General features: G+C 65.2%; 102 protein-coding genes, 2 tRNA genes, 3 rRNA genes and 2 riboswitches (2 of these 109 only partly in view). Of the genes, 52 read left to right on the plus strand and 55 right to left on the minus strand.

What is annotated here, in order from left to right; all coding sequences use genetic code 11:
* The 7 genes from rnr to WNM05_RS06750 all read left to right on the plus strand — a co-directional run.
* Positions 1-1396: the 3' portion of a ribonuclease R gene (rnr, locus tag WNM05_RS06720; RefSeq protein ID WP_434633595.1), read on the plus strand. The gene continues 1313 nt to the left of window position 1, outside the view; 1396 of the gene's 2709 nt are visible here — the last part of the coding sequence; the start codon falls outside the window, past its left edge; its stop codon occupies positions 1394-1396.
* 439 nt (positions 1397-1835) lie between these two features.
* A 16S ribosomal RNA gene (locus WNM05_RS06725) occupies positions 1836-3371 on the plus strand.
* 94 nt (positions 3372-3465) lie between these two features.
* A tRNA-Ile gene (locus WNM05_RS06730) sits at positions 3466-3542 on the plus strand.
* A 122-nt stretch (positions 3543-3664) separates the two neighbouring features.
* Positions 3665-3740, plus strand: a tRNA-Ala gene (locus WNM05_RS06735).
* A 254-nt stretch (positions 3741-3994) separates the two neighbouring features.
* Positions 3995-6883 (plus strand): 23S ribosomal RNA (locus WNM05_RS06740).
* Between the two features lie 154 nt (positions 6884-7037).
* Positions 7038-7152, plus strand: a 5S ribosomal RNA gene (gene rrf, locus WNM05_RS06745).
* Together the 16S, 23S and 5S rRNA genes with 2 tRNA genes alongside form the textbook arrangement of a ribosomal RNA operon.
* A 175-nt stretch (positions 7153-7327) precedes the next feature.
* Positions 7328-8374: an oxidoreductase gene (locus tag WNM05_RS06750; protein ID WP_434633596.1), complete on the plus strand. Its 1047-nt coding sequence runs from the start codon at positions 7328-7330 to the stop codon at positions 8372-8374.
* Here WNM05_RS06750 and WNM05_RS06755 read toward each other — a convergent pair.
* Complete coding sequence (locus tag WNM05_RS06755; RefSeq protein ID WP_434633597.1) at positions 8371-8703, minus strand: hypothetical protein; 333 nt, start codon at positions 8701-8703, stop codon at positions 8371-8373. The two genes, WNM05_RS06750 and WNM05_RS06755, sit on opposite strands and share 4 nt — an antisense overlap.
* A gap of 225 nt (positions 8704-8928) precedes the next feature.
* On the opposite strand from WNM05_RS06755, the gene WNM05_RS06760 reads away from it, so the two are divergent.
* The 3 genes from WNM05_RS06760 (at position 8929) to WNM05_RS06770 (ending at position 12263) form a co-directional block, all read left to right on the plus strand.
* Positions 8929-9669 (plus strand): acetoacetate decarboxylase, encoded by a 741-nt coding sequence (locus WNM05_RS06760; RefSeq protein WP_434633599.1) that lies wholly within the window; start codon positions 8929-8931, stop codon positions 9667-9669.
* A gap of 110 nt (positions 9670-9779) precedes the next feature.
* On the plus strand, positions 9780-10070 hold the full coding sequence (locus tag WNM05_RS06765; RefSeq protein WP_434633601.1) for a glycine zipper domain-containing protein: 291 nt from the start codon (positions 9780-9782) through the stop codon (positions 10068-10070).
* Positions 10071-10274: 204 nt separating this feature from the next.
* Complete coding sequence (locus WNM05_RS06770) at positions 10275-12263, plus strand: methyl-accepting chemotaxis protein (protein WP_434633603.1); 1989 nt, start codon at positions 10275-10277, stop codon at positions 12261-12263.
* An 80-nt stretch (positions 12264-12343) separates the two neighbouring features.
* On the opposite strand, the gene WNM05_RS06775 is transcribed toward WNM05_RS06770, so the two are convergent.
* Positions 12344-14257 carry a S53 family peptidase gene (locus WNM05_RS06775; protein WP_434633604.1) on the minus strand — a complete coding sequence of 638 codons (1914 nt, stop codon included), beginning with the start codon at positions 14255-14257 and terminating at the stop codon, positions 12344-12346.
* A gap of 533 nt (positions 14258-14790) precedes the next feature.
* On the opposite strand from WNM05_RS06775, the gene moaA reads away from it, so the two are divergent.
* The gene (gene moaA, locus WNM05_RS06780; RefSeq protein ID WP_434633605.1) at positions 14791-15765 is read left to right on the plus strand and encodes a GTP 3',8-cyclase MoaA; all 975 of its coding nucleotides are present in this window, start codon (positions 14791-14793) and stop codon (positions 15763-15765) included.
* 18 nt (positions 15766-15783) lie between these two features.
* Here the strand turns inward: moaA and WNM05_RS06785 are convergent, their stop codons facing one another.
* The 10 genes from WNM05_RS06785 to queC all read right to left on the minus strand — a co-directional run bounded on the left by WNM05_RS06785 (position 15784) and on the right by queC (position 22610).
* Positions 15784-16305, minus strand: coding sequence for a hypothetical protein (locus WNM05_RS06785; RefSeq protein ID WP_434633608.1), 522 nt, complete (start codon positions 16303-16305; stop codon positions 15784-15786).
* A gap of 9 nt (positions 16306-16314) precedes the next feature.
* Positions 16315-17043, minus strand: a complete 729-nt coding sequence (gene serB, locus WNM05_RS06790) for a phosphoserine phosphatase SerB (protein WP_434635129.1) — start codon at positions 17041-17043, stop codon at positions 16315-16317.
* Between the two features lie 197 nt (positions 17044-17240).
* Positions 17241-17720, minus strand: coding sequence for a DoxX family protein (locus tag WNM05_RS06795; protein WP_434633609.1), 480 nt, complete (start codon positions 17718-17720; stop codon positions 17241-17243).
* The gene (locus WNM05_RS06800; protein ID WP_434633610.1) at positions 17717-18484 is read right to left on the minus strand and encodes an HvfC/BufC family peptide modification chaperone; all 768 of its coding nucleotides are present in this window, start codon (positions 18482-18484) and stop codon (positions 17717-17719) included. The genes WNM05_RS06795 and WNM05_RS06800 overlap by 4 nt, the downstream gene beginning before the upstream one ends.
* Positions 18471-19301 carry an MNIO family bufferin maturase gene (gene bufB / locus WNM05_RS06805; protein ID WP_434633612.1) on the minus strand — a complete coding sequence of 277 codons (831 nt, stop codon included), beginning with the start codon at positions 19299-19301 and terminating at the stop codon, positions 18471-18473. Before bufB ends, WNM05_RS06800 begins: the two co-directional genes overlap by 14 nt.
* A 57-nt stretch (positions 19302-19358) precedes the next feature.
* Positions 19359-19610 (minus strand): BufA1 family periplasmic bufferin-type metallophore, encoded by a 252-nt coding sequence (locus WNM05_RS06810; protein ID WP_434633614.1) that lies wholly within the window; start codon positions 19608-19610, stop codon positions 19359-19361.
* A 93-nt stretch (positions 19611-19703) separates the two neighbouring features.
* On the minus strand, positions 19704-19955 hold the full coding sequence (locus tag WNM05_RS06815; RefSeq protein ID WP_434633617.1) for a BufA1 family periplasmic bufferin-type metallophore: 252 nt from the start codon (positions 19953-19955) through the stop codon (positions 19704-19706).
* 276 nt (positions 19956-20231) lie between these two features.
* Positions 20232-20867 carry a 7-carboxy-7-deazaguanine synthase gene (gene queE, locus WNM05_RS06820; RefSeq protein WP_434633619.1) on the minus strand — a complete coding sequence of 212 codons (636 nt, stop codon included), beginning with the start codon at positions 20865-20867 and terminating at the stop codon, positions 20232-20234.
* A 17-nt stretch (positions 20868-20884) separates the two neighbouring features.
* The gene (locus WNM05_RS06825; RefSeq protein WP_434633621.1) at positions 20885-21904 is read right to left on the minus strand and encodes a 6-pyruvoyl trahydropterin synthase family protein; all 1020 of its coding nucleotides are present in this window, start codon (positions 21902-21904) and stop codon (positions 20885-20887) included.
* A 1-nt stretch (position 21905) separates the two neighbouring features.
* Positions 21906-22610 (minus strand): 7-cyano-7-deazaguanine synthase QueC, encoded by a 705-nt coding sequence (gene queC, locus WNM05_RS06830; RefSeq protein ID WP_434633622.1) that lies wholly within the window; start codon positions 22608-22610, stop codon positions 21906-21908.
* Positions 22611-22880: 270 nt separating this feature from the next.
* Here queC and WNM05_RS06835 point away from each other — a divergent pair, with 270 nt between their 5' ends.
* Both WNM05_RS06835 and WNM05_RS06840 read left to right on the plus strand, forming a co-directional pair.
* Entirely contained in the window at positions 22881-23972 is a 1092-nt protein-coding gene (locus tag WNM05_RS06835) for a M35 family metallo-endopeptidase (RefSeq protein WP_434633624.1), read from the plus strand.
* A gap of 214 nt (positions 23973-24186) precedes the next feature.
* On the plus strand, positions 24187-25338 hold the full coding sequence (locus WNM05_RS06840; protein WP_434633625.1) for a PP2C family protein-serine/threonine phosphatase: 1152 nt from the start codon (positions 24187-24189) through the stop codon (positions 25336-25338).
* A 90-nt stretch (positions 25339-25428) separates the two neighbouring features.
* Here the strand turns inward: WNM05_RS06840 and WNM05_RS06845 are convergent, their stop codons facing one another.
* From WNM05_RS06845 to WNM05_RS06860, 4 genes are all read right to left on the minus strand, one after another.
* A complete protein-coding gene (locus tag WNM05_RS06845) occupies positions 25429-26358 on the minus strand; it encodes a diguanylate cyclase (RefSeq protein WP_434633628.1) in 930 nt (309 codons plus the stop codon).
* Positions 26355-30923 (minus strand): response regulator, encoded by a 4569-nt coding sequence (locus tag WNM05_RS06850; RefSeq protein WP_434633630.1) that lies wholly within the window; start codon positions 30921-30923, stop codon positions 26355-26357. The genes WNM05_RS06845 and WNM05_RS06850 overlap by 4 nt, the downstream gene beginning before the upstream one ends.
* A gap of 163 nt (positions 30924-31086) precedes the next feature.
* Complete coding sequence (locus tag WNM05_RS06855; RefSeq protein ID WP_434633632.1) at positions 31087-33156, minus strand: prolyl oligopeptidase family serine peptidase; 2070 nt, start codon at positions 33154-33156, stop codon at positions 31087-31089.
* 149 nt (positions 33157-33305) lie between these two features.
* Positions 33306-34784: an amidase gene (locus WNM05_RS06860; RefSeq protein WP_434633633.1), complete on the minus strand. Its 1479-nt coding sequence runs from the start codon at positions 34782-34784 to the stop codon at positions 33306-33308.
* A gap of 117 nt (positions 34785-34901) precedes the next feature.
* Here WNM05_RS06860 and WNM05_RS06865 point away from each other — a divergent pair, with 117 nt between their 5' ends.
* Entirely contained in the window at positions 34902-35495 is a 594-nt protein-coding gene (locus WNM05_RS06865) for a TetR/AcrR family transcriptional regulator (protein ID WP_434633635.1), read from the plus strand.
* Positions 35496-35532: 37 nt separating this feature from the next.
* Here the strand turns inward: WNM05_RS06865 and WNM05_RS06870 are convergent, their stop codons facing one another.
* The 3 genes from WNM05_RS06870 to WNM05_RS06880 form a co-directional block, all read right to left on the minus strand.
* The gene (locus tag WNM05_RS06870) at positions 35533-36627 is read right to left on the minus strand and encodes an alkene reductase (RefSeq protein WP_434633637.1); all 1095 of its coding nucleotides are present in this window, start codon (positions 36625-36627) and stop codon (positions 35533-35535) included.
* A gap of 28 nt (positions 36628-36655) precedes the next feature.
* Complete coding sequence (locus WNM05_RS06875) at positions 36656-37396, minus strand: NADPH-dependent oxidoreductase (protein ID WP_434633639.1); 741 nt, start codon at positions 37394-37396, stop codon at positions 36656-36658.
* A 76-nt stretch (positions 37397-37472) separates the two neighbouring features.
* Positions 37473-38090, minus strand: coding sequence for a TetR/AcrR family transcriptional regulator (locus WNM05_RS06880; protein WP_434633641.1), 618 nt, complete (start codon positions 38088-38090; stop codon positions 37473-37475).
* Positions 38091-38289: 199 nt separating this feature from the next.
* Here WNM05_RS06880 and WNM05_RS06885 point away from each other — a divergent pair, with 199 nt between their 5' ends.
* Both WNM05_RS06885 and WNM05_RS06890 read left to right on the plus strand, forming a co-directional pair.
* Positions 38290-39240: a metallophosphoesterase family protein gene (locus WNM05_RS06885; protein WP_434633644.1), complete on the plus strand. Its 951-nt coding sequence runs from the start codon at positions 38290-38292 to the stop codon at positions 39238-39240.
* A gap of 15 nt (positions 39241-39255) precedes the next feature.
* Positions 39256-39573 carry a cupredoxin domain-containing protein gene (locus WNM05_RS06890; RefSeq protein ID WP_434633646.1) on the plus strand — a complete coding sequence of 106 codons (318 nt, stop codon included), beginning with the start codon at positions 39256-39258 and terminating at the stop codon, positions 39571-39573.
* A 16-nt stretch (positions 39574-39589) separates the two neighbouring features.
* Here WNM05_RS06890 and WNM05_RS06895 read toward each other — a convergent pair whose 3' ends face one another.
* Positions 39590-39862 carry a metal/formaldehyde-sensitive transcriptional repressor gene (locus WNM05_RS06895; RefSeq protein WP_434633647.1) on the minus strand — a complete coding sequence of 91 codons (273 nt, stop codon included), beginning with the start codon at positions 39860-39862 and terminating at the stop codon, positions 39590-39592.
* 116 nt (positions 39863-39978) lie between these two features.
* On the opposite strand from WNM05_RS06895, the gene WNM05_RS06900 reads away from it, so the two are divergent.
* Complete coding sequence (locus WNM05_RS06900; protein WP_434633649.1) at positions 39979-41085, plus strand: nickel/cobalt efflux transporter; 1107 nt, start codon at positions 39979-39981, stop codon at positions 41083-41085.
* A gap of 182 nt (positions 41086-41267) precedes the next feature.
* Complete coding sequence (locus WNM05_RS06905; protein WP_434633651.1) at positions 41268-43535, plus strand: nitric-oxide reductase large subunit; 2268 nt, start codon at positions 41268-41270, stop codon at positions 43533-43535.
* Positions 43536-43592: 57 nt separating this feature from the next.
* On the opposite strand, the gene WNM05_RS06910 is transcribed toward WNM05_RS06905, so the two are convergent.
* Positions 43593-44120, minus strand: coding sequence for a GNAT family N-acetyltransferase (locus tag WNM05_RS06910; RefSeq protein ID WP_434633653.1), 528 nt, complete (start codon positions 44118-44120; stop codon positions 43593-43595).
* A 227-nt stretch (positions 44121-44347) separates the two neighbouring features.
* Between WNM05_RS06910 and WNM05_RS06915 the strand changes: the two genes are divergently transcribed.
* A complete protein-coding gene (locus WNM05_RS06915; RefSeq protein ID WP_434633655.1) occupies positions 44348-44662 on the plus strand; it encodes a hypothetical protein in 315 nt (104 codons plus the stop codon).
* A 39-nt stretch (positions 44663-44701) separates the two neighbouring features.
* On the opposite strand, the gene WNM05_RS06920 is transcribed toward WNM05_RS06915, so the two are convergent.
* Together WNM05_RS06920 and WNM05_RS06925 are read right to left on the minus strand one after the other, a co-directional pair.
* Positions 44702-45028: a hypothetical protein gene (locus tag WNM05_RS06920; RefSeq protein ID WP_434633657.1), complete on the minus strand. Its 327-nt coding sequence runs from the start codon at positions 45026-45028 to the stop codon at positions 44702-44704.
* A complete protein-coding gene (locus WNM05_RS06925; RefSeq protein ID WP_434633659.1) occupies positions 45025-47649 on the minus strand; it encodes a glycoside hydrolase family 15 protein in 2625 nt (874 codons plus the stop codon). Before WNM05_RS06925 ends, WNM05_RS06920 begins: the two co-directional genes overlap by 4 nt.
* Positions 47650-47907: 258 nt before the next feature.
* Between WNM05_RS06925 and hmpA the strand changes: the two genes are divergently transcribed.
* The 3 genes from hmpA (at position 47908) to WNM05_RS06940 (ending at position 50612) form a co-directional block, all read left to right on the plus strand.
* The gene (gene hmpA / locus WNM05_RS06930) at positions 47908-49122 is read left to right on the plus strand and encodes an NO-inducible flavohemoprotein (RefSeq protein WP_434633662.1); all 1215 of its coding nucleotides are present in this window, start codon (positions 47908-47910) and stop codon (positions 49120-49122) included.
* A 69-nt stretch (positions 49123-49191) separates the two neighbouring features.
* Positions 49192-49629 carry an Rrf2 family transcriptional regulator gene (locus WNM05_RS06935; RefSeq protein WP_434633665.1) on the plus strand — a complete coding sequence of 146 codons (438 nt, stop codon included), beginning with the start codon at positions 49192-49194 and terminating at the stop codon, positions 49627-49629.
* Between the two features lie 641 nt (positions 49630-50270).
* Positions 50271-50612: a YnfA family protein gene (locus WNM05_RS06940; protein WP_434633667.1), complete on the plus strand. Its 342-nt coding sequence runs from the start codon at positions 50271-50273 to the stop codon at positions 50610-50612.
* 9 nt (positions 50613-50621) lie between these two features.
* Here the strand turns inward: WNM05_RS06940 and WNM05_RS06945 are convergent, their stop codons facing one another.
* Positions 50622-51074 (minus strand): DMT family transporter, encoded by a 453-nt coding sequence (locus tag WNM05_RS06945; RefSeq protein WP_434633670.1) that lies wholly within the window; start codon positions 51072-51074, stop codon positions 50622-50624.
* A 2-nt stretch (positions 51075-51076) separates the two neighbouring features.
* The gene (locus WNM05_RS06950) at positions 51077-51547 is read right to left on the minus strand and encodes a DMT family transporter (RefSeq protein ID WP_434633672.1); all 471 of its coding nucleotides are present in this window, start codon (positions 51545-51547) and stop codon (positions 51077-51079) included.
* 122 nt (positions 51548-51669) lie between these two features.
* On the opposite strand from WNM05_RS06950, the gene WNM05_RS06955 reads away from it, so the two are divergent.
* Both WNM05_RS06955 and WNM05_RS06960 read left to right on the plus strand, forming a co-directional pair.
* Positions 51670-52617 carry a LysR family transcriptional regulator gene (locus WNM05_RS06955; protein ID WP_434633674.1) on the plus strand — a complete coding sequence of 316 codons (948 nt, stop codon included), beginning with the start codon at positions 51670-51672 and terminating at the stop codon, positions 52615-52617.
* Positions 52614-54029, plus strand: coding sequence for a cryptochrome/photolyase family protein (locus tag WNM05_RS06960; protein ID WP_434633675.1), 1416 nt, complete (start codon positions 52614-52616; stop codon positions 54027-54029). Before WNM05_RS06955 ends, WNM05_RS06960 begins: the two co-directional genes overlap by 4 nt.
* Here the strand turns inward: WNM05_RS06960 and WNM05_RS06965 are convergent.
* The gene (locus tag WNM05_RS06965) at positions 54019-54840 is read right to left on the minus strand and encodes an AraC family transcriptional regulator (RefSeq protein ID WP_434633676.1); all 822 of its coding nucleotides are present in this window, start codon (positions 54838-54840) and stop codon (positions 54019-54021) included. The two genes, WNM05_RS06960 and WNM05_RS06965, sit on opposite strands and share 11 nt — an antisense overlap.
* 95 nt (positions 54841-54935) lie before the next feature.
* Here WNM05_RS06965 and WNM05_RS06970 point away from each other — a divergent pair, with 95 nt between their 5' ends.
* The 4 genes from WNM05_RS06970 (at position 54936) to WNM05_RS06985 (ending at position 60649) form a co-directional block, all read left to right on the plus strand.
* A complete protein-coding gene (locus WNM05_RS06970) occupies positions 54936-55832 on the plus strand; it encodes a DMT family transporter (protein WP_434633677.1) in 897 nt (298 codons plus the stop codon).
* A gap of 558 nt (positions 55833-56390) precedes the next feature.
* The gene (locus WNM05_RS06975) at positions 56391-58040 is read left to right on the plus strand and encodes an Nramp family divalent metal transporter (protein WP_434633678.1); all 1650 of its coding nucleotides are present in this window, start codon (positions 56391-56393) and stop codon (positions 58038-58040) included.
* A gap of 120 nt (positions 58041-58160) precedes the next feature.
* Complete coding sequence (locus WNM05_RS06980; protein ID WP_434633679.1) at positions 58161-58889, plus strand: MgtC/SapB family protein; 729 nt, start codon at positions 58161-58163, stop codon at positions 58887-58889.
* 233 nt (positions 58890-59122) lie between these two features.
* A complete protein-coding gene (locus WNM05_RS06985; RefSeq protein WP_434633680.1) occupies positions 59123-60649 on the plus strand; it encodes a fumarate hydratase in 1527 nt (508 codons plus the stop codon).
* A 71-nt stretch (positions 60650-60720) separates the two neighbouring features.
* Here the strand turns inward: WNM05_RS06985 and WNM05_RS06990 are convergent, their stop codons facing one another.
* On the minus strand, positions 60721-62091 hold the full coding sequence (locus WNM05_RS06990; protein WP_434633681.1) for a hypothetical protein: 1371 nt from the start codon (positions 62089-62091) through the stop codon (positions 60721-60723).
* Between the two features lie 211 nt (positions 62092-62302).
* On the opposite strand from WNM05_RS06990, the gene WNM05_RS06995 reads away from it, so the two are divergent.
* Positions 62303-63079, plus strand: coding sequence for a class I SAM-dependent methyltransferase (locus WNM05_RS06995; RefSeq protein ID WP_434633682.1), 777 nt, complete (start codon positions 62303-62305; stop codon positions 63077-63079).
* 1 nt (position 63080) lies between these two features.
* Here the strand turns inward: WNM05_RS06995 and WNM05_RS07000 are convergent, their stop codons facing one another.
* The 3 genes from WNM05_RS07000 to tadA are packed head-to-tail and all read right to left on the minus strand — an operon-like array spanning position 63081 to position 64856.
* Complete coding sequence (locus WNM05_RS07000) at positions 63081-63494, minus strand: DUF2721 domain-containing protein (protein WP_434633683.1); 414 nt, start codon at positions 63492-63494, stop codon at positions 63081-63083.
* The gene (locus WNM05_RS07005) at positions 63494-64120 is read right to left on the minus strand and encodes a L,D-transpeptidase family protein (protein ID WP_434633684.1); all 627 of its coding nucleotides are present in this window, start codon (positions 64118-64120) and stop codon (positions 63494-63496) included. Before WNM05_RS07005 ends, WNM05_RS07000 begins: the two co-directional genes overlap by 1 nt.
* Before the next feature lies 1 nt (position 64121).
* Positions 64122-64856 (minus strand): tRNA adenosine(34) deaminase TadA, encoded by a 735-nt coding sequence (gene tadA / locus WNM05_RS07010; protein WP_434633685.1) that lies wholly within the window; start codon positions 64854-64856, stop codon positions 64122-64124.
* A gap of 190 nt (positions 64857-65046) precedes the next feature.
* Between tadA and WNM05_RS07015 the strand changes: the two genes are divergently transcribed.
* Entirely contained in the window at positions 65047-66105 is a 1059-nt protein-coding gene (locus tag WNM05_RS07015) for a hypothetical protein (RefSeq protein ID WP_434633686.1), read from the plus strand.
* A gap of 50 nt (positions 66106-66155) precedes the next feature.
* On the opposite strand, the gene WNM05_RS07020 is transcribed toward WNM05_RS07015, so the two are convergent.
* From WNM05_RS07020 to WNM05_RS07035, 4 genes are all read right to left on the minus strand, one after another.
* Entirely contained in the window at positions 66156-66428 is a 273-nt protein-coding gene (locus tag WNM05_RS07020; RefSeq protein ID WP_434633687.1) for a hypothetical protein, read from the minus strand.
* A complete protein-coding gene (locus tag WNM05_RS07025; protein ID WP_434633688.1) occupies positions 66425-66817 on the minus strand; it encodes a phage holin family protein in 393 nt (130 codons plus the stop codon). Before WNM05_RS07025 ends, WNM05_RS07020 begins: the two co-directional genes overlap by 4 nt.
* Positions 66818-66822: 5 nt before the next feature.
* The gene (locus WNM05_RS07030) at positions 66823-67137 is read right to left on the minus strand and encodes a DUF883 family protein (RefSeq protein ID WP_101707220.1); all 315 of its coding nucleotides are present in this window, start codon (positions 67135-67137) and stop codon (positions 66823-66825) included.
* Positions 67138-67330: 193 nt separating this feature from the next.
* Complete coding sequence (locus WNM05_RS07035) at positions 67331-68635, minus strand: MFS transporter (RefSeq protein ID WP_434633689.1); 1305 nt, start codon at positions 68633-68635, stop codon at positions 67331-67333.
* A gap of 556 nt (positions 68636-69191) precedes the next feature.
* Here WNM05_RS07035 and WNM05_RS07040 point away from each other — a divergent pair.
* Complete coding sequence (locus WNM05_RS07040; RefSeq protein ID WP_434633690.1) at positions 69192-69893, plus strand: YoaK family protein; 702 nt, start codon at positions 69192-69194, stop codon at positions 69891-69893.
* Positions 69894-70042: 149 nt separating this feature from the next.
* Here the strand turns inward: WNM05_RS07040 and WNM05_RS07045 are convergent, their stop codons facing one another.
* The 3 genes from WNM05_RS07045 to WNM05_RS07055 form a co-directional block, all read right to left on the minus strand.
* On the minus strand, positions 70043-71350 hold the full coding sequence (locus tag WNM05_RS07045) for a diguanylate cyclase (RefSeq protein WP_434633692.1): 1308 nt from the start codon (positions 71348-71350) through the stop codon (positions 70043-70045).
* A gap of 2 nt (positions 71351-71352) precedes the next feature.
* Positions 71353-72270: a TIGR02285 family protein gene (locus WNM05_RS07050; RefSeq protein ID WP_434633693.1), complete on the minus strand. Its 918-nt coding sequence runs from the start codon at positions 72268-72270 to the stop codon at positions 71353-71355.
* A gap of 88 nt (positions 72271-72358) precedes the next feature.
* Positions 72359-73816: a 3-hydroxybutyrate oligomer hydrolase family protein gene (locus tag WNM05_RS07055; RefSeq protein ID WP_434633694.1), complete on the minus strand. Its 1458-nt coding sequence runs from the start codon at positions 73814-73816 to the stop codon at positions 72359-72361.
* 159 nt (positions 73817-73975) lie between these two features.
* Here WNM05_RS07055 and WNM05_RS07060 point away from each other — a divergent pair, with 159 nt between their 5' ends.
* The gene (locus WNM05_RS07060; protein ID WP_434633696.1) at positions 73976-74173 is read left to right on the plus strand and encodes a hypothetical protein; all 198 of its coding nucleotides are present in this window, start codon (positions 73976-73978) and stop codon (positions 74171-74173) included.
* 406 nt (positions 74174-74579) lie between these two features.
* Here the strand turns inward: WNM05_RS07060 and guaA are convergent, their stop codons facing one another.
* The 3 genes from guaA to smpB form a co-directional block, all read right to left on the minus strand.
* The gene (guaA, locus tag WNM05_RS07065; RefSeq protein ID WP_434635130.1) at positions 74580-76163 is read right to left on the minus strand and encodes a glutamine-hydrolyzing GMP synthase; all 1584 of its coding nucleotides are present in this window, start codon (positions 76161-76163) and stop codon (positions 74580-74582) included.
* 72 nt (positions 76164-76235) lie between these two features.
* Positions 76236-76586, minus strand: coding sequence for a hypothetical protein (locus WNM05_RS07070; protein ID WP_434633699.1), 351 nt, complete (start codon positions 76584-76586; stop codon positions 76236-76238).
* Complete coding sequence (gene smpB, locus WNM05_RS07075) at positions 76583-77059, minus strand: SsrA-binding protein SmpB (protein ID WP_434635131.1); 477 nt, start codon at positions 77057-77059, stop codon at positions 76583-76585. Before smpB ends, WNM05_RS07070 begins: the two co-directional genes overlap by 4 nt.
* Positions 77060-77228: 169 nt before the next feature.
* On the opposite strand from smpB, the gene WNM05_RS07080 reads away from it, so the two are divergent.
* Both WNM05_RS07080 and WNM05_RS07085 read left to right on the plus strand, forming a co-directional pair.
* Positions 77229-77666 carry a type II toxin-antitoxin system RatA family toxin gene (locus WNM05_RS07080; RefSeq protein ID WP_434633703.1) on the plus strand — a complete coding sequence of 146 codons (438 nt, stop codon included), beginning with the start codon at positions 77229-77231 and terminating at the stop codon, positions 77664-77666.
* Positions 77659-77961, plus strand: a complete 303-nt coding sequence (locus WNM05_RS07085) for an RnfH family protein (RefSeq protein ID WP_434633706.1) — start codon at positions 77659-77661, stop codon at positions 77959-77961. The genes WNM05_RS07080 and WNM05_RS07085 overlap by 8 nt, the downstream gene beginning before the upstream one ends.
* A gap of 64 nt (positions 77962-78025) precedes the next feature.
* Here WNM05_RS07085 and WNM05_RS07090 read toward each other — a convergent pair whose 3' ends face one another.
* The 5 genes from WNM05_RS07090 to WNM05_RS07110 form a co-directional block, all read right to left on the minus strand.
* Positions 78026-79792 (minus strand): GGDEF domain-containing protein, encoded by a 1767-nt coding sequence (locus tag WNM05_RS07090; RefSeq protein WP_434633709.1) that lies wholly within the window; start codon positions 79790-79792, stop codon positions 78026-78028.
* Between the two features lie 45 nt (positions 79793-79837).
* The gene (gene ftsB / locus WNM05_RS07095) at positions 79838-80158 is read right to left on the minus strand and encodes a cell division protein FtsB (RefSeq protein WP_101707231.1); all 321 of its coding nucleotides are present in this window, start codon (positions 80156-80158) and stop codon (positions 79838-79840) included.
* A gap of 4 nt (positions 80159-80162) precedes the next feature.
* Positions 80163-81446: a phosphopyruvate hydratase gene (eno, locus tag WNM05_RS07100; RefSeq protein ID WP_434633711.1), complete on the minus strand. Its 1284-nt coding sequence runs from the start codon at positions 81444-81446 to the stop codon at positions 80163-80165.
* Between the two features lie 80 nt (positions 81447-81526).
* Positions 81527-82378 carry a 3-deoxy-8-phosphooctulonate synthase gene (gene kdsA / locus WNM05_RS07105; RefSeq protein WP_434633712.1) on the minus strand — a complete coding sequence of 284 codons (852 nt, stop codon included), beginning with the start codon at positions 82376-82378 and terminating at the stop codon, positions 81527-81529.
* Positions 82379-82383: 5 nt separating this feature from the next.
* Positions 82384-84024 carry a CTP synthase gene (locus WNM05_RS07110; RefSeq protein ID WP_434633713.1) on the minus strand — a complete coding sequence of 547 codons (1641 nt, stop codon included), beginning with the start codon at positions 84022-84024 and terminating at the stop codon, positions 82384-82386.
* 265 nt (positions 84025-84289) lie between these two features.
* Here WNM05_RS07110 and rpmB point away from each other — a divergent pair, with 265 nt between their 5' ends.
* Entirely contained in the window at positions 84290-84523 is a 234-nt protein-coding gene (gene rpmB / locus WNM05_RS07115; RefSeq protein ID WP_011137003.1) for a 50S ribosomal protein L28, read from the plus strand.
* A 34-nt stretch (positions 84524-84557) separates the two neighbouring features.
* Positions 84558-84713 (plus strand): 50S ribosomal protein L33, encoded by a 156-nt coding sequence (rpmG, locus tag WNM05_RS07120; protein ID WP_017506994.1) that lies wholly within the window; start codon positions 84558-84560, stop codon positions 84711-84713.
* A gap of 140 nt (positions 84714-84853) precedes the next feature.
* Here rpmG and WNM05_RS07125 read toward each other — a convergent pair whose 3' ends face one another.
* The 9 genes from WNM05_RS07125 to WNM05_RS07165 are packed head-to-tail and all read right to left on the minus strand — an operon-like array spanning position 84854 to position 93243.
* A complete protein-coding gene (locus tag WNM05_RS07125; protein ID WP_434633715.1) occupies positions 84854-85723 on the minus strand; it encodes a uracil-DNA glycosylase in 870 nt (289 codons plus the stop codon).
* Positions 85720-86163, minus strand: coding sequence for a ribosomal protein S18-alanine N-acetyltransferase (rimI, locus tag WNM05_RS07130; protein ID WP_434633716.1), 444 nt, complete (start codon positions 86161-86163; stop codon positions 85720-85722). Before rimI ends, WNM05_RS07125 begins: the two co-directional genes overlap by 4 nt.
* Positions 86160-86831, minus strand: coding sequence for a tRNA (adenosine(37)-N6)-threonylcarbamoyltransferase complex dimerization subunit type 1 TsaB (gene tsaB / locus WNM05_RS07135; RefSeq protein ID WP_434633717.1), 672 nt, complete (start codon positions 86829-86831; stop codon positions 86160-86162). The genes rimI and tsaB overlap by 4 nt, the downstream gene beginning before the upstream one ends.
* Before the next feature lie 31 nt (positions 86832-86862).
* Entirely contained in the window at positions 86863-88086 is a 1224-nt protein-coding gene (locus tag WNM05_RS07140; protein WP_434633719.1) for an EAL and HDOD domain-containing protein, read from the minus strand.
* Between the two features lie 16 nt (positions 88087-88102).
* Positions 88103-90013, minus strand: coding sequence for a chemotaxis protein CheA (locus tag WNM05_RS07145; protein ID WP_434633721.1), 1911 nt, complete (start codon positions 90011-90013; stop codon positions 88103-88105).
* Positions 90014-90054: 41 nt separating this feature from the next.
* Positions 90055-90813: a protein phosphatase CheZ gene (gene cheZ / locus WNM05_RS07150; RefSeq protein ID WP_434633722.1), complete on the minus strand. Its 759-nt coding sequence runs from the start codon at positions 90811-90813 to the stop codon at positions 90055-90057.
* Positions 90814-90858: 45 nt separating this feature from the next.
* Entirely contained in the window at positions 90859-91254 is a 396-nt protein-coding gene (gene cheY, locus WNM05_RS07155; protein ID WP_021478560.1) for a chemotaxis response regulator CheY, read from the minus strand.
* A gap of 51 nt (positions 91255-91305) precedes the next feature.
* Positions 91306-92247, minus strand: coding sequence for a chemotaxis protein (locus WNM05_RS07160; protein WP_434633726.1), 942 nt, complete (start codon positions 92245-92247; stop codon positions 91306-91308).
* Between the two features lie 42 nt (positions 92248-92289).
* Positions 92290-93243 (minus strand): chemotaxis protein, encoded by a 954-nt coding sequence (locus WNM05_RS07165; RefSeq protein ID WP_434633729.1) that lies wholly within the window; start codon positions 93241-93243, stop codon positions 92290-92292.
* A gap of 177 nt (positions 93244-93420) precedes the next feature.
* Here WNM05_RS07165 and WNM05_RS07170 point away from each other — a divergent pair, with 177 nt between their 5' ends.
* The 11 genes from WNM05_RS07170 to WNM05_RS07220 all read left to right on the plus strand — a co-directional run bounded on the left by WNM05_RS07170 (position 93421) and on the right by WNM05_RS07220 (position 105309).
* Positions 93421-94578: a sensor histidine kinase gene (locus WNM05_RS07170; protein WP_434633731.1), complete on the plus strand. Its 1158-nt coding sequence runs from the start codon at positions 93421-93423 to the stop codon at positions 94576-94578.
* 64 nt (positions 94579-94642) lie between these two features.
* Positions 94643-94957 (plus strand): STAS domain-containing protein, encoded by a 315-nt coding sequence (locus WNM05_RS07175; protein ID WP_434633734.1) that lies wholly within the window; start codon positions 94643-94645, stop codon positions 94955-94957.
* A gap of 163 nt (positions 94958-95120) precedes the next feature.
* Positions 95121-95435, plus strand: coding sequence for an STAS domain-containing protein (locus tag WNM05_RS07180; protein ID WP_434633735.1), 315 nt, complete (start codon positions 95121-95123; stop codon positions 95433-95435).
* 182 nt (positions 95436-95617) lie between these two features.
* Positions 95618-95983, plus strand: coding sequence for a response regulator (locus WNM05_RS07185; RefSeq protein WP_101707245.1), 366 nt, complete (start codon positions 95618-95620; stop codon positions 95981-95983).
* Between the two features lie 40 nt (positions 95984-96023).
* A complete protein-coding gene (locus tag WNM05_RS07190; protein ID WP_434633736.1) occupies positions 96024-98258 on the plus strand; it encodes a chemotaxis protein CheW in 2235 nt (744 codons plus the stop codon).
* Between the two features lie 20 nt (positions 98259-98278).
* The gene (locus WNM05_RS07195; RefSeq protein ID WP_434633738.1) at positions 98279-98776 is read left to right on the plus strand and encodes a chemotaxis protein CheW; all 498 of its coding nucleotides are present in this window, start codon (positions 98279-98281) and stop codon (positions 98774-98776) included.
* Between the two features lie 28 nt (positions 98777-98804).
* Positions 98805-102434: a methyl-accepting chemotaxis protein gene (locus WNM05_RS07200; RefSeq protein ID WP_434633739.1), complete on the plus strand. Its 3630-nt coding sequence runs from the start codon at positions 98805-98807 to the stop codon at positions 102432-102434.
* On the plus strand, positions 102419-103306 hold the full coding sequence (locus WNM05_RS07205; protein ID WP_434633741.1) for a CheR family methyltransferase: 888 nt from the start codon (positions 102419-102421) through the stop codon (positions 103304-103306). The genes WNM05_RS07200 and WNM05_RS07205 overlap by 16 nt, the downstream gene beginning before the upstream one ends.
* Positions 103307-103311: 5 nt before the next feature.
* Entirely contained in the window at positions 103312-104385 is a 1074-nt protein-coding gene (locus WNM05_RS07210) for a protein-glutamate methylesterase/protein-glutamine glutaminase (protein ID WP_434633742.1), read from the plus strand.
* The gene (cheD, locus tag WNM05_RS07215; RefSeq protein WP_434633744.1) at positions 104382-104987 is read left to right on the plus strand and encodes a chemoreceptor glutamine deamidase CheD; all 606 of its coding nucleotides are present in this window, start codon (positions 104382-104384) and stop codon (positions 104985-104987) included. The genes WNM05_RS07210 and cheD overlap by 4 nt, the downstream gene beginning before the upstream one ends.
* Positions 104988-105015: 28 nt before the next feature.
* On the plus strand, positions 105016-105309 hold the full coding sequence (locus tag WNM05_RS07220) for a hypothetical protein (protein ID WP_434633745.1): 294 nt from the start codon (positions 105016-105018) through the stop codon (positions 105307-105309).
* 24 nt (positions 105310-105333) lie between these two features.
* Here the strand turns inward: WNM05_RS07220 and fdxA are convergent, their stop codons facing one another.
* Positions 105334-105657, minus strand: coding sequence for a ferredoxin FdxA (fdxA, locus tag WNM05_RS07225; protein WP_434633746.1), 324 nt, complete (start codon positions 105655-105657; stop codon positions 105334-105336).
* A gap of 94 nt (positions 105658-105751) precedes the next feature.
* Here fdxA and gluQRS point away from each other — a divergent pair, with 94 nt between their 5' ends.
* The 5 genes from gluQRS to gcvP all read left to right on the plus strand — a co-directional run.
* Complete coding sequence (gene gluQRS, locus WNM05_RS07230) at positions 105752-106648, plus strand: tRNA glutamyl-Q(34) synthetase GluQRS (protein ID WP_434633747.1); 897 nt, start codon at positions 105752-105754, stop codon at positions 106646-106648.
* A gap of 341 nt (positions 106649-106989) precedes the next feature.
* On the plus strand, positions 106990-108273 hold the full coding sequence (locus WNM05_RS07235) for an amino acid permease (RefSeq protein WP_434633748.1): 1284 nt from the start codon (positions 106990-106992) through the stop codon (positions 108271-108273).
* A gap of 169 nt (positions 108274-108442) precedes the next feature.
* Positions 108443-108533, plus strand: a riboswitch (glycine riboswitch).
* Positions 108534-108547: 14 nt separating this feature from the next.
* A riboswitch (glycine riboswitch) is annotated at positions 108548-108646 on the plus strand.
* A gap of 39 nt (positions 108647-108685) precedes the next feature.
* On the plus strand, positions 108686-109774 hold the full coding sequence (gene gcvT, locus WNM05_RS07240; RefSeq protein WP_434633749.1) for a glycine cleavage system aminomethyltransferase GcvT: 1089 nt from the start codon (positions 108686-108688) through the stop codon (positions 109772-109774).
* Positions 109775-109831: 57 nt separating this feature from the next.
* Complete coding sequence (gcvH, locus tag WNM05_RS07245; RefSeq protein ID WP_434633750.1) at positions 109832-110218, plus strand: glycine cleavage system protein GcvH; 387 nt, start codon at positions 109832-109834, stop codon at positions 110216-110218.
* Between the two features lie 92 nt (positions 110219-110310).
* On the plus strand, positions 110311-112851 hold the 5' portion of the coding sequence (gcvP, locus tag WNM05_RS07250; protein ID WP_434633752.1) for an aminomethyl-transferring glycine dehydrogenase. 312 nt of this gene lie beyond the right edge of the window; the window shows 2541 of its 2853 coding nt (coding positions 1-2541); its start codon is at positions 110311-110313; the stop codon falls past the right edge of the window.

Raw genomic sequence — 112851 nt, forward strand, 5'->3', positions numbered from 1 at the left:
GTTCGACTCGGTCGAAACCCAGATGATCTTCAACGACAAGGGCAAGATCGAGCGCATCGTGCCGGTGGTGCGCAATGACGCGCACCGCCTGATCGAGGAGTGCATGCTGGCGGCTAATGTCTGCTCGGCCGATTTCCTTCAGAAGAACGGCCACAAGGCGCTGTACCGCGTCCATGAGGGGCCGACCGAGGAAAAGCTGGAAAACCTGCGCACCTATCTGCGTCTGGTCGGTCTGACGCTGGGCGGAGGCGACAAGCCCACCGCCAAGGACTACGGCAAGCTGGCCGGAGAGATCCACGGCCGCCCGGACGCTGCGGTGCTGCAGACCATGTTGCTGCGTTCGATGCAGCAGGCGGTCTACACGCCGGACAACAACGGCCACTTCGGTCTGGCCTACGAGGCCTATACCCACTTCACCTCGCCGATCCGCCGCTATCCGGACCTGCTGGTCCATCGCGCGATCAAGGCGGTGCTGAAGGGCGGCAAGTACAAGCCCGGCAAGTGGGCGCAGCTGGGTGTGCATTGCTCGATGACCGAACGCCGCGCCGACGACGCCAGCCGCGACGTCGAATCCTGGCTGAAGACCTACTATATGCGCGACAAGGTCGGCGAGGTCTTCCAGGGCAAGATCAGCGCGGTCACCAGTTTCGGCGTGTTCGTGCTGCTGGACGAGGTCTACGCGGAGGGCCTGGTGCACATCTCCGAATTGGGCAAGGACTACTTCCACTTCAAGAAGGACATCCAGGCCATCGTCGGCGAAAAGAGCGGGGTCCAGTACCGGCTTGGCGACACGCTGACCGTCAAGGTGATGGGCGCCAATCTCGAAAGCTCCCAGGTGGATTTCGCGCTGATCAAGGATGCGCCGTCGGCGCCGGTCGCGGATGAGGAACCGGCCGAGAAACGGCCTGCGAGCCGGTCTGGCCGTCGCCGTCGCGGCGCAAAGGCCGAGACTCCGGTGGAGACGCGTCCGGCTGAACCGGCCTCTCCGGTCAGCGAACCGGTGGAGTCTACGGCCAAGCCGGCAGGCTTGCCGCAGGCGCCGAGAGGCCGTAGGCGCCCGGCCCAGGCCGCCGGCGAAGATCAGTCCGCAGCCCCGCAGGCCGCGAAGCCGGCGACGAACAAGGCATCCGAGCTGAAGCCTGAGGCGGCGCCCGAGGCGAAGGCCGCGGCTGCCAGACCGGCGACGCCGAAAGGACGTGTCCGTACGACGAAGCCGGCCGATGAAAAGCCGGCGAACGTCCAGGCGCCGAAACCGCCTGCGGCAAAGCCGGCGGCGCGTCGCCAGGCTGCGAAGAGCAGTCCGGAAGCCGCGCCGGCGGAGACGCCGGCCCAGCCTGTCGCGCGCAAGCGCGGCAGCGGCAGGAGCAATGCCAAGCGGCGCACCGGCGAAGAGTGATCAGCCCTTATCTATATTTAAAGGTATAGGCAAACCGGTTCGAGTCTATGATTCGAGCCGGTTTTTGTTTGGCGGCGCGCTTTCCCATCGTCGATCGGGCGCGGGATGGCATCGCATTTCTGAATGCCGGTCTGTGATCTTTTCTTTTGAAATCATGGCTTTGTGGTTTGTCTGAAGGAATTCTGCGAAATTTATCGCAAAAGGTGTTGACGGGTCCGGGGGCGGGGCGTATAGTTCGCCTCCTCAGCTGACGCAGCGAACGAAACGACGGAAACGAAACGGTTCCCGACGAAGACGACGCAGCGATCGGCACCGCTCTTTAACAGAACGAATAACCGATAGGTGTAAGTGCTTGGCGAAAGCCGACACTTGCACTGCAAGAGATAGGAAATACCAGTTATTTCTTTGAACTTGCGTGCCAGAAAATTGCTATGAGATTGAACTGAAGAGTTTGATCCTGGCTCAGATTGAACGCTGGCGGCATGCTTTACACATGCAAGTCGAACGGTAACAGGGTGCTTGCACCGCTGACGAGTGGCGAACGGGTGAGTAATGCATCGGAATGTGCCGTGTAATGGGGGATAGCTCGGCGAAAGCCGGATTAATACCGCATACGCCCTGAGGGGGAAAGTGGGGGACCGTAAGGCCTCACGTTATACGAGCAGCCGATGTCTGATTAGCTAGTTGGGGAGGTAAAGGCTCACCAAGGCGACGATCAGTAGCGGGTCTGAGAGGATGATCCGCCACACTGGGACTGAGACACGGCCCAGACTCCTACGGGAGGCAGCAGTGGGGAATTTTGGACAATGGGCGCAAGCCTGATCCAGCCATGCCGCGTGTCTGAAGAAGGCCTTCGGGTTGTAAAGGACTTTTGTCAGGGAGGAAATCCCCAGGGTTAATACCCTTGGGGGATGACAGTACCTGAAGAATAAGCACCGGCTAACTACGTGCCAGCAGCCGCGGTAATACGTAGGGTGCGAGCGTTAATCGGAATTACTGGGCGTAAAGCGTGCGCAGGCGGTTGTGCAAGTCTGATGTGAAAGCCCCGGGCTCAACCTGGGAACGGCATTGGAGACTGCACGACTAGAGTGCGTCAGAGGGGGGTAGAATTCCACGTGTAGCAGTGAAATGCGTAGAGATGTGGAGGAATACCGATGGCGAAGGCAGCCCCCTGGGATGACACTGACGCTCATGCACGAAAGCGTGGGGAGCAAACAGGATTAGATACCCTGGTAGTCCACGCCCTAAACGATGTCAATTAGCTGTTGGGGGTTTGAATCCTTGGTAGCGTAGCTAACGCGTGAAATTGACCGCCTGGGGAGTACGGCCGCAAGGTTAAAACTCAAAGGAATTGACGGGGACCCGCACAAGCGGTGGATGATGTGGATTAATTCGATGCAACGCGAAAAACCTTACCTGCTCTTGACATGTACGGAACTTGCCAGAGATGGCTTGGTGCCCGAAAGGGAGCCGTAACACAGGTGCTGCATGGCTGTCGTCAGCTCGTGTCGTGAGATGTTGGGTTAAGTCCCGCAACGAGCGCAACCCTTGTCATTAGTTGCCATCATTTGGTTGGGCACTCTAATGAGACTGCCGGTGACAAACCGGAGGAAGGTGGGGATGACGTCAAGTCCTCATGGCCCTTATGAGCAGGGCTTCACACGTCATACAATGGTCGGTACAGAGGGTTGCCAAGCCGCGAGGTGGAGCTAATCTCAGAAAACCGATCGTAGTCCGGATCGCACTCTGCAACTCGAGTGCGTGAAGTCGGAATCGCTAGTAATCGCAGATCAGCATGCTGCGGTGAATACGTTCCCGGGTCTTGTACACACCGCCCGTCACACCATGGGAGTGAGTTTCACCAGAAGTGGGTAGGCTAACCGCAAGGAGGCCGCTTACCACGGTGGGATTCATGACTGGGGTGAAGTCGTAACAAGGTAGCCGTAGGGGAACCTGCGGCTGGATCACCTCCTTTCTAGAGAATGGCGATTGCCAAGTACTTACAGCCTATCGGTTATTTGATTTGAAGGGCATTGAGGTTGTGCAGAGCACGATCTCATAAGTCAACTGGGTTTGTAGCTCAGCTGGTTAGAGCACTGTGTTGATAACGCAGGGGTCGTAGGTTCGAGTCCTACCAGACCCACCAGTTACACTCTGGGTGTTCTGATGAGCACTACAGAAAGCCATTTTTGTGCCAGGCAAGGCGCGAGGGCGCGACGTGTACAGATGTACACGAGCGACGGAGCAACGCAGCATGGGACAAAAAGAGGGGGATTAGCTCAGTTGGGAGAGCACCTGCTTTGCAAGCAGGGGGTCGTCGGTTCGATCCCGTCATCCTCCACCATACGCCGCAAACAAAATCGAATTGAAAAGTTTGATTCTGTTTGCGTTGTTGAAACGCCCGATCTTTAACAAACTGAAGAAGCCGAATATATAAGACGGCGAGACAAACAGCAGGAGTTAACTCTTCTGTTGAATGAATCGTCATCTTGGGTATTTGATTGTATCTAAGGCTGCGTCGCCATATCAAAAGGGGCGGTGCAGTCGTCGCACAAACACTCTCTGTCGTTTTGGTGATCTAGGTTACTGAAATGATAGGGTCAAGCGACTAAGTGCATCTGGTGGATGCCTTGGCGATCACAGGCGATGAAGGACGTGTAAGCCTGCGAAAAGCGCGGGGGAGCTGGCAATAGAGCTTTGATCCCGCGATGTCCGAATGGGGAAACCCCTCCGCAAGGAGATCCCTGACTGAATCCATAGGTCAGTGGAGGCGAACCGAGTGAACTGAAACATCTAAGTAACTCGAGGAATAGAAATCAACCGAGATTCCGTAAGTAGTGGCGAGCGAACGCGGAACAGCCTGTATGTGTTATGAGTTGCGTTAGTGGAATGGAATGGAAAGTCCAGCCGTAGTGGGTGATAGCCCCGTACACGAAAACGCATCGCAAGAACTAGGCATACGAGAAGTAGGGCGGGACACGCGAAATCCTGTCTGAAGATGGGGGGACCATCCTCCAAGGCTAAATACTCGTGATCGACCGATAGTGAACCAGTACCGTGAGGGAAAGGCGAAAAGAACCCCGGGAGGGGAGTGAAATAGAACCTGAAACCGGATGCATACAAACAGTGGGAGCGGACTTGTTCCGTGACTGCGTACCTTTTGTATAATGGGTCAGCGACTTACGTTCAGTAGCAAGCTTAACCGAATAGGGGAGGCGTAGGGAAACCGAGTCCGAATAGGGCGATTGAGTTGCTGGGCGTAGACCCGAAACCGAGTGATCTATCCATGGCCAGGATGAAGGTGCGGTAACACGCACTGGAGGTCCGAACCCACTAGTGTTGCAAAACTAGGGGATGAGCTGTGGATAGGGGTGAAAGGCTAAACAAACTCGGAGATAGCTGGTTCTCCCCGAAAACTATTTAGGTAGTGCCTCATGTATCACTTCCGGGGGTAAAGCACTGTTATGGCTAGGGGGTCATTGCGATTTACCAAACCATGGCAAACTCTGAATACCGGAAAGTGCGAGCATGGGAGACAGACGGTGGGTGCTAACGTCCATCGTCAAGAGGGAAACAACCCAGACCGCCAGCTAAGGTCCCAAATGATCAGTTAAGTGGTAAACGAAGTGGGAAGGCCTAGACAGCCAGGATGTTGGCTTAGAAGCAGCCATCATTTAAAGAAAGCGTAATAGCTCACTGGTCGAGTCGTCCTGCGCGGAAGATGTAACGGGGCTCAAACTGATAACCGAAGCTGCGGATGCACAGTTTACTGTGCGTGGTAGGGGAGCGTTCTGTAGGTCTGTGAAGGTGTCTCGTAAGGGATGCTGGAGATATCAGAAGTGCGAATGCTGACATGAGTAGCGATAAAGCGGGTGAAAAGCCCGCTCGCCGAAAGCCCAAGGTTTCCTACGCAACGTTCATCGGCGTAGGGTGAGTCGGCCCCTAAGGCGAGGCTGAAAAGCGTAGTCGATGGGAAACGGGTTAAAATTCCCGTACTTTTATGTAGTGCGATGTGGGGACGGAGAAGGTTAGGTCAGCAGACGGTTGGAAGTGTCTGTTCAAGCCGGTAGGCTGGAGAGGTAGGCAAATCCGCCTCTCCTTAAGGCCGAGACGTGATAACGAGGGTCTACGGACCCGAAGTGACTGATACCACGCTTCCAGGAAAAGCCACTAAGCTTCAGCTACATAAGAACCGTACCGCAAACCGACACAGGTGGGCAGGATGAGAATTCTAAGGCGCTTGAGAGAACTCAGGAGAAGGAACTCGGCAAATTGATACCGTAACTTCGGGAGAAGGTATGCCTGTTGAGGTGTAGGACTTCGCGTCTGAAGCTTCGACAGGTCGCAGAGAATCGGTGGCTGCGACTGTTTAACAAAAACACAGCACTGTGCCAACACGAAAGTGGACGTATACGGTGTGACGCCTGCCCGGTGCCGGAAGGTTAAGTGATGGGGTGCAAGCTCTTGATCGAAGCCCCGGTAAACGGCGGCCGTAACTATAACGGTCCTAAGGTAGCGAAATTCCTTGTCGGGTAAGTTCCGACCCGCACGAATGGCGTAACGATGGCCACACTGTCTCCTCCTGAGACTCAGCGAAGTTGAAGTGTTTGTGAAGATGCAATCTCCCCGCTGCTAGACGGAAAGACCCCGTGAACCTTTACTGTAGCTTTGCATTGGACTTTGAACAGACTTGTGTAGGATAGGTGGGAGGCTTTGAAGCTGAGACGCTAGTTTCAGTGGAGCCGACCTTGAAATACCACCCTGGTGTGTTTGAGGTTCTAACCTTGGTCCGTGATCCGGATTGGGGACAGTGCATGGTAGGCAGTTTGACTGGGGCGGTCTCCTCCCAAAGTGTAACGGAGGAGTTCGAAGGTTACCTAGGTACGGTCGGAAATCGTGCTGATAGTGCAATGGCAAAAGGTAGCTTAACTGCGAGACCGACAAGTCGAGCAGGTGCGAAAGCAGGACATAGTGATCCGGTGGTTCTGAATGGAAGGGCCATCGCTCAACGGATAAAAGGTACTCCGGGGATAACAGGCTGATACCGCCCAAGAGTTCACATCGACGGCGGTGTTTGGCACCTCGATGTCGGCTCATCACATCCTGGGGCTGTAGCCGGTCCCAAGGGTATGGCTGTTCGCCATTTAAAGTGGTACGTGAGCTGGGTTCAAAACGTCGTGAGACAGTTTGGTCCCTATCTGCAGTGGGCGTTGGAAGTTTGACGGGGGCTGCTCCTAGTACGAGAGGACCGGAGTGGACGAACCTCTGGTGTACCGGTTGTCACGCCAGTGGCATCGCCGGGTAGCTAAGTTCGGAAGAGATAACCGCTGAAAGCATCTAAGCGGGAAACTTGCCTGAAGATGAGACTTCCCTGGAGGCTTGACCTCCCTGAAGAGTCGTTCGAGACCAGGACGTTGATAGGTCGGGTGTGGAAGCGCTGTGAGGCGTGAAGCTAACCGATACTAATTGCTCGTGAGGCTTGATCCTATCATTTGAGTGGCTTGGGATAGCGTGCGAATCTGAGATTCGTTTAGCTGCCGAGACGCGAGATAGAGTGTGTGTGCGACACAATTAAATACCGAATATTCGAGAATCAGGGCGATGTTCTGATTCAGGCTTCTTGAGTTTGTACCAGTTTATGTCTGGTGGCCATAGCGAGGTGGTCCCACGCCTTCCCATCCCGAACAGGACCGTGAAACGCCTTAGCGCCGATGATAGTGTGGCATTCGCCATGTGAAAGTAGGACACCGCCAGACGCCCAATAACGAAGCCCAGCTCAGACGAGCTGGGCTTTGTGCATTGGTGGGCCGCGCCCCCAAACACAAGCCCTGCCGGGTATCCGGCGGGGCTTTGTCGTTTCCGGCTAGCGGCACGGGATTCCGGTTCTACCGCTCGCCAACGTATCATAGGGGCTTGAACTGGAGGAGCGAGATGACTGAACGATTGCGGGCCGGTTTACTGGGATACGGCTATGCCGGTGCGACCTTTCATGCCCCCTTGCTGCAGGCGACCGATGGCATGGAACTGGCCGCAGTGGCCTCAAGCAGGCCGGAGCAGGTGAGGAGGGCGCTGCCTGATGCCAGGCTGTTCGCCGCGCCGGAAGACTTGCTGGCGGCCGACGATATCGATCTGGTGGTGATCGCGACGCCGAACGACAGCCACTTCCCGCTGGCCCAGGCGGCTTTGCGAGCCGGCAAGCATGTGGTGGTGGACAAGCCGTTCACGGTGCGGGCCGACGAGGCCCGCCAGCTGTGCGAATTGGCGGAACGGGAAGGCCGCTTGCTGTCGGTGTTTCACAATCGTCGATGGGACGCCGATTTTCTGGCCTTGCGCGGCTTGTTGCAGGACGGGCGCCTGGGACGCATCGTGCATTTCGAGTCGCATTTCGATCGTTACCGGCCGCAGGCGAGGCAGCGCTGGCGCGAGTCCGACCAGCCGGGCGCCGGGCTGTGGTACGACCTGGGGCCGCACCTGCTCGACCAGGCGGTGCAGCTGTTTGGTCTGCCGCAGGCCATCTTGCTGGAATTGGCGGTGCTGCGCGACGGGGCGGTCGGCGACGACTGGTTCCACGCCTTGCTGCGCTATCCGGACAAGCGGGTATTGCTGCATGCCGGCACGCTGGTGGCCGATGCCGGACCGCGCTTCATCGTCCATGGCAGCGAAGGCAGCTTCACCAAATATGGTCTGGATACGCAGGAGGATGCCTTGAAAGCAGGGATCCGGCCGGGAGGGCCGGGCTGGGGACGTGATCCGCATCCGGGGCGGGTGATGGGAGCCGCCGGAGAGACGGCCGACTATGCGGGGCCGGACGGCGCCTACACGCGGTATTACGCTACGGTGCGCGACGCGATTCTGGCCGGGGGAGCCAATCCGGTGCCGGCGCGCGAAGCCTGGCGGGTGATGGCCCTGCTGGAACTGGGGCTGCGCAGCGCCGATCTGCAGGCCTGGCAGACGGCGGCCGACAGTCTGGCCGGCTAGCGTTTGGTTTTCTTCTTGTCGCCGGTTTCCATGGACTGCTGTACGCCGGCGATGACCTCTTCCGCGCTGGATGCTGCGCGCTGCTGCGGCGCGATTTCGGTCAGCAGCTGCTCCAGCAGTTTGCTGCGCGAGCTGATGTGATGATCGAAGCGCCAATCCTTCAACAGGTCGATGGCGACGTCGAAGTAGCGCATGTCGATGTCGTACAGTTGGCTCAGATCGAAGGAGCGGCCCATTTCCAGCGCGGCGGCCAGTTCTTTCAGCACCTGCATCTGTTGCGGATCGTGTCCTTCTTCGATGAAACGGCGGATTTTCTTGGCTGCGTTCATTGGGTGTCCTGTCTGAAGCCGGGGGTGTGTTTGCCTGCCATCATGGTCGGGCTTGCCGCATCAGTCAACTCCCCGCCCATCAGTAGGGGATTGACGTTGCGGCGGCAGCCCGCTGTCCGTTCAGCATATTGAGGCCTGGCCGAAGCCGGCTTATCTTGGCCTTGCCCGCCAGATGGCAGCCGCGTCCGTGGCCTGTCTTTGCGTCTTGATATGAGGAGGACCTCGATGAAACAGCAAGAAGTGCGGAATCACGCCTATGCGATGCCGCTGACCAGCCCGGCCTTCCCGCCCGGCCCGTACCGCTTCGTCAACCGGGAATACATGGTCATCACTTATCGGACCGATCCGGCGGCGATCGAGGCCGTGTTGCCGGAGCCGCTGTTGCCGGCGGAGCCGGTGGTCAAGTATGAATTCATCCGGATGCCGGATTCCACCGGTTTCGGCGACTATTCCGAGAGCGGGCAGGTGATTCCGGTGACTTTTCAGGGGGTGCGCGGCAGCTATGTGCATTCTATGTTCCTGGACGACCAGCCGCCGCTGGCCGGTGGGCGCGAGTTGTGGGGATTTCCGAAGAAGGCGGGTCGGCCGCGCTTGGAGGTGCATCAGGACACCTTGGTCGGCAGCCTGGATTTCGGCCCGGTGCGCGTCGCCACCGGCACGATGGGCTACAAGTATCAGACGCTGGATCAGGCCGGTTTGCTGGCCAGCCTGGCGGAGCCTAACTTCCTGCTGAAGATCATTCCGCATGTCGACGGCACGCCGCGGATCTGCGAGCTGGTGCGCTACCATACCACCGACGTTACGATCAAAGGCGCCTGGAGCGCGCCGGGCTCGCTGGAACTGCATCCGCACGCGCTGGCGCCGGTGTCCCAGCTGCCGGTGCTGGAAGTGTTGTCGGCGCGGCATTTCATCTGCGATCTGACGCTGGATCTCGGCGTGGTGGCCTTCGACTATCTGCAGCAGTAGCGACGGCGGCGGTCATGTAAATGAATGCGAACAATTGCTAACATTCGGATACAGACGCCGTTCGGGGCAAGCCTTATGCTTTGGCTTCGATTTTCCAGCGAGTGATAGCAATGAAGTCTAGCGTTCTGATGTTTGCCCTGGGCCTGAGCCTGTTCGCAGGCGCGGCCTGCGCCGATACCGCCACCAGCACCATAGTCGGCGGCGCGCTCGGCGGCGCGGCGGGCGCGGCGATCGGCCATTCGGTCGGCGGTCGAGACGGCGCCATTCTGGGCGGCGCGCTCGGCGGCGGCGCCGGCGCCGCCATCGGCAACAACTACGGCCGCAACGCCGAGCGCAGGGACGACGACAGACCGCGTTACAAGCGTTGCCATCGGCATCATCGCCATCACCGCTGCCGTTGACCGGCTGCGGGACCCCGCCTGCCCGTATTGCCGCGAAAGCGCCCGGATTCCGGGCGCTTTTTGCATCAGTCGACTAGAAAGAGTAATGGTGCGGACGGCTGCCATTGCCGCCGCATCGGGTTTTCCGGGGCCGATGTATGGGGAGCTTCGTTCGCGGGTGGAGCGGGCGCCGGCTGCGCATTCGATGCTTGGGAGAGGTGGATCATGCTGTCGCGACTGTCGCTGGCCAATAAGCTGCTGCTGTTGATCGTGCCGTTTTCGCTTGTGATGATTGTGCTGGCGATGGTATTGGCCCGCGACCGTCTGCATACGCTGGACGAGATGCAGCGCTCCGACCGGCTGATTGCCTTGGCCGTCGTTTCCAGCCAGCTGATCCATGATCTGCAGGCCGAGCGCGGTCTGAGCAACGGTTTTCTCAGCGGCAAGGCGGCGGTCCTGCCCGATGCGTTGAATCAGGCCCGAAGGGCCAGCGACAAGAGCCTGACCGCGTTTCAGCAGCAGGCCGACGGTTTGAGTGACGGTACGATAGCGGCGGGCGCGAAGGAGACGGGGCGCCAATTGAGCGAGTTGCAGGCCCTGCGCGGCAGGGTGGCCGGCCGCGGTGTCGCGCCGGCCGACGCGTTTGCGGCGTATTCCAGCCGTATCGACGGCCTGATCGGCCTGATCGCGAATCTGGCGCAGGCCAATAGCGACGGCGATCTGCTACGCAGCACCGCGGCGCTGCTCAGCCTGCAGTGCGAGAAGGAGTTCGCCGGCCGGGAGCGGGGTTTCGTCAACGGCGCGCTCAACGCCGGGGCTTTCGATCAGGCGGCGTTCGCGCAGGCGGCCGGTCTGGCGGCCAGGCAGCAGGCTTGCAAAGGCCAGTTCGCCTTGATGGCGCCGGAGGCCTTGCGCGGCCAGATGGATGCGCTGGAGCAGGGGCCGGAGAACCAGCGGGTGCAGGGCATGCGCGACAAGCTGCTGAAGACGCCGCTGGGCCAGCCGCTGGGCATGGCCGCCGCCGACTGGTTCAAGGCGACGACCGCGCGCATCGGCGCGCTGAAGGCCTTGCAGGATCAATTGCTGCAGAGTCTGGCGCAGCAGGTGGCCGGCAAGGTGGATCAGGCGCGGCGCGATCTGCAATGGACGCTGACGGGCTCCGGCCTGGTGATCCTGTTGCTGTGCGTGATGGGATGGCTGATCTACCGCAGCGTCCACGGCCCGGTGCTGTATCTGGAGGGCTTGATGACGACGATGAGCCGCGATCTCGATCTGGGGCCGCGCGCGAAGATCGACGGCGCCGACGAGGTCGCCCGGATGGGCCTGGCCTTCGACCAGTTGGTCGAGGCCTTTGCCCAGACGCTTGGGCAGGTCAAGGACAATGCGCACCAGGTGGTGGACGCCGCCGACGCGATGTTGTCGATTTCGCAGCGTGCGGCCGATGCCTCCAACACCCAAAGCCAGTCGGCGGCGCAGATCGCGGCGGCGGTCGAGCAGATGACGGCCGGGATCGAGGCGGTCAGCGACAATACCCGGCTGTCGCTGGCGGTCGCGCAGCAGATGCAGAGCAGCGTGACCGGCGGCCGGGAGAGGATGAGCAGCACCGCGACCGCGATCAGCCAGACCGCCAGCGTGCTGGACGACGCCGGCGGCCGCATCGAGACCTTGCAGCGCAAGTCGGAGGATATCCGGTCCATCATCACGGCCATCCGCGAAATCGCCGACCAGACCAATCTATTGGCTTTGAACGCGGCGATAGAGGCGGCGCGAGCCGGTGAAATGGGCCGAGGCTTCGCCGTCGTCGCCGACGAGGTGAGAAAGCTGGCCGAGCGTACCGGCAAGGAGACGCTGGACATCACCGCGTTGATCGAGGACATACGCTCGGAGACGCAGACCGCCGCGCTGCACATGCAGGAGGCCCGGCAGCGGATGGAGTCCGGCATGCAGATGGTCGGGCAGACCGTCGGCGATCTGGAACACATACACGGCGAAGCGGCCGAGGCGGCCAGCAAGAGCCAGGGCACGGCGGCGGCGATGGCCGAGCAGAGCCAGGCCAGCAGCGAGGTTGCCAGCAATATCAGCGTCATCGCCTCGCTGGCGGAGTCGAACTCCGACATGGTGGGGGAGGTGGCGGCCTTGTCGAAGCGGCTGAACGGCGCGGCGTCGCAATTGGCCGAGCTGGTGGACCGCTTCCGCCATGCAGGCGGCCGCTGAGGCCCGCCCTCAAGAGATTTTGAACAGCGCCGAGAGAAACGGCCCCGTACGGGGCCGTTTCCGATTGCGGCAGGGCGGGGTCAGAACCAGAAGTAGCGGCGCAGCGCGGCGTCCAGGTTGGCGACGTCCGGCACGCCGACGCCGGTGGCCTGGTCGTAGCCGCGGTGGGCGGCGTAGCCCCAGTTCCCGCCGGCGGCGACATCGCGCAGCGGCGCGCCGTGGCGGCCGAAGCCGTGATAGGCGTGGCCGGTGGCCAGGAGGCCGTACAGCGAGAAGTTGAGCAGGCCCAGGCGACCGCCCATGGACTGGTTCAGCAGCGCGGTGATGCCGGCCAGTTGCGGCGCGACGAAGCTGGTGCCGCCGTTGTTGCTCAGCACCGAGAAGCCGTTCTTGCTGGACGTGTAGTACACCACGTAGCCGGTCTCCGGATCGCCGTTCATCGAGATGTCAGGCACGTTGCGACCCTTGAAGTGGGCGGGCACGCTGGCGATCACCTGCGGCGGCGTCTGGCTGGTGTCGACCAGTTGCTGGCCGGCCGGCGTGTTCTGCATGCCCGGCACCCAGTTCTGGTAGAAGGGGCGGCTGATCCAGCCGCTGACGCCGCCGCCGCCGCCGACCGGGAAGATGCCGCAGGCGACGGCATCCTTGCCCAGCGCCTTGCACAGGCCATCCAGGTAGTCCCAGCCCCAGGTGCGTTCGCTGGAGATCTTGACCTGCATCGCCTTGCCGTTCGGGTGGAAGGTCAGCGTGGCGGGCACGGTGGTGGCGCCGGCGGCGGTGATGAATTGCTGGTTGGCCGGGCTGTCCACCGACAGCACCTTGCCGTATTGCGGCAGCGGGGCGGCGCGGTTGACGTCGTATGCGCCGGCATCACCGGCGGCGGCGAATAGGGTCTGGCCCTGCAGCGCGGCCTGCAGGAACAGATCATGGTAGGCCTGCAGCACATCGGTGCTCTTGCCGGCCACCGGATTGGCCGCCTGGCTCTGTTGATCGAACCATTCCCACTCGCCCCAGCTGACCGACAAGGTGTCCGCGGCGTTGGATTCTATCGCCTGGGCGAAGGCGTCGACGAAACCCTGCGTGGTGTTCGGCGCCTGGTAGACGATGATCTTGGCCGCCGGCGCGATGCCGCCCGACTGCTCGACGTCCAGCGTGGTTTCGTCGGAGCCGCCGTCGTCGCTGGGGGCGCCCGGGCCGCCGTCGATGTCGACCACCGTCAGCCGGTTCGGATCGGCGGCGAGGCCGAGCTGGTTCCAGTACTGGAAGGCGTCGGACGGCGTGAAGCTGGCCAGCGTGACGATGCCTATGGTGGCGCCCTTGCCGTGTATGCCCTTGTTGTACAGCGGCGTGATGTTGTAGTAGCGGGCCAGATCGGTCACCGTCCATTGGCCGGGGGCGTTGCCGCCGGTCACCGGCGCGCCGCTCCCGCCGCCGGCCGGCTGCAGATGGTTGGGCAGCTGGCGCAGATGCGGGCGGAAGTGCGGGCGGCTGTCCAGGCCGATCACGGCCTGGACCTCGCTCAGATCCACCGCCGGCGCGGAGGCGCGAACCGGCGCGATATAGCGGGAGGCGCCCTGGACGGCGGTCTTGTTCTGGAAGACGTGCACTTCGGCGCCGAAAGCTTTCTGTACGGTGGCGGCCGGGCCGCTGACTTGCAGCAGAGAGCTGCCTATGCGCTTGACGCCGAGGCCGGCGGCCTGCAGACGGGCGCTGATCCGCTCGACGGAGGCGTCGGTCGGCGCGAAGCGGGCGCGGAATTCCGCCGGACTCAGGAAGCGATGATAGTTCGGGCTGGCCGGCGTATGGACTTCCTGCAGATAGCGCGCGGCGGCGTCGCGGTCGCGCAGGTGCAGGGCGACGGTGACGGTCAGTTTCTGCGCCGGCGCGGTCTGTTCGACCTTGCCGAGGTCGACGGCGGTGGCGGCCATCGCGCCGGAGGAGGCCGCGGCGAGCAGGGCGGCGGCCAGACTGCTTATTTGGAATGTTTTTGTCATGTCGACTTTCTCCTTTGTATGGTGTGGGTCGCGCTTGGCGGCGCGATCCGGACGGAACGGCCGCGTCGTCTTCTCCTGCGGGCCTGTGCGGCGCGTTCGGGCTTCCGTCGGTCGTTTCGTGCTATCCAATTTGAATAAATTGGCGCGACCAGTATAGGAACGGCGAATTGTCGAAAGCGGGTTTTTTTGTGAAGTTCTATGTAGCCGACTTGCCGGTGAAACCTGTCCAACATCTTGATATGAAATATAAATAGAGAGCGCTTTGACTGTAATGGCGGCGATGGCGGACGGCGAGGGGTCGTGCCGGGGGCGGGGAGAATGGCCGACGGAGACGATGCGGGGCGCTTTCCCCGGAAATATTTGGATTTTGTCAACTATCGAACGGATTGCCCGGTGCCGGGAGGCCGGCTGAAGTACAATTCATATAGCGTTCGTTGGCTGTTCAGATATTGAGGTGCCAGATTGTCGAAATGGAGACAGATTGTCTGCTCCGCTGCGACCAATCGATACGGCGCAACGAGCTTGGAGGAGACATGCTGATTGATCGATTTGGCCGCGCGATCGAGTATCTGCGGCTATCGGTGACCGACCGCTGCGATTTGCGCTGCAACTATTGCCTGCCCAAGGGCTTCAAGCATTTCGAGGAGCCGGACAACTGGCTGACGTTCGACGAGATCGAGCGGGTGGTGGCGGTGTTCGCCCGGCTGGGCACGCGCCGGGTGCGGCTGACCGGCGGCGAGCCGCTGTTGCGCCGCGATCTGCCGGCGCTGGCGGCCAGGCTGTCGGCGCTGCCGGGGCTGCAGGATTTGTCGCTGACCACCAACGGCACCCAGTTGCAGCGCCATGCCGCCGCGCTCCGCGCCGCCGGCGTCAGCCGCATCAATCTGAGCCTGGACTCGCTGAGGCGCGACTGCGTCGAGCAAATCACAGGCAGCGACAGCCTGCCCAAGGTGCTGGAGGGGCTGGCGGCGGCGAAGGCGGCGGGCTTCTCGCCGATCAAGATAAACATGGTGGCGATGCGCGACGTCAACGACGCCGATATCGAGGCGATGGCGGCCTTCTGCGTCGAACAAGGGCTGATACTGAGGCTGATAGAAGCGATGCCTATGGGCGAGACCGGCCGCTCCGCGCACTATCTGGATCTGCAGCCGGTGCTGGAGCGCCTGTCGCGACGCTTCGACCTGGTCGAGCAGGCCAGGGAGCTGGGCGGCGGTCCGGCCCGTTACTGGAGCAGCCGCGACGGGGTTTTTTCGCTGGGCGTGATCACGCCGATCTCGCAGCATTTCTGCGCCACTTGCAACCGGGTACGGCTGTCGGTGGACGGCACGCTGTACCTGTGCCTGGGGCAGGAGGAGAAGATGGAGTTGCGTCCGCTGCTGCGCGCCGGCATCGACGACGCCGGCCTGGAGGCGGCCATCCGCGAGGCGATAGAGTTGAAGCCGGAACGCCACGAGTTCCGCGAGCAGCCGAAGAAGCTGGTGCGCTTCATGTCGATGACCGGCGGCTGAGCGCCGCGGGACGGGAGCCTAGCGCTCCAGTATCGCGCGGCGGTGGCGTCGGAACACCCATTTCTCCCACATCAGCAGCGTGTCCTGGTCGAAGGAGGCGCTGATGTCGGCCACCGCCAGGAATCGCTGCCCCAGCGGCTGACACAGCGTCACCTTGCCGTACAGGAACAGGCTGAGCGCCGAGTCCGGATTCGGGTACAGCGAAAGCAGCAGGGACTGCCCCGGCCGCCAGGCCTGATTGTCCTGCCAGGCCGCCGCGTGCAAGCCCAGGCGGCACGGCGCGCAGGCCGGCCGGTCCGGATGGCGCCCCAGCAGCGACACCTCCAGTGCCAGATCCAGCTTGGCTTCCAGCCGCATCAACACCGGATTGGTGTCGTCCGGCGTTTCGCCCGGAGCCGCCAGCACGCGCATCGCCAGCCGGGTTTCGCGCTGCAGCCGGGGCGGGTAGTCGCCGTCCAGCGGCTGGGCGAGGAAGGGGAGTTCGGCGTCGAAGCTGACGGTATCCAGCAGCGGCAGATCGGGGGCTTGTTTGTCCGGCATGGTCGTCGCTCAGTGATACAGCCGCAGAATGGCGTCGAGGCCGCCGTGTTCGATGGCGATGTCGGCTTCGGCGCTGACGCGTGGTTTGGCATGATAGGCGATGCCGACGCCGGCCTCGCGCAGCATAGGCAGGTCGTTGGCGCCGTCGCCGACCGCCAGCACCTGGCCGGGCGCCAGTCCCAGCGCGTCGCGGGTGGCGATCAGCAGCCTTCTCTTGGCCTCGGCGTCGACGATGTCGCCGACCAGCCGGCCGGTGAGTCGGCCATCGACGATTTCCAGTTGGTTGGCGTAGGCCTGGTCCAGCCCGTAATCGGCCTTCAGCCGGTCGGTGAAATAGGTGAAGCCGCCGGAGACCAGCAGCGTCCTGACGCCGTGCCGCTTGCAGGCGGCCAGCAACTCCGACGCGCCGGGATTCAGGCGCAGCCTTTGTTCGTACACCTGGCGCAAGGCCTCTTCCGGCAGTCCGGCCAGCAGCGCCACCCGCTCGCGCAGGGCGGCGGAGAAGTCCAGCTCGCCGCGCATCGCGCGCTCGGTGATTTCGGCGACCTGGGGCTTGATTCCCTTGATGTCGGCGATCTCGTCTATGCATTCGATGTTGATCAGCGTCGAATCCATGTCGGAAACCAGCAGGCGGAAATCGGCGAAGCGGCGGTCGTCGTCGATGTAGGCGGCGTCGTAGCCGTGACGACGGCAGCGTTCGAGAACGTCGGCGCGCCGGGCCGGATCGGCGCCGCGCATCCGCACCACGTCGATGCGCGGATGGTCGAGGTGCGGCGTCCGCGCCAGGTCGGCGATGTCGTCGATATGCAGCGGATCCGGCTGCTGGGCGAGTACGACCAGGGTTTTCTGTGTGCTCATGGTGCGATAGGCGTCAAGACGGTTGCTTTCATTATGCCACGTCTTGAGCCTGCTGCCGCGCCCGGGCCGGATCGCGCTCAGTCCGCCTTGGCGCAGGCCGCGCAGCGGCCGGCGAACCAGCGCTTGAGCAGCGCGTCCATCGACAGGCGGCCCGGACCGAAGGCCAGCAGTACCAGCAGCTGGGCGCCCCAGAAATAGTGGAACTGGCGGGTGGTCTCGGTCAGGCCGGGGTAGCTGATCACCGCCACCGCGTTGAGGATGAACAGGCCGGCGGCGGCGAAGCGTCCGCCCAGGCCAAGCGCCAGCAGCGAGGATAGGCCCAGCTCGCCGCAGGTGGCCATTACCGCGGCGACGGCCGGCGGCAGCAGCGGCACGTGGTATTCGTCGGTGAACAGCGCCAGCGTGATGTCCCAGTCGTCTATCTTGGTCAGGCCGGAGCGGAAGAAGACGTCGAGCAGCCACAGGCGGAGCAGCAGCAGGATCAGCGGCTGCAGCAGGTCGGCGCAGCGGATCAGCAGTTGGTAGGCGGAGACCGCCGGTTTGGCTAGCGTATTCATTCGGTTTCACCTTGTCGGATGTGCAGGGAGGCCAGCAGCGGCGGCTGGAACAGGCCGAGCAGCGCGGATTGCAGATCGAAGCCGGCGTCGCGCGTCTGGGCCGCTTCCATGGCGTCGGCCAGCGCGGCGCCGCCGAACAGCGCGGCGTAGAAATCGTGGCGGGCGTCGTCCAGCGCCAGCGTCTTCACCTCTCCGCGCTCGCGGTAGACCAGCGCGTTTTCCGCCGGCAGCGCCAGCAGTCCGTCCAGCGGCCCGCGCTCGCGGTGGGCGCGCCAGATGCTGAGCGCCGGGCTGTCGGCGCGGCATAGCGCGACGTCGGGCCGGGGCTGAAAGCGCAGGGCCTCCCATTGCCCGGGCGCGAAGGCGGCCAGCGCCGAGGTGTCCAGCGATTCGGCGTCGGCGGCGTAGTAACTGCGGTGGACCGCCCATTCCAGGCGGGCGACGTCGGCCAGATAGGGCAGTTCGCGACAATGCTCGAAGCCGGCGACGAAGTCGGCGAAATCGGCGCCGTAGCGGTGCAGATTGCCGCTGTCCGAGGCGTGGCGCTTGACGTACTCGCGCGCCAGCGCGGTGAAGAAGTCCTCGCCGACCAGTTCGCGGCAGACCGGGTGGCTGTGCGCCAGCGTATCGATCAGGCCGATGCGGTAGTTGTTGCGGTAGACCGAGAGTCCGGCCGGGTCCAGTCCCAGCGCGGCGGCGGCGGGGGCCTGCGCCGGGTCGGCGATGGCCTCCAGCAGCGCGTGCTGCCAGTCATGCCAGTTCATCGCGGCTCTCCAGTATCGCCTGGGCCTTGGCGGCCTCGGCGCGCAGCTCGGCCAGCGGCGGGATGTCCAGATCCCATTCGATCAGCGTCGGACGCGGCCCTATCCGCTCCACGACCTCGCGGTAGAACCGCCATACGCCGTCATGCACCGGCTGGCTGTGGGTGTCCACCAGCATGCCTTCGCGCTCGCTGTAGCCGGCCAGGTGGATTTCGCCGATGGCGCCGGCCGGCAGCGCCGACAACACGGCGTCGGTATCGGTGCCGAGGTTGACGCGATTGACGTAGAGATTGTTGACGTCCAGCAGAATGCCGCAGCCGGTGTGGCGGACCAGCTCGGCCAGGAATTCCCCCTCGTTCATTTCATTGCCCGGAAACTCCACATAGCTGGACAGGTTCTCCAGCAATAGGGTCCGGCCCAGCGCGTCCTGGGTCTCCGCCACATGGCCGGCGACGACGTCCAGCGCGGCGCGGGTGTACGGTATCGGCAGCAGGTCGTTGACGTAGCGGTGCGGCGAATGGTTGAACGACAGGTGTTCGGACACCGAGGCCGGATTCACTTCGTCTATCAGCCGCCTCAGCGAGGCCAGATGGCCGCGATCCGGCCTGGCGGCCGAGCCGAGGCCCAGGCCGACGCCGTGCAGCGACAGCGGCCAGTGCGAGGCGATGCGGCGCAGCATCGCCAGCGGCGTGCCGCCGTCGAAGAAGTTTTCGCTGTGCACCTCCACCCAGCCAAGCGGCGGCAGGGTATCCAGGACTTCGCGATAGTGCGGAGCGCGCAGGCCTATGCCGCAGGCCGCGGGAAGCGTGGTCAGGGTCATGCTGGTGTTCCGGGTGGACGGCGGCCCGCGGGGGACGGGCCGTCGCGGGATTGACGCTTATTTCGCGGCGGGCTTGCCGCCCATCTTCTCGCAGCTACCCTTGGCCACGTATTTCCAGTCGGCCGGATCCTTGTCCACCTTGGCCTGGCCGGCGCAGGAGTGGGTGCCGGACGCGCAGTCGTTCTTGCCGGCCTGGGCGATGCCGTAGCACTTTTCCTTGTCGGCGGCGACGGCCGGCGCGGAGGCGAGGGCGCCGATGGCGATGACGGCGCCGAGGGCGGATGCGATCAGGGTTTGATTCTGTTTCATGTCTGAGACTCCTGGTGGGGTGCGCCCGGCGGCGGAGGCCGCCGTGTCCGGGCGTATGGTACTGAAAGCCGCCGGCCTTGCCAGCGGGGAAAATCACATCGGTTTGGTTTGACCGCCCATTTGCTGGCAAGTGCCGGCCGGCACCAGCTTGAAGTCGGCCGGGTCGTTGTCGGTCTTGGCCTGTCCGGCGCAGCCGTGGCTGGCGGTCTTACAATCGTTCTGGCCGACTTTGGCGATGCCGAAGCACTGGTCCTTGTCGGCGGCGGAGGCGGGGGCGCTGGCCAGCGTGCCGATGGCGAGAATGGCGCCGAGCGCGGAAGCGAGCAGAGCTTTATTGCTGTTCATGGTTCTCTCCTGGATGGTTCGCCGAAATTGGCGAGTGTGGCGGGGGCTGAGGTCCTGTAACGGCCAAGCATCGCCCGACAACCATTGAGTCGCGACGCTTTTCCGTTTCTTACGCGGAGGCGAAAAATTTTTCCGCGCGACAGGATGGCCGCGTCCGGCGATCGCCACGGCTCGCCGGCGCCGACGCTCCCGTCGTTATAGCGCGGCTTTGCCGGTCCGGCCCGGCGTGGTGGCCAAGAGGAGGGGAAGAGGCCGCCGGCGGCGGCCCGGAGTCAGTCAGCGGATGCCGGCGACCTTGTGGGTCTGCACCGACAGGCGCCATTGCGGATGCGCCATGCAGTAGGCGATGGCGGCGCGGGTGTTGGCGGCGAGATCGGGGCCGTCCATAGGCTGCAGGTAGAAGGTGGCGAAGTCCAGGTCTGCGACGCTTTCCGGCAACTGCGTCGCTTGCGGATAGACGAGTTTCAGCTCGTCGCCGCTGCGTTGCTTCAGTTCGGCGCCCGCCTTCGGGCTGACGCAGATCCAGTCCAGCCCGGCCGGCGCGGCGACGGTGCCGTTGGTTTCGACGGCGATTTCGAAGCCCTCCGCGTGCAGCGCGTCCACCAGTGCCGCGTCCAGTTGCAGCAATGGTTCGCCGCCGGTGCAGACCACGTACGGCGCGCCGCCGGCGTCTTTCGGCCATTCGGCGGCGATGCGGGCCGCCAGGGCGGCGGCGCCGACGAACTTGCCGCCGTCGGGCCCGACGCCGACGAAGTCGGTGTCGCAGAACTGGCAGACGGCCTTGGCGCGGTCCTCTTCCCGGCCGGACCACAGATTGCAGCCGGCGAAGCGGCAGAACACCGCCGCGCGGCCGGCCTGGCGGCCCTCGCCTTGCAGCGTGTAGAAGATTTCCTTGACGGTATAGGTTGTCATGGCGTTTTCTCGCGATCTCACAGCAGCGGCCAGCGCATGTCCTGGCGGAAATGCAGCGACACGCCGGCCTGTTCGCGCTCCATCAGATCGATGCGGGCCAGTTCCGGCACCAGCGGCGACAGCTGGGCGTGCACCCACTCCGCCACTGCGGCGTTGTCGCCGCGGCGCAGGCCGGGCAGCCGGTCCAGCGGATTGTGGTCCAGCTGGCGGTAGATGGGCTTGAAGCGGTCCTTGACGTCGCCGAAGTCAAGCAGCCAGCCCATCGTGCGGTCTATGTCGCCGGACAGCATCAGCCGGACCAGGTAGCTGTGGCCGGTGTAGGCGCCGTCGGCGCCGAAAGGCATCGCGCTTTCGAAACGCTGTTCCTTCCAGATGCGGAAGCGCTGGCCGTCGAACTGGCTGCCGGCGCTGTGCGTCTCGCGGACCTCCACCCAGGCCAGACCGGGCACGGCGTCCCGCAACTGCCGGTGCAGCCATTGCGCCAGCACCTCGCTGGTGGGGTTGTCCAAGCCGGCGATGTCGTTCAGGTAGCGGTGGTTGAGCTGCCGATGCAGCGGCGCCCAGGCGCGCTCAAGCTCGTCCTGGCCGGTCAGGGCGGCGTCGGCGACGATGCGCACGCCGAAGCCGTGGCCGTGCAGCCGCCCGCATTTGTGGCCGGGCGGCACGTGCGGCAGATGGTGGGCGGCCTCGAACGAGGCGTTCAGCCAGTTGAGCGCGCGGGGGCCGTCCAGCATCACGCCTCGGTCGGGCGCGCCCTGCAGCATGACGGCCGCGGGGCCGGGCAGCGCGCCGGCGATGTGGCGCGCCAGCGCCAGGTCGTCGCAGGCGGGCAGGACGGCGTTCAGGTCGGCGTAGTCCAGCGGCGCCGCGGCGGCCTGTACGGCGGCCTGCAGCGCAGGCTGGTCAAGGCCTTGGGCCTCGCTGCGGACGGTGACGCGGAAACTGTGGCCATGCGGACGCGCGGCCTTGCCGGGGACGGCCGGCAGCCGCCGCGCCGCTTCGAAGCCGGCGCCGGCGATCAGGTAACAGGCGTGCATATCAGTTTCCCCGCGCAGTCGTCCGGCAGCGTTCCACCAGCGGGTCGGCGACGCCGGCGGCGGCGAAGCCCTGGGCGCGCAATTCGCAGGAGGCGCAACGGCCGCAAGGCGGCACCTCGCCGTTGTAACAGGTGTGGCTCCAGGACAGGGCTTCCATCGCGCCCACCTGTTGCGCCAGCGTGACAGTCTCGGCCTTGGACAAATACATCAGCGGGGCATGCAGCTCTACCCGGCTGTCCATGCCCAGACGCAGGGCCACCTCCAGCGCCTTCAAGGTGTTCTCGCGGCAGTCGGGGTAGCCGGAGTAGTCGGTCTGGGCGACGCCGGTCACCAGGTGGCGCGCGCCGCGGGTGTAGGCGAAGGCGGCGGCGAAGGTCAGGAAGATCAGGTTGCGGCCCGGCACGAAGGTGTTGGGCAGCGCGTCGTCGTCGCGGGCGCCGGTTTCCGGCGCGATGGCGGCATCGGTCAGCGCGTTGCCGCCGATGGCGGCGAAGGTGTCGATGGGCAGCACGGTCTGGCGCACGCCGGCGAGCGCGGCGATCTTGCGCGCGGCGTCCAGTTCGACGCGGTGGCGCTGGCCGTAGTCGAAGGTCACCGCCTCGACATTGGCGGCGCCGAAGCGTTGCAGCGCCCAGTAGAGGCAGGTGGTCGAGTCTTGGCCGCCCGAGAGCACCACCAGGGCTTTTTCATCAGATGCTTGATTCATATTCCGTCGAGAACAGTCGAGGGTTTGTGACGGCGCGTCGGGATCGGTCTCACCCGCCGCGCAAACTATTGATTTTAACCCACTATAGACCCGGCGGGGGAAGGGATGGGACTGTGGTCAAAATATGACATGTGTAATACACGCAACGGGTAGATTTTTTTTGATTGCGGTCATGACATGTTCATGCAATTAATGATCTGTGCATGATGAATGTGCACTTTATAACTTTTCGTGATGTACAAAACATCCTGACGACAAAGGGAAAACAAAATGGACAAGAGATTACCCGTCGCGGCAGCGGCCTTGCTGCTCGCCTCATCCGCATTCGCCGCCGACCTGCAGGTCACCCTGGGCCAGCCGGTGGTCAGCGCCGCTCAGGACGTCGATGTGACGGTGACCTATCGCAACACCGGCAAGGAGACGCTGCACGTCTACCGCTGGTTCGTGCCGACGCAGCAGCTGCAGGAGCAATTCCTGGACGTCAGCGTCAACGGCAAGGCGGCGGAATACCTGGGACCGCGTTACAAGCGCGTGGTGCCGTCGCTGCGGGACACCGTGACGCTGGCGCCGGGCGCTTCGCTGAACGCCAAGGTGCGGGTGTCCGACTACTATGACCTGTCCAAGGGCGGCCAGTTGAACGTGCGCTTCGAGAGCAGCAGCAACAAGCTGCTGAACCGCAGCCTGCCGGCCGGCGTCAACGCCAAGCTGGCCGTCCAGCCGCAACAGGACGAGGCCATCGTCTCCAATGCGGTCGGCGCCTACAGCGCCGGCAAGGTCAGCCCCTTGCTGCAACGCTCGCAGGCGGCGAAGCTGGAGTGGCAGGCGCTGGCCCGCAGCGCGGTCAGCGGCGTGAGCTATGCCGGCAATTGCTCGGTCACCCAGCAGAACCAGTCCCGGGACGGCGTGACCGCCGCCGGCGCGATGGCCGATGACGCCAATGCCTATCTGAACGGCACGCCGTCGGCCACGCCGCGCTATGTGACCTGGTTCGGCAAGTACAGCCAGGCCAACTGGAACACCGCCAAGGCCCATTACGTCAAGATCAAGGACGCGCTCGATACCAAGCCGATCAAGCTGGATTGCAGCTGCACCGACGGCGGCACCTACGCCTACGTCTATCCGTCGCAGCCGTATACCGTCTATCTGTGCGGAGCGTTCTGGACGGCGCCGACCAAGGGTACCGACTCCAAGGGCGGCACGCTGGTGCATGAGCTGTCCCACTTCACCGTGGTGGCCGGCACCGACGATCACGTCTACGGCCAGGCCGGCGCCAAGAATCTGGCAAAGACCAATCCTACCCAGGCGCTGAACAACGCCGACAACCACGAGTATTTCGCCGAGAACACGCCGGCGCAGCAGTAAGCGTTTGAACCCGCCCAGGCGGCGCTTCCCGGTCGGGGAGCGCCGCCGTTTCCGTCCGGCCCGGCGCTGCGCGCGGCATTCCGGCGCGACGTGTCTTATTATGGGAGTGCCGGGCGCGCCGAACATCGGCCGATCCGGTCCGTCCGCGCCGAAGACGCGCAGCCCCCGCCGGGGGCTCGCCGCCGATGCGCCGCTGCGTCGCTTGGAGGGGGTGATGTCGTCGACGACCATCTTGCTGGTAGAAGACAGCGCTACCAACCGTTACTTCATCGAGCAGTTCGTCATGGAGCTGGGCTACCGCTGCGTGTCGGCCAAGAACGGCCGGGAGGCGGTCGAGTATTGTCGGGACACGACGCCCGACCTGATCCTGATGGACGTGATCATGCCGGAGATGGACGGCCTGCAGGCGACCGCCGAGTTGCGGCGGATGTTCGGCGAACACTGGGTGCCCATCATCTTCCTGACCAGCCTGAACGAACTGGAAAGCGTGGTCGAGGGGCTGAAGGCCGGCGGCGACGACTATCTGGCCAAGCCCGTCAGCTTCGATCTGCTGTCCGCCAAGATCCACGTGTTCCTGCGCATCGCCGAGATGCAGAACCAGATCAACCAGGATGCGATCCGCCTCGAAAAGTATTACCGGGAAAACGAGATGGAGCAGCAACTGGCGCTGGAGCTGATGGAACGGCTGATCCATCAGCGCACCTCGATGCCCGAGCATATCTGGCAGTATCTGAATCCGGCCGCCAATTTCAACGGCGACCTGATCATCGTCAGCCAGCCGCCGTCCGGCGGCGAGCACATCATGCTGGCCGATTGCACCGGCCACGGCCTGACCGCCGCGATCAGCGCGCTGCCGGCGATAGACTGTTTCTACGAAATGACCCACGCCGGATGCGCGATGACCGAGATCGCCCGCGGCGTCAATCAGAAGCTGCACCGGCTGCTGCCGGGCGGCCGTTTCGTCGCGGCGTCGCTGATCGAGATCGGACCGGCCGGCGACGAGATCCGCATCTGGAACGGCGGCGTGCCTTGCGTGCTGCTGTTCGACGAGCGCGGCGATCTGATCGCGCGCTGTCCGTCACACCATCCGCCACTCGGCATTCTGCCGCAGGACGCCTTCGACGACTCGGTGCAGGTGTTGCCCTGGCGACCCGGACAGGCGCTGGTGGTCAGTTCGGACGGCATTACCGAGGCCAAGGACGGCGGCGGGGCGATGTTCGGCCTGCCGGGCGTCGAGGCCGCGGTGCGCGCCGGCTGGCCGAGCCGCATCGGCGACGCGGTGCTGGAGGCGGTCAAGGCCCATATGCTGGGCGGCGCCGCAAGCGATGACGTCTCGCTGCTGGTGGTCAGCCATCCCGGCGCTTAGCCTGCCGGCCGGGCAGCCCTTCGGGGCCGCTTTCCGCACCGGCCGTCCGGCAGAAAAGGCCGATGCCGCAAAAAGACCTTGAACAGGCTCTTAGACGGCGCAGACCCGGCCGCGGCCGGTCCCTTTCGCCAGATAGAGCTGGGCGTCGGCCCGCTCTATCAACTGCCGGAAGTCTGCGTCGGCTTCCGGCTCGATCGCGGCGACGCCCAGGCTGAGCGTGACGCAGGGCGAGACGTCGGATGCGGCATGTTCGATCCGCAGCTCGCGCACCGCCGCCTCCATCCGTATCGCCACCGACACCGCGCCGGCCAGGCTGGTTTCCGGCAACAGGCAGGCGAACTCCTCGCCGCCGAAGCGGGCCGCCAGATCGTATGGCCGCTGGGCCTGGACCTGCAGCGCGGCCGCGACTTGCCGCAGGCACTCATCGCCGGCGCTGCGGCCATAGCAGTCGTTGTACTTCTTGAAGTGGTCGACGTCGGACAGGATCAGCGCGACCGTCGCGCCGCTGCGCTGGCAATGCCGCCAGGCCTGGTCCAGCCTTTCGTCGAACAGCCTGCGGTTGGCGATGCCGGTCAAACCGTCGGTGAAGGCCAGCGAGCGCAGCTGGTCGGCCTGGAATTTCAGGGTCAGGTGGGCGTTGACCCGGTTGCGCAGCGTGGCGGGAATCACCGGCTTGGTGACGAAATCCACCGCGCCGGCTTCCCAGCAGGCGATTTCCTGCTCCTGCCCCTGATGGCCGGTGACGAAAATGACGGGGATGCCGCCGGTGTCCGGCGCGTCTTTCAGATGGCGGCATACGTCCATGCCGTTCATGTCCGGCATTTCGACGTCCAGCAGCACCAGGTCGGGCGGCGTGGCGCGGCAGAAGGCGATGGCCTGCTCGCCGTTGGTGGCCATGAAGATATCGTGTTCCGGGCTCAATATCTGATTGGCCACCATGATGTTGGTGGGCTGGTCGTCCACCACCAGGATGCGACCGCGGCGGTCGGCCTGTCGGGGGAAGGCGGGAGTGCGGTTCATGGCTGGTCGACTTTCTGCTGTCCGAGGATGTCGTCGCACAGGCGGGAGGCGGCGGCGAAATCCATTTGCATGATGGCGTCGGCGAGGGCGCCGAATGGCTGCGGCATGCTGTCCCGGTAACGCTGCTGCAGCAGTCTGAAGGCCTGCAGCGCTTCGAGGTTGGCATCGTTCAGCAAGCGCTGCAGCGCCGACAGTTCGCGGCGCAGCTCCTCGCTCGCCGGCGGCGCCGGAGTCGGCAGTGCCGGCGCCTGCAATTGTCCGGCCAGTTCCCGCGCGGCGGCCGCGGCCAGCGGCGCCGCCTGCCGCAGCGCGGCGAAATCGTCGGGCCAGGGCCGGGACGGGTCGCGCAGCGCCTGCTCGGCGGCGGCGGCATCGGCCGACAGCGCTTCCGCGCCGACGGTGGCGGCCAATCCCTTCAGCGTGTGCAGGGTCTGCACCGCGGGCTCGCGCTGCCGCCGCTCGACGGCCGACTGCAGCGTCGCGAGCAGGCCCTGTACTTCGTCGGCGAAGCTGAGCAGCGTGCGGCGGTAGATTTCCTGATTGCCGCCGAAGCGGGGGAGCGCGGCCCGGCTGTTCAGCAGGCCGGCGTCGGCAGCCGCCGGCGCCGGGACCGTCGATGGGACCGGTTCCGCCGGCGTCGGCGCGTCGGCGCGGCGGGTATGGCGGCGGATCACGTCGACCAGCTGCGCCAGGTCGAACGGCTTGCCGACGTGGTCGTTCATGCCGGCCTCCAGCGCGGCCTCCCTGTCGGACGGCATCACGTTGGCGGTCATCGCGATGATGGGCAACTGCTCGGCGGAAAAGCTGGCGCGGATCAGCCGGGTGACGGTATAGCCGTCCATGTCCGGCATCTGGATGTCCATCAGCACCAGATCGTACAGCGGCGAGGCTTTCTGAACCGCCACCAGTGCGTCCTGGCCGCAATCGGCGACGTCGATGGCCGCGCCCTCGTTGCCCAGCAGCTCGCGCGCGACCTGCTGGTTTGTCGGATTGTCCTCTACCAGCAGCAGCCGCAGTCCGGCCAAGCGCGGCTCGATGTGCGGCGCGCGCGCCGGCAGCGGGGCCGGCTGGCTGTGGCTGGCATGGGCGTCGGCCACGGCGTCGAACAGCATCGACGCGGTCACCGGTTTGATCAGGAAGCTGTCGAAGATGCCCGGCTGCTGTTTCTGGCGCTGGGCGAACAGCTCGCGGCCGTAGGCGGTGACCATCACGATCACCGGGGTGTGGCGGCCGGCCTGCATCCCGCGCAGCCGGCTGCAGGTTTCCCAGCCGTCCATGCCGGGCATGCGCCAGTCCACCAGCACGATATCGTAGTCCACCTCGTCCTGTCGGGCCTCCACCAGCGCCAGCGCCTCCTCGCCGCTGCCGGCGACGTCGACCTGCCAGCCGAAGGAGCGGAGGATGGCGCTTTGCGCCTGACGGGCGCTGTCGTTGTCTTCTATGACCAGGCAGCGCAGGTTCTGCAGCGAGACCACGCCGGCCGGGGTGGCCGTCTGCGGCGGTTCGGCCGCCTCGCAGGCGATTTCGAAGCTGAACACGCTGCCCTGGCCCGGCACACTTTCGACACCCAGCTGGCCGCCCATCAACGCCACCAGGCGCTGGCTGATGGCGAGGCCGAGTCCGGAGCCGCCGTAGCGGCGGGCGGTCGAGGTTTCCGCCTGCGAAAAGCCTTCGAAGATGCGCTGGCATTGCTCGGGCGAGATGCCGATGCCGGTGTCGCGCACCGCGAAGGCGATGCGGATCCGCTCTTCCTCCCGCTGTCGCAGCCGGGCCGACAGCACCACCTCGCCCTGTTCGGTGAACTTGATGGCGTTGCCGGACAGATTGATCAGCACCTGTTGCAGACGAAGCGCGTCGGAGACTATCCATTCGGGCAGGGCGGGATCGATATCGAACAGCACCTCGACGTCCTTGTTGCCGACATTGGCCGACAGGATGACGCCGATATCGCGCAGCAGCTTGTCGAGGCTGAACGGGTGCGGGTCCAGCGTCAGCTTGCCGGCCTCCACCCGCGAGAAGTCGAGGATGTCGTTCAGTATGCCCAGCAGCGTGCGCGCCGCCGACGTGGCCTTTTCGGTGTAGTCGGCCTGGCGGATGTCCAGACCGGTCTGCTGCAGCAACTGCAGCATGCCCAGCACCGCGTTCATCGGCGTGCGGATTTCGTGGCTCATATTGGCCAGGAATTCCGATTTGGCGCGGCTGGCGCTGTCGGCCGCGGTCTTGGCTTCCAGCAGCCAGTTCTCCTGCTCGCGCTGCAGCGTCACGTCGCGGTTGATGCCCAGCACGCGGCTGGGCTTGCCGCCCGGACCGTATTCGATCAGCGCCGCCGCCTGCACATAGCGGATCTCGCCGTCCTGCCGCACGATGCGGAAGGTGGGGTTGAAGGCGCCGCCGCCTTCCAGCGCGCCCTGCAATTGGTGCTCGACCGCGGCGACATCGTCCGGATGGGTGCGGGAGCGCCAGTGGTTGTAGTAGAGCCCGAAGTGCTGGAAGGAGCGCGGGATGTCGTAGATATCGAACATGCGTTCGTTCCATTCCAGCGCGTCGCTGCCTATCTCCCAGCTCCAGATGCCCAGTTCGGCGACCTCGGCGGCCTTGACCAGCTGGTCGCGGGCCGATTCCAGATTGCGCCTGTCCTCCTCGCGCTGGGTGATGTCGGAGGCGATGCCCAGATAGCCGGTGATGTCGCCGTCCTCGTTCTCCAGCCGCGACATGGTCAGCTGCACCGGCAGCTCGCGGCCGCCGCGGCGGACATAGGTCCATTGCCGCTCGTCGGTGTTCTGGCGTCGAAGCCGGGCGACGATGGCGTCGAAGCCGGCTTCCACGTCCTCGCCGAGTTCCTCGGCTTGCCTGGCCGCCGCGGCTTCCAGTTCGGCCGGCAGGTGAAAGGCGGTCATGGACGCCTTGCCTATCATGTCGTCGGCGAGATAGCCCAGCATCCGTTCCGCCGCCGGATTGAACAGCGTGACGGTGCCGACGGTGTCGGTGGCGATGATGGCGTAGCCGGCGCTGGTGAGAATGGCGTTCTGCAGCGCCGAATAGATGCGGATCTGGCTGGTGCGCTCCTCCACCTGCTGTTCCAGCGAGGCGTTCAGTTCGCGTATGCGCTTATCTATCGCCTTCTGTTCGGTGATGTCGCGTATCGTCAGCGCGACGCCGCCGACTTCGCCCCGGGCGCGTCGTATCGGCGACAGCGTGATGGAGGCGTCCAGCAGCCGGCCGTCTCGCGTGCGATAGACGGTGTTCAGGCAGTTCTGGACGCCGCCTTCCACCGCCTGCTTCAGCAGCGCGGCGTCTTCGGACTCGCCGCCGGGGGCGGCGATCAGATCGGTCAGCGGGCGGCCGAGCGCCTCTGCCGGCGGATAGCCGAACATCTTGTCGGCGCCGCTGTTCCAACTGGTGACGACGCCGTCGGGCGTGCAGCCGACGATGGCGTCGTTGGAGCTGTCGACGATGGCGGCCAGCTCGGCCTGGCGCGCGCCGGCCTGGCGGTATTTTCTCAGGTAGAGCAGGGAGACGGCGCCGATCAGCGCGAACATGGCCACCATCGTGGCCAGCGTGGCCGACCGGGTGGCGGCGACCATGCGGTCCACCGCGGCGTCCGGCAGCACGGCGAAGACCTGGCAGTAGTGGCCGGGCGCGGCATTGGAGAACGGCACGCGGGACGAGCGGGCGTAGGCGATGCCGTGCGGCGACGAATACGTCGGCAGGCTGGCAGGCTGGCCGATGCCGGGCGGCAGCGGGTGGAAATCGTCCTGCCAGCGCCAGTTTTGGCCGCGTTCGAAGCCGAAGGTGCGTTTCGGGTCCGGCTGCAGCAGATAGTCGCCGCGCTGGTTGGTCAGATAGATGCGCAGTTCGACCGGGATGCTCTGCGTCAGCGAAGCCAGCAGCGCGCTGGCGTTGAAGTTGATGATGACGACGCCGAACACCTTGCCGGCGGCGTCGTAGATAGGCGTGGCGACCCTCAGCGTCGGCAGCGGCGGGCCGCCACTCTGCTGCTGATGGCGGGCGCCGCTGTCCAGGTCGGAGAAGTAGACCTGGCCCGGTTTGAGCCTGATGGTCTGCTGCACGTAGTCGCGCGCGCCGCGTTGCGGGATATTGTCGGTGGGGACGGCGGCAATCCGCCCCCGGCCGTCGCGTTCTATCCGCACCAGCTCGCGGCCGCCGTCGGCGACGCCGATGAAGCGGATGGACGCGAATTCCGGATTGGCGATCAGGAAGGCGCGGAAGAGCGCGGTCAGGCGGCCGTGCAAGGCGGCTGCGGTGGAGTTGTCCTGCGTATCGACGCCGTTGTGCGCGCTGGCGCGCATCAGGGCCAGCACCGGAGGCGTGGAGCTGAGGAACAGCACGTCGCGCTCCAACTGGTCGAACTGCTGACGCAACATGACGTTGCGGGTCTGGGCGATGTAGCCCAGCCGGATCTGGTAGGCATCGAGCAATTGCTGGCGCTGGTGCAGGCCGGTCTGAAACACCACGACCGCGGTGACGACGACCGCGGTGCTGATGAAACCGATTAGCAGGCGCCATTCATGTCTGAGCCAGACGGCGGGGCGGATGAGGGGCAAGATGCAGCTCCTGGAGCGGGTTCGAGGAGGCGTGGCCTGTCGGTCCAATTATAGGAAGCGGCGCGCCTCATTCAAATTGCATCCGCGTCGGCGTCGGGTTGCGGCGGCGGTTCGACGCTCGATGTGAACAGGCCCCGCGGATGGTTTCGCGGGGCCCGTCGTGTCAGCGCAGCTGCCTCCACAGGAAGGCGTATTCCATGGCCGCGATTCTGGCCTCCTCCTCGTGGTTGGCGGCGGCGCCGTGGCCGCCCTCGGTGCGCTCGTAGTAGCGGACGTCGGCGTCGATCGCCTTCATCGCCGCGTACATCTTGCGGGCGTGGCCAGGATGGACGCGGTCGTCCAGCGTCGAGGTGACGAACAGCGTGGCCGGATACCGGGTGCCGGGACGGATGTTCTGGTACGGCGAATACCGCTTGATATAGGCCCAGTCCTCGGGCTGGTCCGGATTGCCGTACTCATCCATCCAGCTGGCGCCGGCCAAGAGCTTGTTGAAGCGCCGCATGTCCAACAGCGGCACCTGGCAGACGATGGCGTGGAACAGCTGCGGATACTTGGTCAGCATCACGCCCATCAGCAGGCCGCCGTTGCTGCCGCCCTTGATGCCGAGGTGGCGGGCGTCGGCGATGCCGCGCCGGCCCAGGTCCTTGGCGATCGAGGAGAAGTCGTCGTAGGCCTTCTGGCGGTTGTGCTTCAGCGCCGCCTCGTGCCAGGCCGGACCGTATTCGCCGCCGCCGCGGATATTGCCCAGCACGTAGACGCCGCCACGGTCCAGCCAGGCCTTGCCCAGCGCGCCGCTGTAATAGGGCGTCATCGACACCTCGAAGCCGCCGTAGCCGTACAGCAGCGTCGGGTTCTTGCCGTCCAGCTTCAGATTCTTGCGCGCGACGACGAAGTAGGGCACGCGGGTGCCGTCGTCGGAGCGGGCGAAGAATTGCTGGATGCGGTAGGGCTTGGCGTCGAAGAAGGCCGGCTGCTGCTTCAGCGGCTCGCGCGCGTCGCTGCCGGCGTGGGCCAGCGACAGCGAGGTCGGGGTCAGAAAGTCGGTGAAGGTGAAGAAATAATCGTTGGAGTCGTCGCTGTCGATGGCGCTGACGCCTATGCTGCCGTAGCCGGGGGCGGCCACCGGGCGCGACTGCCATTTGCCGTCGACGACTTTCCACTCGACCAGCCGGCTCTTGACGTTGTCGAGCACGGTCAGGATCAGCGCGTCGCGGGTGTCGGCGCTGTCGGCCAGCGAGGTGGAGGCGGTGGGCTGGAACAGCGGGGCGAAATCGCGCTTGCCCTGCAGATAGTCGTCCAGCTTGACGGCCAGCAGGCTGCCGGCCTTCCAGTCATGGCCGCCGACCTGCCAGTCCTGGCGGGGCTTCAGCAGCAGCCAGGGGCCGTGGAAGCTGACTTCGGCGTGGCCGGGCTTGTCCAGCTTCTGCCACTTGCCTCCCTGCAGCAGATAGACGTCGTTGCTGAAGAAGCTGGAACCCTGGGTGATCAGGTCGTAACGATGGCCGGCGCTGTCGATGCGGCCGGCGCTGACCGAGATGTCGGACGGCTTGCCCTCGAGCAGCGTCGACGCTTCGGCCAGCGGCTGGCCGCGCTTCCATTCCTTGACGATGCGCGGATAGCCGGAGGCGGTCAGCGAGCCCGTGCCGAAGTCGGTGGCGACGTACAGCGCGTCGCGGTCCTTCCAGTGGACTTCGCTCTTGGCTTCCGGCACGGTGAAGCCGCCTTCGACGAAGCGCCTGGCAGGCAGGTCGAATTCGCGCACCACGGCGGCGTCGCCGCCGCCGCGGCTCAGGCGGACCAGGCAGCGGTCCTGCCTGGGCTTGACGCAGTCCGCGCCCTGCCATACCCAGTTTTCCTTTTCGTCGCGGGCCAGCTTGTCCAGGTCCAGCACCGTTTCCCAGGCCGGCTTGGCCTTGCGGTACTCGTCCAGCGTGGTGCTGCGCCACAGGCCGCGAGGGTGCTCGGCGTCGCGCCAGAAGTTGTAGTAGCGGCCGCCTATCTTTTCGATGGCAGGGATGCGGGCGCCGGAGTCGAGGATGGCGAGGATGTCGCGCTTCAATTGCGGGAAGCTTTTCCAGCCGTCGGCTTCCTTGACGGTGAGCGCGTTCTGCCGATGCACCCATTGCAGCGCGTCCTTGCCTTGCACGTCTTCCAGCCACAGATAGGGGTCGTCGGCCGCATGGCACTGCGCGGCCAGCAGCAGGGCTGCGGACGCGAGCAGTCTGGTCTTCATGATGTTCTCCTGAGTGCGGAGTCCTTGCCGCCGGCGGCGCCGGCGTGCAGGACGTCCTGTTGTCGCGGCGCGCCGCTCGTGGCGGCGGGCCGTCCCAGACTGTAGCGCGTTTCAAATCCTATTGTCATCACCGCGGCGCGTCGCTTTCCTCAGCCGGATATGGCCGCGCCTCCATCGTCCCCGGCCCATGTCGCCGGCTGGCGGCCGGCCCACGGCAGGCCGCGCTCCAGCTGGCCTGCCATCCGGAACAGCGTGTCCTCCCGGCCGGCCGGCGCGACGAACTGCATGCCGACCGGCAAGCCCGACGCCGCGTCCAGGAAAAGCGGAACGGACATCGCCGGCACGCCGGCGGCGTTGAAGGCCGGGGTGAACGGCGAGCCGCCCATCACGTGGCGGGTCCACTGGTGGCCGTCCATCGTTTCCGCGCCGGCCGCATAGCTTCCGAGCGGCGGGGCCGCCTCGGGCAGCGTCGGTGTCAGCAGCAGGTCGTAGCGGGCGAAGAAGGCCGCTACGCCGCGGGTGACGGCATTGCGCAGATCCAGCGCCCGCACGATCTCGACGCCGCGTATTCCCTGTCCTGTCCGATAGACGGCCAGCGTCTGCGGCTCCAGCGTGGACAGGTCGATCTTGCGTCCGGTCGCGGCCGCGACGTCGTCTATCCAGGCGGCGATGTTGACGGCCCACAGCACCGAGCTGGCGTCGACGAAGGCGTCCCAACTGCAGCCCAGCGGAAGCTCCGCTTCCTCGACGACATGGCCGAGCGATTCGCATAATCGCATCGCGGCGGCGAGATGTCCGAGTATCGACGGCGCGGTGCGTCTGCCGCCCCAGGCTTGCGGCATCACGCCTATCCGCAGCCTGCCGGGTTCGACGCCGACTTGCGCGAGATAACTGCCGGCGGGCCCGGCGATGGAGAAGGGCTGTCCGCCGTCGGCTCCGTGCACGGCGTCGAGCAGCGCGGCGCTGTCGCGCACCGAGCGGCTGACGCCCAGCTGGGTGGCGAGTCCGTGGATGGCCTCGTCGAGCATGGGCCCGTTGGACACGCGGCCGCGCGTCGGCTTCAGTCCGAACACGCCGGAGGCGGCGGACGGAATGCGGATCGAGCCGGCGGCATCGGTCGCATGGGCGATGGGCACGATGCCGGCGGCCACCGCCGCCGCCGCGCCGCCGCTGGAGCCGCCGGCGCCGTGCGAGAGGTTCCAGGGATTGCGGGTCGGGCCGCAGAGCGCCGACTCGGTCGTGCCGCTCCACGCGAATTCGGGCGTGGTCGTCCGGCCCAGCGTGACGAGTCCCGCCTCGCGGAAACGCCGCATCAGGATGGAGTCGGCTTCGGGGGTGAGTCCCCGCGCCAGCCGGCTGCCGAACTCAAGCTTCCTGCCAGCCATGGTGACGCCGACGTCCTTGATCAGGAAGGGCACGCCGGCGAGCGGCGATCCGCGATCCAATGCGGGGGCGACGCCGGCAAGCTCGGGCGTCCAGGTTTCGATGACGGCGTTGATCCGCGGATTGACCGACTCGCATGCCCGCAGCGCCGCGTCGGCCAGTTCCCGCGCGCCGACTTCGCCGTTGGCGACCAGCTCGCCCAGACCCACCGCATCATACTGCGCATATTCCGAAAGCTTCATCATTGACCTCCCCTTGAACGCGTCGCGGCTCGACATGAGCCCGATAGCGGTGATACCGTTCGGTATCGTAATTGAGCATGATGATACCGATCGGTATCATCGTCAAGGCGAGGATGAACAATGAGCGATAAAAAAGCGGCCGGGCCTTCGGCGCCGCCGCGGGAGAGGCTGCTCGCCGCGGCGGGCGAACTGTTTTACAACGAAGGCATCCGGGCGACCGGCGTCGAGGCGATCGCGGCCCGAGCCCATACCACCAAGATGGCCCTTTACCGCCATTTCCAGTCCAAGGACGCGCTGGTGGCCGAGTGGCTGCGTCAGGTGATAGATGGTTACTGGCGCGCGTTCGACGCCATCGAGGCCGCCCACCCGGACGATCCCCGCGGCCAGATTCTGGGATGGGCGGCCTTCTTCGCCGACGACGCCGGCGCCTGGTCTCACCGCGGCTGCCCGTTCATCAATTCGATCGCGGAGCTGCCGGACAGGGAGCACGCCGGCCGGAAACGGATAGAGGAATACAAGAAGCGCCAATGGCGGCGGCTGGCGGACATGTGCGCGGCCGCCGGCCTCGCGTCGCCCGAAGATGCGGCCAGCGAGCTGATGTTCGTGTTCGAGGGCGCGCAGGTCGCCGCGCAGAACCAATCCATCGTCGGGGTCGGCGCGCATGCGCTGCGGATCGCGGGAGAGATTCTCGAACGGCGGGCCGCGGCGAAATAAAAAAGCCCCGCCGGGCGCGGGGCTTAACTGGAGAGGCTTACAGCGTCGGGTAGTCGGTATAGCCTTCGGCGCCGCCGCCGTAGAAGGTTTCCGGCTTCGGCGGATTCAGCGGGGCGTTGCGCTTCAGCCGCTCGACCAGGTCCGGATTGGCGATATAGCTGCGGCCGAAGGCGGCGGCGTCGATATAGCCCTGGGTCAGCAGCGCCTCCGCTTTTTCCGCGGTGTAGCCGCCGGCGCCGATGATCACGCCCGGATAGCGCTGGCGCAGCGAGGCGCGGAAGCCGTCGTCCAGCTTGGGGCCGCCGGCCCAGTCGGGCTCCGAGATGTGCAGGAAGGCCAGATTGCGCTTGGCCAGTTGCTCGGCCAGGTACAGCGCCATCTCCAGCTGGTCGGTATTGGAGACGCCGTTGAAGATGCCCAGCGGCGAGATGCGGATGCCGACGTGGTCGGCGTCCCATTCGGCCACCACGGCGTCGACGACTTCCAGCAGCAGGCGGGCGCGGTTCTCGACGCTGCCGCCGTAGCGGTCGGTGCGGACATTGGCCTGCGGCGACAGGAACTGGTCCAGCAGATAGCCGTGGGCGCCGTGGATTTCCACCAGGTCGAAGCCGGCGCGGCGCGCGTTGTCGGTGGCGCGGCGGTAGTCCTCGATGATGTCCTCGATTTCCTCGATCTCCAGCGCGCGCGGGGTGTCGCACTGCTCGCGGATCAGGCTGCCGTCGGCGGCGCGGATATTGGTGCGGCTGTCGGCCTGGATCGCCGACGGGCCGACCGGCGCGTCGCCGTTAGGCTGCAGCGAGCGGTGCGAGATGCGGCCGGTGTGCCACAGTTGCAGCGCGATCTTGCCGCCGTCCCGGTGCACGGCGTCGGTCACTTCGCTCCAGGCGCGGACCTGTTCCTCGCTGTAGATGCCGGGCGCGCCGGCATAGCCCTTGGCGGTGGCGGAGATGTGGGTGCCCTCGGCGACGATCAGGCCGGCGCTGGCGCGCTGGCGATAGTATTCCTTGGCCAGCGGGCCGGGCACGTCGCCCGGTTCGATGTTGCGCAGGCGGGTCAGCGGGGCCATCGCGACGCGGTTGGCCAGCGTGACGGCGCCCACGGTCAGCGGGGTGAACAGTTTGTCGGCTTGCATATCGGTTTCCTTGAGAGAGTCGTCGGGATTACTGCTCGAAGCCAAAACCCTGGGCGCGCGCGGCGGGCGCGACCTTGGGGAAATAAACCTGGCGATAGATGCGGGCGGTGTTGGCGGTCCACGGTTCGCCGTCGGCGCGGCCGATGTCCTGCCAGTGGCGGCGCAGCGTGTCGTCGTAGGCGGCGATGTGGGCGGCCAGACCGTCGGCGTGGTAGCGCTCGCGATGGACGAAGCTGTCGCGCGGCAGGCGCGGCTTCTGCTCACTGTCGTCCTTGACGTGGCCGATCACCAGCCCTGCCAGCGGAAAGGTCAGTTCCGGCAGTTCCAGCAGGTCTATCATCGCCTGCGGATCGCGGCGGATGCCGCCGATCGGCACCACGCCCAGGCCGGCGGCGTGGGCGGCGGTGATCAGATTGCCCAGCGCGATGCCGGCGTCCACCGAGCCGACGGCGAAGGCCTCGACGCTGTCGTGTATCACCTGCTTCTCGCCGGCCATCTCGACGCCGAGGCGGGTCTTGTGGAAGTCCATCACCACGGCGACGAAGACCGGCGCTTGCGCGATCCACGGCTGGCCGCCGGCGATTTCGGCGATGCGCTTGCGGCGCTCGGCGTCCTGCACCACCACCAGCGAGACTTGCTGGCCGTTGATCGAGGTCGGGCCTTTCCAGGCGGCGTCGAGCACGGCATCGAGCAGTTCCGGCGCGACGGGCGTGTCCCGGTAGCTGCGCACACTGCGGTGCGTGTGCATCAGTTGCAGGGTTTCATTCATGATGAACTCCATTTAGTAGACCAGTCGTCTAGTATCGGTTTCAAGAAAACCCGCCGGGCGCGGCGGGATCGTGCGTTCAGCGTTTACAGCTGCCGTTGTCCGGTTTCAGCAGCATGGTCTCGGTCAGGCGATAGGCATTGTGCATGGGCTGGTCCGAGCGCTGCACCTTGTACAGCAGCGCGCTGCCCACCCACAGGCTGTACAGGCTGGCGGCCAGCTCGTCCGGCTCCAGATAGGTGCACAGGCTGCCTTCGGCCTGGCCGCGGCGTATCGTGTCGGCCAGCCGGGAAATCAAGCGGCCCATGCCTTCGGCCAGCATCTCGCGCATAGGCTCGGACAGGTCCGACACTTCCGCTGCCAGCTTCACCGCCAGGCAGGTATGGCTCTGCTCGGTGCAGCGATGGGTGTCGAGCCAGCCCTGGAAATAACGGATCAGGCAGTCGCGGGCATTGCCGGACTCGGGCCGCAGCAGCACCACCAGCCTTTCGTCGTAACTGAGGAAGTAGCGGCGCAGCATTTCCACGCCATAGCCTTCCTTCGACGGAAAGTAATGGTAGAACGAACCCTTGGGCACGCCGGCGGTGGAGAGTATCTCCGCCAGTCCGACGGCTGCGAAGCCCTTGCCGAGGATGATCTCCTCGCCGGTGGCCAGCAGGTGCTCGCGGGTGTCGGCTGAATGATTGGCTCGTGACATGGAATGAATGCTACTAGACCAGTCGTCTAGTTTCAAGAAAATTATCGCCCGACGCCTCGCCATTGTCGTTTTGATTCCACAGCGGCGCGGCTTGACTGCGTCGGATGCCCATCCTACAACCAGCTCATCGCGTCGCCGTCTGCTGGCCATCCGGTCGGACGGCCGGGGCGGCGACGCCGCATGGCGAAAGGAGCGGGCGATGGACGAGAAGGATACGACGGAGCGCGAGCCGGATGCCGGCCGCCGCGAGGCCCTGGGCTGTCTGGCCGCCTGGTCCGGCGCGGCGCTGGTGTGGACCATGGCGGGCGGCGTGCCGCGAGCGCAGGCAGCCGGGGAGGCGGACGCCGGCGAGGGCGGACTGAGCTTCGTGCAGATCAGCGACACCCATCTGGGCTTCCACCGCGAGGCCAATCCCGATGTGCAGGGCAGCCTGCGCCGCGCGATCGCCGACATCAACGCGCTGACGCGGACGCCGGCCTTCGTCGTGCACACCGGCGACGTCAGCCATCTGTCCAAGCCGGAGGAATTCGATCTGGGGCGGCAGATGTTCAAGGACATCCGCGTCGATCGCGTCCACACCATTCCGGGCGAGCATGACGCGCTGGACGACGGCGTGTCAGGCTATCTGAAGTTTTTCGACCACGACGGCAAGGGCAGGGCCTGGTACAGCTTCGACCAGGCAGGCGTCCACTTCGTCGCGCTCAACAATGTGCTGAACTTCTCCACCGGCCGGCTGGCGGCGCTGGGCGACGAGCAGCTGGCCTGGCTGAAGCGCGATCTGGCCGGCCTGTCGCGCTCCACGCCCATCGTCGTGCTGGCGCATATCCCTTTGTGGACCATCTATGAGCCGTGGGGCTGGGGCACCGCCGACGCCGACCGGGTGATGGCGCTGCTGCGGCCGTTCGGCTCGGTGACGGTGCTGAACGGCCATATCCACCAGGTGATGCAGAAAGTGGAGGGGCACGTGGCCTTCCACACCGCGCGCTCCTTGGCCTATCCGCTGCCGACGCCGGGCCAGGCCGGTTTCGGCGAGCCGGCGCCGGTCAAGGTGCCGGCCGGCGAGTTGGGCAAGCTGCTGGGCACCCGACAGCTCACCGTGCTGCGGGGGCAGAGCGAGCTCGCGATGGTGGACACGCCGCTGGATCACTGAGCAAAGGGGAAAGGCATGAGAACATGCAAATCTGGCTGGCTGCTGGGCGCCTTGCTGCTCGCGGCGGCCGCGTGGGCCGGGCCGCAGCAGGTGGACATCAGCAAGTTCGCCTTCACGCCGAAGGAGGTGACGGTGGCGCCGGGCACCAAGGTGACGTGGGTCAACCACGACGAGATTCCCCACACCGTGTCCGGCCGCGACAAGACTTTCGTCTCCAAGGCGCTGGACACCGACGACCGCTACGAGCACGTGTTCGACAAGGAGGGCGATTACGCCTACTTCTGCGCCGTGCATCCGTACATGACCGGCGTGGTGCACGTGCGCAAGCCCTGAGCCAGTCGCGGCCCGGCTACTTCAGATAGGAGCGGAGCACCTGCAGCACGGCGTCCAGGTCGTGCTGGCGCTGCTCCGGCTCCGGCTCCTTGACCACGTGGTCGGTCAGATGGCCTTCCATCACCGCCAGCATCAGTCCGTTGACCGCGCCGCGTATCGCGGCGATCTGCTGCAGGATGGCCGAGCAGTCGCCGTCGTTTTCCAGCTGCTTCTCCAGCGCGGCGGCCTGGCCCTGCAGCCGGCGCACCCGCGCCAGCAGCTTGGCCTTGTCCCGTACCGTGTGCGACATCGTGTGATTCTCCGTTTTTGATTGGCTGATCTTAGCATGACGGATACTGGGGGCTAGTATATTGATACTGGGGGTGAGTATAATGCGCAGCATTGCACCATCACCTGGAAATCGCCATGACCTCCTTCGCCGCCTTGCTGCAACAGGGCAACGCCTGGCTGTTCCTGCCCAGCGCCATCGCGCTGGGCGCCTTGCACGGCCTGGAGCCGGGACATTCCAAGACCATGATGGCCGCCTTCATCGTCGCCATCCGCGGTTCTGTGCGCCAAGCCGTGCTGCTGGGCCTGGCCGCCACCGTGTCCCACACCGCGGTGGTCTGGCTGGTGGCGCTGGCCGGCCTGCATTTCGGCCGCAACTGGAACGCGGAAACCGCCGAGCCGTATTTCCAGATCGCCTCGGCGGCGCTGGTGATCGCGGTGGCGGCTTGGATGATGCGGCGAACCTGGCTAGACAGCCGGCACGGCCATGAGCATGGCCACGATCACCATCATGGCGGGGAGAAACGGATAGACACCGGCCACGGCGTCGTGACGCTGGAGGTTTTCGAAACCGGCGCGCCGCCGCGTTTCCGTCTGGCCGCGGCGGACGGCCACCGCTTGTCGTGGCGGGCCGAGCACGTGTCGCTGGAAACCGAGCGGCCCGATGGCGGCAGGCAAGCGTTCGCGTTCCGCGACGCCGGCGGGTTTCTGGAGTCGGTGGAGGCGATACCCGAGCCGCATGCCTTCGTCGCGCGGCTGAAGCTGGGGCACGGCCATCACAGCCACGACTACGACGTGGAATTCGCCGAGCGCGGTCATGACCACGCGGCTGGCGATCATGGTGGCCTCGACGTGTCTGCGTCCGGCTATCAGGACCCGCACGAGAGGGCGCACGCCAACGACATCCGCCGCCGTTTCGCCGGCCGCGACGTCAGCACCGGCCAGATCGTGGCCTTCGGCCTGAGCGGCGGCCTGGTGCCGTGCCCGGCCTCCATCACGGTGCTGCTGCTGTGCCTGCAACTGAAACAGCTGGCGTTGGGCGCGACGCTGGTGTTGTGCTTCAGCATCGGCCTGGCGCTGACCATGGTGGCGTCCGGCGTGCTGGCGGCGCTGAGCGTCAAGCACGTGGCCGGCCGCTGGAGCGGTTTCGGCGAATGGGTGCGGAAGGCGCCCTATGTTTCCGGCGCGCTGATCATGCTGGTGGGCTTGTATCTGGGCTGGTCCGGCTGGTCGCATCTGGCCTGAGCGGCCGATTGGACCAAGATGGCGGCTCCCGAGGGGGCCGCTTTTTCATGCGTTTCCCATGCACTTTTCCGGCGGCCTTGATCTGAATCATGCTTAAAGATGTGCAATATATACATCTTTAATTTCAGCATGTAGGCTGCGGACTGAGTCAACCATTTGGGAGGCCCGCGCAGGGAGCGAACATGAAAAACACGCGAAGACTATGGGGATGGCTGGCGGTGATCTGCCTGCTGTCGTTCTCGGTCCTGCTCTATATGGGCAGGGAAATCTACCAGGCGGCGCCGCCGATTCCGGCCGTGGTGCAGGGCGCCGACGGCAAGGTGCTGTTCACCGGCGCGCAGATACGCCGAGGCCAGCAGGCCTGGCTGTCGTCCGGCGGCCAGCAGCTGGGCACGGTGTGGGGGCACGGCAGCTACCTGGCGCCGGACTGGTCGGCCGACTGGCTGCATCGCGAGGCGCTGGCCTTGCGCGAGAACTGGGCGAAACAGCGTTTCGGCAAGGCCTACGCGCAGCTGGATGTCGGCCGCCAGGGCATGCTGGGCGCCGAGTTGCGCCGCGAAATGCGCGCCAACGGCTATGACGCGGCCAGCGGCAAGCTGACGCTGGGCATCGCCCGCGCCGCGGCCGCGCACGAGGTGGCCGGCCACTACCAGGGCCTGTACGGCGCCGATCCGGCCTTCGACAAGCTGCGCGAGCAATACGCGATGAGCGCCGACGCGCTGCCGTCGGCCGACGACCGCCTGGCGGTATCGGCCTTCTTCTTCTGGTCCGCCTGGTCGGCCGCCGCCGACCGTCCGGGAGAGACCGGCCTGTCCTACACCAATAACTGGCCGCATGAGCCGCTGGTCGGCAATGCGCCGACCGCCGCCAACGGCATGTGGTCGATCGCCAGCGTGATCCTGATGCTGGCCGGCATCGCCGCCATGGTGTGGTACCACGTGGCCGCCGGCGAGGGCGAGGAGGCCGCGCAGGTGCCGGCCGCCGATCCGCTGGGCCGGCTCAAGGCCACGCCGTCGATGCGCGCCACCGGCAAGTATTTCTATGTGGTGATCGGCCTCTTGCTGACCCAGGTGGGCATGGGCGCCGTGACCGCCCACTACGCGGTTGAGGGCCACAGCTTCTTCGGCATCCCGCTGGCCGAGGTGCTGCCCTGGGTGGTGAGCCGCACCATCCACACCCAGTTCGGCGTACTGTGGATCGCCACCGCCTGGCTGGCCACCGGCCTTTACATCGCGCCGCTGCTGTCCGGCCATGAGCCCAAGCATCAGAAGCTGGGCGTGGACGTGCTGTTCTGGGCGCTGATCTTCATCGTCGTCGGCTCCACCGTCACCGGCTGGCTGGGCACGCTGCAACGGCTGGGCACCGATTTCAGCTTCTGGATAGGCAACCAGGGCCTCGCCTACACCAGCATGGGCCGAGTATGGCAGATCCTGCTGTTCGTCGGCCTGTTGTTCTGGCTGTTCCTGGTGGCGCGCGCGCTGCTGCCGGCGCTGCGCGACAAGGAAACGGAAGGTCGCAGCCTGATCGCGATGCTGCTGCTGTCCGCCGCCTGCATCGGTCTGTTCTACGCCACCTCGCTGGCCTGGGGCCGGCACACGCATTACTCGATGATAGAGTACTGGCGCTGGTGGCTGGTGCATCTGTGGGTGGAAGGCTTCTTCGAAGTGTTCGCCACCGCGGTGGTCGCGCTGATCTTCGCGCGGCTGGGCCTGATCCGCATGGCCAGCGCCAACCGCGCCATCGTGCTGGAAACCATCGTCTTCCTGTTCGGCGGCATTCTGGGCACGCTGCACCATCTGTACTTCACCGGCGCGTCCACCGCGGTGATTTCCATCGGCGCGGTGTTCTCGGCATTCGAGGTGGTGCCGCTGGCGCTGGTGGGCTTCGAAGGCTGGCAGACCTATCGCCGCGGCGGCGCCGCGCCGTGGGTGGAACGCTACAAGTGGGCCATCCTGTGCTTCGTCGCCGTCGGCGCGTGGAACACGGTGGGCGCGGGCCTGCTGGGCTTCGCCATCAACCCGCCGATCTCGCTGTACTACGTGCAAGGGCTCAACATGACCCCGGCACACGGCCACGCGGCCTTGTTCGGCGTCTACGGCATGCTGGGCATAGGGCTGATGCTGTTCTGCCTGAGCGGCGTGTCGGATGCCGAGCAATGGGACAACCGCCTGTTGAAGCCCACCTTCTGGCTGCTCAACATCGGCCTGTTCATGATGGTGTTCCTGTCCATCCTGCCGTCCGGCATCTACCAGGCCTGGGCCAGCGTCGAGTATGGCTTGTGGTACGCGCGCTCGCCCGAGGTGGTGCACTCGGCGCTGATGCAGAACCTGGTGTGGATGCGGGTGCCGGGCGACATCGTGTTCGCGCTGGGCGTGCTGTACCTGGGCCGCTTCGCGCTGAAGCTGCTGGGCAGACGCAGGAAGGAGGCCGGCGCCGCACAGCGCGCGTGAGGCGAGGCCGAGCTTGCCCGGCTTTTTCGCGTCCTGGGCCCGCGATGGGGCTGTTTTTCAGAGCGGCTTGTACATCAGGACGGTGGCCTGCCGCTTCTCGCCGCGGCCGTCCAGCGCGTAGCCGGGGATGACGCCGGCCGCTTGGTAGCCTAGCGAGCGGTACAGCGGCTCGGCCTTGTCGCCGCTGGCGGTGTCCAGCGTCAGCAGGTCGCGGCCGCGCATGCGCGCCTGGGCCTCCAGCTCCGCCATCAGCGCGCGGGCGACGCCCCGGCGGCGATGGTGCGGGTGCACCATCAGCTTGCATACCTCGGCGCGGTGGGGCTGATTGGGCGGGGTGTCGCAGTCCAGCTGCACGCTGCCGGCCAGTTCTCCGTCGAGGAAGGCGACCAGCAGCGCCCGGCGGCCGCCGGCGACGCCGGGCAATGTCTTGTCCCGCCAGAAAGCCGAGGCCTGTTCGATGGGAAAGGGCTGCACGAAATGGATGCTGGCGCCGTCGTGCACGCAGGCATGCAGCAATTCGGCCAGTTCCGGCTGCCAGGCTTCGGTCTGCGCGACGTCGAACAGGGCGATTTCCAATCTCGGCATGGGCTTTTCCTCCGATCAATGAATGGCTGGCGGCTGGCCGGTCCGGCTGCCGCCGATGCCGGAAGAAAAGCAACTAGCATGCCTGCCGGGACCGGCGCATCGTTCCGGTAGACGCGGTGCGGCCAGGCGGCTTGTCTGCCGTCGGATTGCTCCCAAAAGCCTTGAGCGGTGGGCGTATGGCGATATGTAAGCGATATATATTTGTTTTTCAACTAAATGATCGTGCCATGAAACCCTTCGCCAAAACCGCCTTCTGTCTCGCCATGCTAATGGGAACGTCCGCCGCTCATGCCGCCGCCATCTGCGGCGGCAAGTGGGCGCTGATCACGACGTATACCTGCGACGGCTCCCCGCTGTACAAGACCGCCAAATGCATCCTGGTGGGGCGCGACAAGAATCAGGACGGCAAGTGGGACGACGGAGACGAATTCAAGACCCGTTTCGAGGACGAGGCGTGGCAGTCGGTTGATTACGCGAAAGCGTGCACCGGCGACAACGCCCATCTATGCGACAAGCCCGAGAAGGCGCAGTGCCTGTCGTGAGCCGCCGCTTTCCGGCCCGCCGGCATCGCCGGGCGCCGTTCAGGGGTCCGGCGGGCGCGGCAGCGGCTGCGCGCCGGGGAGCTCCGGCGCGCCGCGCTGGACCTCGACCGCCGCGACGACCGGGGCCGCCTCCGGCCGCCAGCTGTTGCCGCCCTTCTTCACCGGCGGCAGCGCCGGGCGGGCCGGCGGCCGCCACTGCGTGGCCGGCGTGGCCTGATCGACGCTGGGCCGGAGAGGCGCCGCGGCGGCCGGCTTGGCCGCGACCGGCGGAGCGGGGGGCGCCTCCGCCGGCCACAGCCGCCAGGCCGCGCCGCCGGCCGCCGCGCCGAGCAGCAGGACGGCGGACCAGACGCGGCGGGGGATCACCAGTTCACCTGATCGTTCAGATTGATGCTGCCGCCGGCAGGCGTCTGCAGGCTGCGGTTGCCGGCCAGGTTTTCCCAAACGACGCTGCCGTCGGCGTTCTTGCGGTAGTACTTGTAGGCGATCTTCTGGCCGGCGGGCAGATTGACGCCATTTCTCCACGACGGATAGGCGGCCGCGTCCAGCGGAATGCCGAGATCGGTGTTCCAGGCGCCCAGCTGGCGGGCGTCGCCGGTGATGTAGAGCTGCTGGCCCCATTGCGTGACGGCGCCGGCGTTGATGCCGACCGCCACCTCTCCGGCCTTGGGCGCGGCGCGGCAGTTGTTGTAGCGCGCGCAGACCACCTGCGGGATGTCGACGACGCGGCCGGCGTTGATCGAGGCCAGCAGACTGATGTATTCGCCCATCGCCCAGTTCAACGGCGCCATCGATTTGGTCGGCGCGCCCGGCCGGTAGCCGGCCGGCGTCGTCACGGCCCAGCCGTCGGGCAGCGTCGCGCTGTTCGACCACACCTGTTCCGGCAGCATGCCTTCCGGCGTGGCCAGCAGTTTCAGCGTGGCGAAGTAAGGCTGGCCGGCGCTGCCGGTCCCCTGGCGGGCGATTTCGTACATGCCGCGTTCGGCGGTGAAGATAGGCCACAGCCGGCCGACGCCGCTGCCGTCGAAGTCGCCGCCGTCGTTGTGCTCGCCGTAGCCGTCGAAGTTGTAGCGGAACCAGGCGTTGGCCGGCAGCGCCGGCGCGCCGGGCAGCGCCAGGTACTGGCCGAGCACGCTGTCGAACACCGAGATGGTGTTGCTTATGGTCGCATCGTCGGCGCGCTTGACGCCCATGCGCACCAGTTCCAGGAAGCCGCCGTCGACGACGCGGCGCGCGTCGTGGCTGCCGCCGCCGTTCTTGACCGTCAGCGTCTGCGGCGTGTCCGGACCGGCCGCCGGATTGAAGCTGGCTCGATCGGTTCCTGCGCCGGCACGGGCGGCCGGGTTGATCCGGATGTAGTAGCTGCCGTTGCCGAAGCCGCCGCTGGTGGTATAGGTCCAGGCGGAGACGTTCTGCTGCCAGTAGTCGGCGGCTGACAGATAGCGGCCGGCGCTGGCGTCGTCGCCGTTGGCGCGGGCGATGTCGGCCGCGGCCACCAGACCGGCGATCTCGGCGGCGATGGTGGACGGCGAGTAGCCGGCGTTTTCCTCCCAGCGTTCCTGGTAGCTCCACGGCCCGGTGGCCACGATGTAGTCGGCCGTCAGCTTGATCTTCGGCCACAGCGGATTGGATACCGACGGTCCGAGACGCCAGGCCAGCAGAATGGGCATCGCCTGCTCGTCCATCTGCGTGCCCTGCCAGTACGGCCAGCCGCTGATCCAGGCGTTTTGCGGGAAGCGGCCGACGCGGCTGTAGCCGGCGGCGCAGCCGGGCGCGTTGTATTCGGCCGCGCCGCAGTCGCCGGTCTGCTGCAGCGTGTTGAACAGATAGTTCACCACGGTCGTGGCCGTGGCGGTGTCGCCGGCGGTGGTCAGCGCGTTGGCGAATTTGAACAGGTCGCGCGGCCATACCAGGTGGTAGCCGCCCTGGTTGGCGTCGCCCTGGGTCTCGCCCCACGGCGTGCCGATGCCGGCGATCATCGCGCCGTTGCTCTTGTCCTGCATCGTCTTCAGCGTCATCGCCGCCAGGTAGTAGCGGTCGTCGGCCAGGCCGCCCTGGGTGGACAGGCCGGCGGCATAGGCGTGCCAGCCGTCGTCGTATCGCCGCTGCGCGGCCGACAAGTCCGAGCCCAGCGAGGCCGACGCGGCGGCGATCGCGTCGCCCTGGCTCTTGCCGAAGCCCAGCACCACGTCGAAGGACACGCTGCTCGCCGCCGGGTCGCCCAGATCCAGCCAGCCCATCTGCGCGACGTTGCCGTTGCTGGCCGAATCATAGGTCCAGTTCATCGTCTTGTCGCCGCTGCCTACCAGGTCGGTCCAGCCATCGCTCTTGCCGACGAAGCCGTTGGACAGCATGGCCTGGCCGTTGACGGTTTTCCACGGCCGGCTGGCCATCAGCGCCGACGCGCGGTTGTTGCGGCCGGCGGCCAGCGCATAGCCGCCGGCGGTCGCGACGGTCTGGGCGCTGTTGCCGCCGCCGGCGTTGTCCAGATAGGGCTTGAACAGAACGTAGAGCTTGAAGTCCCCCAGCTTGCGGCCGTTCAACGCGGTGAAGGTCACGCGCTGCACCAGCGCGTCGCGGTCGGGATCGGCGAAGATGCGTTTGCTGATCCGCCAGTTGTGGCCGTCGTTGCCGGTGCTGGCGACCCAGCTCATCGTGCGCTTGTCGCTTTGGCCGGCGGAGTAGGCCTGCCGCTTTTCCTCGTCGACGAAGGTCTGGCCGGCGTCGCCGACCAGGAATTGGAGGTCAACCGATTCCGGCGTGTCCAGCACCGGGTAGTAGACTTCGGACACGATGCCGCGATAGCCGGTGAAATAGACGCGGGAAGGGCCGTTGACCGCGGTGCCGACGAAGGACTTGGCGGCCGGGCTGCGGACCGGTGCGTCGCCGGGCGAGCCGAAGGCTTCCGCGGCTTGCGCCGCAGGGGCGAACAGGCCGGCGATCAGGATGCCCAGCAAGGCGGGGCGGCTCAGGGACCGATGGGACATGCTTGTTGTCTCCTTTTATGGCGCTGCCGTTGACGAAGCGTTGAAGCGTGATACCTATGTAATTTTGTTACGAGGATATACCAAAAAAATTTAAACGTCATGAATTGATCTGACCGAGCGAGCCAGCGCTGCTGTAATTTTGTGACGTCGATCAAATAAACATGTATTATTTGTACATCTTTATTGTTTGCGACCCTGTGAAGCGGGGACTTTTTTCGGCAGATAAGATGTATTTAAGATGAATCTTAAGGAGGCAATATGTTGAGCGAACAAACCCAATCCCTGGTCAAGGCCACCGTGCCGGTGCTGCAACAGCACGGTGTCGCGCTGACCAGCCATTTCTACCGCCGGATGTTCGAGCACAATCCGGAACTGAAGAACGTGTTCAACCAGGGCCATCAGCATTCCGGCCAGCAGCAGCAGGCGCTGGCGATGGCGGTGCTGGCCTACGCCCAGCACATCGACGATCCGTCGCCGCTGCTGCCGGTGCTGATCCGCGTCGCGCACAAGCACGTCAGCCTGGGCATACGCGCCGAGCACTACCCCATCGTCGGCAAACATCTGCTGGCGTCGATACGCGAGGTGCTGGGCGAGGCGGCCGGCGACGATCTGATCGAGGCCTGGGCCGAGGCCTACGGCCTGCTGGCCGACACGCTGATCGGCATCGAAAACGACATGTACCGCGACACCACCAACGCCGACGGCGGCTGGAGCGGCTGGCGGCCGTTCCGGGTGGCGAAGAAGGAAGCGGAAAGCGAGGAGATCGCGTCCTTCTATCTGGAGCCCAGCGACGGCGGCGCGCTGCCGTCGTTCCAGCCCGGCCAGTACGTGTCGGTCAAGCGCTTCGTCTCCGAGTGGGGGCTGAGCCAGCCGCGCCAGTACAGCCTGTCCGACGCGCCCAACGGCGAATACCTGCGGATCTCCGTCAAACGCGAAGACGCGGCCGACGGCAAGCCGGCCGGCCGGATGTCCAATCTGCTGCATCGCGAGGTCAGGGTCGGCGACGTGCTGGAGCTGAGCGCGCCGCAGGGCGATTTCTTCCTGCATGAGGACCGAACCGGCCCGGCGGTGCTGATCAGCGCCGGCGTCGGCCAGACGCCGATGCAGGCGATGCTGGGCAGGCTGCTCGAGCGCGGCGGCCGCGAAGTGCGCTTCCTGCACGCGGCGCGCCACGGCGGCGCGCACGCGATGGGGCGGAAGCTGCGCCAGCTGGCCGAACGCCACCGGCAGCTGCAGATCCACGTCTGCTACGAGACGCCCAGGGAGCAGGACGCCATCGGGGTCGACTACCACGCCGCCGGCCGGCTGGACCTGGACGGCGTGAAGGCCATGGCGCTGCTGCCCGACGCCGATTACTACCTGTGCGGGCCGCTGGGTTTCATGAACGCGCAGCGCGACAGCCTGCGCCGCCTCGGCGTGGCCGCCGAACGCATCCATTACGAGGTGTTCGGCTCCAATCCGCAGGCCGACTGAGTCCGGCGATTGAGGCGGCGGCGCATCCGCGTTATGCTGCCGCCGATTCCCCGTATTGATTAGGACGCCATGCAACTGACTCGATTCACCGACCTCGGCCTGCGCGTGCTGATGTATCTGACCGGGCAGCAGCCCGGCCAGCTGGCCACCATTCCTGAGATCGCCGAGCGGTTCGAGGTGTCGCGCAACCATCTGGTCAAGGTGGTGCACTTCATGGCGCAGCAGGGCTGGCTGGCGACCGCGCGCGGCAAGGGCGGCGGCCTGGCGCTGGCGCGGCCGCCCGAACACTACCGGCTGGGCGAGGTGGTGCGGGCGCTGGAAGGCAAGCCGCAGCTGATAGACTGCGCGGAACCGCCGTGCGCGCTCAGCCGCGGCTGCCTGTTGAAGGGGGCGCTGGACGAGGCGCTGGCGGCCTTTTTCCTGACGCTGGACGGCTACACGCTGCTCGACATCGTCGCCAGCCCCACCGGCGAAGCCATCATCCGTCTTCACCGTTCGAGCCGCTGATAGCATCCTGATCCGGCGTTGCGCCTCCTTGCCGTACGACGTGTACTGTCTGCGTCGGCGCGCCTTGGCTCAGGACGCTATCAGCGGCCCTCATGCCTGGGTCATCCTGCGTTGCGCCTCCTTGCCGTACGACGTGTACTGTCTGCGTCGGCGCGCCTTGGCTCAGGATGCTATCAGCGGCCCTCATGCCTGGGTCATCCTGCGTTGCGCCTCCTTGCCGTACGACGCCGTTGCCGTACGGTTCGACGGCGATGCCCGGTCGAGCCGGGCGGGCGCGGATCGCGGCCTCGTCGAACGGTTCCACCCGCAGGCCGAAGTGACCGGCCTCGGCGCCGGGCGCCTTTCCTTCTTTCTTTCGCGGCCACCAGGTCGGTCAGCACGCTGCCGGCGTCCAGACGCACCAATCCCCGTTTTTCCCGTCTCTTCGCCACGCGGCAGCCCGGCGTTTCCAGATAGAAGCGTTCGGAACGGTCGGGGGAGGCCGACGCGCAACACGATGTGGTCGATTCCCCGGCGCGGGACAGGCTGATGGCATTCTCCGGTCCGGGCTGGATGGTGATATGATTTTTAAATCATGTATCGGTGTTGAATCGTTATTTTTCATGATGTCGAAAGCGCCGTGGCGCACATGGGGAGGATGTATGGAATGGCTGGCCGGCCTGCCGCGCGTGGCGGGTCTGTTCGTCTTGACGGCGTTGGCCGAAATCGTCGGCTGCTATCTGCCTTGGCTGGTGTTGCGCGAGGGCAGGTCCTGGTGGCTGCTGGTTCCGGCGGCGCTGTCGCTGGCCTTGTTCGCCTGGTTGTTGACCCTGCATCCGGCGGCGGCCGGCCGTGTTTACGCCGCTTACGGCGGCGTCTACGTGACGGTGGCGATAGGCTGGCTGTGGCTGGTGGACGGCGTCAGGCCGGATCGCTGGGATGCGATCGGCTGCGCGCTGGCGCTGGCCGGCATGGTTGTGATCATGCTGGCGCCGCGCGGCTAGGCGCTTGCATCAGTTCGAGGCGCGCGGCGCCGGCGTGTTCGGCGGATGGCGCCGGGATGCGTACAAGCCGAGCAGGATCAGTGCGACGCCGGCCAGCTGGGCCGGCGCGGACCTGCCGCCGACTCCGGCCAGGCGGTCTATCAGCACGCCGGCCAGCATCTGGCCGGCGATCACCAGCAGCGCGGTTTTCATCGTGCCCAGCCGCGGCAGCGCGTAGCCGTTGAGCGCGACGAAGACCGCGCCGATGACGCCGCCGCACCAGGCGGTCCAGGGGGCGTCCAGCGGCAGATGAAGCGCCGCCGCGCCGCCGGCCAGCGACAGGCTCAGAAACAGGAAACCGCCCAGATGGTTCCAGAACGACGCGGCCAGGGCGCCGTCGTGTTGCGCCAGCTTGCCGTTGATCGAGCGGCTGCCGCCTATGCACAGTCCGTTGACGATGGCCAGGGTCATGAAAAGCAGCATGTTCAGGCTCCGAAAATCAGGATCGCGCAGCCGGACAGCACCAGCGGCAGCGCCAGCGCGTCGTTCAGGCGCAGCGGACGCCGCGGCATGCCGAACAGGCCGAGGCGGTCGGACAGCAGGCCGAACAGCACTTGCCCCGTCATGCCCAGCGCCAGCGTGCCGGACAGCGCCAGCGGACTGTTGACGGTGATGGCGGCCAGCGCCACCGTCAACGCGCCGGGCACGCCGCCCAGGTAGGCCCAGCGGGGCGGTCGGCCGCTGACCGGCCTGGCCTGCCGCAAGGCCTTCCACAGCAGCAGGGCGGCCAGCATGCCTATCGCGTGGGCCAGCCATGACGCGGTCAGCGGATTGCCGTAGGCGGCGAGCCGGCTGTTGCAGTGGATCATCAGCGCGAGCAAGGCGCCGGCGAGCAGCGCCAGCGCGGCAGGCCCGTGTCTTTCGAACGGCCGGGCCGCGGGATGAGGGGAGGGCATGGAAAATCCTTCTTGTCTTGAACGAATGCGGCGAGGCCGGATGGCGGAACTGTACATTGTGTCCTGTTGACTGATAATCCGTATTTTTGGAAACTTATTGCGGATAAAAAGTGGACAGTAAGATGGAGCATTTCGCCGCGATACCGATTTTCGTCGCCGTGGTCGAGGCCGGCAGCTTTTCGGCCGCCGCCGAAAGATTGGGCCTCTCCAAGTCGGCGGTCAGCAAGCGCGTGCAGCAACTGGAGGCGGGGCTGAACGTGCGGCTGCTGCAGCGGACCACGCGCAGCCTGAGCCTGACCGAGGCCGGCGAGCGCTATTACGACCGCGCCCGCGGCGCGCTGGCGCTGGCCGGCGAGGCGGAGGAGGTGGCGGCCGGCTTGCAGGGCAGGCCGCAGGGCCTGCTCCGGGTCGCGGTGCCCATGGCTTTCGGCCGGCTGCACCTGTCGCCGCTGGCGGCGGAGTTCCTGCGCCGCTACCCGGACATCCAGCTGGACATGGCGATGGACGACAGGATGGTGGACCTGGTCGAGGGCGGCTACGATCTGGCGGTGCGCATCGGCAATCTGCCGGACAACCGCATGGTGGCGCGCCGCATCGCGCCGTGCCGGGTGGTGGTGTGCGCGTCGCCGGACTACCTGGCCAGCCATGGCGTGCCCGAGCATCCGTCCGATCTGGCGCGGCACAACTGCATCCATTACTCCTACTACCGCGGCGGCGCTTACTGGTCCTTCCGGGGGCCGGACGGCGAGATCCGCGTGCAGCCGCGCGGCAACTACCAGGTCAACAACAGCGAGGCGAGGCGGGACGCCTTGCTGGCCGGCCTGGGCATCTGCGAGATGCCCACCTTCATCGTCGGTCCGGACCTGGCCGCCGGCCGGCTGGCGGCGGTGCTGAGCGACTATCCGTTGCCGGCGCACGCGATCCACGCCGTGTCTCCGCAGCGGCGGCTACCGGCCAAGGCGCGGGCCTTCATCGACTTCCTGGTCGAGAGACTGGGCGGCGAGGCGCCGTTGTGGGACAGGGATCTGCCCCCATCTGTGCTGTCATCGAAATACGGGGAACGCCAATGAGCAAACGTTACCGGACGGCGCTGGTCTGGCTGCGCCGCGACCTGCGGCTGGACGACCACGCCGCCTTCTACCACGCGTTGAAGAACAGCCAGGCGGTGCTGCCGGTCTTCGTGTTCGACGCCTCCATCCTGGACGCGCTGCCGCGCGACGACCGCCGCGTCGATTTCATCCATCAGAGCGTCGCGGCCTTGAAGGCCGAGTTGAACGCGCTGGGCGGCGATCTGCTGGTCCGCCATGGCCTGCCTGTCGACGAGATTCCGCGGCTGGCGGCGGAACTGGGCGCCGACGCGGTGTTCTGCAACCGCGACTACGAGCCGGCCGCCCGCGAACGCGACGCCGAGGTGGCGCGGCTGCTGTCCGAGCGCGGCATCGCCTTCCACGCCGCCAAGGATCAGGTGATCTTCGACACCGACGAGGTGCTGACCGGCGCCGGCAAGCCGTTTTCGGTGTTCACGCCGTACAAGAACGCCTGGCTGAAGAAGCTGACGCCGTTCCATCTGCAGGCCTACCCGGTGCGGCGCTATCTCGATGCCTTGATGCCGCGCCGGCCGCAGACGATGCCGTCGCTGGCCGATATCGGCTTCGCGCCCAGCGACTTGTCCGGTCTGCCCATCCAGGCCGGCGCGGCAGGGGCCGAGGCGCTGTTCGCCGACTTCGCCGGCCGCATCGAGCGCTACAAGACGCAACGGGACTTTCCCGGCATCAAGGGCGTGTCCTATCTCAGCATCCACCTGCGCTTCGGCACGATCTCGATCCGACGGCTGGCCGCCTACGCCTGGCACGACGGCGGCGAGGGGGCGATGACCTGGCTGAACGAGCTGATCTGGCGCGATTTCTACCAGCAGGTGCTGTGGCACCGGCCCGACGTGGTCGCGCACGCGTTCAAGCCGGAATACGACGCGCTGCCGTTTCCCAATGATCCCGAATGGTTCGACGCCTGGCGCGACGGCCGCACCGGTTATCCGCTGGTGGACGCGGCGATGCGCCAGCTGAACCGCAGCGGCTATATGCACAACCGGCTGCGGATGGTGACGGCCAGTTTCCTGGTCAAGGATCTGCTGATCGACTGGCGCCGGGGAGAGAAGTATTTCGCGGAAAAGCTGCTGGACTTCGACCTGGCCGCGAACAACGGCGGCTGGCAGTGGGCGGCCAGCACCGGCTGCGACGCCCAGCCCTATTTCCGCATCTTCAATCCGGTGAGCCAGAGCGAGAAATTCGACCCCGACGGCCGCTTCATCCGCCGTTACGTGCCGGAGCTGGCGGCGCTGCCGGACAAGCTGATCCACGCGCCGTGGCAGGCCAAGCCGGAACAACTGATGTCAGCCGGCGTGCGGCTGGGACGCGACTATCCGCATCCCATCGTCGACCACGCGATTCAGCGCGAGCTGGCGCTGGCGCTGTTCAAGCGCTGAATTCGTCCGGCCAGCCGCCCTCGTCCAGCGATTGGCGGCGGTAGCGCTCCGGCGAGTCGCCCAGATGCTTCTGGAACATCGCGATGAAGGCCGACGGCGTCGCATAGCCCAGTCGCGCCGAGATGTCCTGCACGCTGTCGCCCTGCTTGAGCCCGGACAAGGCTTCCAGCAGCCGCGCCCGGTTGCGCCATTGGCCGAAGCTCATGCCCAGCTCGCGCTGGAACAGCCGCGCCAGCGTGCGCTCGGTGCTGAACACGCGCTCCGCCCATTGCTTCAGCGTGGTGGCGTCGGCCGGGTCCTGGCGTATCGCGTCCAGTATCGGCTGCAATACGCGTTGCCGGCTGTCGGGCAGATAGCTGGCCTCGCGGCCCGATTGCAGGATGCGCTGGCACAGCAGTTCGGCCTGGCGGATGTCCCATGGCTCGGTCGGCACGGTGATCTGGCGCTGGCCGAAGTCGTCCAGCAGCGCGCGCACCAGCGGCGTCTGCTCCAGCAGGCAGGTGGCGGGCGGCAGCCGCGCGGCCGCTTCGTCGCCGACGTAGATCGAGGTGTAATACATCGCCTGGTGGATGTAGGCGGCGTGCGGCACCGCCGGCGGCGTCCACAGCAGGTATTGCGCGGTGGCCACCACCCGGCCCTCGTCCAGCAGCAGCTCCATCATGCCCAGATTGATGCGGCTCAGCTGTCCCCAACGGTGGCGGTGGCGGGCGAACTCGCTTTTCGGCGCGAAGCGGTGGAAGCGGAAGGTCAGCGGCATAGGCTCCGGCAGGTCATGGTCGCTGGCTAAATAGTCGTCTTGCGCGCTGTCCATATTGTCCGGTTTGCCTCAGTGTTTTGTCTGTTTTGCATTATATCGTCCATAACGGACGGCTCTACAATAGGCCTATAGAGTCGAAGGAGGCTGTGATGGCCATGCTGTTTCCCCTGCTGGCGGTACTGATCTGGGCCGCCAACACCATTGTTTCGAAGGCCGCCGCCCAGGTGCTGGACCCGGCGGCGATCTCCATCTATCGCTGGCTGCTGGCGGCGCTGGTGCTGACGCCGTTCTGCCTGCCCGCGCTGCGCCGCCGCGCCGGCGAACTGAAGCCCTGGCTGGGCAAGCTGCTGGCGCTGGCGATGCTGGGCATGGTGATGTTCCAGTGCCTGGCCTATTACGCCGCCCACAGCACCAGCGCCACCAATATGGGCGTGATCACCGCCCTGGTGCCGCTGCTGGGCCTGCTGTTGAATGCCGCGGTTTTCCGCCAGAAGGTGAGCGGCCTGGCCTGGCTGGGCGTGGCGGTGTCGCTGGCCGGCGTGGTCTATCTGCTCGGCAAGGGCGATCCCGTCAGCCTGCTGGCCAACGGCGTCAATACCGGCGACGCGCTGATCCTGGCCGGCGCCGCGTCCTACGCGCTGTATGGCATCCTGCTCAGGCGTTGGGCGCCGCCGTTCGGCGCCTGGCTCAATCTCTATCTGCAGGCCAGCCTGGCGGTATTGCTGTTGCTGCCGCTGACGCTGACCGCCCACAGCATGGCGATTCCGGCCAAGGGCGTCGGCCTGGTGCTGTTCGCCGGCATCGGCTCCTCGCTGCTGGCGGCCTATTTCTGGATGCGCGGCATCCAGCGGCTGGGCAGCGAGCGCACCGCCATCTTCATGAACCTGCTGCCCTTGTTCACCGCCTTGCTGGCCAGCGCCTTGCTCGGGGAAACGATACACGGCTACCACTGGCTGGGCGGCGGTCTGATCCTGCTCGGCGTCGCGCTGGGGCAGGGCGTCTTGGGGCTGGGCGGGGCGAGACGGATGGCTTTTGTAAATAAATAACACAATTCATTAACAAAAATTTACCTGACCGATGTGGCGTTTTATTGCGCCCGCGGCGCCGGAGCGAAGCTAAATCCACGCGTCGGATCGATGCGCGGCCATGTCGTGGCAGATTGCTGCGCATGGCCGTGTTGCAGCGCGGAAATGCTTTGTCATCGGGGTGTTGACGTTTATTTCGCGGCGGGATTACCATCGCGGCGTTTTCATAACTGGGGGCTGATGCCTTGGAAAGTTGCAGTAGTAGTTGGTTATCCACCGGGTCGTGCTGACCGGCAAAGGCATCGTCACCATTTTCTTGGCCGCTGTCCCGCCGCGAGGCTAGACAGTGCGCATCCCAGGCTCGGCCATTCCGCCGCGGCCGCGTATCTACCCTAATACCGTTACTGCTGATGACCGCGTACCGAACCCTGTCGGACGCCTAAATCAGGTTTGCGCACATCCGCGCCTGCATGCGCAGCGTCCAGCACGCTCGCAGCCGCGGCCGTGCCCGCATGCCTTCGTTTGCCTGAAAAACGACGGGCGGTCCCCGCTTGCGCCGCCTGTTCGGAGACGATGACAATGACGAATAACGTCAAGAACAACGAAGCTGTACTCGACAGCGCCCACATCGGAGACATCCGTGGCGCATTCGGCACCATACGCCACGGCGACGTGGCCGCCCGCAACGGCCTCTGGCAGAGGCTGCGCACGTTGCTTGCCATCCTGGGCCCCGGCCTGATCGTGATGGTCGGCGACAACGACGCCGGCGCCTTCAGCACCTACGCCCAGGCCGGGCAGAACTACGGCACCTCGCTGCTGTGGACGCTGATCCTGCTGATTCCGGTGCTGTACGTGAACCAGGAAATGGTGCTGCGCCTGGGCGCCGTCACCGGCGTCGGCCACGCCCGGCTGATCCTGGAGCGTTTCGGCAAGTTCTGGGGCGCCTTCAGCGCCATCGACCTGTTCCTGCTGAACGCGCTGACCATCGTCACCGAATTCATCGGCATCACGCTGGGCTTGCAGTATCTGGGCCTGCCCAAGGTTTGGGGCGTCATCGCCGCCGCCGGCCTGGTGATGGCCGCGGCCAGCACCGGCGACTTCCGCCGCTTCGAGCGCTTCTCGCTGATCCTGGTGGTGTTCAGCCTGCTCTTGGTGCCGGTGTTCATGATGGTGCATCCGCCGATGTCCCAGATCGGCCACGACCTGTTCGTGCCGGGCATGCCGGCCGGCGGCAAGCTGTCCGACGTGATGCTGCTGATCATAGGCATCGTCGGCACCACCGTGGCGCCGTGGCAGCTGTTCTTCCAGCAAAGCTACGTGATAGACAAGCGCATCACGCCGCGTTTCATCAAGTACGAGCGCGCCGACCTGTGGCTGGGCATCGTGCTGGTGCTGATCGGCGCCATCGCCATCATCGGCATGTCGGCCGCGCTGTTCGCCGGCAGGCCGGAGTTCGGCAATTTCCAGGACGCCGGCGCCGTCGCCGCGGGCCTATCCAAATACCATAGCCACCTGGCCGGCGTGCTGTTCGCCATCGCCTTGATCGACGCCAGCCTGATCGGCGCCAGCGCCGTGTCGCTGTCCACCGCCTACGCGCTGGCCGATGTGCTGAACATGAAGCACTCGCTGCATCGCAAGCCGTCCGACGCCCGCGCCTTCTACCTGGTGTATTTCCTGCTGATCGTCGGCGCCGCGTCCCTGGTGCTGATCCCCGGCGTGCCGCTGGGGCTGCTGACCAACGCGGTGCAGACGCTGGCCGGCGTGCTGCTGCCGTCCGCCTCGGTGTTCCTGCTCTTGCTGTGCAACGACAAGGACGTGCTGGGGCCGTGGGTCAACGGCCGCTGGACCAATCTGTTCACCGGCCTGGTCGCGGCGGTGCTGGTGCTGCTGTCGGTGATCCTGACCGCGTCGGTGTTGTGGCCGGACATCTCCAGCCAGACCATCGTCAACGTGCTGGTCGGCGGCGGCATTGTCGGCGGCATCGTGGTGATCGCCGCGCATACGGTCAAGCTACGCCGCGACGCCGAGACCGGCGCCGACCTGCAGGAAGAGGCCAAGCCAAGCAAGCTGTACATGCAGACCTGGCGGATGCCGCCGCTGGCCCAGCTGAAGCCGATGGTGCTGTCCCGCAGCAACCGCATGTGGATGGCCGTGCTGCGCGGCTATCTGGTGGTGGCCGTCATCATGGTGGTGTACAAGGTGACGCAGGTCGCCTTGCTCGGGCACTGAGCGCCGGGTTAAGGTGGGGCCGGCGTGGCGCATCAGGCGCGGCGCCGGCGGCGCGGAGCCATCCCGACGGCTTTGGTATTTGCGCGTTCCTTGATCAATCCCACACAAGCAGGAGGACGCATGCACTATAACCTGCACAATCTGTTCGATTTCGACCTGTTCGGCCTGCTGCATTCGCTGGTCTGCCTGGCGATGGCCTTCGTCTGCGGCACCGTGATCGGCCTGGAGCGGCAATACCGCCAGCGTACCGCCGGCCTGCGCACCAATGCGCTGGTCGCCGTCAGCGCGGCGGCCTTCGTCAATATGGCGCTGCAGCTGGACGGCTCCGGCAGCGCGGCGCGGGTGGTCGCCTATGTGGTTTCCGGCGTCGGCTTCCTCGGCGCCGGCACCATCATGAAGGAGGGGCTGAACGTGCGTGGCCTCAATACCGCCGCCACGCTGTGGGGGTCGGCCGCCACCGGCGCCTGCGCCGGCGCCGGCATGCTGGGCCAGGCCGTGCTGACCACGATCTTCGTCCTGGCGGTGAACACGCTGCTGCGGCCGGTGGTCAATTCGATCAACCGCCGTCCGATCGACGACGACGCCAGCGAAGTCACCTACCAGCTGTGCGTGATCGCCAGCCGCGACGAGCAGAAGCTGGCGCTGGCCCAGGTGGGCGAGTTGCTGGAGCAGGCCAACTACCCGGTCGGCGACCTGGATGTCGAGGCCTTCGGCGACGACGAGGTGGAGATGACGGCCACGCTGCTGGCCACCTCGGTCGATTCGGAAGAACTGGACCGCATCGCCGCCGATCTGGCCGCCAAGCCCTACATCAGCCAGGCTTACTGGAACACCAGCACCAGCGAGTGAGCGCGGGAAACCGGCAAGGACAGCCGCCGCGGCGATCGCCCGGCGGCTGTTTCGCATCCGGATCCCGGCGGCAAGCGCGTCGCGACGCCTTGTCCGCCATCAATGTTCATGACAGACGGTGTTACAATCATAACTAGGTTTTTAGTTGTCGCCGGGCGCGGGCAGGACGGGGCGCCGGCGGCGGGGTAATCCACGGGCGGCCCGACCGGCGCCCGGTTTCTCGAGACAGCCTTATGACCATCATCCGCCAGGAAGACTTCATCCAGAGCATTGCCGATGCCTTCCAGTACATCAGCTGCTACCACCCGAAAGACTATATCGACGCGCTGTACCAGGCTTATCTGAACGAGGAGAGCACCGCCGCCAAGGACGCGATGGCGCAGATCCTGGTCAACAGCCGCATGTGCGCCGAGGGCCGCCGCCCGATCTGCCAGGATACCGGCATCGCCGTGGTCTTCCTGAAGGTCGGCATGAAAGTCCAGTGGGACGCCCAGCTCAGCGTGCAGGAGATGGTCAACGAGGGCGTGCGCCGCGCGTACAACCATCCGGACAACAAGCTGCGCGCCTCGGTGCTGCTGGATCCGGCCGGCAAGCGCCAGAACTCCAAGGACAACACGCCGGCCGTCGTGCACTTCGAGATCGTCGAAGGCGAGCAGGTGGAGGTGATCTGCGCGGCCAAGGGCGGCGGTTCGGAGAACAAGTCCAAGATGGCCATGCTGAACCCGTCCGATTCCATCGTCGACTGGGTGCTGAAGACCGTGCCGACGATGGGTGCCGGCTGGTGTCCGCCGGGCATCCTCGGCCTGGGCATAGGCGGTACGCCGGAGAAGGCGATGCTGCTGGCCAAGGAAAGCCTGATGGACCACGTCGACATCCACGAACTGAAGGCCAAGGCCGCCGCCGGCGCCGAGCTGTCCCGCGTCGAAGCGCTGCGGCTGGAACTGTTCGACAAGGTCAACGCGCTGGGCATAGGCGCCCAGGGCCTGGGCGGCCTGACCACGGTGCTGGACGTCAAGATCCTCGACTACCCGACCCACGCGGCGTCGCTGCCGGTGGCGATGATCCCGAACTGCGCCGCCACCCGCCACATCCATTTCCATCTGGACGGCAGCGGTCCGGCCCACCTGGAAACGCCCAGCCTGGAAGACTGGCCGGACATCACCTACGACGCCTCGTCCGGCAAGCGCGTGGATCTGGACAAGATCACCAAGGAAGAAGTGGCCAGCTGGCAGCCGGGCGACGTGCTGCTGCTGAACGGCAAGATACTGACCGGCCGCGACGCCGCCCACAAGCGCATGATCGACATGCTGAACAAGGGCGAGAAGCTGCCGGTGGACTTCACCAACCGCTTCATCTACTACGTCGGCCCGGTCGATCCGGTGCGCGACGAGGTGGTCGGCCCTGCCGGCCCGACCACCGCCACGCGGATGGACAAGTTCACGCGCCAGATGCTGGAGCAGACCGGCTTGCTCGGCATGATAGGCAAGGCCGAGCGCGGCCCGGCGGCGATAGAGGCGATCCGCGACAACAAGGCCGTCTATCTGATGGCCGTCGGCGGCTCCGCTTACTTGGTATCCAAGGCGATCAAGGCGTCCAAGGTGGTGGGCTTTGCCGACCTGGGCATGGAGGCGATCTACGAGTTCGAGGTCAAGGACATGCCGGTGACGGTGGCGGTCGATTCCTGTGGCACCTCGGTGCACAACACCGGTCCGGCCGAATGGCGCGTCAAGATAGGCAAGATCCCGGTCAGCGCAGGCTGAGCCCGTTGTTTTGACGATGCGAAAATGCCGCTCATTCGAGCGGCATTTCTTATGGCGCGGTGAGTGGACGCTCAGCGGGCCAGCCAGATCGCCGGGGTGAACTCGCTCGAATAATCGCTGGAGCAGTAGCTGGAGCCAGGATACATCGACAACATGGAGCCGCTGCAAGTGCTCCAGTTTTTGCCGTCCGTGCTGTACATGGTGACGCTGGTGGTGCCGCCATTCATCGTTTTGATCGATAAGCCCCATTTATTGTTCAGCGGCGGGGCGAGTACGATCCAGTAAGTTTGTCCTGCTTGCAGCGAAATGCCGCTGGAGCCGAGAAGGTATTGCAGGCTGGCCGGCAGGAAAGAGCCCTTCTGGCCGTTATTGACCGATGGAACGGTGGTGTTCGCATCGAACAGATCGGTCAGATTATTGCTGCTGAGCAGCTGCTGGCCGGGTTTTCCCGCATCGTCGCTGTAAATGCCGACGGTCAGATCGGCGGTATGGATGGTGCGGTCGTCGGCCTTCCCGTCCGGTTGAATGTCGAGGCCCAGGTATTTCGCATTGAACGTATGGTCCGGCGTGATCTTCCAGGCGATCAGCTTGTTCGCCGGGATGGTCTTGCTACTGCCGTTGCTGGAATTGCTTAGCGGATAGTAGGTAGTGTCCAGCTCCAATCCGGTCTGCTTGCTGTTGATCTGCCAGCCGATATTGCTGCTGCCTACACGCAGAACGGACTGCACCTGCTGGCTGAAACCCAGCGAGCGATCCTGCAGCTCGAACACGTCGCCGTTTTGCGCCGTGGTGTATCTGCCGCTGACCGGCCGGTGGTTCTTCAGCAGCGTGGCGCTGCCGGTGAGGGAGACCGCCACGTTCTTGCCGGCCGGCAGTCCGGTGACCTTGACCGGATTGCTGCTGTAGATCTGGCGCAGCTCGGCGTCGGCCACATTGTTGAACACCAGGCCGTTCACCGGAATCACCCGGCGGGGCAACACGCCGCTGCCATCCTTGTCCAGCCACTCCTCGAAGCGCGGCGCGGCCAGCGCGATGCCGCGGTTGGCGTAATAGGTTTCGACATTGCGCCTCACGCCGTCCAGATCGATCTGGACGGCCGCCGTTTTCAATTGCGCTTGCAGATCGCTGGACGACAGTTTGCCGTGATCGGCCAGGTCGGCGGCGATGGAGCTGATCAGGTGCGACAGCTCGGCCGTTTCGGTCCCAGGGGCCTGGGTGCGGGCCACCTGCGACAGGATGGCGGACGTGGCCAGCAGGATGGCGTCCTGGTCTGAGCCGCCGTTGATGCGCATATCGAACAACGAGCCTAGATTGTCGACCGCGGCCGGATCGATGCCGAACACGGCCAGTACCTCGTTGCGCGATTGCGCATAGGCGCTTTGATAGTCGCTGCCGCCGGCCATCAAGGCTTTCAGCCGCGGCGCCTGCAAGGTGGTCAGCAAGTTATGGCTGAATGGTTGTCCGGCATACATATTTGATACCAGCCTGGAGCTTGATGGCAGAGAGTGATACGGCAGGTGTTGTAGAGTCGCAGCACTAGTGACAGTTGACTGGCGTGTGCGCATTTTTCTCTTGCAAATCTTCAGCTTGCGGCATAAATACTGAAAATGTTCACGGCATTGTTTTAGTGGTTTTACCTAGCGAGTAATGAATATGGCGCCCGGTTCCGTCGCAACCTTCAGCCTCTATTCCGATCTGTATGCGCGTTTTCGCCCATCGTATCCGGAGGCCTTGTACAACTGGCTGCTGCCGTTGTGCCCCGGCTACCAGCGGGCGTGGGACTGCGCCACCGGCAGCGGGCAGACCGCCGTCCGGCTGGGCGAGAGCTTCGCCCGCGTCGACGCCACCGACATCAGCCCGGCACAGCTGTCGGCGGCCGAGCCGCATACCCAGGTGTATTACCGCGAGTGTCCGGCCGAGGTGACGCCGTTCGACGACGGCTGCTTCGATCTGATCTGCGTGTCGCAGGCCCTGCACTGGTTCCACCATCCGTCGTTCTGGCCGGAGGTGCAGCGGGTGCTGAAGCCGGGCGGCATCTTCGCCGCCTGGGGCTACCACCATTGCGTGGTGTCGCCGGAGATAGACCGCGCCTGCGGCGTGCTGTGGTCCATCATCGAGCCGTTCTGGTCCAGCCGCTGCCAGCTGCTGTGGGACGACTTCCGCGGCAGCGGCTGTCCGTTCCCGCTGCTGAAGGCGCCCAGTTTCACGATCAGCAACGAATGGACGCTGGACCACTTCCTCGGCTTCCTCAACACCACGTCTGCCAGCAAGCTGTGCAAGCAGGCGCTGGGCGAGAGCATTCTGGACGAAGCCTGTCTGCGCATCGCCCGCGCCTGGGGCGAAGAGGGCCGCATCCGCCGCGTCGAGCTGCCCTTGCACCTGATGGTGGCGCGCAAGGACGACGCGCCGGCCTTCGGCGGCCGCTACTGACTCAGCGCTGGCGGTCGTATTCCGCCTGCAGGTCGGACAGCAGGATGTTGAGCGCGTCGGACGAGCGCACCAGCTCCAGCAGCGATACCGCCAGCGACGCGATCATGCACAGCAGGCTGACGCCGAAGGTCAGCTCTCCCCAGGCCTGCCAGCCGGTGTAGATCTGGAACATCGCCACCGAGCACAGGAACAGGCTGCCTATGCCCATGAACTGCATCCACTTGATCAGCGTGATGCGGGTGCGCAGATTGCCGATCTGGCGCAGTATCTTCGGATCGCGGCTGTCGCGGTATTCCTCGTACAGATTGCGGATGATGCTCGCCAGGCCGAGAAAACGATTGGTGTAGGCCAGCAGCAGCAGCGAGACGGCGGGAAACAGCAGCGCCGGGGTGGTCAGGTTCAGTGCGGAATGCATCAGGAGTTCTCGTCTATCCATACGTCGATGCCGGTTTCCACCGTATCGAACAGTTCAATCACATCGTGGTTCTTCATCCGGACGCAGCCCAGCGAACTGGGGCTGCCCCACGGCACATGTTCGCCGGCGCCGTGGATGTAGATGGCGCGCTCGTAGCTGTCCACGTTGCGGCCCTGGTTGAAACCGGGTTCCTGGCCGCACAGCCACAGGATGCGGGTCAGGATCCAGTCCTTGTTAGGATATTGCGCGTGCAATTCCGGCGTGTACTTCCACGGCGTCACCTGGCGGCGGAAGATGATGGTGTTCTCCGCCGCGCCGTCGCCCAGTTTGTCGCAGACGGTGTGCCAGCCGCGCGGGGTCTGATAGCTGCCGCTGGTTTCGCCGACGCCGTTCTTCGCCGTCGATACCCGGTATTCCCGTTGCACCAGGCCCCAGCCGTCCAGCAGCCGCAGCGTCTGCGATTTCACGCCGACCCAGATCCACGGCCGGCCATAGTGGCGGGTATTGGCATGGGTCGGTTGCAGCGGCGCGTCGGTCTCGGCGCGCAGCAGCATGGCTGCGCTGTCGTCGGCGGCCTGGGCCAGCAGCGGCAGGCAGGCGAGGAATGCGGCGAGCAGGTTTCTCATCTCAATCCTCTCCGGCGCCGAGGCGCCGCTGCCGGAAGAAGGCGGACAGCTGCTCGGCGCAAAGTTCGGCCTCGACGCCGCCGAACACCGCGGCGTGGTGGTTGAGCCGCGTGTCGGCGAACAGGTCGACGGTGCTGCCGGCGGCGCCGGTCTTGGCGTCTCGGGCGCCGTAGACCACGCGGGCGACGCGGGCGTGCAGGATGGCGCCGCTGCACATCGGGCATGGTTCCAGCGTCACGTACAGATCGCAGCCGTCCAGCCGGTAGTTGCCCAATCGGGCGGCGGCGTCGCGCAGCGCCAGCATCTCGGCGTGGGCGGACGGGTCGCGGCGGCCTATCGGTTGATTGTAGCCGCGGCCGACGATGGCGCCGTCCTTGACCACCAGCGCCCCGACCGGCACTTCGCCTTCGCTCGCGGCCTGTTCGGCCAGCTGGCGGGCCAGCTGCATGAAACGGCGGCGGCTGGCCTCGTCGGGCGGCGGCGCCACCGGCGGATGGCTGGCCAGGCGGCGGAGCAGCTCGGCCTTGTCGTCGTCCGGCAACTGCTGCCAGTGGATGCCGCGCGCGGCCGCCTCCAGCGCGAACAGCAGGCGGCGGGTCACGGTATGGCCGGCCGCCTTCAATTGCAGGAAGACGGTCGTCGCGCCGCGCGCCTGCAACTGCTGGCGGGTATGGATGTCCAGATCGGCCAGCCAGGCGATGGCGGCGGGGGGGAGCGGAGGGGAAGTCAGCGTCACGGGGTCGAAAGCGGGAAGCGATGCGGCGATATGGTCATTATGACGTGTTTGGCGCCGTTGACCAAACGGGGGAGGCTGGGCGGGGCCATCGACATGCGGAATTTCGATCAGGGCGCGACCGGCTGAATTTAATGGCATAAAGAAATCGAGAAACCGGCCGATATCACTGGAAAATACCAGAAAGACCGTGATGTCCGTGATCTCCTCCCCGTCTGGCGCCAGCATCTGGCGGCAGAGCCAGTTCCGTCCGGCGCGGCAAGCCGGCGAGCAGGGATCGGCGGCGCCTGCCGGCGCCACAGCCGATGCCGGCAATGCCCAGGACGCCGCGCCATCGGCCTTGTCCGATCCACGCAGCGCCTTGCAGCGCTCGCTGAGTCAGGGTCTGCAGGACTATATGCAGAAGCTGCGCGTCGATCTGAACCGCCCGGTGAAGCAAAGCAGCGAGGCCGACTCGATGCAGAAAAAGGCGCTGAAGGAGAGGGTGGAGGCGCTGCGCCGGATGATGATGATGGTGCACGACAAATCCTCGCTGCGCGCGCTGGCTTCCGAGCTTGCCCGCTTGGCGAAGGATTTGAAGGCGCTGGTGACCAGCATGACCCAGAACGCCGCGGACAGCCAGATGGCGGTCAGCGTCGATGGCCAGTCCGACGGCGGTCGGTCAGGCGATGGTCAGGATGCCGCGGCATCGTCGTCCGACGCGGTTCAGGATGGAGGCGCCGCCGCCGCGGATGCGGCCGCGTCCGATGCCACGGCCTCCGGCGAGTCAGACGGAAGCCAGGACGCCGCGGCCGGCCAGGCCGAGGCCGCTTCGGCGCAGCAGCAGGCGGCCGCTCAGGCCGATGCGGGCCAAGCCGCGGCGCAGACCGCCGCGGGCGGCGGGCAGAAGGAGGAGGGCGGCGGCAATGCCGCGGCGGTCGATCCCCAGGCCGCGCTGCATTCGATGCTGTCCGGGGGCAAAGGCAATCCGGTCGCCGGAGATCCCGACATCCAGGAAATCCTGCAGACGCTGAAGATGGTCAAGGAATTCATCAAGCAGCAGGCGCAGCAACTGCAGTCGCAGGCCAAGCGGGACGTGCGGGATCAGTTGGAAGGCGCCGAAAAGGCGCTGGAGGATGTCAACAAGATACTGAAGGGCGGGCCGGAGGCGGAACAGGTGATCACCGGACAGATCAGCGTCAATATCGGCGATGCCGCCGCCGTCGTCGACAATGTCGGCGCCGGAGGCGGCGGCGTCAATGTCTCGGCCTGACAAGCCCGTATGATCCCGTCTGTAAACCGGTTCTGAAACGGCTTGCCGCTTCAGCGCGGCCAGGCGCGGCGCAGCAGCCGCCACACGACCCACAGGCGGGCGCCGCCCTGCAGCCAGCGCCGTAGGCGGGCGTCGGCGGGCAAGAGCTTGCCCAGCGCCTCCAGCGTCGAGCCCAGCCATCCGTTCCGCCACATCGCGAAGCCGGATCCGGCCAATCGCAGCGGCTGCAACAGCCTTTCCTGTTCCAGCCGCAGCTTGACGCGCAAGGCCTCGCCCTTCATCACCAGCAGCTGTTTCTTCAGCGCGCGGTCCTGCGGCGTCATCCGCGCTCACCGCCCGGACCCAGCGCCGCCCAGTCCTTGCGGATCTCGTCCAACGTGGTGGAGAACGGCGCCGGCTGCTGCCGCAGCCGCCGGCGCAGGCCCAGCAGCAGCGCGAGGCCGCCGCCGCACAAGAGCAGCGCCAGACCGGCCATGACGGCGATCCGCCATGGCGGCGGCGTCAGCGCCCACAGCGCCAGCAGCGCGGCAATCAGTCCGCTGCCCAGCAGCGTCACGCCCAGCATGCCTTGCAACAGATTGCCGACGATCTCGTCCTTCAGTTCCAGCGCTTCCAGCGCCAGCAGCTCCGCACGGGTCAGCAGCAGCGAGGCGAAGCCGTCCGCGAATGAGCGCAAGGTGCCGGGGCGGGGGGCTTGGGCGGAGTCGGACATCCGGCTCAGCGGCGGGATACCAGCATGCCCAGCAGGAAGGCGACGCCGGCGGCGATGCCTATCGACTTCCACGGGTTGTCATGCACGTACTGGTCGGTGACCTTGGCGGCTTCCTTGGCCTTGCCGACCACGGCGTGCTCGGCGTCGCGCAGCTTGGCCTTGGCCGTGCCCAGCTTGTCGGTCAGACGTTTGCGCAGCTCCTTGCTGTGCTGGGTGCCGTCGTCGACGGCAGAGTTGATCAACTCCTCGGTGCTGTTCAGCACCTGGCGCACATCATCCAGCAATTGCTCTTTTTCCTTGACGCTAGCGGCGGTGGGCATGGAGACCTCCTGGCGAATGTTGTAAAGGAAACCGGTTCGGCGCGGCGTCCAACCGTGCCAGCCCAAGCTAGCAGGCCTGAGAGGCGGCGTCAAACTGCGGCGGCAACGGTTTGGGGCGACCGGAGAAGCAGGCCGCCGCGGCGCTTCGATGCGGCCAAGGCAGCGACATGACATAGGGTCTTGCCAACCATTGCTATACCTGTTGGTAGAGTGCCTTGTCCAGTGAAGGTTCCCGTGTCCGCAGCGGCCCGCGCGCGCAGGCCAGCCCGGCCAGCGCCATCAGCGCGCAATAGAAGGCGCAGACCCACGGGCTCTTGGGCATGGCCGCGATCAGCAGCAAGGGCGTGGCGCTGGCCCACAGCGAATAGGCGATGTTGTAGGTGAACGAGATGCCGGACACCCGCACATCGGCCGGGAACAGGCCGACCATGATGGACGGCACCACGCCGACGATGCCGCAGCACAGGCCGGCGAAGGCGTAGGCCAGGCCCGGCCAGCCCCAGTCCGCGATCAGATCGGCGTACAGCGCGGCGATGCCGACCGGCAGCAGCAGGCTGTACAGGACCAGGCTGCGGCGCTGGCCGATGCGGTCGCAGACGTGTCCGGCGATCACGCAGCCGATGTTGAGGAAGACGATGCCGACGCTGCTCAGCGCGAAGGCGCGGTCGGCGTGCATGCCGAAGCGCTGTTGCAGCAGCGTCGGCGTCACCACCACCAGCACCACGACGGCCGAGGTCAGCACGCAGGTCAGCATAGTGGCCGGCAGCAGCGCGCGGCGGTGCCGGCGCAGCACGTCCAGCAGCGGGTAGGGCGCTTGCTTCTGCTGGCGCTCGCGCATCGCCAGGAACACCGGCGTTTCGCTGAGCCAGCGCCGCAGCCAGACGCCGAAGAGGCCGAACGGGCCGCCGAGCAGGAAGGGAATGCGCCAGCCGTAGTCCAGCATTTCCTGCGGCGTGAACACGCGCGCCAGCAGCGTGGCGGTCAGCGCGCCCAAGAGGTAGCCGAAGGTCAGGCCGGCCTGCAGCACGCCCAGCGCGTAGCCGCGGCGGCCGCGCGGCGCGTGCTCGGCGACGAAGGACCAGGCGCTGGGCACTTCGCCGCCGACCGCCGCGCCCTGCAGGATGCGCAGCGACAGCAGCAATAGCGGCGCCAGCATGCCGATGTCGGCGTAGGTCGGCATCAGGCCGATCAGCAGACAGGGGCCGGCCATCATCAGTATCGTCAGGCTGAACACCTTCTTGCGGCCGAGCACGTCGGCGAAATGAGCCATCAGGATGCCGCCCAGCGGACGCGCCAGATAGCCGGTGGCGAAGATGCCGAAAGTCTGCAGCAGCCGCAGCCATTCCGGCATGTCGGGCGGGAAGAACAGCTTGCTCAGCGTGGTGGCGAAGAAGGCGAAGACGATGAAATCGTAGATTTCCAGCGCGCCGCCCAGCGCGGCCAGGCCCAGGGTCTGGTAGTCGGCGCGGGTCAGCGGGGTGGATCGGGAGTCGGTCATGGTCAATCACGGTGCTTGGGATGCCGGTCTGGCGGCATCGCTATGGTAAAGAGCGGGCCGGGCCTTGGCCGGAGGCTCGCTCGCGCATGGCCGCCAGTTTAGCGCGGGATGGCCATACTGCGGTAATAATCATATTCCTATCGCATCGTTTTTCGGGTGGCTTGAGCGGTGGCGCGGACGGAAATGCCCGCCAGGCATGGTTATGGCTGACATCAGCCAAGCATGAAGAAGTCGATGGCTGCAGAAAAGTGGCGTTTGGAGCGATGAGGAACGGTTATGTCGAAGCGCACTCGATGAATTGCTGAGCGAGCCTGCCTTCGATCCGCGAACAGAGCATAGGAAAACCATGGCGGATGAGGGCCGATTTGGCTGGGCGCTCGCCGACGATTTATGCCGTTCGCCCAACACCGAACACAAGCGGCAATCCCGCGAAGCCGCAAGTTCCACTACCATGCAAGCCTAGCAGCCTTCTATTGCCGGCATGCCCGGCGGAAGAGGGTATTCCATTCGCAAATATCCGGCTTCCCGGATCGAATTCGCCAAGAGGGAGGGTTTCATGGAGCAAATCGCCGCCAATCCCAAGCTGACAGGATTGTTGGGCTTCAATGCCGGCTATGTCGATACGGCGGGATTCCTGGCGCTCAATGGCTTGTTCGCGGCCCATGTGACGGGCAACTTCGTCACTTTCGGCGCCGCCATCGCGCATGGCACGGCGGGGGCGTTGGCGAAATTGTTGGCTTTGCCGGTATTTTGTTTCGCCGTCGCGCTGGCCTGCCTAGTGAGCGCAGGTTTGCAGCGGCGGAGCCGATCGCCTATGCCCGTGCTGATATCCGCCAAATGTGCGCTGCTGTTTGCGGCGGCTGCGGCAGCCATCGCGGAGGGGCCTTTCACCGGGCGGAATCCTTGGGCGGAGTTTGCGGTGGGGATGACGCTGGTGACGGCGATGGGTTTGCAGAACGCCATGCAGCGCATGCATCTGAGCAGCGCGCCGCCATCCACGTTGATGACAGGCACGACGACGCAGGTCATGATTGACTTGACCTGCCTGGCTCAGGGCGAGACGGGCGATGCCCGGACGGCCGCGCTGGGGCGATTGCGCAAGATGGTGCCTGCCATCCTGGTGTTCGCCGCGGGCTGCGGTTTGGCCGCGTTGGCTTACATCTTTGCTAAGGAGTGGTGTTTCGCCTTGCCGCCAGTCATCGCCTTGTTGACGCTGTGGGTCAGCGCCGAGCGTCGGGAGAGTCCAGGCCCGGCGTGATGGGAAGAATCAGGCCTTTTTCCGTCAGGCAGGCCCGAGCGGAGTCGTCTGCCACCCACCCGGTCGGGCGCGCGGCAGCCGGACGTGCGGATGGGGGATCGACGGCGGGCGCTTATCCTGCGTCAGCCGAAGCCGAATCCCCTTTACGCTCAGCTCACGATATCCGGGGCTTCCGGGCAGACCCGGTTGCGCCCGCCCTCCTTGGCCCGATACAGGGCTTCATCCGCCCGCCTCACCAGATCGTCCGCTGTTTCTCCCCGGCGCAGAACCGCGACGCCGAAGCTGCTGGTCTTGCTGCCAATCTCGGCAAAGGCATGCGCCTGCACGCTGGCGCGCAAGTGCTCGGCCAGGCGCAAGGCCTGTTCCAGAGTGGTCTGAGGACAAAGAATCAGGAACTCTTCGCCGCCCCAACGACCGACGGTGTCGGTCGTGCGCACCGCGCGGTTCAAGATGCCGGTGAATTCCCGCAGCAGGGTGTCTCCAACCAGATGCCCGCGGCTGTCGTTGACGGACTTGAATTTGTCGATGTCGGTCAGGATCACCGCAAGCGGGCGGCTGTCAGGGTCGGCCAGCGCCATGGCGCTCTTGAAAGCCTCGTCCAGGCCCCGGCGATTGGCCGCGCCGGTCAGCTTGTCGGTTACGGCCAGCCGGGCCAGCTGCTGGTGCGCTTCGAGCAGCTCGGCCGTTCGCTGCGCGACCTCCTGGCTCAGGATCTCGTTGTGGCGCACCTGGAATTCGTGCGCCGTTTGGAGTCGGCCATAGGCATCATTTAGCCTGTCGACCAGCACACTCAGTTCATCGTACGGCCCCCGTGGGCCCCGGCGCAGAACAAAGGGCGTGAAACTCTTCCCCGGTTCGAAGGACTTGGCGAACTCCGCCATCTGCGTCAAATGTCGCGTGATCATCCATGAAATCAGCAAGAGGATGCTGATCGAAGTCACCAGCGACTTGGCGCTTTGCGTCGCCAGCACGATGCCGATGCGATCAAGGGTACGGCTATAGAGCGTGTGCAGATTGGGCGCAATATAGATCTTGCCAACGACCACCCCATTGCGCTGCAAGACGTATTCGAAGCGCCTCCCCGCGTCAGTATCAAGCTGGCCAGTCGTCAGCGCGGCCGACTGGTCGGGGCCGTAGTGGATTGTGGCGCCTGCGACCCAGGGGGAGTGACCGATGCCATCGAGCTGCACCTGCATGCCGGCGACGTTGAAGTTCCAGGCCGCATCGGCAAGGCCGGGTAACTGGCTTTGCTGGATGTAGCGCATGCCCTGCTCGAGTTCGGACACATCGCGTCGGTAGTCGAAGAACAACTGTACCGAGGTCGCGATCAGCGCCGCCGTCGTGCTGATGCAGAGGATCCAGACCAGCATGCGCCGCGCAAGTCCGCGCGGCGCAAGGAAAATCAAAAGGAAATTGCGCAATCGGGCGCTATCCCTTGTCTGGCGATTTGCATCCATGTTTACTTGGCCTGCCTACGGAACGGCGAATGGCGGGCATAGACTTCCTCGTAGCGTTTGGCGGCTTCCGGATCCAGCAATCGCGCTTCCGCTTCGATCCACGGTGGACGCCTGCCAGCCTTGGCAACGATCTCATTGACCCGTTTGACGATCTTTCGTCCCCACGGTCCCTTGGTGCAAGCCGCATACCCGAGCGTGTATTCAGGATGGCCGGCGATGGGAAGGTAAACAAAGCCGACGGATGCCGGCAGTTTCAAATGCCTGGCGAACCAATAGACCTCGTCGGGATAGGCGATGATGTAGTCTACCCACCCGCTGGCCAATTGGCTGAAAGGCGCCACGTCGTCGGCGCTCGTCTGGAGGATGTTCTTTTGTCCGGCCGCCGTCGTGAAAGCCGAAAGAATGATGGGCGGGTATCCCCGCATCTCCTGGCGGACGGTGGTCAACGATTGCTCATGCATCAGCCGGGCGATGTCTATGGCTCCGTCAGCATTGCGGTAGGCCGTCAGACGGGCCGCCCGATCGGATCTGATAACAATGTAATACGGCAGCACGAACTCGACCGGATTGCTGAATTCCATATACGCTTCGCGCTCTATCGTCTTGAGCAGGCTGGGCTGGCAAACGTGCTGACCCTGCTTCATCAGGCCGGAGACGCGCGCCAGGCTGGCGCGTTCGATGACGTTGTTGTACTCGGGGGTGCGCTCAATGAAATATCGCAGAAAAACGTCGGCGTACCCTTGGCCCTTGTCGGGGCCGTCGGTGATGGTGACCGGTGGATTGCCCGGCATTTGCCATCTGATGGTGCTGTCGTCGGCCCGGGCGCTGGCGCTCATCATCAGATGGCACAGCGCCATCCCTGCGCCAATGAACGTCCAGGAGGAAGCGGTCCGCATCTTCCCGACGGTGGCTTTCAACATTTCCGTATCCCTTCAAATACACTAGCGGTCGTGCCTATTGTCCCTGGCCGGCCGCGACATCCGCCCGCAGACCCCGGTGGAGCGTTCCTCAAGGCGCCAGCAAATTGGGGCAGTGCCCCAGCTGCGCCGGCGCATCGGCGATCGTGCCGCCGCGAGCGACGCACTGGTCGGGCGGTAGTGGCGTTTTCTGTTCGACAAAGCGGACAAGCAGGTCGAAAGCGCGCTGCGCGTGCGGCTCGATCAGCTCAAGCTGAGGGAATATGCTGGCGTAGCGCTCGACGTGATTGCCGTTCTGGATCTCGTAGAGGCGATAGGCCTGGGCGTGCTCGCCGCCTTCCGCGGCAACCTGCCGAGCATAGGCTCGCGCATGGTGGTCTATGGGCAGCAACGCATCCATCGTGCCGGCGACCGTGATCAGCGGACGCTTGATCTTGCCGTCGGTGGCGATGGCCGCCACATTGTCACCCACCTTCGAGGCGGACAGCCGCGCCAGGTAGTTGTACCTGCCTGGACCGGCGCCATAGGTGTTGTAGCCAGGATCGAGGCGCTTTTGCCATTGGCACTGCGTGGGTTCCCAGAATGAGTCGTAGTGATCGCCCCATAGCGATACCCGGCCGTTTGCAGAGTCGGCGACGAGATCGGGTGGGTAGCCGGCCGCGATGATGTTCAAGGCGGCGGTGCTCGTCGGCGAGCGGCCGGAGGCGAGATAGTCCGGGTAGTTGAGGATGGCCGGGGGCAGGTCAGTCAGCAGGTTCGGCCCGCGGGGATCGACGAAAGTGCCCTCCCAATCCACGCCGCCGTCGAAATATTCCGGTGCGGTTTCGATCGCGCGGCGCACCTGATAGCCGCCGTTCGACGTGCCGACCGCATAGGTATAGCGCGGCTTGCGGCCATACTGCGCCTGGACGCCGCGGCGCGCCAGAGCGGAGGCCATCACCATGAAGTCGCGCCAGCGGGTGAACGCCTGGCCGGGATCGTCATCGTAGTAGTGGATATAGTGCGGACTATCCGGAGTCCCGGTGCGGCAGGCCAGCGGATCCGCTGCCGTGCTCTCGCGCGCGCTGAGCACGCCCTTGTTCTGCGACGCATAGGCATAGCCCTTCTGCAGCACGTAATCGCTCCAGACGAAGTCGCCGTTGAATTCGCTGCGGGCGCCGGAGGCGCCGGCAATGACGAGGCGGCCGTTCCAGTCCTTGGGCAGCCGCAGCAGGAAGCGCGCCTGCCCCAGCGGATCCTTGGCGAAACGAGCCTGGATCTGCAAGCCGGGGACGGTTTTCTTGATCGGCGGCCTGTGGGCGGGATCCGCCACGAGTATGGCGCGGTCGGCCTGCGGCATGAATGCCAAATGAGGCAGGCCGGGCAGCGAGTCATCGGCCGGCGTGGTATCGGGGTTGCGGGTCGTCAGATCGGGACTTTCGACGCAACTGGCGTCGGCGAGTTGCGGGCCCAATTGCCGGAGCAGGCGTTCGCAGGCGCTCTGCTCACCAGCAGCGGCCGCGCCAGCGAGGAGCAGCAGGGCAAGGGCAGCTGCCGTCGATTTCCACATTGCTCGTTTCCTTGGTTTATTGTTTCAGTAGCCCGCTCAGCGGTAATCTCTCGGCAACCCAATAGGTGCGTCATGCCATTGGTGATGCAGAATAACTGAATCGTTTCTCCTTTCCTAGGCACCTCAAGCGCCTCATGCCAGGTCCAGCAAGGGGATGTCATGAACAAGCCGCATCTCTCCGAAGCGTTCAAGCCTGAAGCCGTCAAACAGGGCGCCGAGCGCAGCTGTCCCGTCGCCGAAACAGCCTGCCATCCGTCCACCGCCTGTTTAATGGCTGAAACGTGCGACTGCTGGCGCGCCGAGCCGGCGGAGTCAGCGGACCTGCAAGTTGAAATCGCCATCTGGAGGCAGAACTGAAGCGAGTGGCTGAGGCGAGCGACATCCTTGAGAAACAGCCGCCGCATGCTTTGCCCAGCAGTCCGGCTAAGGCATGCCCTGATCAGGGATGGCTGTATCCGGCGGTTGGACTCGACTGGTTCTGATGGCAGCTTATCGCTTGGTCGATGCCGTCACGCATCGCTCACATAAAGACCTTGAACAGGCTCTTGGAGCGGCTGACAAAATTCATGATGCGGCGTTGCGCCGACTTGTCGTACTCACGTACTGCCTGCGCCGGCGCGCCTTGCCTCAGCCGTGAAACGGATTCTTGTTCGTCGCTCTGTAGAAGCTGGGCGACTCAGGTGTTGCCAGACGGCAAAGCAAAAAAGCCCGCAATGATGCGGGCTTGCATGTGTTTTGGCGCCTGTCGGCGCCAGGCGTCAAATCATTCCCACTCGATGGTGGCCGGCGGCTTGCCGCTGACGTCGTAGACCACGCGGTTGATGCCGCGGACCTCGTTGATGATGCGGTTGGACGCGCGGCCCAGCAGGCTGTACGGCAGTTCGGCCCAGTGCGCGGTCATGAAGTCGCTGGTCACCACGGCGCGCAGCGCGACGACGTAGTCGTAGGTGCGCCCGTCGCCCATCACGCCGACGGACTTCACCGGCAGGAAGACGGCGAAGGCCTGGCTGGTCAGCTCGTACCAGTTCTTGCCGGTCTTCTCGTCGACGGTGTTGCGCAGCTCTTCGATGAAGATGGCGTCGGCCTGGCGCAAGAGATCCGCGTATTCCTTCTTCACTTCGCCGAGGATGCGCACGCCGAGGCCGGGGCCCGGGAACGGGTGGCGGTAGACCATGTCGTGCGGCAGACCGAGCGCCACGCCCAGCTGGCGCACTTCGTCCTTGAACAGCTCGCGCAGCGGCTCCAAGAGCTTCAGGTTCATGTCTTCCGGCAGGCCGCCCACATTGTGGTGGCTCTTGATCGTGTGCGCCTTCTTGGTCTTGGCGCCGGCCGATTCGATCACGTCCGGGTAGATGGTGCCCTGGGCCAGCCACTTGGCGTTGGTCAGCTTGCCGGATTCGCGGTCGAACACTTCGATGAATTCGGCGCCTATGATCTTGCGCTTCTTCTCCGGGTCGGACTCGCCGGCCAGCTTGGCCATGAAGTCGGCCTCTGCCTGCACATGGACGACCTTGACGCCCAGGTTCTGGGCGAACATTTCCATCACCATCTTGCCTTCGTCCTGGCGCAGCAGGCCGTGGTCGACGAAGACGCAGGTGAGCTGGTCGCCGATGGCGCGGTGGATCAGCGCGGCGGCCACCGAGGAGTCCACGCCGCCGGACAGGCCGAGGATGACTTCCTCGTCGCCGACCTGTTCGCGGATCTTCTTCACCGCCTCGTCGATGTAGTTCGGCATGGTCCAGCTCGGTTTGCAGCCGGCCACGTGCAGCACGAAGCGGTGGATCATCTCGGTGCCGCGCTTGGTGTGGGTCACTTCCGGGTGGAACTGCACGCCGTAGAAGCCGCGGGCCTCGTCGGCCATCGCCGCGTACGGGCAGGACGGGGTCTCGGCGATCACCTGGAAGCCGGCCGGCAGCGCCGTCACCTTGTCGCCGTGGCTCATCCACACGTCGAGGAAGCCGTTGCCGGCATCGTCGATCTGGTCCTGCAGGCCTTCAAGCAGCTTGGAGTGGTGGCGCGCCTTGATCTGGGCGTAGCCGAACTCGCGCTTGTCGCCGCTTTCCACCTTGCCGCCCAGGGTCTGGGCCATGAACTGCATGCCGTAGCAGATGCCCAGCACCGGCACGCCGAGTTCGAACAGCTTGGGATCGGCCTGGTAGTCGGACTCGTACACCGAGTTCGGGCCGCCGGACAGGATGATGGCCTTCGGCGCGAAGGCCTTGATCTCTTCGATGGGCATGTCGAAAGAATGAAGCTCACAGTAAACGTGAGCTTCGCGTACGCGTCGGGCGATCAGCTGGGTGACCTGGGAGCCGAAGTCGAGAATGAGGATCTTGTCCATGCCTATCCTTGAAAAGTAATGCAGGCCGTTAAGGCCATTATCGTCAATGCTGAAAATTCTTCCGCGCTTTCGGGGCGCTCAGTCTTCGCTGGGCGGCAGCCGGCGGGGCGGCTCCGTCCGTTCCGGCACGCGGTCGCTGCGCGCGATCAGCAGCAGCACGCCCATCAGCACCATGCCCAGCGCCACGAAGTGGGTGGCGCGCAGTTCCAGCTGGTCTATCGCGTAGACGCTGGCGCCGGCGTAGGCCAGCATCGGGCTGGTGACCAGCGTGGACTTGTTGAAACCGTCCAGCGCGAATAGCAACACGCCCGCCGCGAACAGCAGCAGGGCGAGCAGGGTGGAGGTATTGGGCAGCAGGGCGGTGCTTTTCAGCAGCCAGACGCCGCCGACGCAGATCAGCGCGATGGGGAGGGCGGCGCCGCGTTTCATGCCGCGCCCCGCTGGTTCTTCATCACGCGCTGCTTTTCGCGCTGCCATTCGCGGTCCTTCTCGGTATCGCGCTTGTCGTGCAGCTTCTTGCCCTTGGCCAGGCCGACATCGGCCTTGACGTTGCCTTTGCTGTAGTGCAGGTCCAGCGCCATCATCGTGTAGCCGGCGCGTTCGACCTTGCCGATGAAGCGGTTGATCTGCTCCTGCGACATCAGCAGCTTGCGCGGGCGCACAGGGTCCGGCTTGATGTGGGTGGAGGCGGACTGCAGCGGGGTGATGTGGCAGCCGATCAGCCAGAAGGCGCCGTTCTTCCAGTCGACGTAGCTTTCCTTAAGCTGCACGCGGCCGGCGCGGATGGCCTTGACCTCCCACCCTTCCAGCACAAGCCCGGCCTCGAGTTTTTCCTCGATGAAGTAGTCGTGGAAAGCCTTGCGGTTCTGGATGATGCTCATCTGTGGCGGGTTCCTTTGAATCCGACATTGTAGCAGAAGCCGACGCGCAACCAAAGTCGTGTCTTTTCAGTGGCTTGATGTGAAGACAGCGGGGGGGCGGGGCGGCAGGCGGGCGTCGGGCGGCGCTTTTTGCTAGAATTGCGGCTTGATTGTCAGTTCCGAGACCCCGGCCGCGCCGGGTTTTTTGCCGATGCAGCTTGTCGAAAAGAGCGTCCTGGTGGCGCATACGCCGGCGCAGATGTACGCGCTGGTGGACGATATCGAACACTACAGCCGCTTCCTGCCGTGGTGCGGCAAGGCCGAGGTGCTGTCGCGCGACGACGCGCAGGTGGTGGCCAGTCTGCATATCGATTATCTGAAGGTGCGCCAGCACTTCACCACCCGCAACCACAATGTCGAGAACGAATCGATACGGATGGAGCTGGTGGACGGCCCGTTCGAGTCGCTGGAGGGCCTGTGGCATTTCAAGCCGCTGGGCGATTTCGGCTGCAAGATAGAGTTCAGCCTGCGCTACCAGTTCTCCAGCCGCATCCTGGAGAGGCTGATCGGACCGGTGTTCGGCCACATTTCCGGCACGCTGGTCGATGCCTTCATCAAGGAAGCGGACAGGAAGTACGGCGATGACTGAGAGGCTGAGCGTCGAAGTGGCCTATGCCCGGCCGGAGCGGCAATGGCTGGTGGCGGTGGATCTGCCCATGGGGGCGACCGCCCTGGACGCGGTGCGCGCGTCCGGCATCCTGGCGGCCTGCCCGGAGCTGGACGAGGCGGCGTTGAAGCTGGGCGTGTTCGGCAAGGCGGTCAAGTCTGACGCCGTTTTGCGGGAGCATGACCGGGTGGAGATCTATCGTCCGCTGCTGGCCGATCCGAAGGAGGTGCGCAGGCAGCGCGCCGAGGCCGGCAAGAAGATGAAAAAGGGCGGCTAAGCTGGCGATGGGATGAAAAAAAGGATGGCGTTCAGCCATCCTTTTTGGTTTGGGACGCGGCGGCTCAGCTCGGCATGTCCTCGGCCGAGCAGACGCGGTTCTTGCCGTTGATCTTGGCCTGGTACATCGCGTGGTCGGCGCGCTCCAGCACGTCGGACTCCTGCTCGCCCAGATGCCAGCGGGCGACGCCGGCGCTGAAGGTGATCAACAGTTTGTCGTTATTGGCCAGGAAGAAGGTCTTGGTCAGCTCGCGCTGCAGGCGCTGCACGGTCTGGATCGCCTCGGTCTCCGGGGTGTCCGGCATCAGGATCACGAACTCCTCGCCGCCGAAGCGGGCGACGATGTCGGCCGGGCGCAGGCTGTGCTTGATGGTGTCGACCAGGTATTTCAGCGCGTCGTCGCCGGCCAGGTGCCCGTAGCGGTCGTTCAATTGCTTGAAGTTGTCGACGTCGATCAGCGCCACCGACAGCGGTGCGGCCGTGCGTTCGGCGCGGCCGATCTCGCGCTGGAAGTATTCGGCCAGGCCGCGGCGGTTGTAGGCGCCGGTCAGCTGGTCTTCCTTGACCTTGGCGCTGGCCGCCTCCAGCGCGCTTTCCAGCTCGCTGATGCGGTGCTCGGCCGCCTCCACCTGCTCCTTGGCCGAGACCAGCTCGTCGCGCGAGCGGGTCAGATCCAGCTGCATCACCGAAGTGTCTTCCATCAGCGCGCCTATGATGCCGCTGAGTTCGTCGACATTCGGCGTCTGCTTCAGCTTCTCGCTATGGGCCTGGATCTTGCTGTGGAATTCATCGGTGCTGTCGGTCATCATCGCCAGCCGGCTGACGAAGCGGTCCAGCAACGCGCGCAGCGAGCTGGCGGCCTCGTCCAGCGAGCTCTTCAGCATGCCCTGCTTGCGTATCACTTCCTTCAGGCTGGTTTCCAGCTGATAGATGTGCTGCATGGACAGCGGCTCGTGGGCCAGCAGTTCCTGCAAGGAGTCGACCTGGCCCAGCAGGTATTCGTCGGAGCGGTTCAGCTCGGCGACATTGTCCAGCATCAGCCTGAGCAGGCTGGCCAGGCCGGAGGTCAGGCGGCCCTCCTGCTGCGATTGCAGCTCCAGCTTGATCATGAAGGCCCTGAGCTTGGGCATGAAGGCGTTCAGTGCGACATCGTCGGCGACGCCGTCCAGCTCCTTCAGCAAGCCCTCCAAGCCGTCGACCAGGTCGGGGTAGCTCGCCAGGCGCGGCTCCAGGCCGTGTTTCAGCGCGAAGGTCAGCGTACGCTGCCAGGACTGCCAGCTGTCGGACGTCTCGGCCGGGGCGGCGGCCTGGGCAGGGGCTTCCGGCTCGGGGCCGGCTTCGCGGGCCGACGGGGCCGCGTTCCAGTTCTGCAGCAGCGCGACCAGCTTCTGGTTCAGTTCTTCCGGCTGGTTGCCGTAATTGATCAAAACGCGTTCGAGCGCGCTTTGCTTGTGATGTTGAGGCAGGTCGGACTGGCGGGTTTCCCAGCTCTTGATCAGGTTCTGCAGCAGCAGGCCCCAGCTCTGCGCCAGTTGCTGGGTGGCGAAGGTGCTGCGCAGGAAGTCTATGATCAGTTGCGGCGCCTGTTCCCAGCGGTTCTCGTCCAGCACCTGCTTGAGCCGGGTCAGCGTGACCTTGGACTGGACGCTTTCCTGCGGCAGCGTTTCCAGGGCGCGCAGCAACAGCACGGCCAACTTGTTGTCGCGCGCCATCGGGGTCTGCGTCAACTCGTGGTAGACCCGCTCGAAGTTCTCCGGCGTCGGGAGCAGCTTGCGCATGGACAGCTGCTTCAGGGTTTCTCTTGCCACTTCGATGGGGTTCTGTGTCGTCATTGCCCAAACCTTGGTGCTTTTAAGGCGGCCTGCCATCATAGGGTATCAGCGGGAGTGAGTGTCCGTCGGATGCCTGTCCAGCGGCGTGTTCTTGCTGGAGTCCAGCAGCTGGAAAAACACCTCGCCGTTGCGGATCATGCCAAGTTCGTTCCTAGCTCTTTCCTCTATTGCGTCGCTGCCCTGTTTCAGGTCGCGGACTTCGGCGTCCAGGGCGGCGTTGCGGGCGACCAGCTTTTGGGTGGTCGCCCGCTGTTCCTGCAGCTGCTTGTCCAGCTGCCAGACCCTGAGCCAACTGCCCTTGCCGAACCATAGCGGCCATTGCAAGGCGAGGATCACGGATACCAGGGTCACGGTCAGCCAGCGCATGCAATCACTTCAGATGGTAAAACGCCGCGCGGCCCGGATAGTGGGCGGCGTCGCCCAGCTCTTCCTCGATGCGCAGCAATTGGTTGTACTTGGCCATGCGGTCGGAGCGCGACAGCGAACCGGTCTTGATCTGCATGCAGTTGGTGGAGACTGCCAGATCGGCGATGGTGCTGTCCTCGGTCTCGCCCGAGCGGTGACTCATAACGCAGGTATAGCGGGAACGCTTGGCCAGATCAACTGCTTTCAGGGTTTCCGACAGCGTGCCGATCTGGTTGACTTTCACCAGCAGCGAATTGGCGACGCCCTTGGCGATGCCTTCGGCCAGGATCTTCGGGTTGGTGACGAAGACGTCGTCGCCGACGATCTGCACCTTCTGGCCCAGACGCTCGGTCAGCAGTTTCCAGCCGGCCCAGTCCTGCTCGGCCATGCCGTCCTCGATCGAGATGATCGGGTATTTGTTGACCAGGTTTTCCAGGTAGTCGGCGAACTCTTCCGAACTCAGCGACAGTTTTTCGGCGGTCAGGTGGTAGCGGCCTTCGCGGAAGAATTCGGAGGCGGCGCAGTCCAGCGCGATCATCACGTCCTGGCCGGCGACGTAGCCGGCGGCGTCTACCGCTTCCAGGATCAGCTTGATCGCGTCTTCGTGGCTTTCCAGGTTCGGAGCGAAGCCGCCCTCGTCGCCGACGGTGGTGGCGTAGCCGTGGCCGTCGCAGATCTTCTTCAGGTTGTGGAAGATCTCGGCGCCCATGCGCAGCGCTTCGCGGAAGGTCTGCGCGCCGACCGGGATGATCATGAATTCCTGGATGTCCAGCGTGTTGTTGGCGTGTTCGCCGCCGTTGATGACGTTCATCATCGGCACCGGCAGCGCCATCGGGCCGGCGCCGCCCAGGTAGCGATACAGCGGCAGGCCGGCGTCTTCGGCGGCGGCGCGGGCCACGGCCATCGACACGGCCAGCATGGCGTTGGCGCCGAGGCGGGACTTGGTCTCGGTGCCGTCGAGTTCGATCAGCGTCTTGTCGATGAAGGCCTGGTCGGAGGCGTCGAGGCCGATGATGGCTTCGCAGATCTCGGTATTGATGTTGTCGACGGCCTTCAGCACGCCTTTGCCCAGGTAGCGGCTCTTGTCGCCGTCGCGCAGTTCCAGCGCCTCGCGGGTGCCGGTGGAGGCGCCGGACGGCACGGCGGCGCGACCCATCACGCCGGATTCCAGCAATACGTCGGCTTCCACCGTCGGATTGCCGCGGGAGTCCAGGATTTCACGAGCGACTACGTCAACGATCGAACTCATTGTCTTTCCCTTCATAGCTTTCGGTTGAACTTGCAGAGGCGGTCCGCCGGGACGACCCGGCGGACTCTACCGGCTGTGTATTACAGCGAGTGCTCAGGCCATGGATTCTGCTTGACCAGCCCGTCCAGCGCCTTGAGCGTGGTCAGCAGCTCTTCGACGCGGCTCAGCGGCCAGGCGTTGGCGCCGTCGCACAGGGCGCGGTCGGGGTCGGGGTGCGTCTCCAGGAAGATGCCGGCGACGCCGGCCGCCACGGCGGCGCGCGCGAGCACCGGCACGAACTGGCGTTGCAGGCCGCCGCTGTCGCTGCGGCCGCCGGGCAGTTCCACCGAATGGGTGGCGTCGAACACCACCGGGCAGTCGGCCTCGCGCATGATGGCCAGCGCCCGCATATCGGATACCAGATTGTTGTAGCCGAAGGTCACGCCGCGCTCGCAGGCGAGGAAGTTGTCTTCCTCCAGGCCGGCCTCTCGGGCGGCTTCGCGCGCCCGGACGATGACCTGCCGCATCTCGCCGGGCGCCATGAACTGGCCCTTCTTGATGTTGACCGGTTTGCCGCATTGGGCGACCGCGCGGATGAAGTCGGCCTGATGGGCCAGAAAGGCCGGCGTCTGCACGACGTCGACGACGCTGGCCACCTGGACCACCTCGTTTTCGGTGTGGACGTCGGTCAGCACCGGCACGCCGATCTGGCGCCTGACCTCGTCCAGGATGCGCAGCCCCTGATCTATGCCGAAGCCGCGAAAAGCGCCGACCGCCGGGCGGTTGGCCTTGTCGTAGCTCGACTTGTAGATGAGAGGGATGCCCAGTCCGGAGGCGATTTCCTGCAGCCGGCCGGCGGTGTCCAGCGCCATCTGCTCGCTTTCCACCACGCTGGGGCCGGCGATCAGGAACAAGGGCCGGTCGAGGCCGACTTCAAACCCGCACAGTTTCATCGACTTCAGCTTCCCTGCTTGTCCGCCTGGTATGCCAGCGCCGCCTTGACGTAGGCGATGAACAGCGGGTGGCCATCGCGCGGGGTGGACGTGAATTCCGGGTGGAACTGACAGGCGAAGAACCAGCGGTGGTTCGCCAGCTCTATGGTCTCGACCAGCTTCTCGTGGCCGGACGAACGGCCGCTGATGGTCAGGCCGGCCGCTTCCAGGCGCTGGATGTAGTAGTTGTTCACTTCATAGCGGTGACGGTGGCGCTCGACGATCTCGGTGTCGCCGTAGACGCGCGCCGCCAGCGAGCCGGGAACCAGGTCGCATTGCTGGCCGCCCAGGCGCATCGTGCCGCCCAGATTGGAGTTCTCGTCGCGCTTCTCGATCTTGCCGTCGTGGTTGACCCACTCGTCGATCAGGGCCACCACCGGGAAGTCGGTGTCGAGGTCGAATTCGGTGGAGTTGGCGCCGGCCATGCCTGCCACGTCGCGGGCGTATTCGATCAGCGCGATCTGCATGCCCAGGCAGATGCCCAGGTAGGGGATGTTGTTGTCGCGGGCGAACTTGACCGCCTTGATCTTGCCCTCGACGCCCCGCTTGCCGAAGCCGCCCGGCACCAGGATGGCGTCCATGTCGCGCAGCGACTCGGCGCCGTCGCGGTCGATCTCTTCCGAGTCGACGTAGACGATGTTGACATTGGTGCGGGTGTGGATGCCGGCGTGCTTCAGCGCCTCGGTCAGCGATTTGTACGACTCGGTCAGATCGACGTACTTGCCGACCATCGCGATATTGATGCTGTGGTCCGGGTGCTGGATCGCGTCGATGATGCCGTTCCACACCGACAGGTCCGCCTTCGGCAGGTCGAGCTGCAGCTGTTCCGCGATGATGTCGTCTATGCCCTGGGCGTGCAGCATGCCCGGCACCTTGTAGATGGAGTCGGAGTCGTAGCAGCCGATCACCGCGTTCTCTTCGACATTGCAGAACAGCGCGATCTTGCGTTTCTCGTCTTCCGGCAGTTCGCGGTCCATCCGGCACAGCAGGATGTCCGGCTGGATGCCGATCTCGCGCAGTTCCTTGACCGAGTGCTGGGTCGGCTTGGTCTTGATTTCGCCGGCGGTGGCGATGTAGGGCACGTAGGACAGGTGCACGTACAGCGTGTTCTTGCGGCCGTGGTTGGAGCGCATCTGGCGGATGGCTTCCAGGAAGGGCAGCGATTCGATGTCGCCGACGGTGCCGCCGATCTCGACGATGGCGACGTCGGCTTCCGCCGCGCCTTCGCTCATCTTCAGCTTGATTTCGTCGGTGATGTGCGGGATCACCTGAACGGTGCCGCCCAGATAGTCGCCGCGACGTTCCTTGGTGATGACCGATTCGTACACCTGGCCGGTGGTGAAGTTGTTGCTCTTCTTCATCTTGGCGTGGATGAAGCGCTCGTAGTGGCCGAGGTCGAGGTCGGTTTCCGCGCCGTCTTCGGTGACGAACACTTCGCCGTGCTGGAATGGGCTCATCGTGCCCGGGTCGACGTTGATATAGGGGTCGAGCTTCAGCATGGTGACTTTCAGCCCGCGGGATTCCAGGATTGCGGCGATCGACGCGGCGGCAATGCCCTTGCCCAGGGAGGACACCACGCCACCGGTTACGAAGATGTACTTGGTCATGAGATTACGGCTCTGTGGGAATCCGGGATTTTACCCTGAAATCGCCGGGAGTTGAATCACCTGATACCATCTTGTTGCAGGAAAGAATGCAACACTCGGCGACGACGTTGCCGATAGTGCTCGCGTCGCTGTGGCGAATCCGTTACAATGCCCGCCGACTGTTTCATTAAGAGCGCGCCCGGCAGCTTTGGGTGCGTGTCCTGCTTGAATTTCTGGCTTTTTCTATGTTATAAAGCCAGCTTTTACCGGTTTTGGGAGTTTAACCATGGCGCGAGTTTGCAAAGTCACCGGCAAGCGTCCGATGACCGGGAACAATGTTTCCCACGCCAATAACAAGACGAAACGTCGTTTCCTGCCGAACCTGCAATACCGCAAGTTCTGGGTGGAGAGCGAAAACCGCTGGGTGCGCCTGCGCGTGTCCAACGCCGCACTGCGTACCATCGACAAGGTGGGCATCGATGTCGTGCTGGCTGATCTGCGCGCTCGCGGCGAGATCTAAGCGGTCAACCAGATAAAGCACTGAGGTATACATCATGCGCGATAAGATCAAGCTGGAATCCACTGCTGGTACCGGCCACTTCTACACCACCACCAAGAACAAGCGCACCATGCCGGAAAAGATGGAGATCAAGAAGTTCGATCCCGTTGCCCGCAAGCACGTTCTGTACAAGGAAACCAAGCTGAAATAAGCTGGTTGCCTGTGGTAAGAAGAGCCCTTCTCTGGTGCACGGAGAAGGGTTTTTTGTTTGGCCGGCGGTTTTTGTCGGCAAGTGCGCGAAGAAAAGGCCAGTCATCCGACTGGCCTTTTGTTTTCCCGGCTCGCGCTTCGTCAGTTTCCGGCCTGGCGGAACACCTTGTGCGCCAGCAGCAGGTCCTGCCAGGCCTTGGCCTTGTCCGGCTGGTTGCGTAGCAGGTAGGCGGGGTGGTAGCTGACCACCAGCGGCACGCCCTGGTAACGGTGCACCTTGCCGCGCAGCCGGCCTATCGAATCCTCGGTTTCCAGCAGCGTCTGGGCGGCGAAGCGGCCCAGCGCGACGATCAGCGTCGGCTGGATGTGGCGGATCTGCTGCAGCAGATAGCCATTGCAGGCGGCGATCTCGTCCGGGGCGGGGTTGCGGTTGCCCGGCGGGCGGCATTTGAGCACGTTGGCGATATAGACGTCCTGCTCGCGGTCCAGTCCGGCGGCCTGCAGCATATTGTCCAGCAGCTGGCCGGCGCGGCCGACGAAGGGCAGGCCCTGCCTGTCCTCGTTCTCGCCGGGGGCTTCGCCTATCAGCATCCAGCGCGCCTGCGGATTGCCGCGGCCGAACACCGTCTGGGTCCGGGTTTCGCACAGCCGGCAGTCCTGGCATCCGGCCACCCGGCTTTGCAACTGCGGCCAGTCGATTGGAGCGAGCTCGGTGCGAAGCTCGGCGCGCAGCGGTTCGGGCGTCGGGACCGGCTGCTCGATCGGCGCGGGAGCGGTTTCGACCGGAGGCGGGGCCGCCGGCGCGCTTTGTTGCGGCGCCGCCGTCGGCGCGACGGCGGCGGGCTGAGGCTCGGGCGCGATCTCGGCGGCAAGTGCCGCCGGCTCTTCGGCGTCACCGTCGGCGGGAGCCTGGCGCAACAGCTGCGCCGGATGTTGTTCGAACCAGCCGGCACGGGCCTGCCAGGCCGGTCCCAGGCCCATTTCCTGCTGCAGCAGCGCGGCGCGGCTCATAGGGACGCCTCCATCAGGATCGCGTGTTCCCGGCCGTGGGCGGCCGGATAGTAGTTCTTGCGCAGGCCGCACTGGTGGAAGCCGCAGCGCTGGTACAGGCGGCGCGCCGGCGTATTGCTTTCGCGCACCTCGAGGAAGAGCCGGCGGCAGCAGTCGTCGCGCAGCTCGCCGAGCACCGCCTGCAGCAAGGCGAAGCCGCGGCCCTGGCCCTGGTGTTCCTTGGCGATGACGATGTTGAGGATTTCCGCCTCGTCCAGCACGCGCATGATCAGCGCGAAGCCGATCAGCGCGCCGGCGTCGTCGAACAGGCCGTAGCAGGGGTAGCCGGCGGCCAGGCTGTCGCGGTATTGTCCGACGCGCCAGCCATGCTGCGTGGCCTGCTGCTCCAGGTCGGCCAGCAGTTGCGGATCGTCGGGCTGGAAGCGGCGGACTGCGCTCATCGGCTGCGGGCCTGCTGCTGTTCGACCGAGGTCAGCGCCACCTTGTTGCGCACATAGAGCAGCTCGGCCTCGCGCGGGTGGACGGCGGCATAGCGGCCGCTTTCGGCCAGCCGGATGTAGGCGGCGGCGTGCGGACGGGCGTGCGGCGACAGCGGCAACCGTTCGCGGGCGTCCGCCAGCAGATGCGGGTAGCTGTCGAAGCCGTCGCCGGCCAGCATGGTGGCGCCTTCGGCCAGCGCCACGTCTTCGGGCGAGACGACGGCGATCGGACCCAGCCGCTCCCAGTCGGGACCGGTGCGGTATAGCGCGCTGTAGACTTGCTGCATGCGGGCGTCGAAACAGACCTGGACCAGTCCGTCCCCGGCCTGGAAGGCCAGATTGTCCAGCGTCGGGATGGCGATGACCGGCAGGTCGGCGGAGTAGGCGAGCCCCTGGGCGACGCCGCAGGCGATGCGCAAGCCGGTGAACGAGCCCGGTCCCTGGCCGAAGGCGATGCCGTCCAGCGACGACAGCGAGACGCCGGCCTCGGCCAGCAGGCGCGACACTTCGGGCAGCGTGCGTTCCGCGTGCTTCTGCTCCACGCACCGGTGGAAGACGAGCATGTCGCTGCCGTGGCTCAGTGCCAGCGACAGATAGGTGGTGGACGTGTCCAGGGCTAACAGTTTCATTGGGCTTGATGCAACCTTGCGAGGTTGGGAATTATAAGCCCAGTTCCTCTACCCAGGCGAGCGCCGAGATGTGGGCCTGGTTCAGCTGCTCGCTGGACAGGCCGAGTTGCTCGCACAGCTGCGGCACGCCGTCCAGCGTGCCGTCCTCGCAGGCGCGGGCCAGCTCCAGGTAATGGCTCATCTCGCCGCGCCGGTGCAGCAGCGCGTCGGTGATCGGCGCCGGCAGTTGCAGGTGCTCGATGATCTTGTCCATGGCCATGTCGAACAGCACGTCCAGCAAGCTGAACAAGCCGACGATGAACAGATTGTCGTTGACGTCGTGGCGCTCGCCGAGCGCGACGCCCAGCAGTTCCATGAAGCGGCCGCGGGTGATGGCGGTCTTCTGCAGCGCCGGCGGCGCGTTGTTGTCGTCGGAGGCGGTGACCAGCAGTAGCGTCAACCAGCGATACAGCTTCTGGTAGCCCAGCACGGTGACCGCGTGGGAGAAGGAGCTGATCGTCGTATTGAGCCCGGCGGCGGCGGAGTTGACGTAGCGCAGCAGCTTGTACGACAGCGCCACATCGCGTTTCAGGACCTGTTCGATGTCGCGGATGTCGGCATCCATGCGCAGCAGGTTCAGCAATTCCAGCGTGTTGTTGAACGCCGGGTGTATCACCTTGGCGGCCAGCGTTTCCGGTTTGGCGAAGTAATAGCCCTGGAAGCCGTCCATGCCCAATTCCTTGCATAGATGGAACTGGGCGTGGGTTTCCACCCGCTCGGCGATGCGGATCAGCGGATAGCTGCGCAGCCTGGCGGCCAGCATCTGGAAGCGGGTGGTGTCCTGGTTCTGGATGTCCAGCTTGACGTAGTTGGCCAGCTCGAGAAAGGCGGCGGCCGGCGATTCGAAGCTGAAATCGTCCAGCGCGATGCCGAAGCCCATCGAGCGCAGGTGGCGCGCGCGCGACAGCAGCTCGTTGCTGGGCACGATGCGCGGAGACAGATCGAGGATGATGCGGCGCGGGGGCAGCAGCTCGAGGAAGTCGCTGTTCAGCATCGTTTCGCCGACATTGATGAAGGCGAGCTTGTTGCCTATCAGCCAGCTGGTGCCCATATTGTTCAGCGTGTTCACCAGCACGTCGGTGTCGGCCTGCAACTCGGTGTGCTTGCCGACGCCGACGGCATCGCTGCTGGGACGAAAAAGCAGCTCATAACCTATGAGCTGCTGATTGCGGTTCAGGACCGGCTGCCGTCCGATGAAGGCGGTGTTCGAGGTCATAACTGCACCCTAGTGATTATCCGGTGGCAATCACATCCGTTGTTCGTATCGCCGGGGCGTTGCTGTTTTCGCTGGAGGCGAGCAGATCCTCCATGTCGAGCACCAGCACGACGGAGCCGTCTCCGGACAGGGTGGCGCCGGCCACGCCTTTCGGGCGGATGTTCTGCAGCGGCTTGATCACCACGTCGTCGCGGCCGACGAAGGAGTCTATCGCCAGGATGAACGACTTTTCCGCCGACTGCATCAGCACGCCGAAGTGCGGCTTCTGCGTCGGGGCCCAGCCCAGCAGGCCGGCCAGGGTCTTCAGCGGCAGGATCTCGTCGCGGACGACGATGGTGGGCTTGCCGGAAACCTCCTGGATGGCGCTGTTGTCGATGGTGATGATCTCGCGCACCATCGCCAGCGGCACCGCGAACGGCTGGTTGCAGGCGCGGACCACCAGCACCGGCAGGATGGCGAGGGTCAGCGGCAGCGAGATGCTGATGCGGGTGCCTTCGCCGCCGACCGAGTTGATGTCGATGCGGCCGTTCAGCTTCTGGATGTTGGTGCGGACCACGTCCATGCCGACGCCGCGACCGGACACGCTGGAAATCTGGTCCTTGGTCGAGAAGCCGGGCAGGAAGATCAGCTGCAGGCACTGCTTCTCGTCCAGCGAGTTGGCGGTTTCCTGGTCGATCAGGCCCTTTTCGATGGCCTTGCGACGCAGCGCGTCGGGGTTCATGCCCTTGCCGTCGTCGGTGATCTCGATCAGGATGTGGTCGCCTACCTGTTCGGCGGTCAGCTGCACCAGCGCCTGCGGCTTCTTGCCGGCGGCGATGCGCTCTTCCGGCGACTCGATGCCGTGGTCGACGGCATTGCGCACCAAGTGGACCAGCGGATCGTTCAGATCCTCGATCATGGTCTTGTCGAGCTCGGTTTCCTCGCCGGACAGCACCAGCTCCACTTCCTTGCCCAGTTGGCGCGCCAGGTCGCGCGCCAAGCGCGGGTATTTCTGGAACAGGCGGCCGATCGGCTGCATGCGGGTCTTCATCACCGCGTTCTGCAGATCGCTGACCAGGAGGTCGAGCTGGCTGATCGCCTCGTCGAGCGAGCGCAGCGTGTTGGTGTCGCGGTTGCCTTGCAGGATCTCGGTGCGCAGCGTGGTCAGGCGGTTCTTGGTCAGGCCGATTTCGCCGGACAGGTTCAGCACCATGTCCAGGCGCACGGTATCGATGCGGATGGTGTTTTCCTGCGGTCCGCTGGCGGCGGGCGCGCCGCCGGCCGGCTTCGGCGGCGCCGGTTTCGGCGCCGGGGGCTTGGCAGCCGCGGCAGGCGCGGCGACGGCAGTCGGAGCCGGGGCAGGCGCGGCGGCGGCCGCTTGGGGCGCAGGAGCCGCTGCGGCGGCGGGCGCGGCGGCCGGAGCGACCGCCTGATACAGCTGGTTCCAGTCGGGACCGTCGCCTGCCGGGGCCGGCGCGGTCGCGGGGGCGGCCGGAGCCGGGGCGGGCGCAGCGGCCGGGGCCGGGGCGGCGGCAGCCGGTTCGGCGGCAAGCGATTCGCCGGCCAGCGCGGCGTCCAGCGCGGCCAGCACGCGTGCGTCGGCGTCGCCCGGCATCAATCCCTGGCCGAGCGTGCCGAACATGTCGCGGACGATGCCGGTGGCGTCGAGAATCACGTCCATCACCTCGGGGGTGATGTGCATCTCGCCGTTGCGCAGCTTGTCGAACAGATTCTCGGTGCGGTGGCACAGATTGACCATCGGGATGACGTTGAGGAAGCCTGCGCCGCCCTTGATCGTATGGAAGCCGCGGAAGATGTCATTGAGCAGAGCCTTGTCTTCCGGGCGCTTTTCCAGCTCGACCAGCTTGTTGTCCACGTCGGACAGCAGGTCGGTGGACTCCATCAGGAAGTCCTGAAGCAACTCTTCCATGCCGCCAAATTCGCTCATATTTCACCCCACCCGTTCTGCGTTGTCTTGCTTGCGTTGCTTTAGAAGCCCAGGCTTTCCAGCAGGTCGTCGACCTGCTGCTGGCTGTTGACCACGTCGGTCCGGCCTTCCGGATTGATCACCGGGCCGTTCAGCAGGCTGGTATTCAGTTCGCCCTTCTTCTCGTCGGGAGAGAACTCGATCAGGAAGCTGACCAGCTCGGTTTCCAGAATCTTGACCATGCCCATCATTTTCTTGATCACTTGGCCGGTCAGGTCCTGGAAGTCCTGCGCCATCACGATTTCAAGCAACTGGGTATTGGTGGCCTGGGTCTGGCTGGGCACGTCCTTCAGGTATTGGCGGGTTTCTTCCGCCAGGCGCTTGAACTCTTCGATGGTCAGCAGATTGGCGTACAGTTTTTCCCAGCGCTCGCTCAGCGCCAGCGCCTGGCTTTCCAGATTGTCCTGGAACGGCTTGGCGATGTCGGTGGCGTTCAGCACGCGCTCGGCGGAGTTTTCGGTCAGCGTGGCGATATAGGCCAGCCTGTCCTTGGCGTCGGGAATGGTTTCGGCCACTTTTTCCAGCGACTTGTCGTAACCCAGATCGCGCAGGGCGTCATGCATCTTGCGGGTCATCTGCCCGATGTGTTCGTACATCGTCGAAGGACTGGTCTCGCTCGAGAACATTTTGGCGCCGGCCTCTTCGCCGGTCGATGCGGCGGCGGCGGGCGGCTGGGGCTCGCTATCCTGCTGCTGGGCGATGCTGTCGAACAGCGCTTCCAGTTCCGGCGAGTCTCCGTTGTCCATAATATGATCCGGCACGTTCAGTCCTCCTCAATGCAAATGCGGGCAGTCTTGTTTTGATGCTCAGGCTGGCTTGTTCATGTTCTGGAAGATCTTGCTCATCTTCTCTTCCATGGTGGCGGCGGTGAACGGCTTGACGATATAGCCGCTGGCGCCTGCCATGGCCGCTTCGATGATGTTCTCCCGTTTGGCTTCGGCGGTGATCATCATGAACGGCAAATGCTTCAGCTGGGGATCCGCCCGCACGGCCTTGAGTAGCTCGATGCCCGTCATATTGGGCATGTTCCAGTCGGAGACGACGAAGTCGAAGCTTTGGGTTTTCAGCTTGTGCAGCGCGACCTGGCCGTCCTCGGCCTCGTCGACGTTGGTGAAACCCAACTCTTTCAGCAGGTTGCGGACGATTCTGCGCATGGTAGAAAAGTCGTCCACGACCAGGAATCGCATATTCTTGTCTGACATCGAGGTATATCCTGAATTATCTATGTTCCATCAAGGCGCACATTGTAGCGACTACCTTTGCAGGAATGGAATCAAAGTTTCTGCCAGAACGCCGGGGTCGAACTTGGCAACGTAGGAATCCACCCCGACACTGGAGCCCATCGCGCGGTTGGCGTTGGACGACAGCGACGAGTGCATGATCACCGGAATGCCCTTGAAGCGCTGATCGGACTTGATCAGCTTGGTCAGCACGTAGCCGTCCATCTCCGGCATTTCGGCGTCGACCAGGATGATTTTCAGGTAGTCGTGCAGGCATTCGCCGTCGGCCCAGTTGCGTCCGGCCAGCACCTGCAGGCGATCCCAGGCCTCGCGGCCGTTGGTCGCCTGCTGGAACTTGATGCCCATTTTTTCCAGCACGCCGGTGATTTCCTTGCGCGCCACCACCGAGTCGTCGACGAAGAAGATGTACTGGTCGGTTTCCAGCTGCGCGGTCGGCACGTCCGGCAGTCGCGGCTCGCCGACGACGCTGGCCAGGATCTGCTCGACGTCCAGAATGGAGACCAGCTTGCCGTTTTCCAGTTCGGTGACGGCGGTGATCAGGTTCTGGTTGGTGCCGGCGGCGGCCATGATGTTCTCGGGCGCGCGAACCTTGTCCCAGTCGACGCGGATGATGCGGTCCACCGAGTCCACCAGGAAGGCCTGGGTGCTCTTGTTGAACTCGGTGACGATCATCGTGTCGAATTTGCTCTCGGTGTGGTCGTGGCCGATGAACTTGGCCAGCGAGATCACCGGGATGATGTTGCCGCGCAACGACAGCACGCCTTCGACGCCGAACGGCATATTGGGCGTCTTGGTGATGGCCGGCGTCTGCGAGACTTCGCGCACCTTGAACACGTTGATGCCGAATGTCTCACGCGTTCCCAGCGAGAACAGCAGAATCTCCATCTTGTTGGAGCCGGCAAGCTTGGTCCTGGCGTCAACACTGGCAAGCAAGGAGGCGTCGGTGCTAGGCATGTCGTAATCCCTATCCCTTGAAAATCTTGATGAAGACCGTGGTTAGCTGCTGGGTTCCAGTTTCAGCATCTGGCGCAGTTTGCTGGCTAGCTTCTGCGGTTCGAACTTGGAGACGTAGGAGTCCACGCCGACCGATTCGCCGAGCTTCTGGTTGGACGAGCCGGACAGCGACGAATGCATCAGCACCGGAATGCCGGCGAAGCGCGGATCGCTCTTGATCATCTTGGTCAGCATATAACCGTCCATTTCCGGCATTTCCACGTCGGTCAGCACCAGGTGCAGCTCGTCGGACAGCTTGCGTCCGGCGGCTTCCGCCTGTTGCGCCATTTTTTGCAAATCTTCCCAGCCGCGCATGCCGTTGATGGCCGATGTGTAGCGGATGTTCATCGCCTCCAGCGTGCGCTCGATCTGTTTGCGCGCCACCGCGCTGTCGTCGGCGAAGAAGATGCGGCGCTCTTCCTTGACCGGTTCGATATTGATGAAGCTGTGGCCGTCGTCGATGATGCTGGTTTCCGCCAGCACTTTTTCCACGTCCATCATCATCACCAACGTGCCGTTTTCGAGCTCGGTGACGGCCGTCACCAGGCCCGCCATGCGGTTGGTGATCATATCTGGCGGCACCCGCATCGCCGACCAGTCCAGCCGCAGAATCGTATCCACCGCCTCCACCAGGAAACCCTGGGTGTGACCGTTGTACTCGGTCACGATCATGATCTCGGGCCGGTTGCTGGTCACGATGCCGGCGTATTTGGCCAGGTCGATCACCGGTACCAGCGCGCCACGCAGGCTGACCATGCCCTCCACCGACGACGGCATTTCCGGCGCCGAGGTGATTTCCGGCGTGCGCATCACTTCACGCACTTTGAACACATTAATACCAAAAACCTCTTTACGACCGGTACGCTGATCATGCCCCAATGAAAACAGCAGGATTTCCAGCTTGTTGGTGCCCGCCAGTTTGGTTCTGGCGTCGATTTTTTTGAGAAGCTCTGACACAGAAACCTCCGCAGCATCTTTTGGAATGGCGCACTACTTCCCTTTATACGCCACGTATGAGTTTTTCCCGGTTTTTTTTGCTTGCGGCCCGGCAGGCTGCAAGTTGGCTGACCGTCAGCTGATCATTATCATACCGTTTAAGTGGTTTTTACAAATGACAGTGAAGCGGTGACGACTATGGTTTCAAGCCTGAAGGATCAGCAGCAACTGGAGGCGGCATTCGAACAGTTCAATGCCGTGTCCGGTCAACTCATTGATGCGTATAGGCAACTTGAGGTCCAGGTCAATGTCTTGAACGCCCAGCTGGACGAGGCCAACAACCAGTTGCGAAAACAGCGCGACGAGAACGCGGCGCTGGCCGAGCGCCTGGGCTTGCTGCTCAAGGTCTTGCCGGCCGGCGTCGTGGAACTGGCGCCGGATGGACGGGTGATCGCCGAGAACCTGGCTGCCGAATCGCTGTTAAATGGTTGTTATAAAGGTGAAATGTGGTCCGACTTGTTGAGCCGGCTGCAGCGTTCCGAGCTGGACGACACCTATGAACTGGAACATGCTGAAGGCATTAGGCGCCTGACGCTGCAGTATCAGGAATTGCCGGCTTCCGGCGGCCGCATTGTGCTTATTCACGACGTGACCCGGCTGCATCAGCTGACCGGCGAGCTGGCGCAGCAGCAGAAGCTGGCGTCGATGGGCAGCATGGCGGCTGCGCTGGCCCATCAGCTGCGTACGCCGCTGGCCAGCGCGATGTTGTATACGGCCAACTTGAAGCAGGACATCCCCAGGCCGGAGGACCGGGCGCGCTTCGTCGACAAGAGTCTGGCGCGGATGCGGGCGCTGGAGGGGCTGATCCAGAACATGCTGGGCTATGTGCGCGGCCAGGTGTCCTCGCTGGAAACGGTGGAGGTGGCCGCCTTGCTTGATGACGTTTGTCCTGCGTTGGCGCCGCAATGCCATGACAAAGGTGTGTTTTTTGATTGCAATCTGCCGGATACTTCTGCCATAACGGTCTTGGTGGACCGCAAGGTTTTGCAGGGCGCGCTGATCAATTTGCTGGAGAACGCGCTGCAGTTCACGCCGGCCGGCGGCCGGATCGGACTGGCGGTCGTCGAGCAGGCTGACGGCGTGGTGTTCCGGGTCGACGACAGCGGGCCCGGGGTGGACGCCGCCGCGATGGACAGGATTTTCGAACCGTTCTTCACGCTGCGTCCCGGCGGCACCGGGCTGGGGCTGGCGATCGTGAAGAAGGTGGCGGAAGAGCTGGGAGGCGATGTACGTTGTTACAACAAGGTGACGGGCGGCGCCTGCTTCGAGTTGCGCTTGCCGGCGTGTCCGCGCTAGCGCCGCGCGCTGCGCGATGCCCGTTCGATTTGTCTGCGAGTCTATTGGAAAGCCGAGGATTGCGATGAGACCGATCGTGAAAGTCGAGGGGAATGTCGGGAAGATGATCCTGATTGGGCAGTTCGACTTCAACCTGCACCGGGATTTCCGCCAGGCCAGCCAGGAGTTGCTGGACAACGGGTCGGTGCAGGAGATTCATGTCGACTTCGACCAGGTGCCTTTTCTGGACAGTTCCGCGCTGGGCATGCTGCTGCTGTTGAAGGAGCGCGCCGCGGGGCAGAAAAAGTCGATGATTCTGGTGAACTGCCACGAGGCGGTGATGCAGGTGTTCGAGATCGCCTGCTTCAACAAGATGTTCACCATCCGTCCGGCCGGCTGAGGCGCGGGCGACCGGTTCTTCATCCGCGCCCGCCGCCCGGCGCGGAATCTCTGTCACAGCGTCTCCCGGGCTGCGGCCTGCGTCGCGGCGGTCCGGGCGTGCGCCCGTTTCCCGTCGCGGACCGACCGTGGCGGACGGTTCGGGGAAGCCTTGAGGGTACGCTATGAAACCGATTGTCCAGTTCGACGGCGATATTGGGATCATGATGCTGATCGGCCCGTTCGATTTCAATCTGCACCGCGAGTTTCGCCAGGCCAGCCAGGCCTTGCTGGAAAACGACGTGGCGAAGGACATCCGCATCGATTTCGAGCAAGTGCCTTCGCTGGACAGCTCGGCGCTGGGCATGCTGTTGCTGTTCCGGGAGCGGCTGATGGTCGCGAAGAAGGCCTCGCTGACGCTGATCCATTGCAAGCCGGAGGTGAAACGGGCTTTCGAGGCCGTCGGCTTGTTCCGGGAGTTCAATTTCCTGCCGATCTGAGGGGCGGGCTGTTTCGAGCGCCCCGGAACCGCTTTGATGCGGCGCGTTAAGAGGAGCGGATGCCGGGATGTGCTATGCCGATATTATTGCCGGCGGACCGGCATGTAAAAAAAGCAGGGGACGGGCGGGGCGTGCAGTGGCAGTGGTCGTGACAACGGGAATCACTCGATAGCGGGAATGCCATGGCGAAAAAAATCCTCACGGTGGACGATTCGGCGTCGATTCGTCAGATGGTCAGTTTTACCTTGAAGAGCGCCGGCTACGAGGTGGCGGAGGCGGTGGACGGCAATGCCGGCCTGAGCAAGGCGCAGGGGATGCAGTTCGATCTGGTGCTGACCGACCAGAACATGCCGGGCATGGACGGTCTGACGCTGATCCGTTCGCTGCGCAAGCAGCCGTCCTACAACGCCACTCCCATCCTGATGTTGACCACCGAGTCCAGCGACCAGATGAAGGCGCTGGGCCGCGCCGCCGGCGCCACCGGCTGGCTGGTCAAGCCATTCGATCCCCAGAAGCTGCTCGATGTCGTGAAGCGACTGGTCGGCTGAGCGCCTGCACCGCTACCGGGGGACGATTGTGGCAATCGATATGTCGCAGTTCCACCAGGTGTTCTTCGACGAGGCCGACGAGCATCTGGCAAGCATGGAGTCGCTGTTGCTGGCGATGGACGTGTCTTGTCCGGAATCCGAAGACCTGCACGCGATTTTCCGCGCCGCCCACTCGATCAAGGGCGGCGCCGCCACGTTCGGCTTCTCCGACATGGCCGATATGACCCATGTGCTGGAGAACCTGCTCGACAGGGTGCGCAAGGGCAGCATGGCGCTGACCGCGCCGATGGTGGACGTGTTCCTGCGGGCCAAGGATGTGCTGCTGGACATGCTGTCGGCCCACAAGGGCGGCGGGGAGGCCGATCCAGCCGAAGCCGAGGAGGTGAAGCGCCAGCTGACCGAGATCGAGAGCGGCGCGGTTTCGGCCGAGGACGACGGCGGGGATGCTCCCGCCGCGGTGGCGGACGGCGAGCCCGGCGACGACGGCCGGCTGTGGACGCTGTTCGTCGAGTTGATGCCGGTGGACGGCGTCGATGCGCGCAAGGTGTTCGACGCGCTGGCGGTACACGGCGACCTGACCGTGGTGCAGGACGGCGACGCCGTCGAGGAGTTGCCGTGGGTGGCGGTGTTCACTTCGGCGCTGGAAGCGTCCGAAGTGGCCGAGTCGCTGGCCTTCATGCTGGCGCCGGGGCAGTACCGCATCAGCGTGGACCAGGGGGTAGAGGACAGCGGCGCCTTCGGCTTTTTCCAAGCCGGCGACAGCGTCGAGGCCGGTCGTCCGGCACCGCTTGGGGAAGAGGACGCCGATGGAGGCTTCGGCCTGTTCGAGCCGCTGCCGACGGCGGGCGATCCGCTGGCGGCGATGGAACGGGACGGCAGTTTCGGCCTGTTCGAACGGCCGGCCGCCGCGTCGACGGGCGAGTCCGATCGGGATATGGAAGGGGACGGTTTCGGCCTGTTTGCCCAGGCGCCCGGCCTCGTCAAATCCGCCGAGGAAGCGGCCAAGCCGGCGGCCGCGCCCCCGCCCGCCGCGGCGCGCCAGCCCGACAAGGCGGCCGCCGGGGCCGAGAACTCCATCCGCGTCAATATCGAGAAAGTCGATCTGTTGCTGAATCTGGTCGGCGAGCTGGTGATCACCCAGTCGATGCTGATGCAGTCGGGCAGCCAGCTCGACCCTGTCGAGCACGAGCGCCTGTTGAACGGCATCAGCGCGCTGCAGCGCAATTCGCGCGAATTGCAGGAGGCGGTGATGTCGATACGGATGACGCCGATCGCCTTCGTGTTCAACCGTTTCCCGCGCGTGGTGCGCGATCTGGCCAGCCGGCTCGGCAAGAAGGTGGAGCTGAAGATGGTCGGCGAGAACACCGAGCTGGACAAGGGCTTCATCGAGAAGCTGTCCGATCCGCTGACCCACCTGGTGCGCAACAGCCTGGACCACGGCATCGAATCGCCGGAGGAGCGGCAGGGCAAGGGCAAGTCGCCGACGGGGAGGCTGACGCTGCGGGCCTTCCACCAGGGGGGCAGCATCGTCATCGAGGTCAGCGACGACGGCGCCGGCCTGAATCGCGAGCGTATCCTGGCCAAGGCGCGCGAGCGCGGCATGGCGGTGCCGGACGGCATTTCCGACCCGGAGGTGTGGGGGCTGATCTTCGAAGCCGGCTTCTCCACCGCGGCCGAGGTCACCGACGTGTCAGGCCGCGGCGTCGGCATGGACGTGGTCAAGCGCAACATCCAGAACATGGGCGGCCGAATCGAGATCGATTCGATGCCGGACGTCGGCACCACGATGAGCATACGCCTGCCGCTGACGCTGGCCATCATGGACGGCATGTCGGTGCGGGTGGGCGGCGAGATCTACGTGCTGCCGCTGGGCTTCATCCTGGAGTCGTTGCAGCCGGCCCGGCGCGAGATCAAGACGGTGGCCGGCCGCGGCGAGGTGGTGCACATACGCGGCGAATACCTGCCCATCGTCATGCTGGGACGCTATTTCGGCGTGGCGGGAGCCAAGTCTGCGGTCGACGAGGGCATCCTGGTCATCGTCGAGGCGTCCGACGCCCGCGTGGCCTTGCTGGTCGACGACCTGATCGGCCAGCAGCAGTTCGTCGTCAAGAATCTGGAAACCAATTACCGCAAGGTGGACGGCCTGTCCGGCGCCACGATACTGGGAGACGGCCAGGTGGCGCTGATCCTGGACATATCAACCATCGCCCGCGCCAGCGGCGGCCAACGGGCCGCGCCGCAGGCCGCCCAGCAGGCGGCCGGCGTGGTCGAGTGAGCCGCCCCGGAGGGCGAGGCATGCGAGGCGACAATCTGAACGACGTGCAGGCGAGGGGCGCGGCGGCGCGCGAACTCTTGGTGTTCACGCTGGGCAGCGAGGAGTACGGCATCGACATCCTGAAGGTGCAGGAAATCCGAGGCTACGACACGGTGACCCGCATCGCCAACGCGCCGGAGTTCATCAAGGGGGTGATCAATCTGCGCGGCAGCATCGTGCCGATTGTCGATCTGCGGCTGAAGTTCGGGCTGGGCGAGCCGCAGTACAACGAGTTCACCGTTGTGATCATCCTCAACGTCAACCAGCGGACGGTCGGCATCGTCGTGGACGGGGTGTCCGACGTGATCCAGCTGGACAAGGATTCGATGCGGGCGCCGCCGGAGTTCGGCGCCAGCGTCGATACCGCTTACATCGAGGGGTTGGGTACGGTGGAGGAGCAGATGATCATCGTCGTCGATATCGAGCGGTTGATGAGCAGCGACGAGATGGCTTTGACCGATGTGGCCGCCCGGGTTTGAGAACCGGACCGGAATGGGGAGACGCAAGATGAGCGAGATGAAGTTCAGGCATCAGCTGGCCCTGGGGTTCGGGCTGTTGGTGGCGGCGATGGCGGCGGTCCTGTTCCTCGCGCAGTCGCAGCAGCGCCGGATGCAGGGCGCCGCCGACGATTTTGTCGCCGGACAGACGGTGCAGGTCGGCCAGCTGGCTCAGGCCAGCCGCGCCCAGCAGGCCACCGGCCAGTTGCTGGGACTGCTGGCCGCGCTGCAGGGCGGCAATGACCTGGCGCAGCAGCGGGCGAGGCAGACTCAGCTGGAGAACGCGCTGGACGCCGTGACCGGCAGGCTGAACGGCCTGTCGGCCCATGTGTCCAGCGACGGCAAGCCGCTGCTGGACGCCGCGCGCAATCACGACGCCGCGCTGCGCAATCAACTGGCCGGCTATCGCCAGTTGCTGGCCGGCGGCCGCGTCGACGAGGTGCACGGTTTCCTCGCCGCCACGCTGTTGCCGGCGGCGTTCAAATACCAGGATGCCGTCAACCAGTATGCCCGCTTCGAAGGCGAGCAGGCATTGAAGCTGACGCAGACCGGATTCGGCGGCGCCGCCGCTTCGGCCGGCGGCGAGCTGTGGACGGCCGGCGGCGTGCTGCTGGCGCTGGCCCTGGCCCTGCTGTGGCTGTTGGCGCGAGCGTCCGAGCGGCAGTTCGGCGGCGACCCGCAGGTGCTGGCGGCGGTGTTGCGCGAGCTGGCCGACGGCGAGGTGCGCACCGAGTTCCGCGTCCGCGAAGGCGACCGCGGCAGTCCGTTCGCGCTATTGCGCGACGTGGTCGAGCGTATGCGGGAAAACCTGCGGGTACGCAGCGCGCTGGACGTGTGCACCACCAATGTGATGATCGCCGACGCCGAGCACAAGGTCGTGTACGCCAACCGCGCGGTGCTGGACATGTTCCAGCAGGCCGAGGCCGACATCCGCCGCGATCTGCCGCAGTTCTCCGCCAGGACGATCCTGGGCAGCAGCATAGACGATTTCCACCGCAATCCCGCCTATCAGCGCGGGGTGCTGCAACAGGTGCGCAGCACGCACCGCAGTTCCATCCAGGTCGGCGGCCGCACGTTCAGCCTGGTGCTGACGCCCATCGTGGACCGGCAGAACCGTTCGCTGGGCGCGGTGGTCGAGTGGGTGGACGCCACCCGCGAGCTGGAGCAGAAGGCGGTCGAGGAGGCGAGGCTGGCCGAGGACAGGCGCGCGGCGGCGGAGAACGCTCGGATACGCAGCGCGCTGGACGTGTGCACGACCAATGTGATGATCGCCGACGAGGATCACCGCATCATCTACACCAACCAGGCGGTGCTGGAGATGTTCCGCCAGGCCGAGGCCGACATCCGCCGCGACATCCCGCGCTTTTCCGTCGGCGGCCTGCTGGGCGCCAGCATAGACGACTTCCACCGCAATCCGTCCTACCAGCACGGCCTCTTGCGGCAGGTGCGAGGCACGCACCGTTCGTCCATCAATGTCGGGGGCCGCACTTTCGGCCTGATCCTGACGCCGATACTGGGCGGGAAGGGCGAGCGGCTCGGCGACGTGGTCGAATGGCAGGACAATACCGAGATGCTGCGGCTGCAGGGCGAGGCGGAACAGCGCGCCGAGCAGGAACGCCGGCTGGCGGCGGAGAACGCGCGGATACGCAGCGCGCTGGACGTGTGCACGACCAATGTGATGATCGCCGACGAGAGCCACCACATCATCTACGCCAACCAGTCCGTGCTGAGGATGTTCCAGCTGGCCGAGGCCGACATCCGCCGCGACATCCCGCGCTTTTCCTCGTCCAGCCTGCTGGGCAGCAAGATAGACGACTTCCACCGCAATCCGTCGTACCAGCACGGCGTGCTGCAGCAGGTCAGGGAAACCCACCGTTCGACGATCAGCGTCGGCGGGCGCACTTTCGGCCTGATCCTGTCGCCCATCATCAATGCCCAGGGCGAGCGGCTGGGAGCGGTGGTCGAGTGGCAGGACAATACCGAGGCCCTGCGGCTGCAGAGCGAGAACGAGGCGCGAGCCGCCGAGGAGCGCCGCATCGCCGGCGAGAACGCGCGGATACGCAGCGCGCTGGACAATTGCACCACCAATGTGATGATCGCCGACAACGAGCGCACCATCATCTATATGAACCACAGCGTCACCGACATGCTGCGCGGCGTCGAGATGGACCTGCGCAAGGAACTGCCCAATTTCGACGTGCGCCGGTTGATAGGCGCCAGCATAGACGATTTCCACAAGAACCCGGCGCATCAGCGCGACCTGCTGGCGAATCTGCGTTCCACCTACCGCACCGAGATCTCGGTCGGCGGACGCATCTTCGCGCTGGTCGCCAATCCGGTCTTCGATTCCGACGGCGGCCGGCTGGGCTCGGTGGTCGAATGGAAGGACCGGACCGCCGAGGTGCAGATCGAGCACGAAGTGGCCGAGATCGTCCGCGCCGCGTCCGCCGGCGAATTCGGCAAGCGCATCGACGTGGACGGCAAGCAGGGCTTCTTCAAGCTGCTCGGCGACGGCATCAACCAGCTCTTGGGCGTCACCAGCAGGGGGCTGGGCGATATCGCCGGCGTGCTCGGCGCGCTGGCCAAGGGCGATCTGACCAAGACCATCAGCGCCGACTACGACGGCCTGTTCGGCCAGTTGAAGACCGACAGCAACGCCACGGTGGAGCGGCTGAAGGAGATCGTCGCCAACATCAAGGACTCCACGGACGCGATCAATACCGCGGCGAAGGAGATCGCCGCCGGCAACTCCAATCTGTCCGGTCGCACCGAGCAGCAGGCGGCCAGCCTGGAGGAGACGGCGTCCAGCATGGAAGAGATCACCAGCACGGTGAAGCAGAACGCCGAGAACGCCAAGAAGGCCAATTCTCTGGCCACCGGCGCGTCCGACATCGCCGCCCGCGGCGGCAAGGTGGTCGGCGACGTGGTGTCGACGATGAACGAGATCAACGAGAGCGCCAAGAAGATCGTCGACATCATCAGCGTCATCGACGGCATCGCCTTCCAGACCAATATCCTGGCGCTGAACGCCGCGGTGGAGGCGGCCCGCGCCGGCGAGCAGGGCCGCGGCTTCGCGGTCGTGGCCAGCGAGGTGCGCAATCTGGCTCAGCGTTCGGCGGCGGCGGCCAAGGAGATCAAGTCGCTGATCGGCAATTCGGTGGACAAGGTGGAGTCGGGCAGCCGGCTGGTCGACGAGGCCGGCCGGACGATGAACGAGATCGTGGTGTCGATACGCCGCGTCGCCGACATCATGAGCGATATCTCGGCCGCCTCGGCCGAGCAGAGCTCGGGCATCGAACAGGTGAACCTGGCGGTGACCCAGATGGACGAGGGCACGCAGAAGAACGCGGCGCTGGTCGAGGAGGCGGCGGCGGCGGCCGAGTCCCTGGAGGAACAGGCCCGTTATCTGTCCGACGCGGTGGCGGTGTTCAAGTTGGACGAGAAGCTGCTGCACGGCAAGCCGCCGACATCGCGGGCGACGCCGACGGCCCACGCCCCGGCCGGCCACGGCGCCGCTGCCGTGATGGCGGCGGCGTCCCGCAGCGGCGACCATGCCGGCAGCTACCAGATCCGGCAGAAGGCGATAGAGCCCATCCGTCCGCAGGGCGATTCCGGCGACGGGGCATGGGAGGAGTTCTGACGGAGAAGGGGCGGCGGGAGTCGGATATGGAGGACGAGGCGGGGCTCAGCTTCACCAAGAGCGATTTCAAGCGCGTCAGGGACATGCTGTACCAGCGGGTGGGCATATCGCTGAACGATTCCAAGACCCACATGGCTTACGCCAGGCTGGCCAAGCGGGTGCGTTCGCGCGGCTTACGCAGTTTCTCCGATTATCTGGATCTGCTGCAGCATGGAGGCGAGGTCGAGGAGTGGCAGAACTTCATCAATGCGCTGACCACCAATCTGACCTCCTTCTTCCGCGAGTCGCACCATTTCGACATGCTGCGCGACCATGCCGGCCGGCATCGCCGCTCCGGCGAAACGTTCCGGGTATGGAGTTCCGCCTCGTCGACCGGCGAGGAGCCGTACTCGATCGCGATCACGCTGCTGGAGGTCTGGAGCGAACCCGGCGGCGGCGATTTCGAGCTGCTGGCGTCCGATATCGACACCAATGTGCTGCAGCACGCGGCGCGCGGCGTCTACGGGCTGGAGCGGGTCGAAAAAGTGCCGCTGCCGCTGCTGCGGCGCTATTTCGACCGCGGGACCGGCAGCAATGAGGGCAAGGTCAGGCTGAAGACCAGGGTGCGCAACGTCCCGTCGTTCTTCCAGTTCAATCTGGTGGCGCCGGTCTGGCCCGATATCGGCGTATTCGACATGATCTTCTGCCGCAATGTGCTGATCTATTTCGACCGCGCCACCCAGGCGGAAATACTGGCCAAGATGGAAACATGCCTGAAGCCCGACGGCATGCTGCTGCTCGGGCATTCGGAGAACATCATGCATTTGAGCGATGCCTTCGCCGCTTGCGGCCGGACGGCCTATCGCCTGGCTTGCCACGGCGGCGGGGAGTAGCGGCTATGGCGGATCAGAGGAAGATCCGGGTGGTGGTGGTCGACGATTCGGCGCTGATCCGCAATCTGCTGACCAGCATCGTCAACGAGGCGCCGGACATGGAGGTGGTGGCGACCGCCTCCGATCCGCTGATCGCCCGCGAGCGCATACGCGAGACCAGTCCGGATGTGGTGACGCTGGACGTGGAGATGCCGAGGATGGACGGCCTGGAGTTCCTGCGCCGGCTGATGCGCTTGAAGCCGACGCCGGTACTGATGATCTCGTCGCTGACCGAAGCCGGCTCCGAAACCGCGCTGGCGGCGTTGGAGATAGGCGCGGTCGATTTCGTGCACAAGCCCAGCGAGGACGTTTCGCGGCGCATGCAGGAGTACGCCGACGAGATACGCGACAAGCTGAGGATGGCGGCGGCGGCCCGCCTGCGCCAGCCGCAGCGCTTCCGCCAGCCGCCGCCGGCCGGGAACGCCGTCATCGGCGCGGCTTGGCGGCGCAATGCGATGGTCTTCGTCGGCGCCTCGACCGGCGGCACCGAGGCGATCAAGGATTTCCTGTCCGGCATGCCGGCCGACGGGCCGCCGATACTGATCGTCCAGCACATGCCGGAGCATTTCACCTTCACGTTCGCCGCGCGGCTGGACAAGCTGTGTCCGATGCGGGTGAAGGAGGCGGAGAACGGCGAACCGGTCCAGTCCGGAACCGCCTATATCGCGCCCGGGCATTCGCATATGCGGGTCAGGCCGGGCGGCGCCGGCGGCTATCTGATCGCGCTGGACCGCGGCGAGCCGGTCAACCGCCATCGCCCGGCGGTGGACCCCTTGTTCGACTCCGCCGCCCAGCATCTGGGCAAGAACGCCATCGGCGTGATTCTGACCGGCATGGGGCGGGACGGCGCCGAGGGCATGCTGAGGATGCGCGACGCCGGGGCGATCACGTTCGGGCAGGACGAGGCCAGCTGCGTGGTATACGGCATGCCTCGCGAAGCGTTCCGCGTGGGGGCGGTGATGCATGTCCATCCGCTGGGCAGATTGGCGTCCAAGGTAGTCGAATGCCTGCAGGGCCAGGCGGAAAGAGTGGGGCCATGAGCCATCAGGACGCGCCGAACAGCCATCAGTATTTCGACAAGCACTTCCAGATGACGGCGGTCAAGGTGTTCCCCGGCGAGTTCCACGCGACCGATCAGCCTCGGATGCTGGTGACGCTGCTGGGCTCCTGCGTCGCGGTCTGCCTGAGCGACCGGATATCGGGCGTGGCCGGCATGAACCACTTCCTGCTGCCGGAAGGCTCGCTGGATCTCGGGGCCGGCACCTCGGCGGCCCGTTTCGGCGTCAACGCGATGGAGCTGCTGATCACCGACATGCAAAAGCTCGGCGCGATGCGGCACAGGCTGGAGGCCAAGATCTTCGGCGCCGGCAATGTGCTGGACGGCATGACGGTGGTCAATGTCGGCGAGCGCAACACCAACTTCATCCGCGGCTATCTGGCCAATGAGCAGATTCCGGTCCTGGCGGAAGACCTGCTGGGCGATTGCGCGCGCAAAGTCTATTTTTTCACCAACACCGGCAAGGTGCTGATCAAGAAGCTCAAGCGCAGCAGCAGCGCGATCAAGGAGGAAATGCCTTATCGCGGCCGCATCCTGGAGCGGAACGAGGGCGCCAAGACCGGTGATATCGATCTATTCATTTAGCAAGGCGCGCTGGCGCCGGGAGAAGGGGGTGGCGGAATTCTTCGCGTGGCGCCGCCGCGTGCTGGCGGCGCTGGCGGCGGGCAGCCTGGGCGGCTGCGCCGTGCACGGCGTCGCCTTCGTCACGCCTGGCGAGACGGTGCGGCCGCTTGAGGTTTCGGCGTCGCGGCTGGTGTACGAATATGCCCACGTCTACGACGGGGAGCTGTCCGAGGCGGGCAGGCGCGCCGCTGCTCAGTGCGGCGCGCTCGGCGGGCATGCCGTCTTGCTGCGGGTGGAAAAGGGGGACGCCGAACGCAGCCGGGCGGTTTTCCGTTGCGAATGAGCGCGGCGGTCCGGCGAGCGGCCCTCAGCGCTCCAGATACTTCAGCTTGTCCTTGACCTCGGCCCAGTCGGCGTGGTCCGGCAACGGATCGACGCGCTCGACGATGCTGGGCCAGGCCTTCGCCAGTTCGGCGTTAAGCTCGAGGAAGCCTTCCTGTCCCTTGGGCACGTCGTCTTCGGAGTAGATTGCGCCTATCGGGCATTCCGGCACGCACAGCGAGCAGTCTATGCATTCGTCCGGGTCTATCACCAGGAAATTAGGCCCCTCGCGGAAGCAGTCGACCGGACAGACTTCCACGCAGTCGGTGTATTTGCATTTGATACAGGCATCGGTTACAACGTACGTCATTCGTCTACCCTTCTAAAGCTGAATCGTGGTTCGGGATTACCGTCATTTTAGCGGCAATTCGCCGATCCCGTCGGATTCGGCAGCCTTGAACCCGATGTCAGATCCCTCGTACCGGGGCCGTTTCGCGCCCAGTCCCACCGGCCTGCTGCACGCAGGCTCGCTCAGCACCGCCGTCGGCAGCTATCTGGAGGCGCGCGGCCGCGGCGGCCAGTGGCTGCTGAGGATGGAGGACCTGGATCCGCCGCGCGAAGTGCCCGGCGCCGCTGCCGACATCCTGCGCACGCTGGAGGCTTTCGGTTTCGAATGGGACGGCGAAGTGGTCTACCAGAGCCGGCGCCATCATCTGTACCGCGCCGCGCTGGAGCAGTTGATCGCCTCCGGCCGCGCCTATGCCTGCTGCTGCACCCGCAAGGAGATCGCCGCGCTGGCGCGGCGCGGACCGGACGGCTACGTCTATCCGGGAACCTGTCGCGACGGCTGTCCGGACGGTCGCGAAGGCCGGGCCTGGCGCCTGCGGGTCGACGAGGGGGAGAGCGTGCTGCGCGACCGGTTGCAGGGCGAGTACGGCCAGAACCTCGCGCGCGACATCGGCGATTTCGTGTTGCTGCGCGCCGACGGCTTCTGGGCCTATCAGCTGGCGGTGGTGGTCGACGACGCCGAGCAGGGCGTCACCGACATCGTCCGCGGCGCCGACCTCCTGGTGTCGACGCCGCGCCAGCTCGCCGTCTACGGCGCGCTGGGCCGGGAGGCGCCAGGCTATTGCCATCTGCCGGTATTGACCAATGCCGCCGGCGAAAAACTGTCCAAGCAGACGCTGGCGCCGGCGATAGGCGTCGACGACGCCGCGCGGCGCCTGCGCGGCGCGCTGGCCCGGCTGGGACATGCGCCGCCGGCCGAGTGCGGCGATCTGGCCGAGCTGTGGCGCTGGGCCATCGCCAACTGGTCGCTGTCCCGGGTGCCGCGCGGCCCGCTGCTGGCGGAACTCGATTGATTCCATTTGCAACATTAATGTCATAAGTGGCTGGCGCCGAACGATTTTCTTTAAAAAAAATCGTCGATGCGACATGTTTTTACGTCAAAACTGTGTTTTAATGCGCCCTTTTTTTCGTGCGGCGCAGGCGCCGCGCGCCGTCGGCATGTTCCGGGCCGAGCCGGCCAGGCCGGTTTCGCCTATCGTGAAGCCAGCGGCGCGAGTCGACTGAACGCATTTCCTTGCCATTTCCCCCGCGCCCGGCCCTTGGCCGCCGGGCGCGCGATGCTTTGGTTCGAGACGGAGAATCAGGTTTGAGCGAAAACCGTTCCACCCACAATAAAGGCTCGCTCGGAGTCTGGATGTGCACCGCCCTGGTAGTGGGCAATATGATAGGTTCCGGCGTCTTCCTGCTGCCGGCATCGCTGGCGCCGTTCGGCGGCGTGTCCATGCTGGGCTGGCTGCTGACGTCCGGCGGCGCGATCTGTCTGGCGCTGGTGTTCGCCCGTCTGTCGGCGATACTGCCGCGCGAAGGCGGCCCTTACGCCTATATCCACGCCGGCTTCGGCGATTTCGCCGGTTTCTGGATCGCCTGGGGCTACTGGATCGCGCTGTGGGCAGGCAACGCCGCGCTGGCGGTGGCGGCCACCAGCTATATGCAGGTGTTTTTCCCGGTGCTGGGTCATAACGAGCCGCTTGCCGGCGCCGTCGCCATTGGCCTGATCTGGATCGTCACCTGGATCAACAGCCGCGGCGCGCGCAGCTCCGGCGTGGTGGCGGTGGTGACCACGCTGCTGAAGCTGCTGCCGCTGGCGGCGGTCACCTTCATCGGCTTCTTCCATTTCCAGCCGGAAAACCTGGCGTTCAACCCGCACAACAAGCCGCTGCTGTCCTCGTTGTCGGCGACGATGGCGCTGACGCTGTGGGCCTTCCTGGGGCTGGAGTCGGCCTCGGTGCCGGCCGGCGACGTGGTGGAGCCGGAGAAGACCATCCCGCGCGCCACCGTGATCGGCACGCTGCTGGCCACCGTGCTCTACATCCTGTCCACGGTGTCGCTGATGGGACTGATGCCGGCCGACGTGCTGGCCGCCTCGCAGGCGCCGTTCGCCGACGCTGCGCGGCTGATGTGGGGGGACTGGGGCTATTGGGCGGTCGGTTTCGGCGCGGTGGTGTCCTGCTTCGGCGCGCTGAACGGCTGGAGCCTGATGCAGGCGCATGTGCCGGCTGCGGCGGCCAAGGACGGCCTGTTCCCACGCCGCTTCGGCCAGCGCAACGCGGCCGGCGTGCCCATCTTCGGCCTGCTGCTGTCCAGCGGCCTGGTCACCGTGCTGATGGCGATGAAGTACGCCGGCGGCGACAGCGGCGTCAAGATCTTCGAATTCATCATCCTGCTGGCCACCGCCACCACCTTGCTGCCGTACGCTTTCTGCTCGATGGCGCTGATCGCCATCATGCTGATGCGCGGCAAGGCGTTTGCGCCCAAGGACTATGTCGCGCCCGGTTTCTTCGCCGGCATCGGCTTCGTCTACTCGCTGTGGGCGTTGTACGGCTCCGGCGCCGACATCGTGATGTGGGGCATGCTGCTCTTGCTGTTGGGCCTGCCCATCTATGTCTGGCAGCTGAAGGAAAGGCACGCGGCGGAATAGGCGCGCGGGCATGGAAACGGGAAGCGCGGCTCAGGCCGCGCTTTTTCGTTTTCGAATGCTTTCGAATGAAAATCTTGCGCGTATTTTTTCCATGAAAAACATTTATTCGGGTCGTTTTAAGTAGAAATAATAAGGGCTTGCCAAGCTCGCGCCACTGCCACCATAATCGCCGGGTCATACAGGAGAGAGCGGCTTTCTGGCCGCCGCCGAAGGCGCAAGCGCACCCGCAATCGCTCAGGCAAAAGGACTGTATCATCGGGCCGGCGGCAGCCGGTTCGCGCAATCTGGAGAGCGGTGCCCGCGCGGCGCCCACCGAAGGGGCTAACGGCTTGAGCGGCCGGAAAATCTCAGGTGCAGGGACAGAGGGGTGTGGTTGTGAGGCTATCCACACTTTTCTCGAAGGACGCGCGCCATGACGGCTCCGAAACGTACTCCGCTGTTTGAAGCCCACCTCGCCGCCGGCGCCAAGATGGTCGATTTCGCCGGTTGGGAAATGCCCATCCACTACGGTTCCCAGCTGAAGGAACACGAAATCGTCCGCAGCGACGCCGGCATGTTCGACGTCTCGCACATGACGGTGATAGACATCACCGGTTCCGACGCCAAATCCTGGCTGCAAAAACTGATCGCCAACGACGTGGCCAAGCTCGGCTTCGAGGGCAAGGCGCTGTATTCCGGCATGCTCACCGCCGAGGGCACCGTCGTCGACGACCTCATCGTCTATCTCACTTCCTACGGCTACCGCATGGTGGTCAACGCCGGCACCACCGAAAAAGACCTGGCCTGGATGGAAACCCAGAAGGCCGGTTTCGACGTGGCGCTGAAGGTGCGCCGCGACCTGGCGATGCTGGCGGTGCAAGGCCCGCAAGCCATAGACAAGGTCTGCGCCGTCAAGCCGGAGCTGGCCGACGCCATCCGCGCGCTGAAAGTGTTCCAGGGTCTGCCGCAGGACGAATGGTTCTATGCCCGCACCGGCTATACCGGCGAGGACGGCCTGGAGATCATGGTTCCGGCCGACCAGGCGATTGCCTTCTTCAATCAATTGCAAGCCGCCGGCGTCGCGCCGATAGGCCTGGGCGCGCGCGACACGCTGCGTCTGGAAGCCGGCATGAATCTGTACGGACACGACATGGACGAGACCGTGTCGCCGCTGGAGGCCGGCATGGGCTGGACCATCGCCTGGGAGCCGGCCGAGCGCAAGTTCAACGGCCGCGAGGCGCTGGAAGCGCAGAAGGCCGCCGGCGTGAAGATGAAGCAGGTCGGCCTGGTGCTGGAAGGCCGCGGCGTGCTGCGCGAAGGCCTGAAGGTGGTGGTGGACGGCGTCGGCGAGGGCGTGATCACCAGCGGCACCTTCTCGCCGACGCTGAAGCATTCCATCGCAATCGCCCGCGTGCCGGCCGCCACCGGCGCCTCCGCCCGGGTGGACCTGCGCGGCACGCTGACCGATGTCCGCGTGGTCAAGCTGCCCTTCGTCCGCAACGGCAAGAAAGTATTCGAATAAACCGGACGGCGAGACGAGCCGCCTTTACCCGAACACCGTTATCAAGGAGAAACCGAGATGAGCAACATCCCCGCCGAACTGAAATACGTCGACAGCCACGAGTGGCTGCGCCTGGAAGCTGACGGTTCCGTCACCGTCGGCATCACCGAGCACGCGCAGCAACTGCTGGGCGACATCGTCTTCGTCGAGCTGCCGAAGGTCGGCGCGAAGCTGGCCAAGGATGAGCAGGCCGGCGTGGTGGAGTCGGTAAAGGCCGCTTCCGACGTCTACTGTCCGATCGCCGGCGAAGTGTTGGCCGTCAACGAGGAACTGGAAGGCGAGCCGGAGCTGGCCAATAGCGACCCGTACGGCGACGGCTGGTTCTTCAAGATCAAGCCGGCCAACGCCGCTGATCTGGACGGCCTGATGGACGCCGCCGCCTACGCCAAGGAAATCGGCGCCTGATAGCCTGACCGCCCCGCCGTCGCAAGACGCCGGGGCGTTGTTTTTCCCGGCGTGGCCTCGTCTAGGCCGCCGCAACGAAGGAAGTCCCAAGCATGTCGCTCTCCGAACTCTTCAACCGCCACGAATTCATCGCCCGCCACATCGGTCCGTCCGACGCCGAGCGCGCCGAGATGCTGGCCGCCGTCGGCGCGCCGTCCATCGACGCCTTGATCGACCAGACGCTGCCGGCCGACATCCGCCTGAACCGCCGCCTGGATCTGCCGTCGCCGCAGCCGGAAGCCGAGGCGCTGGCCGCGCTGAAAGCTGTAGCCAGCAAGAACGTGGTCAACAAGTCCTTCATCGGCCTCGGCTACTACCCGGTGCTGACGCCCACCGTCATCCTGCGCAATGTGCTGGAAAATCCGGGCTGGTATACCGCCTACACCCCGTACCAGGCCGAGATCGCCCAGGGCCGTCTGGAAGCGCTGCTGAACTTCCAGCAGATGGTGATCGACCTGACCGGCCTGGAAATGGCCAACGCGTCCTTGCTGGACGAGGCGACCGCCGCCGCCGAGGCGATGGCGATGGCGGGGCGCGTGTCCAAGTCCAAGTCCACCCGCTTCTTCGTCGACAGCCGCGTGCTGCCGCAGACGCTGGACGTGATGAAGACCCGCGCCAAGTACTTCGGCTTCGAACTGGTGCAGGGCCACCCGGAAGAGGCCGGCAACGGCGACTATTTCGGCGCGCTGTTCCAGTATCCGGGCGAGGCCGGCGACCTGATCGACCTGACCCCGTACATCGCCGCGATCAAGGCCAAGGGCGGCGTCGTCGCCGTCGCCGCCGACGTGATGGCGCTGGTGGCCTTGAAGTCGCCGGCCGAAATGGGCGCCGACATCGCCCTGGGCAACACCCAGCGCTTCGGCGTGCCGATGGGCTTCGGCGGCCCGCACGCGGCTTACTTCGCGTTCAAGGACGAGATGAAGCGCTCGGCGCCGGGCCGCATCATAGGCGTGTCCATCGACGCCAAGGGCAAGACCGCGCTGCGCATGGCGCTGCAGACCCGCGAGCAGCACATCCGCCGCGAGAAGGCCAACTCCAACATCTGCACCAGCCAGGTGCTGTTGGCCAATATCGCCGGCCTGTACGCCGTCTACCACGGCGCGGAGGGCGTCAAGCGCATCGCCGCGCGCATCCACCGCCTGGCCGCCATCTTCGCCCATGCTGTGAAGGAGGCCGGCGGCAAGCTGGTGTTCGACCGCTTCTTCGACACCGTGCAGGTGGACGCGCCCAAGGCCGACGCCATCTACGCCGCCGCGCTGGCCGCCGGCTACAATCTGCGCCGCGTCGGCAAGACCGTGCTGGGCGTGGCCTTCCACGAGGCCGCCACCGAGGCGGATCTGGCCAAGCTGATCGAACTGTTCACCGGCAAGTCGGCCGATCTGGCCGCGCTGGACGCCGCCGCCCAGGACGCGATCCCCGCCGCGCTGAAGCGCGAGTCGGCCATCCTGACCCATCCGGTGTTCAACACCCACCATAGCGAGCACGAGATGCTGCGCTATATGAAGAAGCTGGAAAACCGCGACCTGGCGATGAACCACTCGATGATCTCGCTGGGCAGCTGCACGATGAAGCTGAACGCCACCAGCGAGATGATCCCGATCACCTGGCCGGAATTCGCCAATATGCACCCGTTCGCGCCGCGCGAGCAGACCGTCGGCTACCTGCAGCTGATCGAGGGCCTGCAGACGCAGTTGAAGGCGATCACCGGTTTCGACGCGATCTCGATGCAGCCGAACTCCGGCGCCCAGGGCGAATACGCCGGCCTCTTGGCCATCAGCCGTTACCACGAGTCGCGCGGCGAAGGCCACCGCGACATCTGCCTGATCCCGCAATCGGCGCACGGCACCAATCCGGCCACCGCGCAGATGATGAATATGCAGGTGGTGGTGGTGAAGTGCGACGAGGCCGGCAACGTCGACGTGGCGGACCTGAAGGCCAAGGCCGAGCAGCACGCCGCCAATCTGGCGGCGCTGATGATCACCTATCCGTCCACCCACGGCGTGTTCGAGCAGGGCATCAAAGAGATCTGCGAGATCGTCCACGCCCACGGCGGCCAGGTCTATATGGACGGCGCCAACCTGAACGCCCAGGTGGGCCTGACCCGCCCGGCCGACATCGGCGCCGACGTGTCGCACATGAATCTGCACAAGACCTTCTGCATCCCGCACGGTGGCGGCGGGCCGGGCATGGGCCCTATCGGCCTGAAGGCGCACCTGGCGCCGTTCATCGCCAACCACGTGGTGGCGCCGGTGCCGGGCGCGGTGGAAGGCCAGACCGCGGTGTCGGCGGCGCCGTTCGGCTCCGCCTCCATCCTGCCCATCTCCTATATGTACATCGCGATGATGGGCGCGGAAGGCATGAAGCAGGCCACCGAGAACGCGCTGCTGTCGGCCAACTACCTGGCCACCCGTCTGGCCGAGCATTTCCCGGTGCTGTACACCGGCGCCAATGGCCGCGTCGCGCACGAGTGCATCATCGACCTGCGTCCGTTGAAGGCCGCCTCCGGCGTGACCGAGGTGGACGTGGCCAAGCGCCTGATGGACTACGGCTTCCACGCGCCGACGATGAGCTTCCCGGTGCCGGGTACGCTGATG

The sequence above is a fragment of the Chromobacterium sp. CV08 genome (assembly GCF_051129845.1).
GTDB lineage: Bacteria > Pseudomonadota > Gammaproteobacteria > Burkholderiales > Chromobacteriaceae > Chromobacterium.

Coding starts and splice junctions, on each gene's coding strand:
- WNM05_RS06750 (WP_434633596.1), top strand. CDS start 7,328: ATGACTGAACGATTGCGGGCCGGTTTACTGGGATACGGCTATGCCGGT.
- WNM05_RS06755 (WP_434633597.1), bottom strand. CDS start 8,703: ATGAACGCAGCCAAGAAAATCCGCCGTTTCATCGAAGAAGGACACGAT.
- WNM05_RS06760 (WP_434633599.1), top strand. CDS start 8,929: ATGAAACAGCAAGAAGTGCGGAATCACGCCTATGCGATGCCGCTGACC.
- WNM05_RS06765 (WP_434633601.1), top strand. CDS start 9,780: ATGAAGTCTAGCGTTCTGATGTTTGCCCTGGGCCTGAGCCTGTTCGCA.
- WNM05_RS06770 (WP_434633603.1), top strand. CDS start 10,275: ATGCTGTCGCGACTGTCGCTGGCCAATAAGCTGCTGCTGTTGATCGTG.
- WNM05_RS06775 (WP_434633604.1), bottom strand. CDS start 14,257: ATGACAAAAACATTCCAAATAAGCAGTCTGGCCGCCGCCCTGCTCGCC.
- moaA (WP_434633605.1), top strand. CDS start 14,791: ATGCTGATTGATCGATTTGGCCGCGCGATCGAGTATCTGCGGCTATCG.
- WNM05_RS06785 (WP_434633608.1), bottom strand. CDS start 16,305: ATGCCGGACAAACAAGCCCCCGATCTGCCGCTGCTGGATACCGTCAGC.
- serB (WP_434635129.1), bottom strand. CDS start 17,043: ATGCGCGGCGCCGATCCGGCCCGGCGCGCCGACGTTCTCGAACGCTGC.
- WNM05_RS06795 (WP_434633609.1), bottom strand. CDS start 17,720: ATGAATACGCTAGCCAAACCGGCGGTCTCCGCCTACCAACTGCTGATC.
- WNM05_RS06800 (WP_434633610.1), bottom strand. CDS start 18,484: ATGAACTGGCATGACTGGCAGCACGCGCTGCTGGAGGCCATCGCCGAC.
- bufB (WP_434633612.1), bottom strand. CDS start 19,301: ATGACCCTGACCACGCTTCCCGCGGCCTGCGGCATAGGCCTGCGCGCT.
- WNM05_RS06810 (WP_434633614.1), bottom strand. CDS start 19,610: ATGAAACAGAATCAAACCCTGATCGCATCCGCCCTCGGCGCCGTCATC.
- WNM05_RS06815 (WP_434633617.1), bottom strand. CDS start 19,955: ATGAACAGCAATAAAGCTCTGCTCGCTTCCGCGCTCGGCGCCATTCTC.
- queE (WP_434633619.1), bottom strand. CDS start 20,867: ATGACAACCTATACCGTCAAGGAAATCTTCTACACGCTGCAAGGCGAG.
- WNM05_RS06825 (WP_434633621.1), bottom strand. CDS start 21,904: ATGCACGCCTGTTACCTGATCGCCGGCGCCGGCTTCGAAGCGGCGCGG.
- queC (WP_434633622.1), bottom strand. CDS start 22,610: ATGAATCAAGCATCTGATGAAAAAGCCCTGGTGGTGCTCTCGGGCGGC.
- WNM05_RS06835 (WP_434633624.1), top strand. CDS start 22,881: ATGGACAAGAGATTACCCGTCGCGGCAGCGGCCTTGCTGCTCGCCTCA.
- WNM05_RS06840 (WP_434633625.1), top strand. CDS start 24,187: ATGTCGTCGACGACCATCTTGCTGGTAGAAGACAGCGCTACCAACCGT.
- WNM05_RS06845 (WP_434633628.1), bottom strand. CDS start 26,358: ATGAACCGCACTCCCGCCTTCCCCCGACAGGCCGACCGCCGCGGTCGC.
- WNM05_RS06855 (WP_434633632.1), bottom strand. CDS start 33,156: ATGAAGACCAGACTGCTCGCGTCCGCAGCCCTGCTGCTGGCCGCGCAG.
- WNM05_RS06860 (WP_434633633.1), bottom strand. CDS start 34,784: ATGATGAAGCTTTCGGAATATGCGCAGTATGATGCGGTGGGTCTGGGC.
- WNM05_RS06865 (WP_434633635.1), top strand. CDS start 34,902: ATGAGCGATAAAAAAGCGGCCGGGCCTTCGGCGCCGCCGCGGGAGAGG.
- WNM05_RS06870 (WP_434633637.1), bottom strand. CDS start 36,627: ATGCAAGCCGACAAACTGTTCACCCCGCTGACCGTGGGCGCCGTCACG.
- WNM05_RS06875 (WP_434633639.1), bottom strand. CDS start 37,396: ATGAATGAAACCCTGCAACTGATGCACACGCACCGCAGTGTGCGCAGC.
- WNM05_RS06880 (WP_434633641.1), bottom strand. CDS start 38,090: ATGTCACGAGCCAATCATTCAGCCGACACCCGCGAGCACCTGCTGGCC.
- WNM05_RS06885 (WP_434633644.1), top strand. CDS start 38,290: ATGGACGAGAAGGATACGACGGAGCGCGAGCCGGATGCCGGCCGCCGC.
- WNM05_RS06890 (WP_434633646.1), top strand. CDS start 39,256: ATGAGAACATGCAAATCTGGCTGGCTGCTGGGCGCCTTGCTGCTCGCG.
- WNM05_RS06895 (WP_434633647.1), bottom strand. CDS start 39,862: ATGTCGCACACGGTACGGGACAAGGCCAAGCTGCTGGCGCGGGTGCGC.
- WNM05_RS06900 (WP_434633649.1), top strand. CDS start 39,979: ATGACCTCCTTCGCCGCCTTGCTGCAACAGGGCAACGCCTGGCTGTTC.
- WNM05_RS06905 (WP_434633651.1), top strand. CDS start 41,268: ATGAAAAACACGCGAAGACTATGGGGATGGCTGGCGGTGATCTGCCTG.
- WNM05_RS06910 (WP_434633653.1), bottom strand. CDS start 44,120: ATGCCGAGATTGGAAATCGCCCTGTTCGACGTCGCGCAGACCGAAGCC.
- WNM05_RS06915 (WP_434633655.1), top strand. CDS start 44,348: ATGAAACCCTTCGCCAAAACCGCCTTCTGTCTCGCCATGCTAATGGGA.
- WNM05_RS06925 (WP_434633659.1), bottom strand. CDS start 47,649: ATGTCCCATCGGTCCCTGAGCCGCCCCGCCTTGCTGGGCATCCTGATC.
- hmpA (WP_434633662.1), top strand. CDS start 47,908: ATGTTGAGCGAACAAACCCAATCCCTGGTCAAGGCCACCGTGCCGGTG.
- WNM05_RS06935 (WP_434633665.1), top strand. CDS start 49,192: ATGCAACTGACTCGATTCACCGACCTCGGCCTGCGCGTGCTGATGTAT.
- WNM05_RS06940 (WP_434633667.1), top strand. CDS start 50,271: ATGGAATGGCTGGCCGGCCTGCCGCGCGTGGCGGGTCTGTTCGTCTTG.
- WNM05_RS06945 (WP_434633670.1), bottom strand. CDS start 51,074: ATGCTGCTTTTCATGACCCTGGCCATCGTCAACGGACTGTGCATAGGC.
- WNM05_RS06950 (WP_434633672.1), bottom strand. CDS start 51,547: ATGCCCTCCCCTCATCCCGCGGCCCGGCCGTTCGAAAGACACGGGCCT.
- WNM05_RS06955 (WP_434633674.1), top strand. CDS start 51,670: ATGGAGCATTTCGCCGCGATACCGATTTTCGTCGCCGTGGTCGAGGCC.
- WNM05_RS06960 (WP_434633675.1), top strand. CDS start 52,614: ATGAGCAAACGTTACCGGACGGCGCTGGTCTGGCTGCGCCGCGACCTG.
- WNM05_RS06965 (WP_434633676.1), bottom strand. CDS start 54,840: ATGGACAGCGCGCAAGACGACTATTTAGCCAGCGACCATGACCTGCCG.
- WNM05_RS06970 (WP_434633677.1), top strand. CDS start 54,936: ATGGCCATGCTGTTTCCCCTGCTGGCGGTACTGATCTGGGCCGCCAAC.
- WNM05_RS06975 (WP_434633678.1), top strand. CDS start 56,391: ATGACGAATAACGTCAAGAACAACGAAGCTGTACTCGACAGCGCCCAC.
- WNM05_RS06980 (WP_434633679.1), top strand. CDS start 58,161: ATGCACTATAACCTGCACAATCTGTTCGATTTCGACCTGTTCGGCCTG.
- WNM05_RS06985 (WP_434633680.1), top strand. CDS start 59,123: ATGACCATCATCCGCCAGGAAGACTTCATCCAGAGCATTGCCGATGCC.
- WNM05_RS06995 (WP_434633682.1), top strand. CDS start 62,303: ATGGCGCCCGGTTCCGTCGCAACCTTCAGCCTCTATTCCGATCTGTAT.
- WNM05_RS07000 (WP_434633683.1), bottom strand. CDS start 63,494: ATGCATTCCGCACTGAACCTGACCACCCCGGCGCTGCTGTTTCCCGCC.
- WNM05_RS07005 (WP_434633684.1), bottom strand. CDS start 64,120: ATGAGAAACCTGCTCGCCGCATTCCTCGCCTGCCTGCCGCTGCTGGCC.
- WNM05_RS07015 (WP_434633686.1), top strand. CDS start 65,047: ATGTCCGTGATCTCCTCCCCGTCTGGCGCCAGCATCTGGCGGCAGAGC.
- WNM05_RS07020 (WP_434633687.1), bottom strand. CDS start 66,428: ATGACGCCGCAGGACCGCGCGCTGAAGAAACAGCTGCTGGTGATGAAG.
- WNM05_RS07025 (WP_434633688.1), bottom strand. CDS start 66,817: ATGTCCGACTCCGCCCAAGCCCCCCGCCCCGGCACCTTGCGCTCATTC.
- WNM05_RS07030 (WP_101707220.1), bottom strand. CDS start 67,137: ATGCCCACCGCCGCTAGCGTCAAGGAAAAAGAGCAATTGCTGGATGAT.
- WNM05_RS07035 (WP_434633689.1), bottom strand. CDS start 68,635: ATGACCGACTCCCGATCCACCCCGCTGACCCGCGCCGACTACCAGACC.
- WNM05_RS07040 (WP_434633690.1), top strand. CDS start 69,192: ATGGAGCAAATCGCCGCCAATCCCAAGCTGACAGGATTGTTGGGCTTC.
- WNM05_RS07045 (WP_434633692.1), bottom strand. CDS start 71,350: ATGGATGCAAATCGCCAGACAAGGGATAGCGCCCGATTGCGCAATTTC.
- WNM05_RS07050 (WP_434633693.1), bottom strand. CDS start 72,270: ATGTTGAAAGCCACCGTCGGGAAGATGCGGACCGCTTCCTCCTGGACG.
- WNM05_RS07055 (WP_434633694.1), bottom strand. CDS start 73,816: ATGTGGAAATCGACGGCAGCTGCCCTTGCCCTGCTGCTCCTCGCTGGC.
- WNM05_RS07060 (WP_434633696.1), top strand. CDS start 73,976: ATGAACAAGCCGCATCTCTCCGAAGCGTTCAAGCCTGAAGCCGTCAAA.
- WNM05_RS07070 (WP_434633699.1), bottom strand. CDS start 76,586: ATGAAACGCGGCGCCGCCCTCCCCATCGCGCTGATCTGCGTCGGCGGC.
- WNM05_RS07080 (WP_434633703.1), top strand. CDS start 77,229: ATGCAGCTTGTCGAAAAGAGCGTCCTGGTGGCGCATACGCCGGCGCAG.
- WNM05_RS07085 (WP_434633706.1), top strand. CDS start 77,659: ATGACTGAGAGGCTGAGCGTCGAAGTGGCCTATGCCCGGCCGGAGCGG.
- WNM05_RS07090 (WP_434633709.1), bottom strand. CDS start 79,792: ATGACGACACAGAACCCCATCGAAGTGGCAAGAGAAACCCTGAAGCAG.
- ftsB (WP_101707231.1), bottom strand. CDS start 80,158: ATGCGCTGGCTGACCGTGACCCTGGTATCCGTGATCCTCGCCTTGCAA.
- eno (WP_434633711.1), bottom strand. CDS start 81,446: ATGAGTTCGATCGTTGACGTAGTCGCTCGTGAAATCCTGGACTCCCGC.
- kdsA (WP_434633712.1), bottom strand. CDS start 82,378: ATGAAACTGTGCGGGTTTGAAGTCGGCCTCGACCGGCCCTTGTTCCTG.
- WNM05_RS07110 (WP_434633713.1), bottom strand. CDS start 84,024: ATGACCAAGTACATCTTCGTAACCGGTGGCGTGGTGTCCTCCCTGGGC.
- rpmB (WP_011137003.1), top strand. CDS start 84,290: ATGGCGCGAGTTTGCAAAGTCACCGGCAAGCGTCCGATGACCGGGAAC.
- rpmG (WP_017506994.1), top strand. CDS start 84,558: ATGCGCGATAAGATCAAGCTGGAATCCACTGCTGGTACCGGCCACTTC.
- WNM05_RS07125 (WP_434633715.1), bottom strand. CDS start 85,723: ATGAGCCGCGCCGCGCTGCTGCAGCAGGAAATGGGCCTGGGACCGGCC.
- rimI (WP_434633716.1), bottom strand. CDS start 86,163: ATGAGCGCAGTCCGCCGCTTCCAGCCCGACGATCCGCAACTGCTGGCC.
- tsaB (WP_434633717.1), bottom strand. CDS start 86,831: ATGAAACTGTTAGCCCTGGACACGTCCACCACCTATCTGTCGCTGGCA.
- WNM05_RS07140 (WP_434633719.1), bottom strand. CDS start 88,086: ATGACCTCGAACACCGCCTTCATCGGACGGCAGCCGGTCCTGAACCGC.
- WNM05_RS07145 (WP_434633721.1), bottom strand. CDS start 90,013: ATGAGCGAATTTGGCGGCATGGAAGAGTTGCTTCAGGACTTCCTGATG.
- cheY (WP_021478560.1), bottom strand. CDS start 91,254: ATGTCAGACAAGAATATGCGATTCCTGGTCGTGGACGACTTTTCTACC.
- WNM05_RS07160 (WP_434633726.1), bottom strand. CDS start 92,247: ATGCCTAGCACCGACGCCTCCTTGCTTGCCAGTGTTGACGCCAGGACC.
- WNM05_RS07170 (WP_434633731.1), top strand. CDS start 93,421: ATGGTTTCAAGCCTGAAGGATCAGCAGCAACTGGAGGCGGCATTCGAA.
- WNM05_RS07175 (WP_434633734.1), top strand. CDS start 94,643: ATGAGACCGATCGTGAAAGTCGAGGGGAATGTCGGGAAGATGATCCTG.
- WNM05_RS07180 (WP_434633735.1), top strand. CDS start 95,121: ATGAAACCGATTGTCCAGTTCGACGGCGATATTGGGATCATGATGCTG.
- WNM05_RS07185 (WP_101707245.1), top strand. CDS start 95,618: ATGGCGAAAAAAATCCTCACGGTGGACGATTCGGCGTCGATTCGTCAG.
- WNM05_RS07190 (WP_434633736.1), top strand. CDS start 96,024: ATGTCGCAGTTCCACCAGGTGTTCTTCGACGAGGCCGACGAGCATCTG.
- WNM05_RS07195 (WP_434633738.1), top strand. CDS start 98,279: ATGCGAGGCGACAATCTGAACGACGTGCAGGCGAGGGGCGCGGCGGCG.
- WNM05_RS07200 (WP_434633739.1), top strand. CDS start 98,805: ATGAGCGAGATGAAGTTCAGGCATCAGCTGGCCCTGGGGTTCGGGCTG.
- WNM05_RS07205 (WP_434633741.1), top strand. CDS start 102,419: ATGGGAGGAGTTCTGACGGAGAAGGGGCGGCGGGAGTCGGATATGGAG.
- WNM05_RS07210 (WP_434633742.1), top strand. CDS start 103,312: ATGGCGGATCAGAGGAAGATCCGGGTGGTGGTGGTCGACGATTCGGCG.
- cheD (WP_434633744.1), top strand. CDS start 104,382: ATGAGCCATCAGGACGCGCCGAACAGCCATCAGTATTTCGACAAGCAC.
- fdxA (WP_434633746.1), bottom strand. CDS start 105,657: ATGACGTACGTTGTAACCGATGCCTGTATCAAATGCAAATACACCGAC.
- gluQRS (WP_434633747.1), top strand. CDS start 105,752: ATGTCAGATCCCTCGTACCGGGGCCGTTTCGCGCCCAGTCCCACCGGC.
- WNM05_RS07235 (WP_434633748.1), top strand. CDS start 106,990: ATGTGCACCGCCCTGGTAGTGGGCAATATGATAGGTTCCGGCGTCTTC.
- gcvT (WP_434633749.1), top strand. CDS start 108,686: ATGACGGCTCCGAAACGTACTCCGCTGTTTGAAGCCCACCTCGCCGCC.
- gcvH (WP_434633750.1), top strand. CDS start 109,832: ATGAGCAACATCCCCGCCGAACTGAAATACGTCGACAGCCACGAGTGG.